This window comes from Nocardia sp. NPDC058666 (assembly GCF_042714895.1).
Classification (GTDB): Bacteria; Actinomycetota; Actinomycetes; order Mycobacteriales; family Mycobacteriaceae; genus Nocardia.
The window spans coordinates 57,672-166,323 of record NZ_JBHXRY010000011.1; the positions used below are offsets into that span (position 1 = coordinate 57,672).

A 108,652-nucleotide genomic window follows, 5' to 3' on the forward strand; every position below is an offset into this window, starting at 1 on the left:
GGTGGTGTGACAACGGGTTCCGAGGCCAGGATGAGCTCCGCGACCTTCGGTCCGGCCTGTTCGAGACTGAACGAGCGACCCATCTGCATCGACATCAGGTCGATGCCCAACGTCTTGGTCACGCGCGCGCCCAGTTCGACCGCCATCAACGAGTCGAGCCCCAGTTCTGGCACCGGCACGGTCATGTCGATCGACTCGACCGGCACGCCCATGACGACCGCGAGTTCGTCGGCCATCTTCCGGGCGATGGCGGGTCCGCGCTTGGCCTCGTCCATGGCCGCCAATTCCTCACGCAGCCTGGCCAATTCGGAGGTGTCCTTGGCCGAGGTGCGGGCCAGGGCGGCGGTGCGGCCGGTGCGTGCCAGCTGCGGGAAGGTGCCGGTCAGTTTCGCCCAGTCGGTGGGGATGATCGCCGCTCGGGTGGCGCCCAGGCGCAGTGCCTGTTCCAGGTAGGCGGTGGCGTCGGCCATGTCGATGGGGCCGAATCCCACCAGGTCCAAATACTTTTCGGCGGTTTCGTCGGAGGCCATGCCGCCTGACGCGCCCGACAGGTGGCCCCAGCCGATGCACAGTGCGCGTTCGCCGGCGGCGGCCCAGCGTTGCGCCAGGGTCTCCACGGCGATGTTGGCGGCGCAGTAGTTGTACTGCCCGTAGATGCCGTACATCGAGCCGCCCGACGAACACAGTACGAACATGTCCAAGGTGATGCCTGCGTCGGCCACGGCCTGGTGCAGTGTTTGCGCGCCATGGACTTTGGGACGGTAGACCCGGTCCAGTTCGGCGAACTGCATGTTGGCCAGGCGGTTGTCGGCCACCGCGCCCGCGGCGTGGAATATTCCGCGCAGGGGGTGTTGTGGGCTGTGCGCGCGGGCCACGATCGCGGCGACCGCGTCGGCGTCGGTGACGTCGGCGTGTTCTTCGATCACCTCGATGCCCACTGCCCGCCAGACCTCGAGCTGCCGGCGTGCGGTGTCGGTGGTGGCACCGCTGCGCCCGACCAGTACCAGCCTGCGCGCACCGCGCAGTGCCAGCCAGCGGCCCAGTGCCATGCCGAAGCCGCCGAAGCCACCGGTGATGAGATAGCTTGCACTGCTGTCGATCTCGATCGGCGGGAGGAAGGGTCGCACGGGCGGCTGCGGGTCGTCCATGCGCAGCGCGACGCGGCCAACGCGTGCGGAGCGCAGGGTCTCCTCGAACGCCTGACTCACCTCGTGGGTGTCGAAGAGCTGGTACGGCAGCGGGGTGTAGGTGCCGTCGGTGACCTTCTCGAATACCCGTTCCAGCAGGCGGGCCAGGCGTTGCGGGCGGACCGCGACCAGCCGGTCCAGGTCCATCGAGTAGTAGGCGAGGTTCTTGTCGAAGTTGGCCAGTTCCAGCAGGCCACCGGTGTAGATGTCGGCCTTGCCGACTTCGACGATGCGACCGAATTCGGCTGCGGCATTGAAGTTCTGGCGCAGGATCTCCCCTGGCGCGCTGCTGATGATCACGTCGGCGCCCGCCCCGTTGGTCAGGGCGAGGACATCGTCGACGAAGTTCAGCGATCGCGAGTTCACCGCGTGGTGCGCGCCCATCGCGAGCACGTGTTCGCGACGTTCGGGCGAGCTCGCGGTGCCGATGATGCGGGCACCGATCGCCTTGGCGACCTGGATGGCCGCGGTGCCGACGCCGCCTGCCGCGCCGTGGATCAGCACGGTCTCGCCTGGTTCGAGGCGGGCCAGGTCGTGCAGGGCGTATTCGGCGGTGCCGAAGGCGATGGTGCTGGTGCAGTGGCCGGGGTCGGTGTCGGCGGGCACGGCCACCGCCAGCTGCCGATCCACCACCGCGAACCGGCGCATCATGCCCTTGGACGCCACCGCGACCTTGTCACCGACCGCGACGTCGGTGACATTGTCGCCGACCCGCACCACGGTGCCGATGCCTTCCATGCCGGGCACGGTGCCGAAATACGTTGGGGCGAGCTCACGTTCGCCCAGCAGGCCGATGATCTTGAGCGGGTCCTTGTAGTTGAGGCCGATCACCGCCATGCGCACCTCGACCTCGCCGGGGGCGGGCGCGGGACGCGGGCACTGCCGCCAGGCCACCTGTGACAGCAGCCGGGTGCGTGGCAGGTCCAGTTCGAAGTTGGCCTCCGGGTCTGCCAGCGGGTGCGAGGTTTCCAGTTCTTCGATCCGGTCGGGCAGCGGCTTGGTGACCACCGGTGCCCAGCGCACACCGTCGCGCAGCACTACCTCGTCGGTGTTGTCGAGCGAGAACGCGCCTGGCACACCGAGTTCGGTGACGAGGTCGGCGATGGGGGTGCTCGGTTCGGTGTCGATCAGGCGCCAGCGCAGTGGGGTCTGCTCGTTGAGCAGCACGCGACGTCCGCCCGCGAGTGCGGCCTGGCGGGTGTCGGGCACGAGGTCGTTGCCGGGTACCGCGCAGGCGCCTTCGGTGATCAGGGTGGCGTGGACGGTGCCGTCACCGAAGTGTGATTGCGGCGGTGCGCCTTCCACGGTCGGGTTGGCGAATTCCGAGACCGCGACCGCGATGCGCTTGAGCGTCCACAGGTCGGTGAGGTCGTCCGTGCCCGCGCCGGCCACGACGCACACGTGCAGCCGTTTGGCCTGTTCGGCCTTGGCCTCGGCGAGGTGCGCGACCAGATCGGTCTCGAGGTCGTCGGAGGGATCGGCGCGATAGACACGGGATCCGGGCAACGCGGTGGCCAGTTGCTTGATCCGAGGGCTGTCGCCGAGCTCGACGATCAGCGTGGAAACCGTTCCCGCGTCGGCGAGTTCGGCGGGATCGATGGGGTCGCGCTGTTCGAGGGTTTCGGTGTAGTAGAAGTCGGCCATCCGGTGCAGCGGGCTGTCGCCGGGCTTGAGCGCGCCGATCTGCAGGCCGGTCAAGCGCGCGACCAGCTTTCGGTCCTGATCGAGCAGGTCCACGTCGGCGCGCAGGCGGGCGTTGGGGTCGCGGCGGGCGATGACGGTGATCTCGGCCGGGAGTTCGGCCAGCAGACGCACCGCGGTCACCCCGACGGGCACCATGACGCCCTCGTTGATCCGCTCGTCAGTGAAAAGCATTGCGGCACATTGCATCGCTGCGTCAACGACGGCAGGGTGTGCGAGATGCCGCGAGTCCGTGGCGATGGTTCCGTCGACCGTGGCCAGCACCACATCGCGCCCCACGCGCACCGAGGTGACCCGCTGGAACGTCGGCCCGTACTGCAGGCCGGCTGCTGCGAGCCCCGCGTAGAACATCGCCGGGTCGACATCGACACCCACCTCGATGGTGGGCAGTTCGACCTCGGTCTGCTCGTGACTTCCGGTCAGCGTGCGCCCCGAGGAGTGCACCGTCCACGCCGTGCCCGTGGCGCTGCGCGACCGGATCAGGAACCGGCCGCTGGCCTCCTCCACGCTCATCGCGACCAGCGGCACATCGGGTGCGCCCATGATCAACGGCGCGACGAACCGAACCCCTTCCAGCGCAACCTGTTTGCTGCCGATCCGCTGTGCGGTGGCACTGAGCGCGGCGTCCAGGTAGGCCGCGCCCGGCATGATCTTGACCCCGTTCACGACGTGGTCGGCCAGCCACGGCAGCAGCTGCGTGCCCACCTGCAGCAGCCATTCCGGGCGTCCTTCCACATCGGGGTCGCCGAGCATGGCGTAGCCGTCGGGGGTGCCGAGCCGTGCCTGTTCGAACAGGGGCAGTGCGGAGTGCAGGTGGGTGCGCTGCCAGGGGTAGCGCGGCAACGGCACGTGCGCGGCGGTGCGCTGTGGGAACAGCAGGTCGCGGTCGAGCACGCCGGCGGCGTGCAGGCCGATCAGGGTGCGGCGCAGGCTGTGTGAGTCGGACTGTTCGCGGTCGAGGGTGGCCACGGTGGTGCCGTGCACGTCCGCGTCGACCAGTGCTTCGCGAATATTGCCCGACAGCACCGGGTGCGGGCCGACCTCGAGGTAGACGCGGTTGCCGGCGCCGATCAGGTTGACCACGGCGTCGAAGAAGCGCACGGGCTCACGGACATTGGACCACCAGTATTCGGCGTTCCAGTCCCCTTCGGTGACCAGCGCGCCGGTCACCGAGGAGTACAGCGGCACCGAGGGCGCCTCAGGCGTCAGATCGGCCAGCGCCGTGAGCAATTCGTCGCGAATCGGCGCCATCAGACGACTGTGATACGGCACCTCCACCCGCAGACGACGCGCGAAAATACCGTCCTCGGTGAGCTTTTCGGCGATCTCGTCGAGCCGATCGACATCACCCGACAGCGTCAGGGAGGTGGGGCTGTTGATCGCGGCGATATCGACCCGAGGATCGTCGACGATGAGCGCGTCGGCCTGCTCTCTGCTCATGCCGATGGCGAGCATCCCGCCGGTGCCCGCGGTCGTGGCCTGCAGGCGCGCCCGGTGATAGGCCACGCGCACCGCGTCACGCAGCGACAGCATCCCGCTGACGTACGCCGCGGACACCTCGCCCACGCTGTGCCCGAGGATGGCCGCGGGCACGATGCCGTATTCGGCCAGCTCGCGCACCAGACCCACCTGGACCAGGAAGTTGGCGGGTTGGGCGACTTCGGTTCGGGTGACGCGTGATTCGTCTTCGGGCTTCAGCAATTCCTCGATGATGGACCAGCCCGCGACAGCCTGGAACTCCGCGTCGATCTCTTTGGCGGCCTCCGCGAAAACCCCACCGGCGGTGAGCAGGTCGCGCGCCATCTTCCAGTGCTGCGGTCCCATGCCCGAGAACACGAACACCGGTTCGGTGGTGCCGGAGGTGATCGTGCGGGTGGCGTCGCGGCCGGTGCCCGCGGCGTATTCGTGCAGCTCGCGCACCAGGTCGTCGGTGGAGCCGTCCACGAGCACGCCGGTGCGGAACGGGTGGTGCGCCATCCGGGTCCAGGCCGCCTCGGCCAGCCGGTCCGGGTCGGCCCCGGCGGCGATCAGGTCGGCGAACCGGCCTGCCAGCGCCCGTGCGGCACCGGTGCTGCGCGCGGACAGCGGCAGGATGCCCAGGTGCCGGGGAGCCTCGGAAGCTGGTGCGGGAGCGCGGAATTCCTGCAGGATGGCGTGGGCGTTGGTGCCGCCGTAGCCGAAACCATTGACCGCCACCGACATCGGCGCGGCATCGGCGGGCAGTGGTTGCGCTTCGGTCTGTACGTGCAGGCCCAGCTCGTCGAAGGGGATGTCAGGGTTGGGGTTGTTGAGCCAGCCCTGGGGCGGCAGCGTGCGATGTTGCAGTGCCAGTGCGGCTTTGATCACGCTGGCCACGCCCGCGGCGGCTTCGGTGTGGCCGATGGTGGCTTTCACCGAGCCGACGCCGATGGTGCCGGTCCGGCCGGACGGCGACCCGAACACCCTTCCGAGAGCCCGCAATTCAACCGGATCGCCGACCAGAGTTCCGGTGCCGTGCGCTTCCAGGTAGGTGATCTCGTCGGCGGGTATGCCCGAACGTTCGCACACGGTGCGGGCCAGTGCCTCCTGCGAATCGACATTGGGTACGGTGATCGCGGTGGTGCGGCCGTCCTGGTTCGATCCGGTCGCCTTGATCACCGCGTAGACGCGATCGCCGTCCGCCTGCGCGTCGGCCAGCTTCTTCAGCACGATCATGCCCGCGCCCTCACCGCGGCCGTAACCGTCGGCGGAGGCGTCGAAGGACTTGCAGCGCCCGTCGGCGGCGAGGAACCCGCCCTTGCACATGAGCACGAACGTTTCCGGCTGCAGCATCACATTGACGCCGCCCGCCAGCGCCACCTTGCAGTCGTCGTTGTCCAGCGCCTGGCAGGCCAGATGCAACGCGACCAGCGACGACGAGCAGGCGGTGTCGACGGTGATCGCGGGACCGACCAGGTTCAGCGCGTAGGCGATGCGGTTGGACAGCATCGTGTACGAGGCGCTGGCGGGGGTGTGCATGTCGGTGTGGAACAGCGCCGGCCCGACCACGCCGATCACCGACTGGTCCACCACGAACCCGCCCACATACACGCCCACCTGCGCACCGGCGGCCTTACCCGCGATCCCGGCGTCGTCGAGGGCCTCCCAGGTCACCTCGAGCATCAGCCGCTGCTGCGGGTCCAGCACCGTGGCCTCGCGGGGCGAGATCCCGAAGAAGTCGGGATCGAACGACCACGGGTCGGTGGTCATGAACGCACCGTGTTTGGTGTAGCTGCGCCCCGGTGTGCGGGGTTCGGGGTCGTAGTAGCGGCGCCAATCCCAGCGATCGGCGGGCATCTCCACGACGCCGTCGCGTTTGTCGACGATAAAGTCCCAGAACGATTCCGGGGAATCGATTCCGCCCGCGAACCGACATCCGATTCCGACAATGGCAATATCCGACACGCAATTTCCTCCGGCTCGACCGGTCTGTTGTCCTTCGACCGTGTGATGTCAACGTAAGGAGCGCACCAGCGTGTCGATCGTCCGATTACCGACCTCTGGAATTTCGGACGGGTCATCGCGCGAACCCCTGTGATCGGACCCATAGCGCGAAGTAATCGCTCACAACAACATTCCGGTGGACGTTGTGACCGGGTGCAACATTGCGTTATCGCGACCGAAAAGGCTGCTGACAGTGACAGGTTCGACCCCATCGCGAGTAGTTGGGAGGCGAATGTGTTCGCCGAGTTGAACCAGTGGGCCGATACCGTGGTGCGGCGTCGTTACGCGGTCATCGTGGTGATGGTGGCCGGGTTGCTGACACTGGGTGCCTATGGTCTGGGCCTTGGCGCGGATCTGAGTTCGAAGGGATTCGACGATCCGTCGTCGGAATCGGTGCGTGCGGCGCACGTGCGCGACAACGCGTTCGGTCGCGATCACAGCAGTGATGTGATCCTGCTGGTCCGCGCGCCCGACGGCACCACCATCGACGATCCGGTCTTCACCGACAAAGTGGTGGCGGGGCTGAACAGCCTCCCGCAGCGGTTCCCGGACCAGATCGACCGCGTCAACGGCGCGTACTGGCCCACCGATACCGGGGTGGCGCTGCCCGAGGTGTTCGGTTCGCCCGACAAGGATTACGCCTTCGCGTCGGTGGCGGTCAGCGGCGTGGATCCCACCGAGCAGGGCCGCAACTACCGAAAGATCGCCGCGCAGTTGGTGATTCCGGGGGTCGAGGTCGAGCTGGCCGGCGGGCAACCGGTGGCATTGGCGTTGAGCGACACCATGGTTCAGGATCAGCGGCGCGTGGAGCTGTTCGCGATCCCCGTGGTCGCGGTGCTGTTGTTCTTCCTGTTCGGTGGTGTGGTCGCCGCGGCGCTGCCGTTGATCGTCGGCGGGCTCACCATGCTGGGCGCGTGGGGGTTGCTGCGGTGCCTCACCGCCGTCACCGAGGTGAACTCCTTTGTCTCCCCTGTTGTTTCGATGATCGGGCTCGGCTTGGCGATCGACTACGGGCTGTTCGTGCTCAGTCGCTTCCGTGAGGAACTCGCCGATGGACGCTCCGTCGACGACGCGGTGCGGCGGTCGGTGACCACGGCGGGGCGCACGGTGTTGTTCTCGGCCCTGATCGTGGTGGTCGCGGCGGCTGGCATTCTGGTGTTCCCGCAGGGATTCCTGCGCTCGTTCGCCTATGGCGCCATCATCACCATTTCGCTGGCCGCGTTCACCTCGATCACGCTGCTGCCCGCGATGCTGGCCGTGTTGGGCAGGCGTGTGGACTGGCTGGGAGTCGACTGGTTCCGCAAGCCGGTCGCCAGTGACCGTGTCCCCGAGAACATTTGGGGTCGGTTCGCCGCGGGAGTGATGAAACGTCCACTGATGGTGGCGATTCCGATCTGTGCCGGGCTGTTGCTGCTCATCGTCCCGATGCAGAATCTGGCCTTCGGTTCCATCAACGAACGTTTCCTGCCGCCGGATCATCCGACGCGCATGGCGCAACAGCACTTCGACGAACTGTTCCCGCTGCGTCAGATCGATCCGATCGACCTGGTCATCGTCACGTTCGACCCCGAGACCGCCGATGCCGTGCGCGCCGACGCCAACCACGCTCCCGGCCTGGCCGCGCCTTTCGCCGAACCGATGCAGTCACCGTTCCAACCGCAGGTGCTGACCACGCACACCGTGCTCGACAGTTCCGACAGTGCCGAGGCGACCATCGACTATCTGCGTTCGATGCCGCTGCCGTCGGGCACGACGCTGATGGTCGGCGGTATGCCCGCGGTGGAGAAGGACAGCATCGACGCGCTGGTGCGGCGAATGCCGTTGATGATCCTGTTCGTGTTCCTCGCCAGCACGTTGCTGATGGCGCTGACGTTCGGTTCGCTGGTGTTGCCGCTCAAGGCCGCAGTGTTGAACCTGCTCGGCCTCGGCGCCACGTTGGGCGTGCTGACCTGGGTGTTCATCGACGGGCACGGCGCGGGGGTGTTCGGCTTCACCCCGCAACCGATCATGTCGCTGGTGCTGGTGGTGATCGTGTCGGTGGTCTACGGCCTGTCGACCGACTACGAGGTCTTCCTGCTGTCACGCATCGTCGAAGCCAGGGCCGCGGGCGCTTCCACCACCGAGGCCGTGCAGACGGGCATCGCGCGCACGGGCCGCATCATCACCGCGGCGGCGCTGATTCTGCTCGTGGTCACCGGGGCGTTCGCGCTGTCGGATCTGCTGATGATGCAGTACATCGCCTTCGGCATGGTCACTGCTTTGTTCATCGACGCCACCATTCTGCGGATGCTGCTGGTGCCCGCCTCCATGAAGCTGCTCGGGGACGCCTGCTGGTGGGCACCGCAGTGGATGAAGCGCGACACCCCTTCCCCTTCAACACCTTCCGAAGCCGTACCGACGCCGGCGCGCGGCGACCGGACCTGAAATCGCGGAGTATCACCATGAATGTCCGCAGCGGCACCGTCACCGTGCCCACCACCCCCACCACGGCGCTGCCCGCCTTCGCGTGGCGGGAGGTGTCCCTTGTCGCGGCGGTGGCCGGGGCACTGTTCCTGGCCAGGATCGACCGCTATCGCATCGGCGGCGACGAGCTGTATTTCCTTGCGGCAGGGCGACATCCGTCGGTCAGCTATGCCGATCAGGGCCCGCTGGTTCCGCTGTTGGCGGCACTGTCGGACTTCCTCGCACCGGGTTCCCTTGTCGCACTGCGACTTCCCGCGCTGCTGTTCACCGTGGTCGCGATCGCGCTCAGCGCGGTGATGGCCAGGGAGTTCGGTGGCGGTCGACTCCCCCAGACCGTCGCCGCGATCGCCTACGCGACCACGCCGATGGCGGTGATGCAGTCGGCCATGCTGAGCACCTTCGCCGTCGACATCACCTTGACCGCGGTGCTCGCGTGGCTGCTGATCCGCTGGGTGCGCACGCGCACGGACTCCCTCTTGATCGCCGCGGGTTTCGTTGCCGCCGTGGACTTTCAAGTCAAATGGCTGATCCCGATCATCTGCGCGGTGCTCGCCCTTGGTGTGGCCGTGTTCGGTCCGCGCGAGATGCTGCGACGGCCCGCCTGGTGGCTCGGCGCTGGACTGCTGGCCGGCTCCGCTGTCCCGATTCTGTGGTGGCAGCACACCCACAGCTGGCCACAACTGGCCATGGGCGCGGTCGTGCGCGAGGAGCAAATCGCCACCGCCGCAGTGCTTTCCGCGCCGTGGACGATGATTCAGGTCACCGGGGCCGGCGGTCTGCTGTTGCTGGTCGGCATGTGGGCGGGCTTGCGCGCTGAGCGGTTCCGCCCCTACTACTTCCTGATCCCGATGATCGCGCTCGGACTCGGCGCGGTCGTGCTGTTCGGTTTGCGTCCCTACTTCGTCGCCGGGGCGTTTCCCGGCCTGTTCGCCGCGGGCGCGGTGTATCTGGCCGACCGGGAGATCACCCGGCTGACCGCGGTCGTCGGTGGCGGCTTGGCCGCACTCACGACCGCGATCTGCGTCGGTGTCGTTGTCGTTCTACCGCTGCCTGAATCGGACCTGCGGCAACCCACCGACGACTACTCGCAAATCCATTCCCGCAGCGTGCTTTTCGGCCCCAGCGGCTGGGAAGACCTGGTCAACACCGTGTCCGACACCTACCACCGCTTACCAGCACAGCAGCGCGAAGGTCTGGTGATCGTGACCCAGAACTATTGGCAGGCAGCGGCTCTCGACGACTTCGCACGCAACACCGACCTGCCCGCGGTGTTCAGTCCCAACCGCGGCTACGCCTACTTCGGCACCCCGCCCGACACCGCGACCACCGTGCTGTACGTCGGCGTCGACGACCCCGACACCGCGCTGCGCACCCGCTTCGCCCACACGACCCTGCTCACCGACATCGACGAACCGCTCGGCTTTCCCGGCGTGAATCGCGGTGTGGCGGTGTGGCTGTGCAGCGGGCCAAGTCAGCCGTGGTCGGTGCTGTGGCCCGGGGCGATGGAACTGCGACTCGTCGATGGGACGAGCCGCCATGGGCGATAACCCTGAACGGAGATAAACAGTGGTGAATTCGATGGTGCGGCGGCTGGCGCTCGCGGTGACGCTGGCCGCCACCGGCCTACCCGTCGTCGCGACGGCACAGGCGGCCCCCGACCTGGTCGCCGCGGACGCCATGGCGGCGGCGGTCCCCGCGCCCAACGGCTCGTTCGCGGTCGCGGCGGCGGCCAACGGCCCCGGCAAGGTGATCGACCTGACCGTGCACTCCGCGGCGATGAACCGCCCGATCACCGTCGCGGTCATCCCGGCCGCGGACCCCGACAAACCCGCGGGCTCGCTATATCTGATCAACGGGGTCGACGGCGGCACCGATACCCCCGACTGGCGCGAGGGCAGCAACTGGTTCACCAAGACCGATGCCGTGGACTTCTTCGTCGGGAAACAGGCCAACATCGTGATGCCGATCGGCGGTGCGGGCACCTTCTACACCGACTGGCAGGTCGACGACCCCGGCACCGGGCGCAACCGCTGGCTGACCTTCCTCACCACCGAACTCCCGCCGATCATCGACTCCGCGTTCCACGGCACCGGCCGCGACGCGGTGGCCGGGCTGTCGATGGCCAGCGCGGCGGTGTTCCGCATGGCACAGGAAGCGCCGCAACGGTTTCAGATGGTCGGCTCGTTCAGCGGTTGCATCCAGACCAGCAACCCGGCCGGCCAGGCGATGGTGGCCTCGATCGTCACCGCGCGGCGCGGCAACCCGCTGAACATGTGGGGACCGCCGACCGATCCCGCCTGGATCGCCAACGACGCGGCCCTCAACGCCGAAAAGCTGCGCGGGGTAGGCGTTTACGTCAGCACCGGCAACGGTCTGCCCGGCCCGCTGGATACCCTCAGCGGCCCCGACATCGACGGCAGTCCGATCAAGCTGCTGGACCAGATGCTCATCGGCGGAGTCCTCGACGGGATCACCGTGGTGTGCACCGCGTTGCTGCGCGACCGGCTCGCCGCGCTGAACATCCCGGCCACCTTCAACTTTCGCCCGGCAGGCACGCATTCCTGGGGTTACTGGGAGCAGGACATGCACACCTACTGGGACCGGGTCGCCGCACTGCTCGCGGGCTAGACACACGAAAATCGGGTGCGTCGCGGCCAAGCCTGTCGCGACGCACCCGATGTCGGTCCCTTCCGCTCTCGCTTACAGTGAGCCACCACCTCCGATCAGCCACGGGTTGAACGTGCAGGTCAGCTGCGGGTTCTGCACCGGGTCCAGCGCACGCAGCACGATCGACAGCGCACGCGGGGAGTACATCATCGTCAGGTGATCGGAGATGTCCTGCTCGCAGCCTTCCTGCAACACGATGTTGTTGACCGTGGAGCCGGGGCCCTGATCCAGGAACGTCAGCTCGTAGGGGTTGGTCACCTCGTCGTACCGGGTGCCGACAATGGTGTAGTCGATGCCGGGCACGGTGTCACCGTTGGCGTTGAGGTTCTTGACGAAGTCCGAACCGACAGTCTGCTGGATACCCGCGTGCCCGACGAAGATCTCGACCGGACCCAGGACATCGATACCCAGGTTGTTGACCATGCGGCCCAGCGCGCCGATGCCGTCGAGGCTGGTGCCGTGATGCGTGGCACCGAAGGTGATCAGGTTCTTCACCTTGGCCGCGCCGCCCACGAACTTCGTGTAGTGGTTGGCCATCGACCCGCCCTGCGAGTGCGCGACGATGTCGACCTCGTCGGCGCCGGTGGCCGCGAGAACCCGGTCCACGAACGCCGCGGTCTGCTTCGCCGAATCCTCGATGTAACCGGTGCCCATGACACCGGGCAGGAACGAACCCAGGCCACCGCCTTCCATCATGCCCGAACGGCCGTAGTTGAAGGTGAACGTGCAGTAGCCGGCGTCCTTGATGGGCTGACCCATGTAGGCGTAGCCGTTGTAGGCGTTCATCCAGGTGCCGTGCAACAGCACGACCGGGCGGGGGTGCGCGTCGGTGGGCTTGCAACCCCAGTCGTTGGTGCCGGGGGCACCCGCGTCGGGGTTGATCAGGCCGTAGCCGAACGCGGGCAGGAACGCCGTGGACGCGGGCCCGATCGCGCCGGGATCCGACGAGTAACCGCCCGAGGAACCCGAGCTGGAACCCGAGCCGCCCAGGCAGTCGCCGGAGCCGTTGCCCGAGCCCGCGCCGCTGCCGGAAGTACAGGCAGAACCCGTGCCGCCCAACCCACCGTCGGTGCCCCAGGCGACGTCGCGGCCCTGATAGATGATTTCGGCCAGCGCCTGTTCAGTGGGTTCGGTCTGCGGGTCGGCCGCCGCCCCCGTCCCCGAGAGGGCGACAGCCATAATGCCGGCGCCCATCAGTATTGCCGCACGCAATGAGCGCGTGCGGCCACGAGTTATGGTCATGCAGGGTCTGCCTTTCCGAGAGCGAAAAAGAATTCGGCTCTTGAGCCGCACCGAACATAAGCCCGGATACGCGGCGCGGAAATCACTTGCGCGCAGGTGTGGAAACCTCACCAACGACGCGAACAAACCCCCATGGGCGCGCACAGTAAAACATTCGGCGAGATATCTTGCCTCACTGCTGTTTTCCTTCGATCGGCACGTCCGCCACGACCAGCGCGGAGCGCAGGTACCACAGGTCGGGGCATTGCTTGGCGTCCAGACCCGTCAGGTCCGCGATGCGCCGAATGCGGTAATCCACGGTATTGGTGTGCAGGTGCAGCATGCGTGCGGTTTTGCGTCGGTTCAGATCATTGGCGATATGGCAGCGCAGGGTTTCCAACAATTCGGGATGATCATGCAGCGGCGCGAGCAGGGTGCGCAGATATTCCCTGGCCGGGCCGGGGCGGCTGAGTTGATATTCGAGGGCGAAATCGCTGAATCGATGCACCTCGCCCTGGCGGCCTATCCGCCGCACCACCTCGAGCAGTTCGTGCGCGCATTCCGCCGCGGCGGGAATGTCGTCGCGCGCCGAACGGACCACCGTCACCGTCAGTGGGCGGCACGCGGCACGCGACAGCGCGGCGGTGACCTGGTCGACGTGTTCTTCGGGGCGGTCCGTGGTCGGGATCAACACGGTGCCGCCCTGTCCGGACAGCGCCGCGAGTGCGTCACCGTCGCAGCACCGATTCAGCTCGAGCCGCACCCGGTTGACCGCGCGCCGGGACCGCACCCGCTCGTCGAGCCCGTCGGTGCCGTCGGGCCGCGTTTCGTCGCCGATGTCGATCGCCAGCACCCAGTACTCGGCGGCGAGCGCGACGCCGCAATCGCGGGCCGCGCTGCGGGAGCGACTGCCCGTGATCAACTGTTCGGCGAGCGTGTCTCTGGCGTGGCCGTTGTGCCCGGACGGTTCCAGCGCACAGCGCAGGTAGGCGCCCGCGATGGCCGCGGAGGCCTTGCCGAGCAGGTCGACGACCTCGAGCGGGCCGATATCGCCCGCGGGTTCGAGGATAATCCGCATACACCGGTGCACGGTGTCGAGAATGGTTTCCACGGAAACGCCGTCGCGCGCCCACTCCACCGCACGGTGGTCGAACTGCCCGATCGCCGCATCCGCGGTCTGTTCGTCGACCAATTCCAGGCACAGGGCCGCGATCGACCGGATCACCTGGCGCCGCACCGTGCCGAGCCAACGGTCGGCGGACCCGGCCAGCCGCACCACCCGATCGAGCTCGGGCTCCCGCCCAACGCAGGCCGTTTCCGGCCTGGTCAGCAGGGCGATACCGGACTGTTGACTTTCGGTCATTGGACGCTCCTCACGCGTTTCGCACCGCGTGTTCAGCGTGCCGCGAGCCCCGGTGTGCGGGCATCGGTAGAACTGCGTATCTCTGCTCGGCCTCGCTCGCGATGTCGGACGAGTAGCGCTGGTCGCAATACGTGTCAGCGGGAGGCCTCGTGGTTGCTGCCCTTGCCATCGGAAGCGGTCACCCCGCTCGCGACGGTCTCCGCGAGTAGCGCGGAGGGAACGAGCACGATGGCCCGAACCCCGCCGAAGTCGGATTCGTTCAGCCGGACCGAGATGCCATGCGCGTCGGCCAGCCGCGCGACCACGAACAAACCCATCCGCGAATCCCGCGCCAAGGCGGTGAGCCCGGATCCGGTCGGGGTGGCGAGCATGTCGTTGTAGCTGTCGAACTCCGCGGCGGTCAGCCCGATCCCCTGGTCGCTGACTTCGACCACCGTGCCCTTGCCCACGATCGCGCCGCTGATCTCCACTTTCGCGTCCGGCGGGGAGAACGCGGTCGCGTTGTCCACCAGTTCGGCGATCAGGTGGATCAGGTCGGCCACCACCGCGCCGCTCACCGCGATGTCGGGCATTCGGGCGACGCGGACCCTGGTGTATTCGGTGGTCTCCCCCACCGCGCTGCGCACGACGTCGACCATCGGAATCGGTTGGCGCCATTGCCTTCCGGGCCTGCTGCCACCCAGAATCAGCAGGTTCTCGGCATTGCGCCGCTCCCGGGTGGCCAGATGGTCGAGGCGGAAGAAGACCTCGAGCAGGGCGGGGTCCTGCTGTGCGCGTTCGGCCTCGTCGAGGATCTCGAGCTGGCGGTGCGCCAGGACCTGGCTGCGGTGGGCGATGTTGACGAACACTGTTTCCACGCTGTCGCGCAGCCGCGCTTCGTCGACCGCGGCAGTGAGCGCGACCGCGGCGGCATGTTCGAAAGCCTGTGCCACCTCGCCAATTTCATCGCGTCCGAAGTCCAGCGTCGGCGCGCTGTCGTCGATCTCGGAATGTTGTGTCGCCAGGCGGATCGCGCTGGGCAGCTGTTCGTCGGCGATCACCAGGGTAGCGGCCCGCAATCGCCGCAGCCGCCGGATGATCCGGTCGGCCAGCACCACCGCGATCGACAACGCCACCACGCTGCCCAACAGCACAATGCCCCCGGTCACCAAGCCCGACCGTTCCGTGCGGTGCGCGACCTGCTCGGCGCTGACGCGGGCGTATTCGTGCTGACCGGCATACGCGTCGAACAGACCACCGACAACATTGTCGGCGGTCTGCTGCCATTCCAGAATCGCCATCGGCATTTCGGCATCGACCGACGTCGTGCGCGCGGCGAAACGTTGATTGACCGCCGTTTCCATCGCCGACAGCCGTCGCCAGGAATCGCTGTTCACGAGATCGAGCAATAGGCGATTGTGCGGCGAACCGACTTCGGCCGCCAAATTCTTGATCTCGGCATGATAGAAACCGACCTGCGTGGTGAATTCCTCGAGCGGAAACGCCCGACCCTGCGAACTGACCAGAGCAAGGGCAACAGCATTGCTGCGCGACATCGCCTCGGTGGCGCTCAACAACCGCAGCGCCTCGGACACTCTGGTGGCCAGAATCGAGTCCGGCGCGGCCTGCTGGGCCCGGCGGAACCCGTCACCGAACATCGCGTACGGCGCGTTGAAGAAGGTGTAGGCGTCGGCGACCGAGACCTTGCCGGTGTCGACCCCGACCCGCAACGCGGCAAGGGCCTGCCCGAATTTCGCCCGCTGGGCGGGCAGTTCGGCTGAGCGTTGGTGGCGGGTGGCGTCGGCTTCGACCAGCTGCTCGAAGGCCCGGTCCACGCGTATCCGCGCCGCGGCCAGCCCGGAGATCGGCTCGCTGCCGGTCAGCTGCCGCAGCGAGAGCAACCGCTCCGATTGGGTGGCCGCGAGCGCTTCGGTGGCGGCCGGTCGTATTCGTTCGAGATCATCGACCCAGTTCTGGACGCGGTAACTGTCACGGACCAGATTTCCCGCCGTCAGCATTCCGAGCACGAGCAGGGTGAGACTGGGGATGAGCGCGATCGCCAGAATGCGGGTGCGAACGCCGAGCCGAGCTGAGAGCATCGGCTCAACGTAGGTCCGCGCCGGGAATTCGATTCGCGAACGGACTTTTGTTGTGCGGGAAACGCACGTCGTGACGCAATCCTTGATGACCCGACTCAATACCGAACCACGTGGCCTCGACATGCGGCGCACGCTATTTACCCTTCGCCCATGACAATTCAACGACCTCGCCGCGCGGCAGCTCTCGCCGTAGCCGCGGGCATCGCGGCCGCCACGGCAACGACACTGAGCACCGGAACCGCCGCGGCGGCGCCCACTTGCGCTGACGTGCATGTAGTTGCGGCGCGCGGCAGCAACGAACCCGGCGGGATCTGGAGCAAATATCATCTCGGGATCGTCGTCGGCAATCCGGTATATGCCGCGATCAACGACGCGCTGCCCGGCACCGTCGACGCGTACCGGGTCGCGTACCCGGCGAACTTCGATCAGCCCGCCTCGGTGCAGAAAGGCAATACGGACCTGGTCGACCATGTGGTGAAACAGGCCGCGGCCTGCCCGGACCAGCGTTTCGTGCTGGTCGGGTACTCGCAGGGGGCCAACGTGGTGGACAACGCGATCGGCATCAGCAGTGAAGGCGCCAAGGTGGGCGGCCCGATCGTGGCCACCCTGCCGCAGCAGGTCGAGTCGCGCATTGCCGCGATCCTGTTGTTCGGCAACCCGATTCGCGGCATCGGCAAGGAGATCACCGGGCCCTACGCCGAGCGCACCCTCGATATCTGCAACGACAACGACCCCGTCTGCGACCCCGACGGCAGCGATTGGAACGCCCACACCAGCTATGCCCGCCATGCCGGCGCCGCAGCGGATTTCGTCACTGCCGCGCTCTGATCTCGGCGCGACGCCACGCCTCGATCACGCGACCGATGTCGGTGGTCGGGGCTTCGTGGTGCAGCCATTCCCTGGCCAGGCGATGCCAGTTGTGGGTCGCCTCGATCCGGCCCAGCGCGGTCAGCGTGAAAAGGTCTGCGCGCCGGGAGAATACGTGTTCGGGTGGCAGCAGCAGGTTTCGCACGCTGCGGTGTTCGGCGGCGCGCGGGTCCGCCGCGAGGACCACGGCGCTGGTGGCGAGTTCGGGGGTGACGGTGATCTTCTCGTCGAGCAGGTGCCAGCCCGCGACCGACCACACGTATTCGAGGCAATCGTGTGGGGTGACCACCGAACCGGGCTCGACGATGCCGCGCTGCGCCCACAGTCGATACACCTCGTCGCCCCGGAACAGCTCGGCCGCGCACATCACCTGCCGCTCCAACTCGAGGTGTTCCCGTTCGATCGTGGTGTACAACCCGAAATCGACGAAACCCACGCGCCCGTCCCGCGCGACCAACACATTGCCCGGATGCGGGTCGGCGCAATACTCGCCGTCGGCGTACATGCCGGTGACGTAGAACCGGTACACCAGTTCACCGACGTGATCGCGCAGCCGCGCGGGCAGTTCGCGAATGTCCTGGAACGGTCGGCCCTCGAAGAATTCGGTGACCAGCACATTGTCGGTGCAGAATTCGCCGATACTGTCGGGCACGGTGATGTAGGGATGGCCGCGATAACGGCCGGCCACGCGATGCTGATTGCGCGCCTCCTGCCGATAATCCAGCTCCGCGACGATATGTTGCGCGATTTCGTCGAGCACTTTCGTATCGCCCGCCGAGGGCAGAAACGCCTTCCACAGCCCGCTGAAGAATTGCATGTTGCGCATGTCCGCGTGCACGGCGCGGTCCACCCCGGGGTATTTCACCTTCACCGCCACCAGCCGACCGTCGTGCAATTGCGCGCGATACACCTGTCCGATCGATGCCGCCGCGACGGGTTCGGGGTCGATATCGGCGAATATCCGCCCCAGATCGCCGAGGTCGCGCTGCGCCACCGCCATCATGTCGGTGAACGGCACCTCGGGTGCGCTGTCGAGTAGCGCGGCCAGTTTCGTGCGGAACATCTCCCGATAGTCTTCCGGGATCAGGTCCAGATCCAGTACCGACGCCATCTGGCCCAGCTTCATCGCCGCGCCTTTCATCCCGCCCAGCACCGTGACGATCTGTTGCGCGGCCTGCAGCGTGGATCGCGCGGCCATCACCTGCCGCGCCTGCTCGGTGCGCCCCACCATCGCCAGCCGGGTGCCGACCCCGCGCGCCGCCTGCCCGGCCGCCAACCGACCCAACTTGGCACCACGCGCCAGCCGCCCCGTCGGAATCTGCCTGTCTGCCATGGACCCTCCTGCGCCAGCGGTCGATACGTGAATTCTCACCACCGGACCGGAACGCCACAGCGCGCCCGACATCGATCTGTGTGTACTCACCACCACCCCTGTGCTCGGTCACATGCGGGCGCGGGGGTTCGCTGACAGCAGCGGTTACGCGGCGACTTCGGTGCGGGCTTGCAGGTCGGCCAGGACCAGGCGCAGCAGTTGTTCGGCGCGGATGCGCTGCCACGACAGCGTCGCGTGCGGGCTGAACCTGGCCTCTTCGAACAGGGCGACCAGCTCGTGCGCGCCGTCGTCGTGCAGCACTCCGCTGTCGAACGCGCGCTGCAGCACCTCGTAGGGCGTGTCCGAAATCAGGGGCGCCGCAGCACGATCCGCGGCCAGCCCCGCCTCCATCGCCACGTAGCAGGCGATCACCGCGGTGCGCGGATCCTGGCCGGGGGCGTTCATCGCGGCCAATCCCATCTCCGCGGCCCTGGTCAGCGAATCGACGGTGTTGGCCACTGTCTCCTCGGCCGTTTCCGCCACCTCATCGGTGGACTCGCGCCGCGTCGCCACAGTGACGCCGACCAGTCCGAGCAGCGCGACGCCGATCAGCGCGACCGCCAACCCCACTGTCATCACCAAGGCGGTCCCGTTCAGCCCCGACGAATCGACCACGGAATCCACGATCTGCCCCTCGGCCGCGGCAGGCTCGAGCGGCGGCGCCCCTTCTTCCGCCGCTGTCACCGCGCGCGGTGTGCGCGTGGCACCGGGCAACACGAACAACATCGTGATTCCCACCGCGAAGGTCAACGCGACCGCACTGAGCGCGACCGGAACCAGCACCGCAAACCGCTTGAACGACAGCTGAACCCGCAGATTCGTCTCCGACGCCGGCATCGCCAGCGGCAACCGATGCTGACTCACCAGCACCCCCGCCAGCAGGATCACCACCGACACCAACAGCAACACCGGCATCAAGGCGACAGCGATCGGCGAATTCACGCCAGAATTACCGGGATCAACAGTCCCAGGTAAACTTCCGTGCAGCGCGACAATGGTCGCGACAATCAAAACGACCGCCGCGACCAGACGCCCTATCGGCACCCATATCCTTGCCACTGCCCCACCGCCGAACCCTGAGAAAACACGCGAATCGCCACATCGTGACACCCGATGCGCTACACCTGCCCCCGCGCGCACAAGGTTTAGTCGAATTCCCTCTGTAGCGGCCTGTTCCTTGTTTCAGACAACATTTCCTGTCGCTGGGCAATGAATTCCGCTGCGGTATATCAGCCCTCGGCGAAGCGGGCGGCATTGGCGCGCGCCCACGCGGCGAAGGTGGTGGCCGGGCGCCCGGTGATGTCCTCCACGCTGGTGATCGGCAGCGATTCCGGAGGTGGCGCGAAGCCGAGCAGGACGTTGTCGACGTACCAGCCGGTGGTGTCGCCCATGGTCGGTGTCAGGGCGGCGATGGTCTCCTCCCGGCTGGACCGCACGAACGGAATGTCGCGGCCGAGGGCATCGGCCAGCTGCGCGACAAGCTCGGCGCGAGTGAGAATTTCCGGTCCGCCGAGCGAGTAGGCGCGGCCGAGGTGACCGTCGGTCAGCAGTGCGGTGGCGGCCACCGCGGCGATGTCGTTCATCGCGATGGGCGCGCTCGCGGTCTCCGGGTGCGGTTCCCGGACCGACCCGGCCGCACGGATCTGCTGGGACCACGACAGCGTGTTCTCCATGAAGTCGGCCGGCCACAGATGCGTCCATTCCATCCCGCTGCCCTCGACAGCGGTACACACACTGCCCCACCAACTTTCGGGCTCCCCCGACAGATCCACCACCTGCCGCACCCCTGCCGCACGCGCCACCTCGAGCACCTCGGAGACGTCGCCCTGCGAAGGCGCCAAGTACATCCGATCCACCCCCTCGAACGCCACCCCCAACCTCTCCGGCCGCCCCAAATGCCCCCGCACCACCTCCACCCCCGCAGGCAACGCCGCCTTCGCCGGATCGATGGTCAACGCGCGAACATCCCCCGCCCCGCCCGCAATCAACTGATCCACCACCATCCGACCGATATTCGCCGTTGCCCCAGTAACCAGAATCGTCATCGTTTCCCCTACGTCTCGGTTGTTTCGACCCCTCGATCGTGCCAACGAATCCGAATCGGCGCATATGGCAATTTTCGGAGCGCATAAGTGCCGCTTATGTGGTGATAGGCAGTGCACCCCTACCCGGGCGGGCCGATTCGGACCAGGATCGGAACCACCCCGCGTCGCGGGCGAGAACCGAAGGAGCGCAACGTGACGTTTGTGATCGGTGCCGACTGCGTCGATGTCCTGGATCGTGCCTGCGTCGAGGAATGCCCTCTCGACTGCATTTTCATCGGCGAGCGGATGGCCTACATCCAGCCCGACGTGTGCGTCGACTGCGCCGCGTGTGAACCGGTCTGCCCGGTGGAGGCGATTCACTACGAGGACGATATCCCTTCGGGGCAGGAACAATTCGTCTTCGAGAACGCCCGCTTCTTCAGCGAGCCCTTGCCGGGACGCGCGGCTCCGCTGGGTCACCCGGGTGGCGCGACTGTCGTGGGCGCGGTGGGAGTCGACACGGACTATGTCCGGGAGTATCAGCGGTAAGTGTCCGCGCGGGTGTACCCGCCATGCCCGGCCGAGGCGCTGGGGCACGAGCACGGCAACCCGATACGGTTGGTCCGCAAGCCCCTGACAGATTGTCCGCGGCGGAAGGCAGCGATCATGGACGCGTCGAGCAAGCGCACGCCCAGCGGCTGGGAGGAGCTCGTTGCCGCTGATCCGGCGCATTCGAGCTGGTATGTGCAGCGATTTCGGGACCTGGCTGCCAAGGGTGAGGACATCGTGGGTGAGGCGCGGTTGATCGATGCGCTGCTGGGGCGTGGTGGTCGGGTGCTCGACGCCGGGTGTGGGCCGGGGCGCGTTGGCGGGTATCTGCACAGTGCCGGTCACGTGGTGACGGGTGTCGATGTGGACCCGGTGCTGATCGAGGCGGCGCGGGCGGACTATCCGGGGCCGACGTGGTTGGTCGGGGATCTGGCCGAACTCGATGTGCCCGGCGACTTCGACGCGATCGTGTGCGCGGGCAATGTGGTGACGTTTCTGGCGCCGTCCACCCGGTCCGCGGTACTGACGAATTTCGCCCGCCATCTCGCGCCGACCGGCCGAGCCGTCATCGGGTTCGGCGCGGACCGCGGTTACGAGTTCGCAGAGTTCCTCGCCGACGCCGAATCCGCCGGTCTCACACCCGATCTGCTGCTGTCGACCTGGGATCTACGCCCCTTCACCGACGATTCCGATTTCCTGGTGGCGGTGCTGTCCCGCACCCCCGAGGCATAAATGACCGTGGACGAAGTGATGGCCGAACTGGTCGCCATGAATGACCCGAAGATGCGTGCGGTCAACGAGAAACACGGCGACGACCACGGCGTCAACCTCACCGCACTGCGCGCTCTGGCCAAACGCCTGAAGACACAACATGAACTGGCACAACAACTCTGGTCCACCGACGATACCGCCGCGAAACTGCTCGCCCTGCTGATCTGTCGCCCGAAATCCTTCGACCGCGATCAGCTCGACACCATGCTGCGCCAGTCCCGCACCCCCAAAGTCCATGACTGGCTCGTGAACTACGTCGTGAAGAAGAACCCGCACGCCGAAGAACTGCGCACAGCCTGGTTCACCGACCCAGACCCGGTGGTCGCCAGCGCAGGCTGGGCCCTGACCACCGACCGCGTAGCGAAAAAGCCCGAGAACCTAGACCTCGAAGCCCTACTCGACCTCATCGAAAAGCACATGAAAACCGCCCCCGACCGCCTCCAATGGGCGATGAACCACTGCCTGGCCTACATCGGCATCTCCCACCCCGACTACCGCCCCCGCGCGCTGGACATCGGCGAACGCCTCCAAGTCCTGAAGGACTACCCAACTCCCCCCGGCTGCACCTCCCCTTTCGCCCCCACCTGGATCACCGAAATGGTGCGCCGCCAGTCCTAATTCGGACTCAGGGAGGTTGATGCTTCTCCAGAGACAGCCCTCGGTCCTTTTGCAATCCGCGAGCACCAAGGCACCAGTCCGCCATAGACATCCCGGCGGTTATCGGCTGCCCAGTTAGCCGGGAAGAAATTGATGCTGTTGCGAAACATGCGCCTGATATTATGACTCCAGCAGCGTCGTCCGTTGAGAGGAGTCGCTTTATGCGTCGAGTATCAGCAATCGCAGCGGTAATGGCCGCAGGTGCCGTTTTCCTATCTGGCTGTAGTAGCACCGGCACCAGCAGTGATGAGATCACATACAAGGTGGGCGGTACAACGCAAGCGTCGATCACCTACACTGACGGTGGAACGCAGACTTCACAGGAAACTGAAGCGACCATCCCGTGGGAAAAGAAGATTTCTACGAAATCTGACGCAATCCTTTACCAGATCAGTGCCCAGAACAGCATTCCTGGAAGCGACTCGGTTACCTGCGAGATTCTTCTTGGCGATAAGAGTGTGAGCACTAACGAAGGCAAGGGCGAGTTCGCGATCGCTTCATGCCAGTACACTCCGTAGCGAACACTTCCATTACTGAGACTGCGACCCCCATTACTGGCCGCGGCTGACATTGCCGACTCATCGATCATTGTCGCGCCGCCGCTGGCCCGCGAAACCTTGTCCAACTTGCGTCATGGAACATCGTCTCCCGTGAAGACTTCCGCCAGTCCTAATTCGGGCCCAGGTCGAGGCGGCGGATCACCCGGTCGACGACTTCGGGTGGCATACCGGGTTCGCGGCGAGCTTCCAACGCCACGGTGCGGCCGGCCTCGTTGACCTCGGCGCGGACTGCGCGCACGGTGTCGCGGCGTTCGCGTACTCGCTCCAGGGCCGCCGTGGCTTTGGCGTCGTCGGAGGCTGCTTCGGGGTCGGCTTTGGCGGTGAAGCGGCGCAGGTTGTCTTTGATGTTGTCGTAGAGGTCTTCGGGCAGGTCGTCGCGGACCGCGATGGCTTTGAGGGTGTCGAGTTCGGCGCGCACGACCCTGGTCCACAGGTCGCGTTCGTAGGCGCGTTCCTGCTGGGTGTCGGCGTGCACGCCGGTGACGCGGACCAGCCACGGCAGGGTCGGGCCTTGCACGAGCAGCGTGAACAGCACCAGCGCGAAGGCGATGAACAGCACTTGCGACCGGGCGGGGAAGTCGGCGCCGGATTCGATGGTGAACGGGATGGCCAGCGCCAGCGCGACCGTGGCCACGCCGCGCATGCCCGCCCACCAGGTGACGACCACCTCCTGCCAGCTCAGGGGTGCGCGTTCGGCGTATTTCTTGGAGTACCGCAGCATCAGCCACCAGGTCGCCAGCAACCAGATCAGCCGCACCAGCACCACCACCACGACCACCACGACCGTGACCCCCGCCAGCTGCCGCCAGTCGCTACCCGCGGTTTCGAGCACCACCTGCAGTTCGAGGCCGATCAACGCGAATGCGAACCCGGTGATCAGCATTTCGATGATGTCCCAGAAGTAGTCCGCGACCAGCCGGTAGCTGCGGTCCACGGTCTTGGTGAGCGCGTCGGTGAGGTACAGCGCGCACACCAGCACCGCGAGCACGCCCGACCCTTCCCAGTGCTCGGCCGTGGCGTAGGCCATGAACGGCAGCAGCAGGCTGAGCGAGATTTCGCAGGTGACGGTGCTGAGCCAGCTGGTCAGTTTCGCGCCGAACCAGCCGAAGACCAGCCCCGCGAGCCCACCCACGACCGCGGCGATCAGGAAGTCGCGCAGGGCGTGCCATGGCGAGAACAGGCCGGTGACCACCGCTTGCACACTCACCGAGTAGATGACGATCGCGGTCACATCGTTGAACAGACCCTCCCCGCCCAGCGGCACGATCAACCGCCGCGGCAACCCGAGCTTGCCCGCCATCGCCATGGCCGCCACGGGATCGGGCGGTGCCACCAACGCGCCGAGCACCACCGCGACCGCGATCGGGGTCGCCGGGTTCCAGGCGTGGAAGACCGTCGCCACCGCGGCCGCGGTCACCAACACCAGCCCGAACGCCCGCAGCGTGATGACCTGCCAGTTCTCGGCGAACTGACGCCAGGAGGTGCGTCTGGCCGCGGCGTACAGCAGCGGCGGCAACACCAGCGGCAGGATCACATCCGGTGGAATCTCGAGCTGGGGAACAGCGGGGATCAGCGCGAGCACGCAGCCGAACACGGTCATCAGGATCGACGACGCGACCCCGATCCGGTCGGACACCGACTCCGCGATGATCGCCACCAGCAATATCGCCAGCACTAGCACCAACTGATCCATAGCGAATCAGTCTCACCGACTCCGGGCCGAGCACGCGGCCGACGCGCCCGCGCCCGAAGACCGTTAGCGTGTCTACATGGTTGAGAGTGTGCACGAGATCTGTGATCGGTACGTCGACGAGGCCGCGGCCGCCGATCCGGTGTTGGCGACCATGTTCGGCCTGCCCGGACACGACGACACGCTGACCGACTATTCGCCCGCGGGACATGCTGTTCGAGCCGAGCTGGCACGAAAGGCATTGTGCGCCATCCAGTCCGCCGAACCCACCGATGACAGCGAACGCGTGGCCAAGGCCGTGTTCATCGAGCGCATCGGACTCGAAGTGGAAATCCACGACGCCGGACTGCCGTTGACCTCGCTGAATGTGATCGAGAGTCCGGTGCAGAACATTCGGATGGTGTTCGATGTGATGCCCACCGACACCGCCGCGGACTGGACGGTGATCGCGCGGCGACTCGCGGGAGTGCCCGAGGCGCTGGCCGGCGTGCGGGCCTCGCTGCTGGTCGGGGTGCGGCGCGGACAGATCTGCGCGCTGCGGCAGGTCGTGAAGGTGGCCGAGCAGGCCGATACGTGGGCGGGTGCGGCCGGAAAGGAAGGGTTCTTCAGCACCTTCGTGGCCGCCGCGGAAGAACTAGACGGTGCTCCGCTGACCGACCTGCGCCAGGGCGCCCTGGCAGCGGAACGCGCTTACGCCGAGCTGGCAGACTTCCTGCGTTCGGAGCTGGTGCCGATCGCACCGGTCACCGACGCCGTCGGCGAGCAGACCTACCGCCTGTGGTCGCGCTACTTCACCGGCGCCGACCTGGACCTGCAGGAGGCCTATGCCTGGGGTTGGGCGGAGTTCGCCCGGCTCGAAGCCGAGATGGCGGCGATCGCGGACCGCATCGCGCCGGGGGCGTCACTGTCGGACACAGCCACCCTGCTCGACGCCGACCCGAAGTACACCCTGACAGGACAGGACGAGCTCCGGGACTGGATGCAGCAGACATCCGACCAGGCGCTGGAGTCGTTGCGCGACAAGCACTTCGAGATCCCCGACGAACTCATGACCCTGGAGTGCACCATCGCACCGCCGGGAGGCGTGGTCGGCGCGTACTACATCGGCCCGAGCGCGGATTTCAGCCGTCCCGGCCGCATGACCTGGTCCGTGGAGCAGGGCAAACAGGATTTCCAGACCTGGCGCGAGGCCAGCACGGTCTACCACGAGGGCGTGCCCGGCCATCACCTGCAGATCGCGACCGCGGTGCGCGAGGCGGATTCGCTGAACAAGTACCAGCGGATGATGTCGTTCACCTCCGGGCACGGCGAGGGTTGGGCGCTGTACGCGGAGCGTCTCATGCAGGAACTGGGCTATCTCACCGATGACGGCGACCTGTTCGGGATGCTGGCCCAGCAGCTGTTCCGTGCCGCGCGCGTGATCGTGGACATCGGGATGCATCTGGAATGGGAGATCCCCGCGGGCAATGACTTTCACGCGGGAGAGCGGTGGACTCCCGATCTCGGTCTGGAATTCCTGCTCACCCGAACACTGGTCGACGAAACCACCGCCCGCGACGAAATCGACCGCTACCTGGGCTGGCCGGGTCAGGCGCCTGCCTACAAACTCGGCGAACGCATGTGGCTCACGGCCCGCGAGGAGGCCCGTGAACGCGCGGGCGCGGCATTCGACGTGAAGGACTTCCACACCCGCGCCTTGCGACTGGGCGGCATGGGCTTGGACACCCTGCGCGAGCAACTCGCCGACCCGCACCCCCGCTTGTGAGTCCACACAATCGGGCTCCCGAGGTCTCGTGAGCCCACCAGGCGATGTGATGGGACGGGCAACTACGACTCCGATTGTGGCTATGTTGCGATTCACACAGGACGCACCTGAGCCCCCCCTCGCTGCCTGCACAACGGAGTGAACTCGATGACTTTCTCAGCTATCGACCGGGTCCCGCACCCGATCACCACCGCGGACGGCCGATCCGTGTCGAGCTTTCTCGGCAATGCCGACGACCTGGTTTCGCACCTGGTCACCTATTTCGCCGAGAACGTCATGCCGTGCCAGTCGCTGCCCAGCGAGGCGATGCGCGGCGACATCACCGAGTTCACCCGCCGCTGTTTGATGCTGGCGATGGAAATGCTCGACAAGCGCACCACCCCGTCCGAGCAGCAGTTGGTGGCGCTGCGGGCCGCGTCGGCGCAGCACGCGCGCGAAGGTGTGCCCGTCGGGACGCTGCTGCGCGCGTACGCCGAGGGGTTCCGGATCGGGTTCGAACTCGTCGTCGGTCAGGTGACCGCCGATGATCTGGCCGAGGTCGTGGCGGGTACCCGGCTGCTGCTGCGCACGCTCGAGGTGATCAACGCGACGGTGACCAGTGCTTACCTCGACGAGCAGCGCCAGGTCGCCAAGGAACATCAAACCGGAGCGCAGACGATGGTGTCGGCGTTGCTGAGCGGGCACGGGGTCGGCGCGCTGACCCGGCAGACCGGGATCAGGGTGGCGCAGTCGTATCAGGTTGTGGCACTGATGATTCCGGAACTGCCCGAGGAACTCGATCCGCGTGTCGATGCCCAGGTGGTCGCGCGTCGCAAGCTGCGACGGGTGCAGGCGGCGCTGGCCGACGCGTTCGCCTCGCGGTCGCTGGCATTGCTGAGCACCAACGGCGGCACCCTGCTGATCCCCAGCGATGAACCGGACATGCCGCAGCTGACCGATGCGGTGCTGGGCACGATCAGCGCGACCTCGGGTGTGCGGCTCACCGCGACCCTGGTGCCCGCCTCGACCGAGCGGATCCCGACGGCCACCGAGGAGGCACACGAACTGCTCGATCTGGTGCGTGGCATCGCGAAACCGCCGGGGCTGTACCAACTCTCGGATGTGGCGATCGAATACCAGCTGACCCGGCCCGGTCCGGCGCGCAAACATCTCGCCGGTGTCATCGCCCCGCTGGGCGACCATCCCGAGCTGTTGGAAACGCTGCGGACCTACATGGCCACGGGCCTGAACCGCAAAGCCACCGGCAGCCGACTTCACGTGCACCCCAACACGATCGACTACCGGTTGCGGCGGGTCAGCGGCCTGACCGACCTCGATCTGACCACCGCGGAAGGCATTCTGCGGGCCCGCATCGCCTTGTTGGCTGACGATCTGGTGCACACCAGGGGCGCCGCGTAGCTTTCCCGCGGCGCCGCCCATGTCAGGCGACCAACGCGCGCGCGGCGGCGACGCCGGATCGGTAGCAGGCTTCCAGTTGCGCGCCGAGCAGGTAGTCGCCCGCAAGTGCCAGTCCCGCAACGGATTCGGTCTGTTCACGCACCACCGTGCGGAACCCGGCGTGGTCGGGGAGGTAGGCACAGTGTGCCGCGGCCCAGCTGCGTGTCTCGGTGCGCACCCGAGCCACCGGCGGTCCGCCGAGGTGGTTGCGCACTTTCGTTTCGGCCTCGTCGATCCACCGCGCCAGCTGCTGCGCGTCGGGGACTGGCCGTGCCTCGCGCCCGCTGAAGGTGTAGCGGACGATGTCGAGGTCGTTGACGCCGTACACACCGGCGGCACTGCACGGGCCGGAATCGAACGCGATCGACCGAACGGTGCTGCCGAAGAACGGCTTCTCGTACTGCACCACCGCCACCGTGGACGGGTAGTAGGCCACCTCGCTCAGCGCCTTGCTCAGTGCGGGGATCACCGGTTCCAGCAGGGCCGCGGCCGCGTAGGCCGGGATCGCGACGACCACGCCGTCGTACTCGGAAAACGTTGTGGGGCCGCCGTTTTCCGACGCGTCCAGTCCGGCTACCCGGCTGTCTCGCACCACGAGACGATCCACGCGCGTGTTGAGCCGGACCGCCACCTGCCCGGCGAACCAGTCCAACACCGGTTGCATCCCGTCCACGAGTTGGTCGTACCGGTCCTGCACCATGCCCAGGCTCACCCCGAACGCGCCGAGATAGACCTCGTCGGGCTCGGCAGCATTCAGCCGAACGGTCAATGGCCGCAAGACGTTACGTCCGAAGTCGGCACCGAAGTGCGCGCCCAGAGCCACATCATCGTTGCCCGCGGCACCGAAGTAGTCCGAGCCGAGGAAGCGGTGGCGTTCGTCGAACCGCACGCGCGCACCGTAATACAGCATCCGCGCCGCGTCGACCGGCGAGCCCATCCGCAGCAGGTGGCGGACGAAACCGGCGATGCCGGGGTTGTCCAGGGTCACCAGTTCGTCGTTGATCAGTTGCGAGCTGTTGATCCCGAACTCCTCGAACGCGCGATGTCCCGAGGCCGCGATGAACTCGCGCAACTGCTCGTAGTGTCGCCCGATGTTCTTGCCGCCCATCATGATCGGCCTGCCGCCGAGGGTGTCGAACCCGCAGCGGCCACCGAGCACCGAGTCCTGCTCGAACAGTTCCACGGTGTGGCCGGCCCGGTGCAGGGCGAACGCGGCGCCGATGCCGGACAGGCCGCCGCCGATCACCGCGAACCGCGCGCCTGACGATGGGGTGCTCATGCGTTCTCCTCTGCTTCCCGCGACACGGGATAGTGCGCCAGCTCGACGTGCGCGAGGGCGATGCGGTTGCCGTACTGGTGCAGGGCGACTTCGACGGTGATCTCGTCGAGGTCGAGGTCGCCCACAGCGGCTGTGGTGCAGGTGATCTCGGCGTCGAACTCGGCGAAGTCGGTGAACTGCGCCTCGACGTCGATCACCGCGGCGACCGGGGATTCGAGCAACCCGGCGTCGGTCGCCGCCACGACTGCAGCCTGCCGGAATACTTCGAGCAGCAGCGGGCCGGGCACATGGTCGTACTGGTGGTCGAAGAAGCTCGGGTGCGCCCGGTCGACCACCACGACCATCTCCTGCGCGGTGTTGCGGGCGAGCACGACGTTACGGGGATCGCGGCGTCCGACCAGTTCAGGAGGTAGTCGCCGTGCCGGGCGGGCGGCGACCGGGGCGAGGCCGGCGCGCTTGCCCTGCTGCAGGGCGCGGAACTCGTCGTAGGCCTCGCGCGGGAACGTGATCCCGCTGCCGCGCACGGTCATTGCCAGCGCGCCGCGCACGGTGAGCGTGGCATCGAAGGACACATCGTGGTAGTAACCGCGCCCGGTACCCGCAGCCCCTGGACGCAGGCGCACGATCCCCTCGAAGGGGTCCCGTTCGCTGTCGCGGAACACGCTCAGATCCTCCACCGCGAACGACATCCGCTGCAGGCTCGCCGGCGCGTCGGCGGGAACACCGAGGTGCCGTTGACCGACCACCAGCAGGGCCTGGCGCACGGCCTCCAGCGCGGAGAACGGGTCGTGGTAGCCGACCAGCCGATCGAACCACAGCGAGTGCGCCCGCGGAACCTGCACTGCGACTACGAATTCCGAGCTGCCCACGATCGCGGTGTCGGCGACGTAGACCTCGGCCAGGCCGCGCCGATGGGCCAGCGCGGCGGGTACCAGTTGTTCGAAGGTGAGGGTGCCGCGCACCGCCGACAGGCCGGTCATGCGAGCACCGCCTGGTGGGTCGACGCGTCGCTCCAGATACGGGTGGCGAGCACGGCACCCAGCGCGCGGGGCGTGGGGTGGGTGAACAGGTCCTCCAGCGAAAGGTGGGTTCCCGCGGCGACATTGATTCTGCTGCGCAGTTCCAGCGCGGACAGGGAGGTCAGGCCGATCGCGAGAACTGTTGCGTCGAGGTCGATCTCGTCCTCGGGTAGGTCGATGAGAATCTCCCGGATCTGGGCCACGACCAGGCGCACGGCGACTTCGGCGCGTTGGTCTTGCGGGACAGCTTGGAAGTCGGGCCGCACGGTTCGCAGCTCCCTGACCGTCCCGTGGCGTTGGTTGCCGGATCCGTCACCGGCGAGTTCGGCGCCGGCCGCGCCGATCATGCTCTCCAGCACGGCGCTGTCGGTGTGGACCCAGTAGCGGCGGTGTTGGAACGGATAGGTGGGCAGGTCGACAGTCCTGGTCGTCTCGTCGGAGCACAGTGCCGACCAGTCGACCTCGGCACCGGCAACCCATGCTCCCGCAACGCCTTTCACCGCCGATGTCGCTTCGTCGGCGCCCGGCCGCAAGACCGGGATGGCGGTGCTGCCGGTGTCGGCGAGTACCTCGTAGACCAAGCCGGACAGCGTGTCGCCCGCGCCGAGTTCGAGGTAGGTGGCAACGCCTGCTTCGTGCAATCGCAGCACGCTGTCGTGGAACAGCACCGGTTCGCGGGCTTGGCGCACCCAGTGTTCGATCGAAGTCAGCTGCCCCGGTGCCGGTTCCGTGCCCGTCACGGTGGAGATCATGCGGATCCTCGGTTCCTCGAGCCGCACGGACGCCACGACCGCGCGGAACTCGTCGGCGATCGCGTCCACGTGTGGGGAGTGGAAGCCACGGTCGACGCCGAGCCGCGCGACTCGGCGGCCGCGGTCGCGCCAATGCCGTGCGAGTTCGCCGACGGTGGCGGTATCGCCGGCGATCACGGTGGCGTTCGGCCCGTTGGCCGCGGCGACCGATACCTGCGCCTCGTGCCCGGCGAGTGAGGCGGTGACGTCGGCGAGCGAGGCCCGCACCGAGATCATCGCCCCCGCCGCCATGCGCTGCATCAACCGACCGCGCGCTGCCACCACGGTGACCGCGTCTTCGAGGGACAACACACCCGCCACGTGTGCGGCGGAGAGTTCGCCGACCGAGTGGCCGACGACGAAATCCGGTGTCGTTCCCCAGGATTCGAGCAGGCGGAACAGCGCGACTTGCAGTGCGAAAACAGCGGGCTGGGTGTAGTCGGTGCGTGCGAGCAGCTCCCCGTCGTCGAACATCACTGCGCGCAGCGGGTGTTCGAGGTGGGCGTCGAACGCGGCGCAGAGCTTGTCGATGGCCTCGGCGAACACCGGGTACATGTCGTACAGCCCGCTGCCGATGCCGACGAGTTTGCCGCCCTGACCGGGGAACATCATCGCCAGTTTGCCGCCGGCGCCACGGCGTGACAGGACGACCGAGGCGGCGGTGCGCTCTTCGGCGACGGCATCGAGCCCATCCAGGAACTCCTTGCGCGTGTTCGCCACCACCACGGCACGGTGGTCGAAGCGTGTTCGCGTGGTTGCCAGGGAGTGGGCGATGTCGGCGAGGTCATGCGCGGAATTCGTGGCTGTTTCGCGCATACGTGCGGCCTGGTCGCACAGTGCGGCCGGGTTGCGCGCCGACAACAGCCACGGAAGGGGTGGGTGCGTCGTCTCCTGTTGGAGCAGCGGCTGTCGAGTCAGCGCGGGCACCTGCGCGGCCATCGGCCTCGGCGTAGACGTATGCCTCGGTGTCGACCGCTCGTCGGCCGAATCGTGCTCGGGCTCTGTAGGTTCCGGCGCTTGTTCGACGATCAAGTGAGCATTGGTGCCGCTGATGCCGAACGAGGACACCCCCGCTCGGCGCTCGTGCCCGGTCGTGGGCCACGACTGTGGCCGCAAGGCGAGCTGGATACGATTTCCCGACCAGTCCGCGTGCGAGGTCGGGGCGTCCACGTGCAGGGTGGGCGGAACCATCCCGTGGCGAATCGCCTGCACCATCTTGATCAGCCCAGCGATCCCCGCCACCGACTGTGTATGTCCCATATTGGATTTCACCGAACCGAGCAACAACGGCGGCCCGCCCTCACGCTGCCCGTAGGTCGCGAGCAGGGCCTGCGCTTCCACCGGATCGCCCAGCACGGTGCCGGTGCCGTGCCCCTCCACCACGTCGACATCGGCCGCCCGCAGCCCGGCATTGGCCAGCGCCGACCCGATCACCCGCTGCTGCGCCGGACCACGCGGCGCGGTGAGCCCATTGGACGCACCGTCACTGTTGACCGCGGACCCGCGCAGCACCGCGAGCACCCGATGCCCATTGCGCTGGGCATCCGAAAGCCGTTCCAACAGAACGAATCCAACCCCTTCACCCCAGGCGGTCCCGTCCGCGCCCGCCGCATACGACTTGCACCGCCCGTTCGGCGCGAGCGCACGCTGACGCGAGAACAGCGCGAACGGCATCGGCGTGGACATCACCGTGACACCCCCGGCCAGTGCCATCCCGCACTCCCGCAGCCGCAGCGACTGCATCGCCTGATGCACGGCCACCAGCGACGACGAGCAGGCAGTGTCGACGGTGACCGCCGGACCCTCGAGCCCGAGCAGATACGCGACCCGACCCGCCGCCATCGAGGCGTGATTGCCGGTGAAGTAGTACGTCTCCGCACCGTCCCAGGCCTGCGTGGCGCCGAACCCGTAACCCTGATCGCTGAACCCGACGAACACACCGGTGTCGCTGCCGCGCAACGTCATCGGGTCCACCCGCGCCTGCTCGACCGATTCCCAAGCGAGCTCGAGCAACAGCCGCTGCTGCGGGTCCATCGCCTCGGCCTCGCGCGGGCTGATCCCGAAGAACCCGGCATCGAACTCACCGGCACCGTCGAGGAAACCACCTTCGCGCACATAGGATTTCGCGAATTTGTCCGGGTCGGGATCGTAGAACCCGTCGACGTCCCAGCCGCGATCGGCCGGGAACTCGGTGATCAGGTCGCGGCCCTGGATCAGCGCCTCCCACAGGTGTTCCGGTGAGGTGATCCCGCCGGGGAACCGGCACGACATGCCCACGACCGCGATCGGTTCCCGTGCGCGTGCCTGCTCGTCACCGAGCTGCTGCCGGGTTTCCTGCAGCTGCCGGGTGGCGCGTTTGAGATAGGCGCGCAATTCCGTTTCAGTGGCCATTCGATTCTCGCTTTCTCACTCAGACCGAACGGACCTGGTCGATCAGGTCGAACAGCGCGTCGTCGTCGGCACCGTCGATGTTGTCCACGAGCTCGCTGTCGGCACCGCCGCGCAGGGTGCGCACGAGGTCGTTGATGCGCGCCATCAGTTCGTCGACCCGCTCCGGCGGCAGTTCCACGCCGACGCAACCGGCGGCGAGTGCGTCGAGCTCTCCGACGATCCGCGCGCCGGGGTCGTCCACGGGGGCGATCTCGGTGCGCAGGTAGTTCGCCAGTGCCGCCGCGTTGGGGTAGTCGAACACGATCGTGGTGCGCAGTTTCGCGCCGGTCGCGGCCTCGAGGCGGTTGCGGAATTCCACGGCGCCCAGCGAGTCGAAACCCAGGTCGGTGAACGCGGTTTCGGCGGGAACGGCCTCCGCGGACGCGTGGCCGAGGACCGCGGCCGCGTGTGAGCGGATGACGCCGAGAATGATCCGCTCCTGTTCCGCGGGTTCCTGCCCGATCAGGCTCGACAGCAGTTTCACCGACTCGTCGCTGCCGCTCCCGGCCGCCCGGCGTGGACCACCGCGCAGCAACGACCGCAGCATCGCGGGCATGTCGTCCACGTCGCCCAGCGCGCTCAGCGCGGTGAGGTCCAGGCGGGCGGGGACCGCGAGCGGCCTGCCGGTCGTCAGCGCGGCATCGAACAGGGCCATGCCGTCGTCGTCGGTGAGCGGGATCAGGCCTTCGCGGCGCATCCGCTGCAGGTCACGCTCGGTGAGATGGCCGGTGATGCCGGTGCCGCGCTCCCACAGACCCCACGCCATGGCGGTCGCGGGCAGGCCGCGGTGCCTGCGGTGGTGGGCCAGCGCGTCGAGGAAACCGTTGGCGGCGGAGTAGTTGGCCTGGCCGGGGTTGCCGAGCAGGCCCGCGATCGAGGAGTACAGGACGAACATCGACAGGGCGTGTTCGCTGGTCAGTTCGTGCAGGTGCCAGGCGGCATCGGCCTTGGGGCGGAACACCTTTGCGATGTGTTCGGGGGTGTGCTTGGTGAACAGGGCGTCCTCGACGACGCCGGCGGTGTGGACCACCGCGGTCAGCGGGTGTGCGGCGGGGATCGCGGCGATCAGGGCGGTGAGGGCGTCGCGGTCGCTGACATCGCAGGCGGCGATGTCGACCTGGGCGCCCAGTGCGGACAGCTCGGCCGCGAGTTCGCCCGCACCATCTGCGGCGGGTCCGCGGCGACTGGTCAACAGCAGGTGTCGAGCACCGTATGCCGTCACCAGGTGACGGGCGGCCAGTGCGCCGAGCCCGCCGGTGCCGCCGGTCACCAGCACGGTGCCGTCGGGATTCAGCGGGGTCGGCACGGTCAGCACGTACTTGCCGACGTGCCGGGCCTGACTCAACTGCCGGAAGGCCTCGGGTGCGCGCCGGACATCCCAGCGTGTCACCGGAAGTGGTTGCAGCACACCGGATTCGAACAGTGTGCGCAGCTCGGTCAGGATCTCGTGCAACCGGTCCGGGCCCGCCTCCATCAGGATGAAGTTCTGGTAGCGCACGCCCGGATGGGTCTGTGCGATCTCGTCGGCGTCGCGCAGGTCGGTCAGGCCCATCTCGATGAACCGACCGCCGCGCGGGAGCAGGTCCAGCGACGCGTCGACCTTGTCGCCCGCCAGCGAATCGAGCACGACGTCGACACCGCGACCAGCGGTGACCTCGAGGAACTTCTCCTTGAAGTCGGTGGTCCGAGTGTTGCCGATCCGTTCGTCGGCGAAGCCGTTCGCGCGCAACATATCCCACTTGCCCGGACTGGCGGTGACGTACAGGTCCAACCCGAGATGCCTGGCCAGTTGTACCGCGGCCATCCCGACACCACCGGTGGCGGCGTGGATCAGCAACGACTCCCCCGCCCGCACCTTCGCCAGGTCGACCAGCGAGTAGTAGGCGGTCGCGAACACGATCGGCGCGGCGGCGGCGTCCTCGAAGGACCAGCCGGCCGGGATCTCGATGACGGTCCGCTGATCGGCCACGACGGTGGCACTGACGCCGGTGAAGATGCCCATCACCCGGTCGCCCACCGCGAAATCGGTGACATCAGGGGCGATGTCGACGATCACGCCCGCACCTTCACCACCGATGGCGGTGTCGGGGATCGGGTACATCCCGAGCACGATCAGCACGTCACGGAAGTTGACACCCGCCGCCCGGACAGCGATCCGTACCTGCCCCGGTCCCAGCGGCTCCACTTCGGGCTGCGGGGTCAGAATCATGTTGTCGCCGTGGAGAGTTCCCCGACCGTGGTCGACCAGTTGCCAGTCGCCGCCGGTGAGCAGTTCGGCCGATCCGACTGTGTCCGCCCCAGCGCGGACCAGGCGTGGCGCGTGCGTTTCACCGTGCCGGATCGCCAGCTGCGGCTCGGTGGGGTGCGTGGCGGCGATCGACACCGCCTCCCGGTAGTCGCCGCGACCATCGAGATCGAGCAGCGCGATGCGGCCTGGATGCTCGTTCTGCGCGGTGCGCAGCAGTCCGTTCACGGCGGCACCGGCCAGATCGGCGACATCTTCGGCACCGTGTACCGCCACCGCGCCGTTGGTCACGAAAACGATCAGTGCCTTGGTGAACCGGTCATCGGCCAGCAGTTCCTGCACAACCGTCTGCACGGCAATGACGGACTCGCGCAGGGCATCCGGGCGGAGCCGACTGGTCGGCTCGACATCGGTGGCGCGATCGACCGTAGAGCCGGGCGCGATGGCATCGCCGAGAACGCGCACGACAACGAGGTTCCTGTCGGTTCGTTCGCAATACTCCACCGAAACGCACTCGGCCGCAGACTCCAGCTGGGTCCATTCGCCCTGTCCCCCAACAGGTTCGACCCCCGGAACCCCCACCCAGTTCATCTCGTACAGCCCGCCCTCCGAGGTCGGCGGCCGCTGCCCCAAGGCTTCCAGCGAGATCTCGCGCAGCGCAAGGGATTCCGCGCCCGCGACAGGCCTGCCCGCCGAATCGCTCAGTTCCAGCCGGATCCGGTCCGTGCCCGCGGGCGTGAGACGAACACGCAGCGATGTCGCCCCGACCGCGTGCAGCGACACACCTTCCCACGCGAACGGAAGGCGAATCTTGCCCGATTCGGTCGGCCCGACCGTGCCGGTCGCGATCATCGCGTGCAGTGCGGCATCGAGCAGTGCGGGATGCAGCCCGAAGTCGGCAGCCTCCGCGGCATCCGACTCGGGCAGCGCCACTTCGGCCAGCACATCGTCGCCATGACGCCAGATCTGCCCGAGACCGCGGAAGGCGGACCCGTAGTGATACCCGACGGCCGCCATCGCCTCATACGGCTCCCCCACCACCACCGCGACAGCGCCCACCGGCGGCCACGCACCCCCATCGGCCGGAACCCTCGCGATCTCGGCCGACGGTTGCAACGTGCCAGTGGCATGTCCGACCCACGGCAGTTCTTCGCCGGATGCAGTCTGCACACGTGAATACACCCCGACCGTCCGGTGCCCTGACTCCTGCGCCGGACCGACGATCACCTGCAGCTCCACCGCGCCGCTCTCGGGCACCACGAGCGGCGATTCCAGCACGAGTTCACCAACGACCGGGCAGTCCACCAGTTGTCCTGCGTGCCAAGCGAGTTCGATGAACGCCGTGCCGGGCAGCAGCACGGCGTCACCGATGCGGTGCCCGGCCAGCCACGGATGCGAGTGCAGCGACAGTCGTCCCGTCAGCAACAGCCCACCGTCCTGAGCGAGGCCGATCTTCGCACCGAGCAGCGGGTGCTCGGCGGCGTCGAGCCCGGCGCCACGCACATTGCTGCCCTCCGACACCGCGAGCCAGTACCGGTCACGCTGGAAGGCGTAGGTCGGCAGCTCGACCGACCGCGCGCCGGACCCTTCGAACAGCACGGACAGGTCCAGCGCGGCCCCGCTCGAGTACAGCGCCGACAGTCCCGCGACGAACGCGAGGTCACCCGCGATGCCGGGTCGCTGCAGCGCGGCAGCGGTCAAAGCCTCACCGTCGTCGGCGATTTCGTGCACCATCGCCGTCAGCGCGGCACCGGGCCCCATCTCGGCGAAGCAGGTCACCCCGCCCTGTTCACGCGCCCACCGCACCGCATCCAGGTAGCGGACGGGTTCGCGCAGGTGACTCACCCAGTACTCGGGCGAACACAGTTGCGCCGCCTCGGCCACCTTGCCGGTGAGCGCCGAGATCACCGGCAGCGTCGGCGGACGATAGGTCAGACCGCGGCACACGGCACCGAATTCCGTCAGCACCGCGTCCATCTGCGGCGAATGGAAGGCGTGACTCACCCGCAACCGGGTGGTCCGCACGCCGTCGGCCGTCAACTGCTCGGCGATGGCCTCGACCGAACTCGCCGCACCCGAGATGACCACGGACGCGGGCCCGTTCACGGCCGCGATGCTGACATCGTCGTAGAGGCGGATCAGATCGGCGACGGTCGCCGCATCGGTGGCGACCGCGACCATCGCACCACCGGCGGGCGCGGACTGCATCAGCCTGCCACGCGCCGCGACCAGGGTGCACGCGTCGGCCAGCGACCACACCCCCGCCACATAGGCCGCCACGATCTCACCGATTGAGTGCCCCATCACGAATGCCGGTCGCAGGCCCCATGATTCGGCCAGTCGGTACAGCGCCACCTCGGTCGCGAACAGAGCAACCTGGGTGATCTCGGTGCGATCGAGGGCCTCGCTTGCCTCGTCGGCGAAAACCAGTTCACGCAAAGGGGTTTCGAGGTGCTGATCGAGTTCCGCGCAGATCTCGTCGAACGCTGCCCGATACACCGGAAAGCCGTCGTACAGTTCGCGCCCCATGCCGACGCGTTGCGCGCCCTGGCCGGGGAACATCACCGCCGTCACCGCAGCAGTCACGGTGCCGCGCACCACATTCGGCACCGAACGCCCCTGCGCGAGTGCACGCAACCCCTCGGTCAGCTCCTCGAGATCGTGCCCGACGATCACGGCACGGTGATCGAACCGGGCGCGAGTCTCCAACAAGGACGCGCCGATATCGACCGCTTCGACCTCACGATCCGCGTCGACCCGGTCGAGCAGGGCACTGGCCTGAGCAGTCACCGAGTCCGCGGAGCGGGCGGTCACCACCCACGGAATAACCACCGGCGCAACGACATCGGGCCGATCCGCGGGCACGTCGTCCCCCCGCTCGACAACGACATGCGAGTTGGTGCCGCTGATCCCGAACGACGACACCGCAGCACGCGGCGCACGCCCGGTCTCCGGCCACGGCTGCGCCTGGGTCACCAACCGAACCGTGCCCGCGGACCAGTCCACATGCGGCGTGGGCTCGTCGACGTTCAGCGTCGGCGGCACCACCCCGTGCCGCATCGCCATCACCATCTTGATCAGCCCACCGACCCCCGCGGCCGCCTGCGTGTGCCCCATATTCGACTTGAGCGACCCCAGCAGCAGCGCCTGCGCACCGTCGCGCTCGGCACCATAGGTCGCGAGCAGCGCCTCCGCTTCGATGGGATCACCGAGCCGGGTTCCGGTGCCGTGCGCCTCGACCACGTCCACATCGGTCGTGGTCAACCCGGCATCCGCCAGCGCGGTCCGAATGACGCGCTGCTGCGACCGCCCGTTCGGCGCGGTCAAACCGTTGGACGCCCCATCGGAGTTCACCGCGGTCCCACGCACCAGACCCAGGATCTTGTGACCGTTGCGCCGAGCCTCGGAAACGCGCTCGAGCAGCAACATGCCCACGCCTTCGCCCCACGCGGTGCCGTCAGCACCGGCGGCGAAGGACTTGCACCGACCGTCGGCCGCCAGCGCCCGCTGGGTGGAGAACGCGACGAACGCGGCGGGCGTCGCCATCACCGTGACACCGCCGGCCAACGCCAAGGTCGACTCGCCGGAGCGCAACGACCGCACCGCCTGATGGATCGCGACCAGCGACGACGAGCACGCGGTGTCCACGGTGACCGACGGCCCTTCCAGACCCAGCACATACGACACCCGCCCCGAGGCGACGCTGGATGCCTGACCGGTCATCAGGAAGTGCTCGATCGTCTCGCGCACCCGATCGTCGAGGTCACGCGAGGACGGAGCTTCGGAGTCCGGCATCAAACCGACGAAAACACCGGTGGCACTGCCGCGTACGGTCGTGGGGTCGATGCCCGCCCGCTCGAACGCCTCCCAGGCGGTCTCGAGCACCAGCCGCTGCTGCGAATCCATCGCCTGCGCCTCACGAGGACTGATCCCGAAGAAGTTCGCGTCGAACTGGGTGGCGCCGTCGAGAAAGCCGCCCGTGCGCACATACGACTTGCCCGGCACACCCGGTTCCGGATCGAACAGGCCCTCGATATCCCAGCCACGATCGGCCGGCCACTCAGACACCAGGCTGCGACCGTCCACCGCCGCCTGCCACAGTTCCTCCGGCGAGGTGACCCCGCCCGGATAGCGGCATGCCATGCCGACGATCGCGATCGGCTCGGTGGCCCGCGCCTCCACATCGTCGAGACGTGCCCGGGTGGTCTGCAGTTCCCGGATCGCCTTCTTCATGTAAGTGCGTAGTTCGTCTTCGCGAGCCATAGGGCAAACATCTCCTGCATCAGCGGTAATCGAAGGGGAGGCGAGCAGTGCGGCGGGGTCGGGTATTCGCCCCGACGGTCTACTCGACAACACTGATGGGCGTCACGCTACGACAGCGCACCGCCGAATTCGGTGCGTGCGGGACCGGTTTGGGAAACGACCAATCGTCGCGGCGGTGTCCCTGACAATTTCCAAACGCATTGCCACCGGGTTGCCGCGATTCGTAAGGTCATGCGCCATGGCAAGGACTCCCGATCCGCTACCGGATCAGCACGGCCGACGATTCGTTATCACCGGTGCCAACGGCGGCCTGGGCGAGGAAGTGACCCGCACCCTCGCCGCCCACGGCGCGACGGTGATCATGGCGTGCCGCGACCCGCAGCGCGGGCAGGCCGTCGCCGATCGACTCACCGGCGATATTTCGGTGGCGGCGCTGGATCTTGCCGATCTGTCCGCTGTGCGGCGATTCGCGCAAACCTGTGGCGAATTCGATGTGCTCATCAACAATGCCGGATTGATGAATGTGCCGTTCGCGCGCACCGTCGACGGATTCGAAACACAATTCGGTGTCAACCATCTCGGCCATTTCGCCCTGACCGGCCTGCTCCTGGACCGGATCAGGGACCGCATCATCTCGGTGTCGAGCATTTCGCACGGCTGGACGAAAACGCTGCCGCTGGACGATCTGCGTTTCGAGAAACGTCGATACAGTCGACACAGCGCCTATCCGGAATCAAAACTGGCAACCCTGATGTTCGGCCGCGAACTCCAGCGCAGGCTGCACGGTTCAGGGTCGTCGCTGCGGTCCTACACCGTGCATCCCGGCGTCGCACCGACCGGGCTCGTCGCCAAGACGCAGACCCCACTGGACTGGGTCTCCGAGCCGTTCATCCGTTTGATCGGCCAATCACGCACCGCCGCAGCACAATCCATCTTGTTCGCCGCCACCGCACCGGACGCGGACCCCGACACCTATTGGGGTCCGACCAAGCTGTTCAACACCCGCGGCCCGCTCGGCGCCTGCCCCTCGAGCGCATTGTCGCAGGACCGGGCGCTGTGGCAACAGTTGTGGACCGCGTCCGAACGCGCCACCGGCGTCCGCTTTCCCGCCGCGGCGGTGATGCATGAGAACTAGTCTGCGCACCCTCGCCTGCGCCGTCATGGTCGGGCTACTCGCCGCCACGGGCCCCCAGCCGGCCACGGCGTCCCCGGTCTATCCCGCACCGGACCCCGACCCCTTCTACGCCGCGCCCGCCGACCTCGCCGCGCACGAACCCGGCGCCGTGCTCGCCGTCCGCGTGCAGGAACCGCTGCCCTACTTCCCCACCGCCACAGTCACTTTGGTGAAGTTCCGGTCCAACGACTCCCAGGGTCGCCCGATCGCAGCGACCACCACGATCCTCACCCCCAAAGACCACCGCCCCGGCGCGCCACTGCTGTCGTACCAGCACATCATCAACGGCCTCGGCACCCAGTGCGCGGTCTCGCGTGCCCTCTACGCCTACGACCCGAATCTGCTCTATCGTGCTGTGCCACTGCTGAATACGATGCTGCTGCGCGGTTGGAGCATCGCCCTGCCCGATCACCTCGGCCCGAACGCCGCCTACGGTGCGGCCAAACTCGGCGGGCAGATCACCCTCGACGGCATCCGCGCCGCCACCAGGGTCGCGGAACTGGGACTCGCCGACAGCCCGTCGGCCATGCTCGGCTACTCCGGCGGCGGCATGGCGACCGGCTGGGCCGCCGCGCTGGCCCCGCAGTACGCGCCCGAACTGCGGCTGGTCGGGGCCGCGCAGGGCGGTGTGCCGATGAACATCACCACCATGGCGCGCGCCCTCGGCTTCGCCCCGCATCCCATGTTCGGGCTGGCCATGGCCGCGGCGCTCGGGCTCGAACGCGAGTACCCCGACCGCCTGCCGATCACCGGGCAGCTCAACAACACCGGCTTGGCCGTGCGAGACGCGATGTCCAACGGCTGCACCGTTGAACTCATCGCCGCGGGTGCCATGCACAGTGCCTCCGATCTCGCCTCTACCGTCTCGCTCATCGACGACCCGCGCGCGTGGGAGGTGGGCGACTTGAACAGCCTCGAACTGTTCGAACCCGTTCCCACGATGCCGATCTTCGAATGGCACACGCCCATCGACCCGCTCATCCCCGTCGACGCGGTCGAGCGCACCAACCAGCGCTACTGCCGGGCCGGGACGCCGGTGCAGTCCGAGCTGTATCCCAGCCCCGATCACCTGGCCACCGCGGTCATGGGTTTTCCGTCTGCCGTCGCGTGGCTGGATGCCCGCTTCCGCGGCGAGCCCGCGCCGAGCAACTGCTGACCCTCCCCCAGTAAGGATCCACCATGCGCCGCATCTGGACCGCCGCGCTGACGGTGCTGTTATGCACCATCAGTGTCGGAATGTTCGCTCCCGCAGCAACTTCCGAACCGCAGTACCCGACCCCCGATCCCGACCCGTTCTTCGCCGCACCGGCCGACATCGGCGACTTCGCCCCCGGTGATGTAGTCCGCAAACGCAAGTTCAACCTCGGCCCCTACCAGGGCACCGACATCTGGCACGTCGCCTTCCGCTCCACCAATTCCGCCGGCGACCCGATCATGGGCGTGACCACGGTCATGATCCCCGCGGGGGTGGCCAACCCGCCGCTGGTGTCGTATCAGGCGCTGATCAATTCCCTTGGGACCAAGTGCAATCCGTCCCATTCACTGCTCAGTGACGAAACCCCCGACGCGTTCGGCGCGGTCCTGCCGCTGGGCCGCGGCTGGGCGGTCGCCCTGCCCGACTACCTGGGCCCCAACGTCGCCTATGGCGCGGCCAAGCTCAGCGGCATGGTCACCCTCGACAGTGTGCGAGCGTTGCAACGCGCCACCGAACTCGGTCTGGGCCAGTCCCAGATCGCGTTGGCCGGCTACTCCGGCGGCGGACTGGCCACCGCATGGGCCGCGGCCATGCAACCCACCTACGCCCCCGAATTGAAGCTGGCGGGCGTGGCGGCGGGCGGCATCCCCGCCGACCTCGAACAGATGGCCCTCGGCATCGGCTTCGGCCACCACCCCGGCTTCGGCCTCGCGTGGGCAGCGGCCATGGGCCTGGAACGCGAATACCCGCAGCGCCTACCCATTTCCGAGCAGCTCAACAGCGAAGGACTGTGGTACCGGGACTTCACCGCCGACGAATGCCGCCGCTTCCTGCTGTTCCACGGCATCGTCCGCAGCGCCGAACAGCTCGCGGCGACCAAGTCCCTGATGGACAACCCCGAAGCGCGAGCGGTGTTGCGGGAGAACAGCTTGCGGCACTACCCCGGCATCCCCGAAACCCCGACCATGCTGTGGCAGGGCGTCTTCGACGGTCTCACGCCCTACGATGCCGTCGCCGACGTCGCCGCCCGCTACTGCGAGGCGGGCGCACCGATCACGTTCTCCCGCTACCAGATCGCCGAACACATGACCACCGCGGTGGCGGGCCTGCCCGAAGCCTGGAACTTCATCGAAGCCCGATTCCGCAACGAACCGGCCCCGACCCGCTGCTGAACACAGCACGCCGACCCGCGCCGATCAGAACAGGCTGGTCTGCGCGGGTTCGGCCACGGCATCGATCGAGGAGTCCAGTTCGATGCGACGGCCGACCAGGCGAGTGTCGTTGACCAACACCAGTTCACTGGCGCCCGCGGTGTCACGGCACGCGATCGTATGCCCGTGCGCGGTGACCGCGTCGATGATGTATTCGCCTGGCTCCCCGGCGATTTCGGTGGCGACCGGGAAACGGCCGTGCTCGAGGATGGTGGCGTAGAAGTCGCGCCCGCCCGACCACGCGACGTCGGTGCGCGTAATGTCCGCGGGCAACGTGCTCGCCGCGTGCTCGGCCGCGTCGGCGACCGCGGATTCCAGCGCCACCCACGGCCGCAAGGGTTTGGTCAGAATTCGGGTCTTGGTGACACCCGCGACCATCTGCCCGATCCCGGCCCGCTCGGTGACCGTGCGTTCCAGATCCCGAACATGCAGCCCGTCGGGCGAATCGGTGATGAACCGCGCCACCAGCGCACCCTGTTCGAACAGCCGGCGATGCCGCCGCGACGCCGACGCCGTGCCGACCTTGGTCATGCCGTCACCGAAATACGCGATGTACAGGTGATGCGGTTGCGCCATGTAGTCGCGGACCTGTTCGGGCAGCGCCGACAGCGGGCCGCGGTGGCTGTGCACCACCGACCAGCCCTCCTTGACCCGACACTGCTCGCACTGCCGTCCACTGTCGACCGCAGCCCCGCGCGGGCAAGCGATACGACCGCGACCGGCGGACCCGAACCCGTTGTACCCCAGGCAGTATCGCCGGGAATCGGTGATCCGGAACGCCAGCCGCGTGCCGATGCCCGGCAGCCGCTCGGTGGTCCCGTCTTCGCGCAGCAGCTCGTACCACCATCGACCCTGCTCGTCCCAGCGCGTGCCGCAGTACAGGGCCGTGGAGATCATCGCTGCAACCTACCCGGCCGATCAGTGCCGATCACAACCGAGCCGCCGAAACATATCTGAACCTCCAGTAACCCCTGCACGATTTCCCGTGCCCCCGATCCGCAAGTACCTTGAGCGCATCAGCAGGGGTGCGAACTGGTAAGGGGAAAACAATGGACGATCTGGACCTGCTCCACGACACGGGACTCAGTGTGACAACGACCGTCCATTTGGATTGTCTGACAGTGCAACTGATGACCGCGGTGGAATCCTGCTCACGCGACGGAATTCCGTTTCCGCGAATATGGGAAGAGGTCGAGGACGCCCTCGACATGGTGCCCCGAGATCTCCCCATCGAATGGCGTTTGGAATTACGTCAATACCTCAGCGACCACGTGGTCTCGGCATTCATGAATGCACCCGACAGTGGCGGGACCGTCGATCGAGTCACGAACAGCGCGATATCTCGCACCCCGATAATTCACGACCTCGATACCCGCCAGGTCGACCGACCCGACGGGATCGACTGATCAGCGTCCGAATCGGGCGTTCACCCAGGTGAGGGCGTCGTTGTTGCCCGCCGCGAGCACGCCGCGGTGGTCGACACCAGGATAGGTGCGGTATTCCACGGGCCGACCGGTCAACTGTTGCTGGGCGACCATGGCGTCGGTGCCGGTCGGCATCACCACGACGTCTGCCTTGCCCTGTAGCACCAGCAGCGGGGCGGTGAAGGTCAGCCCGGTGGGGTCGTTGTCGTCGAGGACTCGGATCAGGGCGCTGGGATCGGCGTCGGCGGAGAAGGCTTCGTTCGCGCCGATCTCACCCCAGGAGTCTTTGGCACGCAGCTGGCCGATGCAGCGGTCGTCGGCCTGGTCGATCTTCGAAGCTGCTTCGGGCGCAAGGAATTTCGTCGGATCGATGTCGGCGACGGTTTGGGCACCACGCACGAACAACGGCATGAACGACAACGACCCCGCGGGCGCGACCTTCGCGCCCAGGCCGGTTCGTTTGCTGACAACCCCCGCCTGCACAACTAGTCCCAGATGCGAAGCGGGCGCCAACGCCACCGACCCCAGCAACTCCAACTGCGGAACCCATTGCTGCGCCCGCGCATTCGCGAACACCGCAGCCTGACCGCCCTGCGAATGCCCCATCGCCACCCACCGAGCCCCGACCTCGGGCGCGACCGCACGCGAAGCCAGCGCCATATCGGCCACGGCCCGCTGCTGCGCCTCCCCGATCAGATATCCGTGCGGCCCCGGCGTCCCGAGCCCCTGATAGTCGGTCTGCGCCACCGCATATCCCGCAGCCACCCACTGCGCGAGCGTCCCCCGCGTCAACGACGTGTAGTCATGCGCGGGAAACCCGACCCCCGTGTCCCGCGACGGCGCACACACATCGGCAGTGCCGGTAGTGCCGTGCGCCCACGAAATCAACGGCCACCCACCCGCAGGCGCAACCCCCTCGGGAACCGCGAGCGTGCCCGACACCGCCACCGGCTGCCCCTGCAGATCCACCGACCGATACAGCACCAGATAATTACGCGCCCCCGGCAACCCCGGCTCCCCCACAATCGGCCGCGAAGAAATCACCGAACCATGCTCACCGGCCACCAATTCCGGTGCGGGAGAATAGAAATCGAGGCCATCCGAAGCAGGTGCGGCAACGGCGACCGGTGCCGTCGACACAGCCAGTGCGGCGGCCAAAATCGCCACCGACCACCCGAACTTGCGCGTTGCCGCCGACTTCTTCACTGCTGACCTCCACCTGTGCCACACGAGTACTGCGGGCACCGTAACCCAGCCATCATCCATTCGCACCGCTAACGATCAACATGATCGTTTCCCGATGTCGCCGATGAGTTTCGGGCACCGGCGGCGTCCTATCGATAGGACCCGGCTGTGGGTTCGACACGGAGAAGGAGCAGCATATGCGCGTCGCTACGTCGAAGGATGGGACCGAACTGGCCTATGACGTCGCCGGCAATGGCCCCGCACTGGTCTACATCACCGGTGCCACGTGCTTCCGGAGGTTTCGGCCGATCGCGGCCGACGCGAAGGTGTTTTCCACGGAGTTCACCGTCTACAACTACGACCGGCGCGGGCGTGGGGACAGTGGGGACACCCTGCCGTATTCGGTCGAGCGGGAAGTCGATGACATCGAGGCTGTTGTCGATGCCGCTGGTGGGCGCGCCGTTCTCTATGGGCATTCGTCGGGGGCGGCGTTGGCGCTCGAGGCTGCGCTGCGGATGCCGGAGAAAGTCGACCGGGTGGTGGCCTATGACGCTTCGTATGTGCACGACGAGGTCGAGCGGGTTTCCTACGCCGAATTGGCGAAGAAGGTTCGGGTCCTGGTCGACGGAGGCGAGAACGGGCGTGCGCTGAAGGTTTTCCTGAAGGGGATCGGGATGCCGGGTGCGTTTGTCGGGTTGCTGCCGTTGTTTCCGGGGTGGAAGACGATGAAGGCTCTCGCGCCGACGTTGATGTACGACATCGCCATCACCGAAGACGTACCGCCGGTCGGGCGCTTTGCCGGGATCGAGGTGCCCGTGCGGATCGTGGTCGGCGAGAAGAGTCCGCCCGAACTGCATCAGGTGGCCCGCGCCCTGGCCGACGCCGTTCCCGGTTCGACCCACCGGGTGCTTCCAGGGCAGAACCACATGGTCGGCGCGAAGAAGTTGCTGCCGATCCTGACCGCGGCGAACACCTGAACCCGGGTCGGGTAACCCGGGTTCCAGCCGCGGATCCGACGACGGTCAGTTCGTGGACGGGTGTTCAGAAGATCGGTTGTCCAACGCGTGCTGTAGGCCCGCGTTGATGCGCTGGGCTTCGGCGAGTTGGTCTTCGAGGATGACGATGCGGCACGCGGATTCCAGGGAATTGCCCGCGTCGACCAGTTCGCGGACTCGGCCCGCGATGCGCAGCTGGTAGCGGGAGTAGCGGCGGTGGCCGCCCGAGGAGCGTTGGGGGATGAGTAGTTCGGCGGCGTCGAGGGCGCGCAGGAAGGCCTGGGTGACGTCGAGGATTTCGGCGGCTCGCCCCATGCTGTAGGCGGGGTAGTCGTCGTCGTCGAGTTTGTCGGCGGCGCTGAGGCCGTCGGTGGTGTTCATGTTCGGTTGCTGCACAGCACCTCTCGTGATTCAACGTCGGAAGGCCCCGGCGCATTGTGCGCCGGGGCCTGAGATTTACGGATGAGGGATTGACTTCAACGGTAAGTGACTTTTCAGAGACCCACCACCTCCTGGTCGACCAGTCCTACTCACGATGTTTCGTTCACCTTGCTGTATTCATCTTGCAGGTTGTGCATCTTGCGGTTGTTCGTCTTGCAGTTGTGCTTCGTCGTCCCTGCGACGGTCCGGCCTACTACACCGGATCCTCTTCTCCGCCGAAGGAACGGTGGATCTTCGTGCTCCAGGCAGTTCACCTGCCTGGCTTCTTGGACTCTCTTGTTCGTACTCCAGCGACTGTACACACACTCTTCGAGAATGTCTACACCCGCCACCATAGATTTTTTGCGACGTGGGTATCCGACTCGAAAATGGTGCGGGACCTGCGGTGTTACGCCGTCATCGACGTCCGGGGCAGGGGCGACAACCGCACTGGCGGCTGCCGCGACGGCAGCGGCAGCGCCGGAACTGTCGCGGCCAAGGCCTGAGTGCGCGTGGTGAAAACGGGTAGCCACGCAGTGAGGCCGGCCGCGACGATGATGCGGTTGGTCACCCCGGCAACAGGATTGACCACGCTCAGGCGCACGCGGCCCTGTTGGGCGCGGGTGGCCATATCCATGATCGCGCGACAGGACATGAAGGTGACTTCTCTGATGTCGATCACCAGGTGACCGTTGTCCCCTTCGGCCGCCATGGCCTCGTCGAGGATGGTGCGCCACTGGGGCAGGGTGCACGCGTCGACTTCGCCGTACACGTGCAGAACCGTCGCCGCGTGATGCAGGGTCAGTTCGGTGCGCAGTTGTGCGCTGATTTGGGTGTTCACGAGACTTCTCGAATCCTCGGCACCGACAGCAACGTTGCTGCCACCCGCTGACCCTGGCTACTCAAGGTCGGCTGGTTCGTACATTTGAGCACGCAGGCCCGGCGCTGTCACTATTTGTGACGGATCTGATGCCAACCGGAGCACGGTTATGACGATCGCCGGTGTGCCGACGTGGGACGTGAATAATCAGACCCATGACCGAACGGAACGACGTATCCATGGCGCAGCGTGCTCTTGTCGAGCGCGTGATCGGAGTGGGCGATCCGCTGACAGTCGGCCGGTTCCGGTTCCGGTTCGCCACCCGGCAATGGGAGTGGTCCGACGAGGTGGCGCGGATGCACGGCTACCCGTCGGGCACGGTGCCCACGACCGAGATGTTGTTGTCGCACAAGCATCCCGACGATCGCGACCGGGTCGCGGCGATGATCACCTCGGTGGAGGACAGCGGCGCGTTCTCCAGCCACCACCGCATCATCGACACCAGCGGCCGGGTGCGGGACGTGCTGGTGGTGTCGGAACCGCTCACCGATGTGGACGGCACCGCGATCGGCACCGAGGGCTACTACATCGACCTGTCCGATACCGCCGCCGAGTACCGACGCGAGGCACTGGACACCACCCTGCCCGGCCTGCTCGAGGCCCGGGTGGCGATCGAGCAGGCCAAGGGCGCGTTGATGCTGGCCTACGGGGTCAGCGCCGAGCAGGCGTTCCGGGTGCTGCGCTGGCGTTCGCAGGAGACCAATGTGAAGTTGCGGGTGATCGCGGACAATGTGGTGGCCGCGCTGCCGACGGTGGCGGACAACGAGGTTCGATTGCGAACCCGACTGGACCATGTGCTGCTGACCGCGCACGAGGGGGTCCAGGTCGACACCGTCGGCTAGCGGTCAGGAGCGCTCGATCCGCGCCCACGCGCGGTGTTCGCCCAGGTCGGTGAGCAGCGCGGTGGTCGCGGCCCCGGCATCGGCGACGGTGATGCCCGGGGCTTGCGCGTCGATGTCGTTGCGCTGCAACACCGTTGCGGCGCTGTCGACCGCGGCGATCGCTTTGCCGTGCCGCCACATCTCCTGCACCAGCAGATCGACGCGAGGGTCGGCCGGGGCGGCCAGCGCGATCACGCCGTCGAATTCGACCGAGCGCATCGTGGCGAAGGTGCGGGCCACCGGTTCCCCGTCGATGACACCGCCGTGCGGGGCCACCAGCATCGGCGTGACTTGCGCGGCCTCCAAGTCGCTCGAAACCTGTTGCACCGCCGCAGCATCGGTCGAGCCGTCCACCAGCACCGCGACCACACGCCCGTCCACCGGGAAGCTGCCGTGTCGTTGTGACAACGCGGAGCTCGGTGCGAGGTCCACGGGTTGCGCGTTCGGTGCCGGCTTCTCGAGACCGAGTTGGCCCGCGACATAATCGGCCAGCCCGTCGTCGACATTGACCAGCATCTGCAATCCGCGTTTCTGGATCGCCTCGGACAGGCACTTTCCGAGTTCGAACGAGAACGCGTCGGCCACGTGCTGCTGTTCGCCGGGGGTCAGACTGCGATAGAACATGCGCGGTTGCGAGTAATGGTCGGAGAACGACACGGCGCCGTCACTATTGGCGGACGTGCGCAGTTTCGCGGTCGGCGGCGGAATGGGTGTCGGCGATTCCACGTAAGCCTCGCCCGCGAGACTCGCGGCGTAAGGACAACCGCCCGCCAGCGAATTCGGTTTGTAGGCAACAACTCCCGGATGCACCGCGGTCTGGTGCATTCCGTCGCGGAACAGATCGTTGACATCGGCATGCGGGGTGTTGATCGGCAACTGAGTGAAATTCGGGCCGCCGAGCCTGCTGATCTGGGTGTCGAGGTAGGAGAACAACCGACCCTGCAGCAGCGGATCGTCGGTGACTTCGATGCCCGGTACCAGGTGCGTCGGGCAGAACGCGACCTGTTCGGTTTCGGCGAAGAAGTTCTCCGGATTCGCGGTCAACCGCAGCGTGCCGATGGTTTGCACGGGCGCGAGTTCTTCGGGGACCAGCTTCGTCGGATCGAGCAGATCGATTCCCTCGAAGAGGTGGTCGGGGGTATCCGGGAAAACCTGGATACCGAAATCCCATTCCGGTGCGGTACCAGCGGCGATGGCGTCGGCCAGGTCCCGGCGATGGAAATCGGGATCGAAACCGGCGGTGAGCTGACATTCCTCCCACAGCATCGAATGCACGCCGAGCCGCGGCTTCCAGTGGAATTTCACCAGGCTCGTCGTGCCGTCGTCGGCGACCAACCGGAACGTGTGGATGCCGAAGCCTTCCATCATCCGCAATGACCGTGGCAGCGCCCGGTCGGACATATTCCAGAAGGTGTGCGCGGTGGCCTCGGTGTGGAGGGTGACGAAATCCCAGAAGGTGTCGTGCGCGGATTGTGCCTGCGGGATCTCGCGGTCGGGTTCAGGTTTTCCGGCGTGGATCACGTCGGGGAATTTGATCGCTTCCTGGATGAAGAACACCGGAATGTTGTTGCCGACCAGGTCGTACACGCCTTCGCCGGTGTAGAACTTCACCGCGAAACCGCGGGTGTCGCGCACGGTATCGGCGGAACCTCGCGAACCCAGGACCGTCGAGAACCGGACGAACACCGGGGTGCTGGCGTCGGCGGCGAGGAACTTCGCGCGGGTCAACGACGCGGCGGCACCGTTGGCGACGAAGACACCGTGCGCGCCGGTTCCGCGCGCGTGCACGGCCCGCTCGGGAATGCGTTCGTGGTCGAAGTGGGTGATCTTCTCGCGCAGGTGGAAGTCCTGCAGCAGCGTCGGCCCGCGCGGTCCGGCCTTGAGCGCGTGATCGGTGTCGGCCACACCCGCACCCTGCGGGGTGGTCAGCCGACCGCCCTGCTGCGCCCGCAGGTTCGCGTCACCGGGAATCGGGGCGCCGGTAGGGCTGCGCAGCGCGGGGCCTTCCTGATCCGGGGCGGGTCCCGCCTGCTCGCACGGCGTTGCCGCGTCCTCATCGGGCGGGGTCGGCGGGCTGGTGAACTCGGCGGGAATACGGGGCTGGTTCATCGGTTTTCGTCATCCCTTCGTCGCATTCGAGAAAGTCGCGGAAACGTCAACAACGCTCCCCGAGGGACTACCGCGTAATTCGCCGGGCAAACAGCGGTTCGGCGGCCGCGGGTGGGGTAAGCGCCGAACATGGAGATTTTGCTGGTTTTGGCGCTGATCGTGCTGGTCGCGACGGTTCTGGTGATGCGCAAATCCCGTGGCAAGCGACCGGGCGAACCGGAATCCACCGGCAACGACCCGAAATGACAGTCGAAATGAGCCGCAGGCGTGACCCGATGGTTACGGGGTAACCTCGGACAACGGTTGTGGAACGAGGGAGGTGGCGTGCGAGCTCGAGATCGCGACACCGCTCCCCGCTCGAGAACCGTCGGATTCCAGGTGCCCGCCGAACTGGACCAGCTGTCCATGGTGCACGCACTGGCCGAAACCGTGCTGCTGGTGAACGGTTTCGCACTCGACGAAGTCACCGACCTGCTGCTGGCACTGGACGAAGTGGCCACCGCGTTGATGCTGGTCGCGGCCCCGGAATCGCAGCTGGACTGTTCGTTCACCGGCGGCGACGGCGCACTGGGCGCCCGCGTGAGCGCGCTGGCACGCGAGCCCGCCGCCATCGACGAGAACTCCTTCGGCTGGCATGTGGTCGCCACGCTCACCGACGCCTTGCGCACCGATTACGGCAGCTTCGACCCCGCCCGCGACGGCTACCCGACCACCGTGGAATTCGGCTGGATCCGACGACTGCACGGACCCGCCGCCTCCTGACGATCTGCGGTTAGTCTCGTCAGTAGGGCATGCCCCTGGGTGCCCGTGGGTACCCCGTGATCACACCCGCAATCGCCCAGAAAGCGAGGCACACGGTGATGACGACCGCAACACACCAACCGACCGCCCGGCGATCACACTCACACGGCGACAGCTACGACAACATCGAACCCTGGTTCGAGAAGCTGCGCGCGCTGCCGCCGGGCGACGAACTCGACACCCTGCGCGCCCACATCATCGAACTGTGTCTGCCACTGGCCGACCACATCGCGCGCAAGTTCAACGGCCGCGGCGAACAGTTCGACGACCTCGCGCAAACCGCCCGAGTCGGCCTCGTGCTGGCCGTCGATCGGTACGACGTCGCGCGCGGCTCGTCGTTCCTGTCGTTCGCCATCCCCACGATCATGGGCGAGGTGCGCAGGCACTTCCGCGACCGCACCTGGGCGGTGCGCGTGCCGCGTCGGCTCAAGGAGATCCAGCTGCGGATCGGCCCCGCCACCGAGGAACTGTCCCAGCGGCTGGGTCGCCTGCCCAACGCGCGCGAACTCGCCGACGAACTCGACGTGGACCTGGTCGAAGTCACCCGCGCGCTGGTGGCGAGCAACGGCTACCAGACCAACTCCATCGACGGTGTCACCCACGACGGTCGCGACAATTCCACCCAACCGATCGCCGAAACGTTGGGCGCGGACGAGCCCTGCTACCAGCTCACCGAGGACGCGATGGCGGTGCGACCGCTGATCGCGGCGCTGCCCGACGAGGAGCGGCGCGTGCTGATCATGCGTTTCTACGAGTCCAAGACGCAGGGCCAGATCGCCGACGAACTCGGGGTGTCCCAGATGCAGGTCTCGCGGATCCTGTCCCGCACGCTTGCCCTGCTGCGCGAACAGGCACTCGCGGAGCCGACACCCGCACCGTGACCACCCGCGCAGTGACAGCAGCGCCCGCACGTGCCAGAATTGTCCTAGGTTGAGACCTCCAGCCGACCCCGGTTCTCGTGCACCCCGCACCAGGCACCCGCGAACGTCGGCCACTGGCCTTCGGTCGTGCGAACCGGAATTGCCCTGTCGCACAGGAGGCTCTATGTCTGTCGTGATGGATCGTCGGCACTCCAGCCGGTTGCGCTGGTACCGCGGATCGTCGGTGCACGCCGCTGCCCAACTGGCCCTGCGCGATGCGCATCGCCCCGGCTGCTGGGTTCTGCACGCCGGAATCGAACTCGACGCGGCGCGCATGCCCCGCTTCGCCGCCCTGTTGGACCGCGCGCTGCGGTCCGGTGCGCGCGTGGTGATCCTGGATCTGCGCGATACCGAATTCCTCAGCATCCGAGTCGCCGCGCAGCTGGGGGTGGTCAAGGCGCAGGCCTGCGCGCACGGTGTCGACCTGCGACTGCTCACCGGTACCCGCGAGGTGGAACGCGCCCTGGATCTGGTCGGTGTGCGTCCGCTGTTCCGGTATTACCGGTCCGTGGACGAGGCATCGGGCTACGAACCCGGCTGACGAGCTGTTTCGCTCCCCCTGATCCGGGGTAAGCGCTGCATGAAGCCAACTCCGGCGCAACGCCAGGGAGGAGGACCTCATGGATTCGAGCGACCGGCTCATCACAGACTCCGAACACGCGACAGCGATTCAGATCCAGATCGACGCCGATCTGGGCCAGATCGTCATGCTGCGCGCAGTCGCCGAGACCGTGGCGTTGATCGCGGGTTTCGCGGTCGACGAAGTAGCGGACACCCGGGTGGCGCTCGATGAGGCGGCGACCTGCCTGATCCTGGGCGCGGTGCCCGACTCGGCACTGCACTGCGACGTGATCGCCGACGGGTTCCGCATCCGCACCAGTGTGCGCGCGGTCTGCGGCGACACCGACCCCGTCGACACGACCGGTTTCGGCTGGCAGGTGATGTCGTCGATCACCGACCACCTCGTCGCCGACCACGACCCCTACGATCGCGACCTGGGCGGTTACCCCGTGTCGATCACTTTCACGCAGGTGCGGCGAGTGCACTGAGCGGCACGCGCAGCGAACTTCGGTTGTCGTTCCACGATTGCAGAACATGGTCGGCGAAGCGATCTTCCAGCAGGTTCGTTGCCTGGATACCGAACACGATCGGGCCTGCCTGTTCGGGTTCGGCGGCCAGCAGTCCGGCGATGACATCGCGGCGCATCACCTGTTCGTGCACGGCGTCGGCTTCCACGTGCTCGGTGTAGAAATGCGCGCACGCGGGGTGCGGGAGCAGGGTGCGGGCGAGGTCGGCCAGGCGGCGCGAGGCCGGCGAGGAGGTGATCTCGGCGGTGGCGAAATGGCCGACCAGGGCGCCGCGCAGGTCGCGGTGCAGGCCGAACAGCGACATCATGTTCACCAGCGCGAGCATCGGGGCGGGGACGTTGTCGAGGTAGTGCAGGTAGGCCGGTTCGAGGTCGGCGCCCGCGAGCAGATCGGCGAACAGTTGGGCGTGCACGCGTTCGCCTCGGCCGCCGCCGAACTCGTCGAACTCCACTGCTACCAGTGAGGCTTTGGGTTGGCCGCGTAGGCGCGGGATCACCCAGGCGTACGGGTCGGCTTCGATGTGGTGGTAGATCGAGCGGTGGGCGAAGTATTCGCGCAGGTGGTCGGGGGTGCCGTGGTCGGCGAGGAAGCCGGCGATGCCGTCGGTGTCGCTGGTGGGTTCGAGGAGCAGGTCGAGTTCTTCGTCGACGTTGTCGCCGCCTGCGACGTCGGCACGCAGGGCTGTGCGGAACTGAATTTCCAGGTCGCGGCGCAGGCGTAGCAGGTCGGGGTCCCATTCCCAGTTCTCGTCGACGGCGGTGAAACCTTGGTAGTGCAGTTCGTAGCTGGTGTGCAGGGTCAGGTGTAGGTCTTCGCCGTAGGGGTCCAGTTCGCGGACGGGTGGGACGGTGGAACCTGGTGTGCGCGTGAGTAATTCGATCACCGCGGCGGAAAGCTCGCCGCGCGGGTCGGGTAGTCGACGGGTCATCGGTCAGTGCTCCTTCGATGACGGCGGCGGTGGCTGGTGTCGCACAGGGGGTAGGTGCTGGACCGGCGGCACAGACATAAAGCCACGACGAAACGGTCGCAGTGCAGGACTTCGCCGTCGGCGGTCACCAGATCGATCGGCCCGTCGATGAGCGCGGGGCCGTCGTCGGTGAGCACGACACGGCGCGGCTCACTCTGGGTCGACTCGACCAGCGGCAGGACGGGGGCAGTCAGCTGGGTCGACCTCGGCGGGGCCCCCTCACGCGGGGTCGGCGACGACGGGGGACGTGGTTCGGTCGACACGGATCACCACCAATTCCTCCTCGCGCTGACCCGGCCGAATGAACCCGTTCGCCGCCAACCACGCGGCACGAGCCCGCATCACCGGCCCGAACGGCACCGTCCCGGTCGCCACCACCTGCGCGTTCGCACCCAGCTCACGCAGCTGACTCAAACTGCGCTGCGGGTCGCTGACCGCCGAGTGCACGATCAGTCCCACGCCACGGTCGGTGAGCAGATCCGGCAGCATCGCGCACAACCGATCCAGCACACTGCGCCCATCGGGCCCCGCGTCCCACGCCAGCGCCGCACCGCGACCCGCCGCCTGTTCGGCGGGAACATACGGCGGGTTGGCCACCACCACGTCGAACCGCGGCAACCGCAGCGCCGACGCGAAATCGCCGTGCAACAGTTCCACCGCGACCCCGCGCAGCCGACAATTCATCCAGGTCGACGCCAACGCCGACCACGACAGGTCGACCGCGGTCAGACTCCCCGCGCCCGCAGCGGCCGCGGCCAACGTCAGCGCGCCCGTGCCCGCGCACACGTCGAGCACGCGCCCACCACGCAGGGTGGGCACCTCCCGCAACGCGCGAGCCAGCAACCAGGTATCGGCCTGCGGTCGGTACACACGCGGCCCCCTGATCACCACCACCTCAGTGGTCCCGCGGTTCGTGCAGGGCGAGGTCGTTCTCCTTCACCCGCCGATGCTCCGCGACCACGAGCCAGACTCCGACCACCAGGCATAGAACGCACGCCACCCCGGCGATCACGGCCCAGCCCGCGAACCCGTATCCGGCCGCGGTGAGGGTCGCCGCCACCAGCACCAGCCCGACGGCGCACAGCACCAGTCCGGGCCAGTTCCGCGCGTCTCTGATCGACTCCCCCGCGTGTGTCCGCGTGGTCCGAGCGTTATCGGGGAACTGTTTTTCTGCCTGATTCATCGCGCGCACGCTCCTTTCGAGGACGACACCGTCCTGTCCTGGGCATGCCCCCAAACCGGCAAACCAATCAGTTCGCTCGGCGAGCGGGCAGCGGGATGCGGTCCAGATCGTGGGCGAGAACCGCGCCGGGGAACCCTGCCTGTTCGAGGAACAGCCGGTCGTCGGATTCGGTATACCGCTCGGAGAAATGCGTCAGAACCAGGGTTCGCACGCCGCACGCGCGGGCTACTTCGCCTGCCTGCCGCGCGGTGAGGTGACCGCGTTCGCGCGCCTGCTCTTCCTCCGAATCCAGGAACGTGGATTCGATGATCAGCATGTCCACGCCCTCGGCGAGCGCGAACACGTTGTCGCACAATCGCGTATCCATCACGAACGCGACCTTCTGACCGGGTCTGGGCACCGAGCACTCCTCCAGCAGCGGCCCGCTCAATTCCCGGACCGCCGCACCGGAAATACCATGTGCGCGAAGCTTTTCCGGCAGAAACGTGCGTCCGTCCGGCTCGACGAGTCGATAGCCGTAGGTGGCGATGCTGTGGTCCAGCGGCAGCGCCGCGAGCGTGAAACCGTTGCCCTGCAACGTCTCTCCGTCACCGCTGATCGGATGCTCCACCAGCGGTGCCGACCCGTAATAGCTGGTCGCGAACTTGAGCCGCTCCCAATATTCGGCCCCCTCGGCGGGAAACACCGCGTGCACATCGTGCGACACCCCGTCACGCCCCAGTCGCTGCACGATCCCGGGCACCCCGAGCGAATGATCCCCGTGAAAGTGCGTCACACACACCCAGTGCAGTTCGGTCGCCGACGCCCCCGCATGAGACATCTGCCGTTGCGTGCCCTCGCCGGGATCGAACAGCACCGCCTGCCCGTCCCACCGCAGCAGATACCCGTTGTGGTTGCGCCGTCGCGTGGGCACCGCCCCGGCCGTGCCCAACACCACGAGTTCCCGTCTCGACATCTGTCCATCCTGACCGTTCGCGAAGGCAACTGTCACGTTCTGGCTCGAACCGGACCGGATCTGACGCACTCTGAAAGGCACGGACTCACCGATCAACGGAGATCATCATGACCACACCGGCTCGACCCGAAGACGAAACGCTACCTCTAGCAACCACATTCGGTTACGGACTGCAGCACATCCTCGCCATGTTCGGCGGTGTCATCGCGGTGCCGCTGATCATCGGCAGCGCCGCACAGCTGTCGGCCGCGGACAAGGTGCTGCTGGTCTCGTGCTGTCTGTTCGTCGGCGGTGCGGCCACCCTGCTGCAAACCCTCGGCCTGCCCTATCTGGGGTCCAAACTTCCCCTGGTGCAAGGTGTCTCGTTCGCGACCGTGGCCACGATGCTGGCGATCATCGGCACCGACGGACGCGACGGCCTGCGCACGGTGTACGGCGCGGTGATCGTCGCATCGGTGATCGGTTTCCTCCTCGTGCCGATCTTCGGCCGGATGCTGCGGTTCTTCCCCGCGGTGGTCACAGGTTCGGTGATCACCGTCATCGGCCTGTCGCTGATGCCGGTGGCCGCGGGCTGGATCACCGGGCAGAAGACGACCATGGTCAACGGCACCGCCACCGCGAACCCCGACTATCTCAATCCCGGCGATATCGGGTTGGCGTTCTTCACGCTGGGTGCCATTGTGCTGCTGGCCAAGTCGCGCAAACTCGCGCGCATGGCGATCCTGCTCGGCCTTGTCATCGGCACGCTCGTGGCCGCCGCGTTCGGCAAGGTGTCCACCTCGGCGATCGGCAGCGCGGGCATCGTCGCGGTGCCACAGCCGTTCGCCTTCGGGATGCCGCTGTTCGAGATCGGCGCGATCGTGTCGATGACCATCGCGATCCTGGTGATCATGGTCGAGACGACCGCGGACGTGCTCGCGGTGGGCGAAGTCGTCGGCACCAAGGTCGACTCGCGACGCGTGGGCGACGGCTTGCGCGCCGACCTCGCCTCCTCGGCCCTGTCCCCGGTGTTCAACAGCTTCCCCGCGACCGCGTTCGCCCAGAACGTGGGCCTGGTGGCGATCACCGGCGTCAAATCCCGATTCGCCGTCGCGGCGGGTGGCGCGGTGCTGCTGGTACTTGGCCTGTCGCCGATCGCGTCGGCGGTCGTGGGGATGATCCCGACCGCGGTTCTCGGCGGTGCCGGCATCGCCCTGTTCGGCACCGTGGCCGCCAGCGGCATCCGCACCCTGGGCAAGGTCGACTACGACGGGACCAACAATCTGATCGTGGTCGCCATCGCGATCGGCGCCGGTCTGATTCCCGTGGTGAAAACCGACTTCTGGCACCGCTTCCCGAGCTGGTTCGAAACGATCTTCCACTCCGGCATCAGCACCACCGCCATCGTCGCGGTGGTGCTCAACATCGTGTTCAACATGATCGGAGGTGGTCGCAAGGCCGGCTCGACGCTGGCGACAGCGCCCGCCCTGCAAGTCACCGATGTCGAGACGCGGGTGCTGGCCGAAGGCGGTGCGTTCGAGTCCGGGCAGGTGGTGCGGGTGCGCCCGGTGAAGGAGCCCGAACGAGCCTGATGTCACTTCGAATGTGTTGTCGGTCAACATGATTGATACGATCTGCGGGTAAGTGGATGGTCGGGGACCGCAGACCTCGACCGTCCACTTGCTTGGGGGATCTGACCGTTTCCGCGACTGCCTGTCGCATCGAGGTTGTAGGGTGCTGCGCGGCCGACAGTGTCCGGCTACGTGCCGGTAACCCCGTCTCGGTGTTTCTATATGAGGCACGGGGGTGCAGACTGCGCACGGACCGGGAGTTGCAAACCTCACCCGAAGGACGATGTCCCTCGGGGAATGGAAGGAGTCGGGCAGTGTTCAGCCGTATCGCCATCGTGAATCGGGGCGAGGCCGCCATGCGCCTCATCCATGCCGTCCGTGATCTGGCGGCGGCGACCGGGCTACCGATCGAAACCGTCGCGCTGCACACCGACGTCGACCGGAACGCCACCTTCGTCCGCGAAGCCGACATCGCCTACGACCTCGGTCCGGCCTCGGCGCGACCGTACCTGGACCTCAAGGCCCTGGAGAAGGCACTGCTGGCCACCAAGGCCGACGCCGCCTGGGTGGGCTGGGGCTTCGTCGCCGAAGATCCCGCGTTCGCCGAACTGTGCGAGCACATCGGGGTCACCTTCGTGGGGCCCAGCGCCGACGCGATGCGCAAGCTCGGTGACAAGATCGGCGCCAAGCTCATCGCCGAGGAAGTCGGCGTCCCGGTCGCCCCCTGGAGCCGCGGCGCGGTCGACACCGTCGAAGACGCCATCGAAGCAGCGACCGGAATCGGCTACCCGCTGATGCTGAAGGCCACCGCCGGTGGTGGCGGTCGCGGCATCCGCGTGATCACCAACGAAGCCGAACTGGTCGACGCCTACGAGCGCACCAAGCAGGAAGCCGCGCGCGCGTTCGGCAGCGGCGTGGTGTTCCTCGAGCGCCTGGTCACCGGTGCACGGCACGTCGAAGTCCAGGTCATCGCCGACGGTCAAGGCACCGCATGGGCGCTCGGCGTGCGCGACTGCTCGGTGCAGCGCCGCAATCAGAAGGTGATCGAGGAATCGTCCTCCCCCGTGCTGAGCGCGCAACAGACCGCTGAGCTGAAGGCCTCCGCCGAACGACTGGCGATCGCGGTCGGGTACTGCGGCGCGGCGACCGTGGAGTTCCTGTATCACCCCGGTGACCAGCTGTTCGCGTTCCTCGAGGTCAACACCCGCCTGCAGGTCGAGCACCCCATCACCGAGCTCACCACCGGTTTCGATCTGGTGCACGCGCAGCTGCACGTGGCCTCGGGCGGCCGACTCGAGGGTGAGCCGCCCGCCGAGCGCGGCCACGCCATCGAAGCCCGGCTCAACGCCGAGGACCCCGACCGCGACTTCGCGCCCGCCCCCGGTCGCATCGTGCGCCTGGATCTGCCCGCGGGCCCCGGTATTCGCGTCGACACCGGCGTGAGCCAGGGCGACACCATTCCCGCCGACTTCGACTCGATGATCGCCAAGATCATCGCCTACGGTCGCGACCGCAACGAGGCACTGGGCCGCCTGCGCCGAGCCATGGCGCAGACCCGGGTCGTCATCGAAGGCGGCGCGACCAACAAGAGTTTCGTGCTCGACCTGCTCGACCAGCCCGAGGTCATCGACGCCAGCGCCGACACCGGCTGGATCGACCGGGTCCGCAACGAAGGCCGCCTGGTCACGCACCGGCACTCCACCGTCGCGCTGGCCGTGGCCGCGATCGACGCCTACGAAGAGGACGAGCGCGCCGAACGACACCGACTGCTGTCGACCGCGTCCGGTGGGCGTCCGCAGGTGCAGCACGAATCGGGACGGCCCCTGGATCTGAAGCTGCGCGGCGCGAGCTATCGCGTGCGGGTGGCCCGGATCGGCGCGCACCGATTCCGGGTCGGTATCGAAGCAGGTGGCGACCTGCGCACCGCCGATGTCGATCTCGAGCGTTTCGACGACCACACCGGTCAGATCGTGGTCAACGGCACCCGCTACCGCCTGATCACCGGCACCCACGGACCCACCCACGTGGTCGACGTCGACGGCGTGACCCACCGGATCAGCCGCGACGAAGGCGGCGTGGTCCGCTCCCCCGCGCCCGCGCTGGTCGTCGGCACGCCCCTGGAAGTCGGTGCCGAGGTCGAGGCCGGGGCACCGCTGCTGGTGCTCGAGAGCATGAAGATGGAAACGGTGCTGCGCGCGCCGTTCCGCGCACGGTTGAAGGAATGCACGGTCTCGGTCGGCAGCCAGGTCGAAGCGGGCGCGCCGCTGATGCGCCTGGAACCCCTGGCCGACGACGGTGACGAAGCCGTCGAGACCGTGGCCACCGGCACCGTCGAACTCGACTTGCCCAGTCAGACATCGCCTTTGCGCGCGCACGAGCGCGTGGCCCGCGGGCTGCAGGACCTGAGCAGTCTGCTGCTGGGCTTCGACGTGGACCCGCACGACGACCACCGCGTGCTCGACGACTACCTCACCGCCCGCCGCGAAGCCGTCGCCGACAACCTGCGACCGCTGGCCGAAGAGCTGGAACTGGTGCAGATGTTCGCCGACCTGGCCGAACTGAGCCACAACCGGGCCGCCGACGACGATCACGGCCAGGGTCACGTCCACAGCGCCCGCGAACACTTCCACACCTACCTGCAGAGCCTCGACGTCGAACGGGCCGGACTGCCGCAGGCCTACCAGGCCAAACTCGGTGCGGCACTGCGGCATTACGGCATCACCGAACTGGACCGTTCGCCCGACCTGGAAGCGGCGGTCTTCCGGATCTTCCTGGCCCAGCAGCGCCCCACCGACACCGTCACCGTGGTCACCGCGCTGCTGCGCGAATGGCTGACCGAGCCGATGCCCGACCAGGTGCTGCGCGAACCCGTCGGCCTGGCGCTCGAGCGCCTGGTCGCCGCCACGCAGGTGCGTTTCCCGGTGATCGCCGACCTGGCCCGCGGCCTGGTCTACGGCTGGTACGGCCAGCCGCTGCTGCGCCGCAACCGCGCCCGCGTCTACACCAACGTGCGCAAGCACCTCAGCTACCTCGACGCCAACCCCACCGCCGACGATCGCACCGCCCGCATCGCCGAAATGGTGCGCAGCACAGAGCCTTTGGTGCGGTTGCTGGGTCAGCGGCTCGAGCGGAACAAGCCCGATCACACCCCGATGCTCGAGGTGCTGACCCGCCGCTACTACGGCAACAAGGGCCTGGCCGACGTGCGCACCGACCAGGTCGGTGACACCACCTTCGTGGTCGCGCAACGCTACGGTTCACTACTGGTGTCCACCGCGGTGAGTTTCGACAAACTCGGCACCGCGCTGGACGGACTGGCCGAATTGGCCAGTGGGGCTTCGTCTATCGACGCCGACATCTACCTCAGCTGGGAAGCCCAGCCCGAGGACTTCGACGCGATGGCCGCGGCACTGGAAGCCGTGCTCGGCGCGCACCCGGTACCGAATCAGGTGCACCGGATCACCGCCACCGTCGCGGGCAGCGGCGGCTCGATCATGCACCACCACTTCACTTTCCGGCCGTCGGTGACCGGCATGGTCGAGGAACGACTGATCCGCGGCCTGCACCCGTACATCGCGCAGCGGATGCAGCTCGAGCGGCTGCGCAAGTTCGACCTCACCCGCCTGCCGTCCTCGGACGAAGAGGTCTACCTGTTCCGCGGCGTGGCCAAGGACAACCCGTCCGACGACCGCTTCATCGCCTTCGCCCAGGTCCGCGACCTGGCGGCCCTGCGCGACCACGACGGCCGCCTGGTCGCCCTGCCCACCGCCGAGGCCGCCATCGCCACCTGTGTGGACTCGATCCGTCGGGCCCAGTCGCGGATGCCCAATGCCAAGCGGCTGAACACCAACCGCATCGTGATGTACATCTGGCCGCCGATGGATGTCACCCGCGCGGAGCTCGAGACCATCGGTGGGCACGTGCTGCCCGCCGCCGCGGGCGCGGGGCTCGAGGAGATCCTGCTCATCGCCCGTCAGCGCGACACCGACACCGGCGAACTGACCAAGATCGGCGTGCGGATCACCCTGCGTCCCGACGGCGGCACCGACGTGACCGTGGGTGAACGCACCGACGAGCCGGTCGAGCCGCTCGACGAATACCGCCAGAAGGTGTTGCGCGCCGCGGCCCGCAACACGGTGTACCCGTACGAATTGACTTCGCTGCTGGGCGAATTCGCCGAGTACGACCTCGACGCCGAGCACGCGCTGGTGCCGGTGCAGCGGCCCAAGGGGCACAACAAGGCCGCGATCGTCGCCGGTGTGGTGACCACACCGACCGTGCAGCATCCGCAGGGCGTGACCCGCGTGCTGCTGCTGGGCGATCCCACCAAATCCCTTGGCGCACTGTCGGAGCCGGAATGCCGTCGGGTGATCGCGGCACTGGATCTGGCCGAGAAACTGCAGGTGCCGCTCGAGTGGTACGCGCTGTCCTCGGGCGCGCGCATCTCGATGGCGTCGGGTACCGAGAACATGGACTGGGTGGCGGCCGCGCTCAAGCGCATCGTCGAATTCACCCAGGGCGGCGGCGAGATCAACATCGTGGTCGCGGGCATCAACGTCGGCGCGCAGCCGTACTGGAACGCCGAGGCCACCATGCTCATGCACACCAAGGGCGTGCTGATCATGACCCCGGATTCGGCCATGGTGCTCACCGGCAAGCAGTCCCTGGACTTCTCCGGTGGCGTGTCCGCCGAGGACAACTTCGGCATCGGCGGCTACGACCGTGTGATGGGCCCCAACGGCCAGGCGCAGTACTGGGCACCGAACCTGTCCGCCGCGCGCGACGTGCTCATGGCGCACTACGACCACACGTACGTGGCCCCCGGCGAGCAGGCACCGCGTCGCGCGGAGACCAGCGACCCGATGGACCGCGATATCTCGGACTTCCCGCATGTGTTGGCCGACAGCACGTTTGCCACGGTCGGCGAGATCTTCTCCGCCGCGGCCAACCCGGATCGCAAGAAGCCCTTCGACATTCGCACCGTCATGAAGGCACTGGCCGACCAGGACCATCCCGTCCTGGAACGCTGGGCAGGCATGGCCGACGCCGAAACCGCGGTCGTGCACGATGCGCACCTGGGCGGAATTCCGGTGTGCCTGTTGGGCATCGAGTCACGCAATGTGGCCCGACGCGGCTTCCCGTCCACCGACGGCCCCGACACCTACACCGCGGGCACCCTGTTCCCGCGCTCGTCGAAGAAGGCCGCCAGGGCCATCAATGCCGCCAGCGGCAACCGTCCGCTGGTGGTGCTGGCCAACCTGTCCGGTTTCGACGGCTCCCCCGAATCGATGCGCAAACTGCAACTCGAGTACGGTGCCGAAATCGGCCGCGCCATCGTCAATTTCGACGGCCCCATCGTGTTCTGCGTGATCTCGCGCTACCACGGCGGCGCCTTCGTGGTCTTCTCGAAGGCCCTGAACCCGAACATGACGGTGCTGGCCCTGGAAGGTTCGTTCGCCTCGGTCCTGGGCGGCGCCCCCGCCGCCGCGGTGGTCTTCGCCGGCGAGGTCAACGCCAGAACCGCCGCCGACCCCCGCGTGCGCGACCTGGAAACCCAGGCCGCCAACGCCGTGGGCACCGACCGCGCGACCCTGGCCGCCGAACTCGACGAAACCCGCTCCTCGGTCCGCGCCGAGAAACTGGGCGACGTAGCCGCGGAATTCGACCGCGTCCACAACATCCAGCGCGCGGTCGAGGTCGGCTCGGTAGACGCCATCGTCAGCGTCGCCGACCTGCGCCCCCGCATCATCGCCGCAATCGAGGCCCGCCTGCCCGCGTAGTCGGTTTCAGCCCTCACCTGACCGGGTTCGGCATCGCGCCGAGCCCGGTCAGCGCGTTTCGGCGCCGTACAGGCGCTGCACCGAGCAGCGAAACTGCGCGGCCACGGTCGTCACATCCGAGTGGCCCGCGCGCAGCTGCTGCTCGGCGGCGTGGCCCAGCGCGATCGTCGCCGCCACCAGCCACTGGGTATCCAGATCCGTGGTGAATTCACCACTTTCGCGTCCGCGCCCGATGAGTGCGCCCAGCAGCTGTTCGATCGGCACATGGCGGGCGGCATCCGCGGTGGAGTCGCTGTCCACAGAGTCGAAACGCGTCTGCTGTGCCAACAGGGAGGTGACCGCGGCGATGAACCGGCCCAGAGCCGCAGTGGCAGTACCGGTTTCGAGATCGGCGGCGGTCAACACATCGATCGACCGTCGGCTCTGTTCGTCACGCACCGAGGCGAGCAGCATCTCACGGGTACCGAAGTGCGCGTACGCGGTCTGCCGCGAGACTCCCGCCGCCGCGGCGATCTCGGACATGCTCGCCTCCGGGCGCACACCCAGCACCCGAATCGCGGCGGCCACCAGCGCCGACCTGTTACGTCCGACCTCTACCCGCTGACGCCGCCGCCTTATCTCTGACACGATTGACAATGATAGCTGCGCTCTTACGCTTGTCAGGTATGTCAGAGATAACGGAACGCGCAGCCCGACGACTGCTCATCGACTACACCCGCGACATCGCCCTCTCCGACGAGGACCCCGCCGACATCGTGGACCGCGCCATGACCGAGGACGTGAGCTGGCGCAGCAACGGCATCGACCTCGATCGCGCCAAGCTCATCGCCCACGCAACCCCCTCCCGCAAGAACGCCACCGCCGTCCACGTCCACATCCACGACCTGCTCGTAGACGGCGACCGATTCGCCGCGCGCTGCCGCATGGAGGCCGAACACCGCAAGCTCGGGCACATGGTGATCGAGTGGATCATGCTCGGCACAGTCGCCGCCGACGGACGAGTACGACGGATCCATCAACTGCACAGCACCCCCAAGTCGGGATAGTGGTCCTGACCACAGCGAACGCCCGTATAACATGAACCCCTTCGTATCGAAGTAGGAGTTCAGATGGCCTTGGCACGACACTGTGACCGGGATGGTTGCGACAGCTGGCAGCGGATCGACCACGACGTCAACAATCGCTGGATCACTGTCGACCTCGGCGCCGGGGACGTACGCCACTTCGACACCCGCGACTGCCTGATGCACTGGGCGGCCGCCACCAGCGTCCCGACCGAGGTTCATCCGCTCGGGTGATGGCGAAATCCGGGCTGGTCAGTGGATCGGGTTGCCCGGTCGCCGGAATTGATCGAGCCGGGGTGGATCTGTCAGCGTCGTCGTGAACTCGAATCCGACGCCGACCGCCATCAACCACCCGATCGCGGGGATGGACCCGAAAGCCATCAATCCGATGCCCGAGGCAAGAACGGCGACCAGGGTGATCCACAAGACGACCTGCGCGCCGAGAATGACGGCCGCACCGGCTCGATCGCGATAGACCACTACGCCGACGAGAACGAATACCATCGACGCGGCCGCGGAAACCGACAAGAAGGTTCTCTCCGAGGCCGAGAAATCTCCGTCGCGGTTCGCGGCGGGTCGCGGGCCTGCGCTGTCATCCATGCCAAAGTTCCACGCCCGCGGTCGTGAGTAAGTCCAGTGGGCGCGGCGAATTGATCGGATGGCTGTGGGAGGTTCTACCGTCGGTCCGTGTTAGATGATTCCCGCGCAGACGCCACCGCTTCCTACGACTACGACGTGTTGATCGTCGGGTCCGGTTTCGGTGGCAGTGTTACGGCGTTGCGGCTGGTGGAGAAGGGGTACCGGGTCGGTGTCCTGGAGGCTGGTCGGCGGTTCGAGGATGCGGATTTCGCGACTACCAACTGGGATATGCGGCGGTATCTGTGGGCGCCGCGGTGGGGGTGTTATGGGATTCAGCGGATTCATCGGTTGCGTGACTGTTTCATTCTTGCCGGGGCGGGGGTCGGTGGCGGGTCGCTGAATTACGCCAACACGCTCTACAAGCCGGGTGCGGCGTTCTTCGGCGACAAGCAGTGGGCCGATATCACCGATTGGGATGCCGAGCTCAGCCCGCATTACGACCAGGCGCGGCGGATGCTGGGCGTGGTGCGCAACCCGCGCATGACACCGGCCGACATCATCATCGAGGCGGTGGCCAAGGAGATGGGCGTCGGGGAGACGTTCGTGCCCACGCCGGTCGGTGTGTACTTCGGTGAGCCGGGCAAGAAGGCGGCCGACCCCTATTTCGGTGGTGTCGGGCCAGAGCGCACGGGGTGTATCGAGTGCGGTGAATGCATGACCGGCTGCCGCCACGGCGCGAAGAACACCCTGGTCAAGAACTATCTCGGACTGGCGGAAAAGGCCGGTGCCCAGGTTTCGCCGATGACGACGGTGACCGCGATTCGCCCGCAATCCGACGGCAGCTGGCTGGTCGACACCGAACGCACGGGCAGCTGGGTCCGCAAACGCCGCGCGACCGTGTCCGCACGCCAGGTCGTGCTGGCCGCGGGCACCTGGGGAACCCAGCACCTGCTGTTCCGAATGCGCGACACCGCGACACTTCCCGCGATCTCCCCACACCTGGGCGTACTGACCCGCACCAACTCCGAAGCCATCCTCGGCGCGGGCCGCACCGAGGTCGACCCGTCGGTCGACATCACCCAGGGCGTGGCCATCACGTCCTCGTTCCACCCCACCCCGAACACCCACGTCGAGCCCGTGCGCTACGGCAAGGGCTCCAACGCCATGGGGTTGCTCAACACCTACCTCGTCGACGGCGACAAACGCCTGCCGCGTTGGTCGCAGGTGCTGCTGATCGCCGGCCGTCACCCCGTGCAAACCGTGCGGTTGCTGCGCACCAACCGGTGGAGCGAGCGCACGCTGGTGCTGCTGGTGATGCAGAGCCTGGACAATTCGATCACCACCTACACCCGACGCGGCCTGTTCGGTCGCCGGTTCACCAGCAAGCAGGGTTTCGGCGAACCCAACCCGTCCTGGATCCCGCCCGGTCACGAGGCGACCCGGCACGTGGCCGCGAAACTCGGTGCGACACCGGGCAGTACGTGGCCCGACGTGTTCAATGTGCCCATGACCGCGCATTTCATCGGCGGCTGCGTGATCGGCACCGACGCGAGCACCGGCGTGATCGACCCGTACCACCGCGTCCACGGGTACCCGAGCCTGAGCGTCGTTGACGGTTCGGCGATCTCGGCCAACCTGGGCGTGAATCCGTCACTGACGATCGCGGCCCAAGCCGAACGCGCCGCGGCACTGTGGCCCAACAACGGCGACCCGGACCCCCGCCCGACCATGGACGAACCGTATCGCCGGATTCCCGTCGTGGCCCCGAACTCGCCCGTCGTGCCCGCCACCGCCACGGCCGCGCTGCGCCTGCCGATCTGGCCGGTGACCTCGCAAGCACACAACGACCAGTGAGCGCTTTGTAGGGAGTGCGATGAGATAGCTGGTCGAGACTGTGATCTTTCCCGTGTCATCGGCTAACCGCGGCGCCCGACGCCGAGACCGCCTACGGTCGCCAGAGCACAAGAGTTGGTCGGAAGGTGGCAACAAGCGTGGTAACAACCAAGGCGAAGCTCGATGAACTAGCCGAAATTCTGGCGATCGCCGCGGAACCCGCCGGTGAGTCCGCCGTGGCCAAGCGGGCGAAGAAGGGCGTTCCCAGCGTCCGCGAGCGGCTGAACATGCTGCTGGATCCCGGCACGTTCATCGAGATCGGCGCGTTGGCGCGGCAACCCGATCAGCCCGACGCCCTCTACGGCGACGGCCTGGTCACCGGTCGCGGGGCGATCGGGGGCCGCCCGGTGGTGGTGATCGCGCACGATCAGACCGTGTACGGCGGGTCGGTCGGGGTCACCTCGGCCCGAAAGTTCATGCGCGCGTTGCGACTTGCGTTCGAGAACGCGTGCCCGGTGGTGACGATCAACGACTCCGGCGGTGCGCGCGTACAGGATGCCGTGGGTTCGATCGCCTCGTTCGGCGATATGACCCGGGTGCTGGAGAAGCTGTCGGGGTATGTGCCGCAGGTGTCGATCATTCTCGGCAAGTGTGCCGCGGGTTCGGTGTACGGGCCGATCAATACCGACGTGCTGATCGGCACCAAGGATTCGTACATGTTCGTCACCGGACCCGACGTGATCAAGGCCGTCAACGGTGAGGATGTCAGCGCCGAGGCGCTGGGTGGTGCGGAGGTCCAGGCCAAGCGCGGCACCCTGCACCACATCGCCGACACCGAACAGGAGGCGTTCGACTGGGCCCGCAACTACCTCAGCTACATGCCGTCGAGCTGCTTGGAACAGCCGCCGATCGTGAATCCCGGCCTGGAACCCGACATCACCGCCTACGACCTGGAACTCGAGACGATCATCCCGGATTCCGATCGCGCGGGCTACGACATGCACGACGTGTTGCTGCGCCTGTTCGACGACGGCGAATTCCATGAGATGCGAGCAGCTTTCGCACCGAACCTGATCACCGGGTTCGCCCGGGTCGACGGCTACCCGGTCGGTGTGATCGCCAATCAGCCGCTGGTGCTGGGCGGTTCGGTCGACGCGGCCTGCTCGGACAAGTCGACCTATTTCATCCGGCTGTGCGACGCCTTCAACATCCCGCTGATCTTCGTCGTCGACACCCCCGGCGTACTGCCGGGTCTGGATCAGGAGGAAGCGGGCGTGATCATCCGCGGGGGCCGGGTGCCGCGCGCGATCATCGAGTCCACCGTGCCGATCATCAACCTGGTGGTGCGCAAGTCCTATGGCGGCGCCTACGGGATGATGGGGTGCCGTCAGGTCGGTGCCGACGTCAGCTTCGCGTGGCCCACCGCCCGGATCGCGGTGATCGGCGCCGAGAGCGCGGTCGACCTGGTCGCCAAACGCCAGTTGGCCGCGGTCCCTGTCGAACACCGCGCTGCCGCACGGGAATTCATGATCAACCAGTACAACGAGACGATCGCCACCCCGTGGATCGCCGCCGAGCGCGGGTACATCGACGCGGTGATCGAGCCCTCGCGCACCCGCCTCGAGATCCGGCACGCCCTGCGTCTGCTGCGCGACAAGCCACCGGTCACACCGGAGTTCAACCCGCGCAAGCACTCGCTGTATCCGATGTGAATCAGCCCGCGCGCGGACTGGTTTCGCGCGGATAGATCGGCGTTGATCCGGACCCACGATGGGTCCGGATCAACAGCGCCGCACGCAGATGGCACAGCCCGGACACATCATTGAGGTCGAACCCGGTCAACTGGCCGATTCTCTTCAATCGATAATCGACGGTATTGGTGTGGATGAACATGGTGCGCGCGGTTCTGGAACGCTGCATATTCGTGGACATGTACACCTCGAGAGTGCGTAATAGCTCGGGATGGTCTTCCAGCGAATCCACCACCGAACTCAAGTAATCACGCGCGGGGCCGGGGCGGGTCAGCTGATATTCGAAGGCCAATTCGTGCGGCCGATACACCTTGCTCGGACCGCCCAACCGGTGCACGATATCGACCAACTCGTGGACTTCCTCTGCCGCGCGCGGGATCTCGGCCGGTGTCGCCGACATTGCCACCGCCCGCACCGGCACCTGCGCCGCCGCGGACAGCCGCACGATCAACTCGTCCAGTTCCGCTTCGGAGAACTCGTGTGTCGGCAACAGCAGCGTGCCGCCGTCCACGCTCAGCAGCGACAGCACCTTGCCCGCGCACCGGTCGGCCAGTTCGGCCTGCACCCGGCGTAGTTTGCGTCTGGCCACCACTGTCGCGTCGACGGTGGGGTCGAATTCCTCGGCGTGCGGGGGCAATTCCAGTGCCATCACGTGATAGCGGTCGGCGACTTCGATCCCGCACTCGCGGGCCATCGTCGAGGTGCTCTGCCCACCCAGCAGCGCCGAGGTCAAAGTGTGCACGGCGGTGTGATGCTCGCTGTTCACCGAGCGCAGTTCCCGCAGGTAGGCCACCGACACCGCCGAGGTGATCATGTTCTGGGCGTCCATCAGGCGCCGCGTCACCCCGACGACGGTGTCGTAGTCGTGGTTGGTGACATTGGTGATGATGAGATCGAAGCCGAGCTTGAAGCCTTCGTGTACCGCGTCGTGAATGGTGCCGATCGGGATTCCCTCCCGCGCCCAGTCGGCGGCGGCGGCCTGCACGCGCTCCATCCGTCCCGGAATGTCGCGGCCGTCGAGCATGCTCCTGGTCAGTTCCAGACACACCCGCGTGACCGTGGTGACATCGCCGTCGAGCGCTTCGCCGGGCAGCGTGCCGCACGGGACGACGTTCTCGATGAAATGCAGCACCATCTGGCGCGAGATCGTCCGCACATCCTTCAACGGGGTCGATACCGGTCGACCGGTGACGGTCAAGAACGGTTCGATGGAAGTTACGCCTGCCATGATGAATCCTTCCCACCCAGCACACTGGGCAAGCCCCCAAACTACCGTGGTCGTGAATCTGCCGTCCGGGCTTCGATTGTGACAAATGGCAAGGGAATTCGGAATCGTTGATGCGTCGCGACAACCGCGCCCTCGATCCCGCTGCTGGACCCCGCCGCACGGCAGTGGCGAGGAAACATCGCCACTGCCGCGGTAAACCTGTGTCAGCAGGTTACACACACAAGCTGACCTCGAGCACCGGAAGGGGAAGCGGGAGACACACTTCCACCGAACCGGTGCTCGAACCCGAGACCGGGGACGCGGCAGTGGCAGTTCCGACGCTCAGCGCACCCACCGACAGCGCGATAGCGGCGATGGTGAGCGGGCGGGAAATTCTGGAATTCATCACGGTGATCCTCGATTTCAGTCTGTGGAGCATCCCAGTTTCGGGATATCTCGATCAGATCACGGTCACCGCACCGATTTCCATCATCGCGCGCAGATTTTGACCTTCCTATTCACCGTCCGCGTCATTGTCGGAGATATCCACAACGCGATAGGTGTTGTCGCACCGGCGAATCAGACCGGGACGGCTCGGCCGCGAAGGTAGGTCATGACATCGGGGTCCGGGGCCGATAATCGGAACTGGGTCAGGGCGTCGTCGAGTTGCGGGCCGGGGCCTCGGTCGGCGAGCAGGACCACGATCGCTTCCCAGGTGGCGGCGTTGGGGTTCGGGGCGGCGAGGAGTTCGTCGAGGTAGACGTTCGGTTCGAGCAGGCGCAGGGCTCGGCGGGCGTAGGCGTGGATGCGGGCAGGCAGTTCGGTGCGGACGGTGTCGACGTCGGATTGCAGGGCCGGGCGGGAGTGGTGATCGGGGTCCACTCGCAACGACCACCATTGCGTCAGGTCCGCGGGGATGCCGTGTTCGTCGATCAGACCGGGGCCGGTTGCTTGTTCGAGTTCGGTCGGCGGGAGGTCTCGCTGTGCGTTGCGCCAGTTGCAGAATTGCCACCACGCCGTCGGGGTCGCGGTGAGTTCGAGGCCGAAGCGCAGGACCTGTTGACCGTCGGTCCAGGTTCGCTGGGTGCGGGACCGGCGGATCGAGGCGACGCCGCCGGGCGCGACCTGGGTCCACGCGGCGTCTTTTCCGTCGAAGCCGTAGGGCCGCAGTAACTTTCCCGCCTCGCGGGTCAGGCGGCGTAGCGCAGAGTCCGGTCCGTCCATTACTGCAGACTAGAGGTGCCCACCGACAAGTTCGGCGCACCGGCGGGCAGCCGCCGCTCTGCCCGCATGTCGCGATGAGGGGTTGCCGCGCGCTAGGAATCCATCGCGCGGGTGGCGGTCGTCGCGGCGAGCACCGCGGCGGTGACCTGTTCGGGTGCCTCGATCATCACCAGGTGGCCCGCACCGTCGACGACGATCGCGCGCGTTGGTTTCAATGTCCGGTTCAAGGTGCCGCCGGCCTGGGGCGACAGCACTCGATTACGACTGCCCCAGATGGTGGTGATGGGCGGAAAGTTGTTGGGTGGCACGAAGTTATCGAGTTCGCCCAGCCGCGGGATGTCGCGCGAGATCGCGGCGGTCACCATCAGCCGACGAGGTTCGGTCCAGCTCTTGCGCAGATGTGCGACGATCTCGTCGGCGTGCGGTCCAGGCTGCTGCGCACCGAGTTGTTCCGCCACGATCAGCCCCGCGAGCGGCCCAGGAACGCGGATCCTTGCGAGCAGCGAATCGATGTTCACTCGCCGCCCCAACTGTGCCGCCCAGGCAGTGCGAGTCGGTCGCAGAGTCGCCGCGGTGAGCGGACTACTCAGCACCAGCGACCGCACCCGCTCAGGATGTCGCTGGGCATACAGCAACGCCAACGCACTCCCGAAACAATGCCCGACCAGCGTCACATCCCACAATTCGTGCTCTTCGACGAAGGCGGTAACCATGTCGAGGTAGTTCTCGACGGTGTATCCCTCGTCGGGAGCGTCGGAATCGCCATACCCGATGAGGTCGATCGCGAACACCCGATGCGAGGTCTTCAACGCGTCGAACTGCGCCCGCCAGATATGCCGGTCCCCACCGAGGTTGTGCAGGAAGACAATCGGCGCCCCCACACCCGCCTCGTCGTAGGTGATCAAGGTTCCGCGAAAGTCGAAATGCCGCATCGCCCGGGTTCCTTCCACTGGCGACCACCTCATTGTGGTTCTCCCACGGTAACCCGAGGTCCACGCCCCGGCGGCGAAATTCCCGGTTCGCCCACAAGCGCGCGGTGACGTCAGTCCAGGCAGAACTCGTTGTCCTCGGGGTCGGTCATCACGATCCACCCGGCGCTCATCGGTGGGGCGGGCTCGAAGCGTTCGACCCGGGTGGCTCCGAGGGCGACCAGCCGGTCGCATTCGGCCTCCAGTGCCGCCATCCGCTCATCGCCCTGTAAATCCGGTGCCGCGCGGACGTCGAGGTGCACCCGATTCTTCGCGACCTTGCCCTCGGGTACCTGTTGAAAGAACACTCGCGGCCCGTGCCCTTCCGGGTCTTCGATGGCCGACTTCGAGTTCCGTTGCTCGGCGGGTACGCCGATGCGCGCGAGAAACTGGTCCCACACGACCAGCGGGTCGACGCCAGGGGGCACCTCGACTCCGGGCGGGCCTGGATGTACATAACCGAGCGCATCGCGCCAGAAGGTCGACAGTGCGGCCGGGTCGTGCGCGTCGAAGGTGATCTGAATGTGGCGGCTCATCATCACTCCGTTCGTGGCGGGCTATGTCGTCACCGTAGGCCAAGCCTCTGACATCTTTGCGCGAATCAGCCCTGGACCAGCCGATCAGTCGATTTCCGCGTGGTCGGCAACTACTTCTCGCAGCGCCGCGAGCAGGAAGGCGTTGACCTCGTCGGTTCGTTCGAGGTGCACGAGATGGCCCGCGCCGGGCAGCTCCACGACCGCGCGCAGGTCGGCGACATTGGCTCGCAGCGTTGCGAGTGGGTCGCGGCCGCTGAAGCCTTCCATGTCGGGGTCGTTCTCGCCGTAGAGGAAGTAGGTCGGGACCTGGATGGTGGCGTCGGCGAAGGGCTCGGTGAGCTCCCAGTTGCGGTCGAGGTTGCGGTACCAGTTCAGGCCGCCGGTGAAGCCGGTTCGTTCGAATTCTGCTGCCAGGGTGTCGAATTCGGATTCAGAAAGCCATGACCATGGAAGAGGTGGCGCCTGGGGCAGCACATCCAGGTAGCCGAGGCCGGGTGGGTTCTTCCAGGTGTCGAGGTAGTGGTAGTCGCCGGACAGGGAGTAGAACACGCGGGCCAGGAATTCCCTTGGGCACGCGGCTAATTCGGCATCGGCGACGCCGGGTTCCTGAAAGTAGGACAGGTGCAGGAAGTGGCGCTGGGCGGCTTTGGTCCAGAAAGCCGACGGCGGCCGGGGCGGGCGCGGGGAGAACGGGTTGTTCAGCACGACAAGGGCTTCCACGCGTTCAGGGGCCCGCAGCGACAGTTCCCAGACTAGTTGGGCGCCGAAATCCAGGCCCACGAACACCGCCTTCTGCGCACCGATGTCATCGAGCAGAGCTAGGAGGTCACCGATCACAGCCAGGTTGGTGTAGGCGGCGACCTCCGCGGGAGCTTCGGTTCGACCGTAGCCACGCAGGTCAGGCGCGAGGGCGCGAAATCCCGCCTCGGACAACGCTTTCAGCTGCCGGTGCCAGATATACCCCGTGTGCGGGAAGCCGTGACAGAACACCACGGGGTACCCCTGCCCCTGCTCGGTGACGTGCATCCTGACGTCGCCCGTGTCGAGGAATCCACTCTCCACTACCGCCTCCAATTTCTAGAACGTGTTCCTATTTGACGGTAGTGTCCGGAGGCCATGAGCGGAACAGCCAAAATTCTCGCGGGACACGTCGCGGTCGTGACCGGCGCCAGTCGCGGCATCGGCAAGGGAATCGCCATGGAACTCGGCGCGGCCGGGGCGACCGTGTACGTCACCGGGCGCACCACCGAGCCCGGAAGGCTGCCCGGCACCGTGCAGGAAACCGCCGATTCGGTCACCGAACTCGGCGGACACGGCATCGCGGCGGTCTGCGACCATCGAGACGACGACACGGTCGAGAAGCTGTTCGCCAGAATCCGCGACGAGCACGGCCGCCTCGACGTGCTGGTCAACAACGTCTACAACTCCCCCGCCGCCGCCCGCTGGCTCGGTCGCAAGTTCTGGGATGTCCCCGCGAAGGCATGGGACGAGACCTTCGACATCGGCGTCCGATCCCATTACGTGGCAAGCGTTTTCGCCGCACCCCTGCTGATCGAATCGGCGGGACTCATCGTGAATGTGTCGTCACCGGGCGCGCACCGGTACATGCACAACGCCGTCTACGGCGTGGGCAAAACCGCGCTGGACCGCCTCACCGCCGACCTCGCCCACGACCTGGACGGCACCGGCGCGACCGCGGTGTCGATCTGGCCCGGCATCGTGAATACCGAACTGCTGCAGATGGTTCCAGCCGACGAGCACGGACGACGCCAGGTCACCCTGCCCGGCGAGGACACCTACGACCTCGACACCGCCGAAACCCCGCGCTTCGCCGGACGCGCGGTGGTGGCACTGACCACCGCCCCCGACAGATCCACGCGGGCAGGCAAAGCCTGGAAGGTCGCCGATCTCGCGCACGACTACGGCTTCACCGACATCGACGGCCGCATCCCACGCGCCGATTGACATTCACCCTAGAAATACCTGGAACAGTGCGTTACATTTACATTGAGGATTCGCCCGCTCGATGGCGATCCAGGTGACGACGGAGAGCACAATGACGTACTCGAAAACCGCGGCTGCCGAATACGCCGAGACCCTGCGCACCCTGTCGGAGGGTTCGGTCCACCGACGGTTCGACCCCTTCCTCGACATCGACTGGGACGCACCAGAACTCGCGATCGACCGCGACGACCCCCGCTGGGTCCTGTCCCCCGTGCTCGACCCGCTGGGCGCCACGAGCTGGTATCAGAACCTGCCGCTGGAACGTCGCATCGAGATCGGGCGGTGGCGGCAGGCCAACGCGGCCAAGGTCGGCCTGGCGTTCGAATCCATCCTGATCCGCGGGATGATGCAATACGCGATGACCCTGCCCAACGGTTCGCCCGAATTCCGGTACTGCCTCCACGAGATGACCGAGGAGTGCAACCACATCCAGATGTTCCAGGAACTGGTGAACCGGATCGGCGACGACGTGCCGGGGATGCGGCCGATGTTCCGGGTGATGTCACCGTTCATCGGCGTCGCGGGTGGCTATTTCTGGGCGATTCTGTTCATCGGCATTCTCGGCGGCGAAGAACCGATCGACCACTATCAAAAGGCGCTGATCCGCTCCGACAACGACACCCAGCCCACGCTGCTGCGGATCATGCAGATCCACATCGCCGAAGAGGCGCGGCACATCTCGTTCGCCAACGAGTTCCTGCGCACCCACATCGCCCGAATGGGACCGGTGCGCACCACGGTGTGCGCGGTGGCGTTCCCGATCGCGATGCGCTGGCTGGCCGATGAGCTGGTCAAACCGCCGAAATCGTTCGCCACCAAGTTCGACATCCCCGACGAGGTCTTTCGCGACGCTTTCTGGCGCAGCCCCACCTCCCGCAAGCTGCTGAGCGGGTTCTTCGGCGACATCCGCACCCTGGTCGACGAACTGGGCATGATGAACCCGGTGACCAGGCACCTGTGGAAAGCGCTGAAAGTCGACGGCGGCTACACGCGCTACCGCGGTGAGCCACAACGCCGCGCGAGCTGAACCGCACCGGTCCCGAACGAATTACCCGCGCCACCATCTACTAGGCTCGGCGACGGTAATTCACGGCACCCGAACGAATAGGACCCCCATGGCGCGCAAAGTCGTTGTCACACTTGTCGATGATTTCGATGGCACCTCTGCTGCCGACGCGACTGTCACATTCGGAATCGACGGCGCTGCCTACGAAATCGACCTGTCCGATGCCAATGCGGCGCAGCTGCGTGAGGTTTTCGAGCAGTGGGTTCCGTTCGCACGCCGCACCGGCCGGGCGAAGGCAGGCGTGGCACGTCGCGCAGGCACCGCACCGGCCGCCGAGTCCACCCGTCGCAACGACCTGACCGAGATCCGGGCATGGGCCTCGCAGAACGGACACACCGTGTCCAGCCGCGGCCGCATCTCCGCGGAGGTCATCTCGGCCTACGAGCAGGCGTCGGCGTAAGGCTGACCAGTTCGCACTGAAACAGCATGGCCCGCAATCCGATTGCGGGCCATGCTGGTTTTCGCGCTAGTTCGGCAGTGGGATATCCGCCTTGAATCGCGGACCCGGCGGCAGGCCGCGCAGCACGGCACTGGTCCATGCCACCGCGGGCGGCCAGCCCGCGACGGCGTTGACGAGGTGTTCGGGCAGCGGCATCGTGTAGAAACGCATGTCCGCGCCGCGGTTCCAGTAGTCGTTCACGGTCGGCAGGACCGCCGACGCGGGGATCAGTTCGTCCCAGATGCCATGCCACCAGAAGATCGGGCTGTCGGGAATATGGTGTCCGATGCTCTGTTCGGCGAGCAGTTCCATGACTCCGGGTTCGGTTTCCAGGGATCGTCCCGGCAGGAAATATTCGCTGATCGGCCGGTACACGCCCGCGGCGGCGATCGTGTACACGCAGCGGCTTTGCATATCCGCCACCAGCGCCTGGCCTTCCGGGGTCAGCATTTCCTTCGCGTCGAACAGGTCGGGGAATTCCCGTGACAACGCGGCGAACCCGAGCCACATGGTGAAGTTGCTGGTGCCTTCCAGGCCAGGCTGTCGGGCGATCGCGTAGCGGGCCTGGGTGCGCAGGTCGGCGGGAAAACCACCGACCGCGGTGCCGAGCAGGCGAATGTCGGGGGCATAGGTTTCGCGCAGTTCGGCCGCGCGAATCGACCCGGAGCCGCCGCCGGAATAGCCGTACAGCGCGATCCCGGAATCGGTCAGGCCCAGACTCGAGTTCTTCATGGCGCGCAGACTGTCCAGCACCATTTTGCCTTCGTCATAGGTGTTGAAGGTGTTGAACTTGCCGTCGAAGTCGGGCACGTTGATCGCGAAACCCTGCGCGAGCCAATAGACCGCCAGCGCAGCCTCTTTCATCGTCCCGGTCTGCAACGTGTAGGACGGGTTGCACGCGGAGTCGGTCGAATCGATCGCCTCCTGGAACGACACCACCGGGCGCGGGCTACCCGACCACGGGATGCCGGGGACGATCACCGAGGTGGCGGTCGCGATCGGATTGTCGTGCACGTCGTTGCTGCGGTACAGAAACTGTTCGGTGTGCACCGGGAAAGGCAAGCCGAGCAGGCGGGTCTGCACCGTGCGGGAGCGGATGATCTGGCCGGGAGCAAAGGAATTCAGATCCGCCGGATCGTTGTACCAGGGATCTTCGGCGGGCACCGGAATCGGCAGCATGTCGTAGAGCTGGGGTTCAGTGGGCAGTTGCGGGAGCTGGTTCTGATCCGGCGGAAAACTCGGATACGGATCGCCGGAGGCGCCACCCGTGCCCGACACCGCCAGGCAGATCGCGGCCAGTGGCACCGCCGCCCACCTGGCCCGCGACATTGCCTTCCTCGCCGAACGCGATCTGGCGCCCGGGCGGGCGGTAGCGGCCGTGCTGCGCTGCATGGCTTCTCCTTCAGTAGGTGACGCCGATTACAACACGACTCCTTGTTTCAAACAAGAGTGCTTGTTCACAATGCGGCACTGCCTCGCCGCTGTGAGCGTGGCACCCGACGTTGTCATTTTTCCTGCGGTGACCGCGTTTTCGTGCGCGCAGCCGGGGCGGCGAACGTTTAGCCTGGTCCAGCTCGGGCCGTCACCATTCGATCGTTCGAAGGTGTTGTCATGTCCTTTTGGGAAGTTTTGTTGCGGCTGGGAGCCGGTGTCGGGCTCGGTGCGTTGATCGGGGTCGAGCGGCAGTATCGGGCTCGGATGGCCGGGTTGCGCACCAATGCGTTGGTTGCCGCCGGTGCCGCGCTGTTTGTTCTGTTGTCCGCCAACGGTTTCGAAGGTGCCACCGCTGATCCGACGCGGGTCGCGGCGCAGATCGTGTCCGGTATCGGCTTTCTCGGCGCGGGTGTGATCATCCGCGACGGGGTCAATGTTCGCGGGTTGAACACCGCGGCCACCCTGTGGTGCGCGGCGGCGGTCGGGGCGCTGGCCGGGGCGGGAATGTATTCCGTGGCGGCGGCGGGCACGGTGGCCGTCGTGCTGGTCAACGTCGCCTTGCGCGCCGCCGGGCACGCCGTGGATCGGGTGCCCGTCTCCGGCACCGAGCAGTCCGTTCGCTACGTATTCCTCGCCCACACCGACGATGCCAACGAGGCGCACGTACGAGCACTACTGGTGCAAGCGTTGACGCGCACCGACTTTCGGTTGACCTCGATCGCGAGCGCGAATACCGAGACACCGGGGCGAGTCGAGGTCCGGGCGGAGTTGATCGGCGACGAACGCGATGACCGGCAGATGGAATCGGCGGTGAGCCGGTTGAGCCTGGAACCGTCTGTGACCAGCGTGGGCTGGGACGCGGTGGAGGTCGACACGGAGGTCTGAGGACCCGCTCACAGGGTGCCGACACCGAGAATCACCGGCACCGCCGCGACCAGTGTCAGCACGGCCGGAACCGGGCTGCCCGCAACATCTTTGACGCGCAGATGCGACAGCACCGCGCCGAGGAAGTACAGCGTCACACCGATTCCGGCCGCGATGCCGAGCGGGCGGTAGACGATGCCGGCCAGCAGGCCGAGTGCGCCCGCGATTTCCAGCCCGGCCAGGACCGGGAACCAGGACAGCGGCACGCCCAGACGGACCATCGTCGAAGTGACCTCCTCCTCCTTGACGAGTTTGGCGTACGCGGAGAACACCAACACGAACGACAGCAGGACCGCTACGACGACATAGGCGGTGAACATGGGTTCCTCCATCAGGGGCGGGAGCAGGGGTACAAGAAGTAAAGTACAACGTGCATTGCACCTTGTAAAGTGTGCGTTGCACTTCGACGAGGAGGGACCATGACCAGCACGGACCGACGGGGTGGGCGCCCGCGCAAAGGCACGCTCGACAAACGATCGGACGTCCTCGCGGCCGCACGCCGGGTGTTCGGGCGAGTGGGCTACGTCGGGGCGAGCATCGACATGATCGCCACCGAGGCCGAAGTGTCGACCCGCACCATCTACAACCATTTCACCAACAAGGAACAGCTGTTCGCCGTCGCGTTGACCGAGAGTTCGCAGCAGGTCGCCGCCGCGCACGAGGCCATCATCGACCGGAATCTGCCCGGCGATCTCGCGGCCCCGAATCTCGAATCAGCCTTGATCGAACTCGCGACCCAATGGCGAAAGCCCGATAATGCCACCGCCGAACACTTCGCGGTCGTGCGCCGAATCCAGGCCGGCGGCGAGGACTTCCCCGCCGACCTCGTCGACGCCTGGCAGGAGGCGGGCCCCCGGCGAGTTCGCCGCACCCTCGCCGAGCACTTCGCCGCCCTCGGAACCCGCGGCCTGCTCCACATCGACGATCCCGCCATTGCCGCCCGGCACTACATCGCGCTCATCACCACCGACTGGAACAGCGACGCAGAACTCGAGGAGTCGGTCAGTACCGGCGTGCGCACATTCCTGTACGGACACCTGCCCCGCCCCGCCACGGGTTGACCTTGACGCTGCGTCAGGGTTGCACGCTTGTCGCATGACGGACACCAACATTTCCTCGACTCAGATCACCCCGCCGGTCGGCGGGTTTCACGACATCGATGGCCGCCGGATTTTCGCGCATCGGTTGGGCAGCGGTGGGCCCGCGGTTGTATTCCTGCCGGGTGCCAGTGCGGTCGGACTCGATTATTTCTTTGTGCAGCAGGCGGTTTCGCACTTCACCACCGCTGTGGTGTATGACCGTGCCGGTACCGGCTACAGCGATCCGGTGGCGTTGCCGCGCACCGGCGAAGCTGTCGCGGTGGAGCTGCGTGCGCTGTTGCGGGCCGAAAACATCGACGGCCCTTGTGTTCTCGTGGGGCACTCGCTGGGCTGCCTGTACGCGCATCGGTTCGCGCAGCTGTACCCGGAGCAGGTCGCGGGGTTGGTGTGGATGGATGGGCTGCATCGTGACTGGGACCGGTACATGCCCGCGGCGATGAGTCTGGGGGCGGCCGCGCAGCCCGAACCCGATCGGGAACAGCTCGTGCGGTTGGGCGCGGATATGCGGGCGATGCGCACCCTGTTGTTGGCGGATTACCCGGAGCAGGTGCGGCGGGCGCTGGTGGATGCCAAGGCCAGTGACGCATGGATTCGGGCGGGCTTCGCCGAGCGCCACGGGCTGCCCGAACTTGCCGCTGAACTGCGCGGTGGTGCCGACGTTCCTGATGTTGCGCTGATAGCCCTGAGCGTGCTGGGTGCCGATCCCGGCCGGTCGCGTGCAGCGCTCACCGCGATGCACGATGGCCGAAGGCGAATGGACGCGGCGCTGGTGGCCGGGGTGTCCCGAGGTGAACAGCGCGTGCTCACCGACACCGTGCACCACCGGCTGTGCTTCGACCGTCCCGATGCGGTGGTGGAGGCGATCGGCGATGTCGTCGATCAGGTTCGTCGCGCCTAGAATCGGCGCGGTGCTAACCATCGGCCAACTCGCGGCGACAGCCGGCGTGACCGTGCGCACCGTGCGCCACTACCACCAGGTCGGCCTGCTACCCGAGCCCGAACGCGACGCCTCCGGCTACCGTCGCTACCCCGCCCAGGCCGCGGTGGATCTCATCCGGATCAGGACCCTGGCCGACGCCGGTGTGCCGCTGTCGCGGATCGACGTGATGTTGCACGCGCAACCGACCGAATTCGCTTCCGCCATCAGCGATATCGATGCCGAACTGCAGCGCAAGATCGACCAGCTCACCCAGTACCGACACCGGATCGCCGAACTGGCCGGTGGCGAAAGCCTTTTCGTCCCAACCGAAGTGGTCGCGATCTTGAACCGGATGCGCGATCTGGGCGTGGGTGAACAGCGGGTTCGGCTGGAGCGAGATGCCTGGATTCTGTTGCAGGCGTTGGACTCCGCGGCGGTGGCACAGCGGGTTCGCGAGAAGAATGCCGAACTCGACGACCCCGAGACCACCCGCTTGTACCTCGCGGTAGACGAATCGGTGGACTGGGATCCGCGTGATCCGCGCCTGGACCGGCTCATCGATGAGCTCGACGCCTGGGAGATCGCACACCGACGAGCCGGCGGCCAGTCGACGAAATTGGTCGCGGCGCGGATCGCCGAGTCATCCCCGGCCTGGCAGCGCATCGTCACTGCGCTGACCTACCGCGCCGAGCGGCGAACCGCGTCCTACGAGAAGACGTAGTCGCTGAGCGGGAAATGCCCACTGCGCCAAGCCGCTTCGACGGTGGACGTGGGGCGCAGGGGAACGTCGCCGTGTTTGTCGAAGTAGTAGCTGTTGGCGGTGGCGCAGGATTCGTGCCAGAAGACCTGGCTGTCGCGGCGGGCCAGCATTTCGCGGAAGAAGCGGTCGTTGGCGTCTTCGGTGACCTCGATGCGGTGGGTGGCGGTGGTGCGGGCGTGCTGTAGGCAGCGCAGGATGTGGCGGGTCTGGTTTTCGATGAGGGTGAAGTAGGACGCGCCGTTGTAGCCGTAGGGGCCGATGATGGAGAAGAAGTTGGGGAAGCCGGGGACGCTGACGCCCTCATAGGCTTGTAGGCGGTTGTCGTCCCACCAGGTTTCCAGGTCGCGGCCGCCGACGCCGTGCAGGTCGTAGGTGGGCATATTGCCTGATTCCATGACTTTGAAGCCGGTGGCGAAGATCAGCACGTCGGCGGGGTGGTCGGTGGTGGCGCGTACGCCGGTGGGGGTGATTTCGCTGATGGGGGCGGTTTCCAGGGTGACGTTCGCGCGGTTGAAGGTTGACAGGTAGTCGTTGGAGAAGCTCGGGCGTTTGCAGCCGAGGGTGTATTTCGGGGTCAGTGCGGCGCGGACGGCGGGGTCTTTCACCTGGCGGCGCAGGTGCGCCAGGCCCGCGCGTTCGCCGATGGCTGCGGTGGGCAGAGAGCGGTAGTAATGGGCGGCGAGCGGGAAGGTGAACTCGACGTAGGTTTGGCTCACGAGGCGCGTGAGGGTCCGTCCGCCGGGGAGCTTCAAAGCCAGGCGCGCGGGCAGTGGCAGTGGGGCGTCGGGGCGGGGTAGGCACCAGATCGGGGTGCGTTGGAAGACCGTGAGGTGTTCTACCTGGTCGGCGATCTCCGGAATCACTTGCACCGCTGAGGCTCCCGTGCCGATGATCGCCACGCGCTTACCTCGCAGGTCTTGGCGATGATCCCAGCGGGAGGTGTGCATGGTGGCACCGGCGAAAGTTTCGACGCCGGGGATATCGGGCAGTTTGGGGCGGGTGAGCACGCCGGTCGCGCTGATCACGAAGCGGGCGGACAGGTCGCTGCCGTCCTCGGTGCGCAGTACCCAGCGGTCTGCGGGCTCGTCGAAGTCGGCGCTGATCACGGTGGTGCTGAAGCGAATTCGCGGGCGCAGGTTGTATTTGTCGACGCAGGATTCGGCATACGCTTTGAGTTCACGGCCGGGCGCGTAGACCCGTGACCAGTCGGTGCGCTGTTCGAAGGAGAACTGGTAGCTGAACGACGGAATGTCCACGGCCACACCGGGATAGGTGTTCCAGTGCCAGGTTCCGCCCACGCCGTCGGCATCGTCGACGATCAGGAAGTCGTCGAACCCGGCGTTGCGCAGGGCGATCGCCGCGCCGATTCCGGAGAAGCCGGCGCCGACGATGATGATCTCGTGGTCGATTTCGTTGGGGGTCAAGCGATCTCCTTCAGCAGTGCCGCGCCCGAGTGCAGTCGGCCCGGCGGGGCGAGCGTGCGGACGATGTGGTCCGCGTCGTCGGCGTAGACGATGATGTCCACTCGGTGTTCGATGCCGTCGACGGTACGCACACCCTGGGGTACGAGGCGGGCGATCGGCCAGGTCACCAGGGTGCAGTGCGGTTTCTGCAGGGCACGGTAGTAGCTGTTGTGGATCGCCACACCTGCGGTGTCGTCGGGCGCCAGTCGGTGGCGAAGCCATGAATCCCGCACCTGGACACGGAGATTGACGCGTGCGATCAGTCGCAGCAATCGTTGCGGTGCGCGGCGCAATACCGGCACGCTGGGCAGCGGTGCGCGCGGCAGAATCCACACCGCATCGGCCTGGAACACCGTCACCCGCGCTGCCTCGGCCGCGATGCCGGGCAACAGGCGGGCCGCCGCCGCCCCACTGCCGATGATCGCGACCCGCCGACCAGTGAATTCGTGCCGGGGCGAGAAGGCCAGGCAGTGGACATGGTCACCGGTGAAGGTCTCGGCGAAGCGGGGTGCGGTCATTTCGCCACCGGTTCGTAGGTGAGTTCGTTCGACCACGACGGCCTGCGACCCAACACCCGGATCGGAAAGCGGTCGATGCAGGCGTTGGAGACGTCGGCCAGCAACTGGAACGGCTGACGGCGGTTGATCGTGGCCTTTCCGTGCATCTTCACCACGTGATACAGCGGCACCCGCCGGATGGCCGGACTGCGCTGTCCCCGGTTCTCGAATCGACGGACCGCCTGCCACAGCTTCTGTTCGTCCAGGCCCAGCGCGATGATATTGGTCGACATCCGTGACAGCAGTGGCGCATACAGCAACGCACCGAGCACAAACGACGGCCGCACCGCGAAACCTGTTGTCTCGATGATCATTCGGCGCAGCGGACCAGCACCCAGTTGCTCGAGCACCTGGAAACCGACTGCCAGGTGCCGGGATTCGTCGTTGTTGATGTGCCGGAAGACCTCGTGGCAAACCGGGTCCTCGACCTCGTCGAGCAGGAACTTCACCAGCGCGCCGTCGAGGGCGGTTTCCAGTGAGGGGATGACCGTGCCGAGCACTGGCAGGGTCAGTTGGTCGGCGTAGCGGTCCAACCAGCTGATGACCAGGCGAATGTTGTTGTTGGGCAATGGCATAGAAGCACCGTTGGGCAGCATTCCCCAGCGGCGCATCAGGGCGAGTTCGGCATTGGCGTGCTTTTGTTCCTCGGCGTGGAAGTACCGGTAGATCTCGCGCAGCGGACCCGGTGGTGCCTGTTTGGTCAGGGCCGCGAAACCGCGCGCGCCCACGTGTTCGATCCACACCAGGTCCGCCATGAAGGTGGCAAGCCGCGGGCGTTGCTCATCAGTGATGGTGTCCGAACCCGGTGCGTCCCAATCGATGTCAGCCAGCGCCCATTGCTTGGCGCGAATGGTGTCGAGCATGTCGGAATAGGCGAACATCAGCGCACCACTCTTTCCAGCAGACCCGCCGAACGGGTGTAGGTCGCGGGCATCCAGCGTTTGGCCTGCCACAGCACTTTGGCTTCCAGCTGCGGCACCACATACAGTTCCCCGCGATCCACCGCGTCGAGAGTGGTGCGCGCGATGGCGGATGGTGCGCGGCCGGTCCACCGCAACAGCAGCGCGCCGAGGCGTTCGGCGGTGTCGTCCATCGGCGAATCCGCCTGCATGATATTGGTTTTCACGCCCGTGGGGCACAGCACGGTGACACCGACGCCGGTGCCCGCCAACTCGGCCGACATCGTTTCCGACAGCGCCAGCACGCCGGCTTTGCTCACGTTGTAGGCGGCCATGCGCGGTGCCGCGCCGAACGCCGCGGCCGAGGCGACGTTGACCAGTGACCCGCGCCCCGCTTCGCGCAGGATCGGCGCGAAGACGTGACAGCCGTGGATCACGCCCCAGAGGTTGACCCCGAGCGTGCGTTGCCAGTCATCCAAGGCGAAGTCGCCGACCGCCGGTCCGCCCGCCCCGATACCCGCGTTGTTGACCACGACGGTGGGCGCGCCACCGAACCAGTCCTGCGCGGTGGCGGCCAGCTGCTGCACGTCGGCGATGGCGGTGACGTCGCAGGCGGTGCCGATCGCCTTGCCGCCCGCGGCTTCGACCAGCTCGACGGTTTCCGCGGCGCGGTCGAGGTCGATGTCCGAGCACACCACCCGCCCGCTCCGGCGACCCAATTCGACGGCGAACGCGCGCCCGATTCCGCTGCCCGCGCCGGTCAGCACGGCATCGGCGGCGGTGGTCCGGCGGTGTCCGCCGAAGGGAAACAATCGCATGGCAACTCCCCTGAGTACCCGGCGAGACTACAACTGGTGGCATCTGCCACCACTGGCCGCACCTGACACCAATTAGGCGCGCACGGGTGTACTTTGTCAACCATGGATGTGCGCGCACCGGCACGGACCTGGGGCGGTCGGACCGCCGAACAGCGCAAGGCGCAGCGGCGGACCGCGCTGGTCGAGGCCGCGGTGGAAATCTGGCTCGACAGCGGCTGGGCGGCGGTGACCATGCGCGGGGTGTGTCAGCGGGCCGCGCTCAACGACCGGTACTTCTACGAACACTTCGCCGACCGGGACGAACTGCTCGCTCAGGTCTGGGACGAGGTGTGCGTGGAGGTGTTCGCCGAACTGGCAGGCGTGGTCGTCGAACAGACCGGGCGGCCACCACTGGAGATCGCCCGCGCCACCATCGCACGCGCGGTCGAACTACAAACCGACCTGCGCGGTCGCGCCAGGATTCTGCTCGCCGATCACGCGGGCAGCGCCGTGCTGGAACAGCGGCGCAAAACCATGCTCACCGACGCCACCGACGGGCTCATCGCGTTCGCCTGGCCATATCTGCGCCCCGACGTCGACGAAACCGCCATGCGCATGAGCACCCTGGCCGGGATCGGCGGGTTCGTGGAGTTGCTGTCGGCCTGGCGCACCGGCGTGCTCGATGTGGACGCGCAACGCCTGGTCGACCACACCAGCGCGATCGCGACCCAACTGGGCACGATGTTCCTGCCCGGCGAGATCATCGGCGAACCTGGCTGACTCAGCCCCGCGCGCGGCTCTTGCCCACGGCGATATCGGACAGGCGATCGAGCGATTCGCGATTGCGGGGCGTGAGCAGCAGGGTTTGCAGCACGTGTGGCAGGAAGCGGCCGGGGCCCCTGGTCGCGCGCTCCCCCATCACGACCTCGGTGGTCGCGGGGCCCACCTCACGCAGGTCCAACCGGACCACCGCCGCGCCGATCGGCCAGGCACGGGCGTCGAGTTCCAGGATGTAGGGCGGCTCGACGACCCGGACCGCGGTGGTGTCGGAAATGACCAGTGGCCACGGCCCCACACTGTGGTGGATGCGCGAACCGAGTGCGGGCCAGTCCTGGTCGACGCGTCGAATATGCGACGCGCCGACCACCCACCCCGCGTACGACCACCCGTCGGCCAGCACAGCGAACACGTCCTCGATCGAGGCAGGAACGGTGAGCCGAACTTCGACCAAGCATTTCCTGTTCACTGTTTCTACCCTCCGTGAGTCGGCAGATCAGTCGGCGTGCAGCCGCGATTCTACCGAGGCGATCGCGGTGTGACCGTCAGTTCACCGCGTACGGATACTGCGCCGCGCGACCCTGGAACGACAGGATCCGCGGATTCTGCACTCGACCGCCACGAATCTCGATGGAACGGCGAATCGTTTCGCTGCCGTCCCACGCATCGGGTCCGCCCAACACCACGGGCAGGTATTCCAGCAGCGCCTCGGAGTTCTCCCACGTGGCCGAATCCCACAGGAACGACGGGCTGTGGTCCACACCGTAGTAGTGCAGATCGTCGCCGACGCCGAACATCGGATCGGCGAACGACGTGGGCCGCGAGAATTCGAAACCCATGCCCTCATCGCACGACACATCCACGAAAAGCGTTCCGCGCGTGAACAGTTCGAGATCGTCGTTGGTCACGAACGTCAGCGGATCCTCGGTGTCTTGGAACATGCAGTTCACGATCACGTCGTAATTGGCCAGCATTTCCGCCAGCGGGCCCGGTTCGGGAGCCTTCAGCGCCAGCGTGCGGCCCGCCACGGCCGGATCACGCTGGAAGTGCTGCATGCGTACCGACGCGAACGGCGACGCCACCGACGACACACTGCGCTGGGTCAACACCGTCACATCGCTGATGCCCAGCGCCGACAGCGCGCGCACCGCACCACGCGCGGTGGCACCGAAACTGATCACCGCCGCGCGCATCCGTCGGCCGTAATCGCCTGTGACACCACGCAATTGCAGCGCGTGCATGACCGAGCAGTAGCCGGCCAGTTCGTTGTTCTTGTGGAAGACATGGACGTTGAACGCGCCCGATTTAGTCCAGTGGTTCATCGCTTCCCACGCGATCAGCGTCAGGTCGCGATCCACGGCCAGCTGGGTCATGCGCGCGTCCTGCACGCAGTGCGGCCAGCCCCACACGATGGTGCCCTCGCGCATCTGCTCGAGATCGTCGGCCAGGGGTTTGGCCAGCAGCAGCACATCGCATTCGGCGAACAGTTCTTCGCGCTTGCGAAACCCCGCTACCAGCGGAGCAAGGGCATCATCGGGGTAACCGAAACGGTCACCGTAGCCGTATTCGAGAAAGATCTGACCGCGCAGTGCTGGGTCGATGCGGTCGAAGTGAGCCGGGTGGATGGCCAGCCGGTGTTCGTTTTCCTTGCGAGAGGTCGCGACGACGCCGACGGTCAGGTTCTTCACAGTTGCTTCACCTGGTCAGTCTACCCGTTTTCGCAGGTCAGCTCTCCGCCTTGGTGGTGATCTCGTCCAGCGACTCGCCCATCGTCTCGGGCACCCGGCGGTAGCAGAACACCAGCGACAGCGCCGAGACCACCGCGAAGATGAAGAACATCGTGGATGCGCCCCACAGGTCGCCCAGCGGCGGGAACACCAGGGAGACAATGAAATTGCCCATCCAGATGATCAACGTGCAGATACTCATCGCGGTGGCGCGGATCGGCGCGGGGAAGATCTCCGCCAGCAGCAACCAGGTCGGCACACCCACACCGAGCTGGAACGCCGAGACATAGACCACCATCAACGCCAACAGCACGTAACCGGTGGCCGTGCTCTGGGTCAGCCGTTCGATCACGCCCATGCCCACCAGCGCCACGACCATGATCGCCAGGCCCACGAACATCAGCGGCCGCCTGCCGACCTTGTCGATCAAACTCATGCTGATGACCACGCCGATCACCGCGCCGATGCCGATACCGATCGACGAGGTCACCGCCGCGCTGTCGCCCATGCCCGCTTTGGTCAGGGTCGACGGTGCGTAGTAGATGACGGTATTGACGCCGACGAATTGCTGGATGATCGCCAAACCGACGCCGGTGTAGAACAGCGCGCGCACCTTCGGTTTGCGCAACTGGTTGCCCAAACTGTCCTTGACCGCCTCATCGGCCGCCTCGGTCTTTTTGATGTCGACGATCGTGGACTCGACATTTTCCGGGTAGTACGACTGCTCCAACACCTTTTTCGCGTCGGCGTCGCGACCCTGCTTCAGATACCACCGCGGTGAATCGGGCATGTAATACATGCCGATCACCAGCGCGGCCGCCGGAATGGCCGCCATCGCGAGCATGAGCCGCCAATTCCCGGTGGGAGCGAGCAGGGCGTTGACGATGTAGGCCAGCAACTGACCGCTGGCGATCATCAGCGAGTTCATCGAGACCAGCCGCCCGCGATAGGTCGGCGGGGAGATCTCGGAGACGTACATGGGCACCACCAGCGAGGCCGTACCGACCGCCACACCCAGGAACAGACGCGTGATGACCATGACCGTGGCATCGGGCGCCAGTGCCTGCGCGATCGCGCCGACGAAGAACAGGCCGCCGGCGAACAGCAGCGTCATCCGCCTGCCCCACCGGTCGGCCATCCAGCCGCCGGTGACCGAGCCGATCGCGGCACCGATGAGCAGCGAGCTGGTGATGATGCCGACCTGGGTCTGACTCAGGCCGAAGTCGGGCGTGAGGTAGACCAGCACGCCGGAGATCACGCCGGTGTCGTAACCGAACAGCGCACCGCCCAGCGCCGCGATGATGACGACGGTGAGGACGAACTTCTTGATCCGGGCCCGCATCGCCACCCGCTCAGGCGAGTCGGGTGGGGCATGGGTCGGCGGTTCGGTCACCGGGGACGACAGCACGCTCTCGGTGTCGTCCTGGACCGTGTTAGCCACCGCGCCACGCACGGGCTTGTCGGTGCTGGGCGGAATGACTCTGCCGTCCGGACCTTTCGCCGGTGGGACAGCGGGGTTCATGACGGCTCCGGGCCGCTCTGGTTCCTTATCGGTGGATCCGCGATGGGAATCGGTCATGTCCACACCTCCGCCGGATGAATCGAACGATTCCTGCACCTTAATCGAGCTCGGAACAACTGCGATAGCGCGAAAATCGCAAACAATTCGTTAGCAACCGCGGACAAGCGGCGATCGGGAAATGTTGTCCCACCCCCTGCGTGGGAAACATTGCCCGATCAGCGCGCCCTTACCGGAATTTCCGATCACCGCAATGCTGACCGTTTGCCGATCCGAGGAAAAGTATCGCGTAGTTATTCGACGCCGTCCATCCCTCAAACCGTGACCACCCAGCGTCCGATTTGCCGGTTTCGATCGCGGGACTAACGTCGATGCAGCGACCAGACGGTCACCGCACCCCACAGCACCAGGCGCGCAGCCGCCGCCATATAAAGGACATAGGCCAGCACGACCAGCACGGGGCCGTAGTTGCCCGCCCAGTCGCCCAGGCGCAGCGCGCCGGCCAGGCCCGCGCCGAGCAGGATCAGACCCAGGATCAAACCGGGCGTTGCCAACGGGGCGACCGGCGACTCGGCGGTCACGCGATGATGGCGGCTGGTAACTGCGAGGTTGCTGTTCGGTTCGAAGTAGATGCTGCTCATAGCACTGAGTTCCCTTCCGGACAGCCGTCCCGATACGGCAGATTGGTGCGTCACGCTCGGACTGGGCATCCCTGACGGCGGGTCCGCGTCGACCTTGCCGATGATCACAAACGGTTAACGTTCAGCAATTACGAGCTTGCCAGCTGGGATAGCTCCACAAAAGGTGGTGTGATCTGGGTCACAACGAACACCAGTTCGACACGAAATGATAACGGGCGTTACAGCCGCGAAGAACACGTACTGGAACTGGCAGAAGTCCAGCACAACTGGACATTTGCTCAAGATGACTACACGCGTGTCATTTATCGAACCGTTACGGCCCTGAAGTGCGAAAACGTGCCCTGACGCACACCGCGACACACTTGGTACGTCCCACAGTCCTCGACACGACACCGTGACTCGCCGCGCCCGCGAAACTCCCGCCGCGACATGTGCGCCCCGAGGCACCGATCCGCACACTCTCCGCTACTGTCCATCTAGTTTTTCGATGCTGCTGGATCGTTCGTGTCGCTTCGCCGCAATCACGTGTCGCGTGAAGGATCCACGCCCTCGTGCTTCGGCGACCCTCCCCAACGAAGGACGCCGGTCACCATGCCCGCACCCGTTATCCTCCACGGCCGCATCGCACGGCTGGAACCCCTTGCACCCCACCATGTTCCCGGTCTGGTTACCGCGGCGACCGCGCTGCACGGCCCGGCCGGGTTCACCGTGGTCCCCCACGGTGAACAGGAGGCGCACACCTATGTCTTCCAGGCGCAGGCCGCGCAGGCGGCAGGCACGGCGCTGGCCTTCGCGATCGTCACCGTCTCGGACAACTGTGTGGTCGGGGCGACGCGATTCACGCGCCTGGACTACTGGCAGGGCCCGCTGACCTGGCCGCTGTCCTCCGAGCCGGTCACCGCGTTGCCGGGCGGGGCCATCCCCGACGCCGTGGAGATCGGCAACACCTGGCTCACACCCGCGGTGCGGGGTGGTCAGGTCAATCTGGAATCCAAACTGATGCTGCTGACCCACGCGTTCGACAGTTGGGGTGTACGGCGGGTGAGCCTGCGCGCGGATGCCCGCAACGTGCGGTCACGGGCGGCGATCGAGCGGTTGGGTGCGGTGAGTGATGGTGTGCGCCGGGCACATTCGCGCGGACTGGACGGCGAGGTGCGCGACACCGCGTTCTATTCGATCCTGCACGAGGAATGGGCGGGCGTGCGGGGGCGCATTCACGAGCAGTTGGCCGCGCGTGCGATGCGGTGTGCTCCGTTGATCCCGGCGATCCCCGAGGCGTTGCGGCCGATGGCCTCGTCGCAGCCCGGCTGACCCGTTAGCGCGGCAGCGACTCGACGCGGTCGATGATCAGTTCGGCGAGTTCGCCCGGGCATTCCTCGGGGAGCCAGTGCGAACCGTCGAGCACCGCGAGGCGGTAGTCGCCGTCGACGTATTCGCCGGACAGGTCCGCGCCGCGGCGGGTCAGGAACGGGTCACCGGTGCTCCACACATGGGTCACCGGGACGCTGATCCGCGCCGACGCCATACTCCGCGGGGTGAAGGGCAGGGCGCGATACCAGTTCAGCGCGGTCGTGAGGGCTCCCGTGTCGATGACCTCGGTGTGCACGCGGGCGATCGCGTCGGTGCTCATGCCTGTTCTGGCCAGTGACTTGTCCATCCGGGTCGTCATCGTGCGCATCACGCGCTCGGGAAGCCACGGTAGCTGGAACAGGCCCATGTAGTACGAGCGCAGGAGCTGGCCGCTGCTGGTCATCGCGCGGAAGAAGGCGCCGGGGTGCGGTACCGATACGGCCACCATCGTGTGCACGAGCTCGGGACGGGTAGCGGCGAACGACCAGGCGACCGCGGCGCCCCAGTCGTGCCCGACCAGGTGGACCGGACCGCGGTCGATGGTCTCGATCAACGCGACCACGTCGTCGACCAGTTCGGGCATGCGGTAGGCCAGGCGACCCGGCGGCCGGGCGCGCGGTGAGTAGCCGCGCTGGTTCGGGGCGATGGTGCGGTAGCCACGGTCGTTGAGCACGCTGGTGAGGTCTCGCAGCGACGTCGCAGTTTGCGGAAAGCCGTGCAGCGCAACGATTACCGGGCCGTCTATCGGGCCGGAGTCGACGACATCGAACTCGAGTCCCGCCCTGGTGAACGTGGTCGATCGTGTACTCAACGTGCTCCCCGTTCGAAGAACTTACTTATCGGTAAGTTACGCCTGACTCGAGTCCGCCGTCAACCACGCTCACCTGCCCGTTCCGCCGTGCACCACCGCGACTTCGGCACCACCGAGATCGAAAGCACGGTGCAGGATTCGCACGGCTTCGTCGAGGTCGGTGTCTCGGACCAGCACCGAGATGCGGATTTCGGAGGTGGCGATCAGGTCGAGGTTGATGTTCGCGGCGGCCAGCGCTTCGCAGAAGGTGGCGGTGACGCCGGGGGTGTTGCGCATCCCCGCGCCGATCAGCGAGACCTTGCCGACGCGGTCGTCGTAGCGGACGTCGGTGAAGCCGATCTCGGTGCGGCGTTGGCGCAGCATCGCCACCGCGCGGGCGCCGTCGGCGGCGGGCAGGGTGAAGGTGATGTCGGTGCGACCGGTGCCGGTGTTCTGCACGACCATGTCGATGCCGATCTCGGCGTCGGCCACCGCGCGGAACACCTGGGCGGCGTAGCCGGGCTCGTCGGGCAGGCCGACCACGGTGATCTTGGCTTCGTTGCGGTCGTGCGCGACACCGGTGAGCACCGCCTGATCGGCGGGGATGTCGGCCATCGAGCCGAACACGGTGGTGCCGATCGCGTCGGTGTACGACGAGCGCACGTGCACGGGCACCTGGTAGCGGCGGGCGTACTCCACGCAGCGCAGCATGAGCACCTTCGAACCGCAGGCCGCCATTTCCAGCATCTCCTCGTAGGAGACCTGGTCCAGTTTCTGGGCGTCGGCCACGATGCGCGGGTCGGCGGTGAACACGCCGTCGACGTCGGTGTAGATCTCGCAGACATCGGCGCCCAAGGCCGCGGCCAGTGCGACGGCGGTGGTGTCGGAGCCGCCGCGGCCCAGGGTCGTGACGTCCTGACTGTCCTGACTCACGCCCTGAAACCCGGCGACCAACACCACCTCGCCGTCGTCGAGCGCGCGACGCACCCGACCCGGATCGACTTCGATGATCTTGGCGCGGCCGTGCGCGCCGGTGGTGATCACGCCGGCCTGCGATCCCGTCAACGATCGCGCGTCCGCGCCCAGCGCGTGAATGGCCATGGCTACCAACGCATTCGAGATCCGCTCGCCCGAGGTGAGCAGCATGTCCATCTCGCGCGGAGGAGGAGCCGGCGCGACCTGACCCGCCAGTTCCAGCAGCTCATCGGTGGTGTCGCCCATCGCCGAACACACCACCACCACGTCGTGACCCTGCTTCCTGGTCTCCACGATCCGCTGCGCGACCAGGCGAATCCGCTCCGCGGTGGCAACCGATGAACCGCCGAATTTCTGCACAACCAGGGCCATACCGTCGTCCTCTCCCCTGCCCCCCACACGCGATCGGCGAGGTGACACCTTCGAGTATCCAGGCAATCCGGGCACGGTCGTACCAATTCGGCAACGAAAACGATTGCCGCCGAATCGTTTCGCGTCAGCCCTGCTCGGTCGGGACGACGACGAGCTCGGCCAGGTTCACCCGCCGCGGGACCGACACGGCGTAGGCGATGGCATCGGCGATGTCCTCGGGGACAAGCACTTCCAGCCCACCGCGCCACTGCTCGAGCTCCGCACGCCGGTCGCCGTCGCGCATGCCGGCGCCGAGTTCGGTGCCCACGAAGCCCGGTTCGATGTTCTTGACGCGAACCCCACGCGGCCCGAACTCCGCTCGCAGAGTGCGGGTCAGATGCGCTACCGCCGCCTTGGTCGCGCAGTAGACGCCGTAATTAGGGAACGTGAGGTGACCGGCGACGGAACCGACGAACACCAGGTCCGCGGTGCGGCCGGTATTCGCGGCGGCGAGCAGATCATCGATGAAAGCTCTTGCGGTGTAGAGCAATCCGTTGACGTTGGTCCCCACCATCTGGTCCCATTCGTCGATCTCGGCGTGCTCGAAGGAGGCGCCGAGCATGACGCCTGCGTTCGCCACGACCAGATCGACGGGGCCGAACGCGGCACGCACCTGCGCTGCGGCATCCAGTACCGACTGCCGCACGCTCACGTCGACGGTCACCACGAGGGTGTCCGTGCCGATGCTGTGCGCCAGTTCCTCGAGCCGATCTTTGCGCCGACCCAGCAGTGCGACCTTCATGCCCTCCGCTGCCAGTGCCCGTGCGGTGGCGGCGCCGATCCCGCTGGATGCGCCGGTGACTACTGCGACTCTGCGTTCGTTGTTGTGTGTCATGACGACAACGCTGGTCTCGACCGTCACGGTGTGCCAGGTCGGAAACTTCCTGGTAGCGGCAGGGCCACCCAGCCGCCTCTGAGCGCGCCTACCCTCGAACACATGGATTCCGACAATCGTCTCGGCGCGTTTCTGCGGGCCCGGCGCCAGCAAGTGAGCCCCGAGGAGTTCGGGATGGCCGGTGGCGGTCAGCGCCGGGTGGCCGGACTGCGGCGCGAGGAAGTGGCGATGTTGGCGGGAATGAGCGCCGATTACTACGTTCGGCTCGAGCAGGGGCGTGACAAGCATCCGTCGGATCAGATCGTGGCGGCGTTGGCGCGGGTGTTCGCCCTCGACGAGGACGGCGTCGCGCATCTGCGGGAGCTGGCGCGGCCCGCGCCGCGACGGACCCGCGCGCCGCGACGACCCGAGCGGGTCACGCCGAGTCTGCTGCGGCTGATGCGTACCTGGTCGGCTACGCCGGCGCTGGTGTACGGGCGGCATATGGACGTGCTGGCCGCGACGCCGCTGGCCGTCGCGCTGAATGCCTGTTCGGTGCCGGGAGTCAATCAGGTCAGGATGGTGTTCCTGAATCCCGAGGCGCGCAACGTTTTTCCGGATTGGCCGACCATCGCCGCGGAAACGCTGGCCGCGCTGCGGGTCAGCGCGGGCACCGATCTCGACGACCCGCGCCTGACCGAACTGGTCGGCGAGCTGTCGTTGAAGAGTGAGGACTTCCGTCGGCTCTGGGCCAAGCACGAGGTGCGCGCGAAAACCGCTGGGGAGAAGCGGTTCGCGCATCCGCTGGTGGGTGAGCTCGCGTTGTCCTACGAGACGTTCACGGTCAACGGGGCGCCGGGGCAGACGCTCGTCGTCTATCACGCCGAGCCGGGCTCCGATGCCGAGCAGTCACTGGCACTGCTCGGCACCATCGACACCGCACCCGCGAGCGCCACGGCGGCGCACTGATCTACAGGCTGAACGCCACCGAGCGCAGGATCAGCACGGCGATGAACACCGCGGTGAACGCCAGGTCGAGCCCGAAATCACCGATGCGAATGGGCTTCAACACTTTTCGCACCGGGGCGATCACCGGTTCGGTCGCGGCATGGGTCACCTCCCGCGCCTTGCGTGCCCACTGCGGGCCGTTGCCCAGCGCATCGATCCAGTCGACCACCATCCTGGCGATCAACAGCACCAAGAACACCGTCAACGCGTAGCCGACCAGGGTTCCGACAAGACTCATGACGCACTCCTCGCGGAGGCCACAGGGGACCTCTTACCGCTCTCAACGTGCCCGACATTGCCAAGGTGTCCACCATCGGGTGGTTCTCAGTCGATTATCAGGCCTGCGGGAGTGTTCTTCGGGGTGATCGCGGACGTGGCGGGCGTCGGCTACTCGCCGTGGCGGGCGTCTGTCGGTTCGTAGCGGCGGGTGAAGTCGAGGATGCGGGAGGTCACCACGCCGGGGATCTGATAGAGGATGCCGTGGCCGATGTTCGGGAAGATCTCGGTTTCGCAAGTGGCGATGTTGTCGCGTAGACGTTGTGTAGCCAGCTCGGCGTCCACGATCTGGGAATCCGCACCGAAAAGACCAAGGGTCGGGACCGTGATCTCGGCCAATCTCTCGTCGGAGAACATGCGTGGGTAGCCGATGGCGGGGGAGAACTTCAGCGCTGCCTTCACACCGGCGAATTCCGCATCGGAGAGGGCAACCCCGGGATTGAGCCACTCCTGCATCTTGCGCAGATTCTTGTCGGTCGGCCGAGCGCCGACCTTGATCATCGTCCACAGCACGCTCCACGAGAGCTTGGTCAGCGTGCCGCCGGGCTCCGAGATCGTCAGGCTCGCCAACCGCCGCCGCTCCCCCGCGGCGATCGCCATCGCCAGCCACGCACCCTGCGAATATCCGACCAGATGTACCTTCTCGACACCGAGACCGTCGAGTACTTCACCAAGCCAGGCACCGAATTCGAACTCGTCGATCGGCGCGGTCTGCACGCTGAGCCCCGGTGCGCCGATCATCTCCGGCGCGTACACCACGCGGTCTCGCGCGAGATCGGCGATCATGTGACTCCACATGAGGCTGTTGCCACCGAGCGAGTGCATCATCAGGATCGGAACACCTTGTCCGACACCCGATTTGCGCACCTTCGTCGAACCGAAGGAGGTGGGGACGTCGTGCATGGTAGAGGGAACCGGCCACTGCTTTTCCAGTTCTCGATAGGTCCGCATGTACTCCTCGCGAGCCTTGTCGTTCTTGAATCGTCCGAGCTTGGCCATGACCACCCCTGTTCCTCGTTGGTGATATCACCGTACCACAAAGGTGGTATGGGCGTACCATGAAAACCTGCCGGGACAGAAGGAGGCGACGTGCCACGTTTGGCCGATCACGAAGAACGGCGCAGGTCGATCACCAGTGCCGCGCGGCGGGTCATCGCGAGGGGCGGGCTCGAAGCCGCGACCTTTCAATCCGTTGCCGCCGAGGCCGGGGTCTCGGTGCGGTCGGTGCAGTACTACTTCGGCACCAAACGGGAGTTCCTGCTCGCCACCCACCGGGCTGTCGTCGAGGCTTCGGGTGCGCGGATGACGCAGGCGTTCGCGACACTGGGACCCGACGCGGGACCGCGCGATATCGTCCGCATCATCGCGCTCTCGCTGCTGCCACTGGACGAGCCGAGCCGCCAGGACGCGATCATCCTCGGCATCTTCCACGCGGCGGCGCTAGCCGGTCCCGACATCGACTCCACCGATACCGTGGGCGCGCCCAACTACATCGTCGACGCGATCGCCGGCCAGCTGCGGCAGTTGCGCGGGACCGATACCGACGACAAGGCGCTGATCACCGATGCCGAGGTGATCCTGCTCGCGGTCGGCGGGCTGGCGCAGGGCATGCTCACCAACGACGACTATGCCTCGCGCGCAACACAATTGGTCGATCACCTACTGGACCGCGTGCTCGACGCCTGAAAGACGAACAGCCCCGGCGGAATTCGCCGGGGCTGTGTCGTACACGCACGAATTACTTCTTGCGTTCCTTCTTTTCGCGCACGCGCACCGAGATGCGCACCGGCGAGCCGTCGAAGCCGAACTCTTCACGCAGGCGACGTTCGAGGAAGCGGCGGTAACCCGCCTCGAGGAAGCCGGTGGTGAACAGCACGAACGTCGGCGGGCGGGTGCTGGCCTGGGTGGCGAACATGACGCGGGGCTGGCGGCCGCCGCGCATCGGCGGCGGGGTGGCCGCGATGACCTCTTTGAGCCAGGTGTTCAGGCGGCCGGTGGAGATGCGCTTGTCCCAGGACTCGAGCGCGGTTTCCATCTGCGGCACCAGCTTGGCCACGGCGCGGCCGGTGTGCGCGGAGATGTTGACGCGCTGCGCCCACGGCACGCGCACGAGATCGCGGTCGATCTCGCGTTCGAGCATGTAGCGGCGGTCCTCGTCGACCAGGTCCCACTTGTTGAACGCCAGCACCAGCGCGCGACCGGAGTCCGCGACCAGGCTGATCACGCGCAGGTCCTGCTCGGTCATCGGCACCGAGGCGTCGATGAGCATGATCGCGACCTCGGAGGCTTCCAGCGCCGACTTCGTGCGCAGCGAGGCGTAGAACTCGGTGCCGGTGGCGTTGGAGACCTTGCGGCGCAGGCCTGCGGTGTCGACGAACTTCCAGGTCTTGCCACCCAACTCGACCAGCGAGTCGACCGGGTCGACGGTGGTGCCCGCGACATCGTGCACGACCGAACGCTCGTCGCCCGCCAGCTTGTTGAGCAGGCTGGACTTGCCGACGTTGGGCTTGCCGACCAGGGCCACGCGACGCGGACCCGCGACGGCGGTGCCTTCGCGCGGGGTCTCGGGCAGCGCGCCGAGCACGTCGTCGAGCAGGTCACCGGTGCCACGACCGTGCGCGGCCGAGACCATGCGCGGTTCGCCCAGACCCAGCGACCACAGCGAGGCAGCCTCGAGTTCGACCTTCTGGTCGTCGACCTTGTTGGCCACCAGGATCACCGGGATCTTGGAGCGGCGCAGCTTGCGCACCGCGGCCTCGTCGGTGGTGGTCGCCCCGACGGTGGCGTCGACCACGAGCAGGATCGCGTCGGCGGTTTCCATGGCCACCTCGGCCTGGCGCGCGACGTGCGCCTGCAGGCCCTTGGCGTCGGGTTCCCAACCGCCGGTGTCCTGCACCATGAAACGGCGTCCGGCCCAGTTGGCCTCGTACGAAATGCGGTCACGGGTCACACCCGGAACGTCCTCGACGACGGCTTCACGTCGGCCGAGAATGCGGTTGACCAGGGTCGACTTGCCCACGTTCGGGCGCCCGACCACGGCAAGCGTCGGCATAGCGACGAACTGCTCGCCCTCGCCGTCGCCGTCGAGTTCCAGGCCTTCCCATTCGGACTCGTCGGTCCAGGTTCCGTCGCCTGCGATTACCTCTTCGATCATCGCGGACCTCCTGTCGTGGCCGAAAGCTGCTGAGCCACCACGCGATACAGCTGTTCGATGGTCTGTGCCATCGTCAGGTCGCTGGTGTCGACCTGCACCGCGTCGGCGGCGGGGCGCAAGGGCGACAGGGTGCGGGTGGAGTCGAGATTGTCGCGGCGTTGCACGTCGGCCAGCACGGCCGAGTAGTCGTCGCCGCGACCCTCGCGGATGTTCTGCGCGTTGCGTCGTTGCGCGCGAGCCTGCGCCGACGCGGTGAGGTAGATCTTGACGTCGGCGCCGGTGAGCACGACGGTGCCGATGTCGCGGCCTTCGACCACGATGCGTCCGGACATCGCCGTGATCTCGCGCTGCAGCGCGACCAGCTGCTCGCGCACCGGGCCCACCGCCGACACCGCGGACACGGCCTTGGTGACGGCCTCGCCGCGGATCTCGCTCGACACGTCCTCACCGTCGAGTTCGATCACCTCGCGGCTGGGATCGGTGCCGATCGAAAGCGGTAGTGCCGCAACGGTTTCCGCGATCGCGTCGGTGTCGGCCAGGTCGACGCCAGCACGCAGCACGCACAGGGTCGCGACCCGGTACATCGCACCGGTGTCGAGGTAGCGGGCACCAAGACGCGTGGCAAGACGTCGTGACACGCTGGATTTGCCGGTACCCGAAGGACCGTCCATCGCGACCACGAGCGTCGCGTCACCGGTCATCGCGTCGCCTGCGAATTCCAAGGGGAAATCCACACCGTTCACAGCTGTACCGCCTCGTAGAGTTTGCCGATCTCGTCGCGGCCGAGCACCCGCAACGTGCCGGGACGCTGATCACCCAGCGCCACGGGGCCCAGGTGGGTGCGAACCAGCCGGATCACCGGGTGGCCGACCTCGTCCAGGAGCCTACGCACGATGTGCTTGCGGCCCTCGTGCAACACGAGCTTGACCAGCGAACGACCCTGGTACGCCTCGAGCAGGATGAACTTGTCGACCTTGGCGGGCCCGTCCTCGAGCTCGACACCTTCGCGCAGGCGCTTGCTGACCAAGCGGTAGTTCACCTCGCCGTCGACGGTGGCCAGGTAGGTCTTGGGCACCTCGAACGAGGGGTGCATCAGTCGATGCGCCATCTCGCCGTCGTTGGTGACCAGCAGCAGGCCCTCGGTGTCGGCGTCGAGGCGTCCGACGTGGAACAGGCGCTGACCGGCGGCGATCCGCTCGGCGATGATGTCGCCCACGCAGGGACGGCCCAGATCGTCGGACATGGTGGACTGCCAGCCCTTGGGCTTGTTCAGCACCAGGTGCACCAGTTCGTCACGGACCACGACACGGGTGCCGTCGACGCGCACGACCGCGTTCTCGGCGTCGATGCGCAGACCCTGCTCACGCACGATCTTGCCGTCGACCTCGACACGCCCGGCGGCGATCATCTCCTCGGCGGCGCGACGCGAAGCCACACCGGCCTTGGCGAGAACCTTCTGCAGGCGTTCGCCTTCGCCCCACGGAAGCTTCTTGGGGCCCTCGGTGACGTCGGAGTGCTGGTGACGCGCGGGCTTGGCGTTGTTCAGGATCGTCGGGGCGACGACCTTCTTCTGCGGCTTCGTGGACTTCTTGCGAGCCGCGAAGGCCTGGGTGCCTGCCGAGGCGCCGCTGCGCTGACCGGCCGTGCCGCCACGCTGGACGTCGCCACCACGCGGGTAGCCGCCGGTGCTGCGACGTTCCTCGCGCTGGCCCGCGCCGGCAGGGGCACCGCGACGATCGTCACGCTGGTAACCACCGGCGGACGCCCCGCGACCGGCCGGAGCGCCACGACGGTCGTCACGCTGGTACCCGCCACCGGACGCACCGCGACCGGCCGGGGCACCCCGTCGATCATCACGCTGGTAACCGCCGGGCGCACTGCCACGACGGTCGTCACGCTGGTACCCACCACCGGTGGAGGAGCCACGGCGACCGCCGGACTCCGCATCACGCTGGTAGCTACCCGCGGACCGGGCTGCTGTTTGATTGCCGCGCTGGAAGCCACCCGCGCCGGTGCCGCGGCGGGCCGGTGCCTCGCCTCGGGAGCCACCCTGCCCGGTGCGCGCACTGTCGCCGCGGTTGCCCGCGGTTCGATTCGCGCCACTACGTGGCTGGTCGCTGCGATTTCGTCGATCCGGTGTGCCATCTCGGCGAGCGGAATTATTCATCTGTCCTGTCAATCGTCGGTGCCGAGATCCATATCGGACTCGGCGGGTTTCTTCAGTCTGAGCAACCGTGGATCGGTTTCCAGACTCTCGCTGATCTCGTCGATCAGATCGACGCCGGGAAGCAGCGGCGCCAGCGGTGGCAGGTCGCCCAGCGAGGCGAGCCCGATCCGTTCGAGGAACAACTCGGTGGTGCGGTACATCGTGCCGTTGGTTTCGGGGTCTTGACCCGCTTCCGCGATCAAGCCTCTGGCCAGCAGCGTGCGCATCACTCCGTCGACGTTCACCCCTCGGACCGCGCTGACCCGCATGCGGGTCACCGGCTGGCGGTAGGCCACTACCGCCAAGGTTTCCAAGGCGGCCCGGGTCAGTTTGGTCCGGGCCCCGTCGAGCAGTACACGCTCGACGTAGGGCGCGTACTCCTGTCGAGTATAGAAGCGCCATCCGTCACCGACGAAACGCAGGTCGATGCCGCTGCCCCGTTCGGTCAGTTCGGCCGCCATCGCGCGCAGGACCTTTTCGACGCGTTCAGTCGTGTCGTCCAGGGCCGCTGCCAGCTGTTCTGTGGGTGCGGGGGCGTCGACGACGAGCAGCATCGCCTCGAGCGCGGACCGCACTTCGAGGTCGTCGAGTGGCTCGGAGGTGAATTCCACCACTGCTTCAGTCACCCGTAATCCTCCTCGAAAGTCAACGCCGCCGCTTCGGCTTCAGGGTCCAGTTCACCGAGCCAGCTCACGGCCAACGGCCCGAGCGGATCGGGTTGGTCGAACGCGATGGTCTTGCCGCGATACAGCTCCAACAACGCCAGGAACCGCGCGACGATTTCCACCGGGATTGTGCAGTCCACCACCAGTTCGGCGAAAGTCGTCCACCCGCCTGGCCCGCGTTGCTTCAACAGGGCAAGCACCAGTTCGGCCTGTTCGGCGACCGAAATGGTGTGCATGTGCAGGTGTCCCAGGCCCACTTCGGCGATCGGGCGTGGCCGGAAAGCCGCGGCGGCGATCTGGGCGAACGCGGCGATATCGACGCCGAGGGTGACATCGGGCAGCAGCCCTTCGAACTGTTCCTCGAGCGCCACCGAACGCGGATACCGGCGCAGCGCTGCGGCTTCCAGCTCGGCCAGCAGCTCCGCGACCTGCTTGAACGCGCGGTATTGCAGCAGTCGCGCGAACAGCAGGTCGCGAGCGTCGAGCAGTTCCAGGTCGTCGGCGTCGGTCATCTCGCCCGAAGGCAGCAGCCGTGCCGCCTTGAGATCGAGCAAAGTGGCGGCCACGACCAGGAATTCGGTGGTCTGATCCAGAATCTTGTCCGCGCGCAGTTTGGTGTTTCCGGCCAGCTCCGCGGTCAATGCCTTGGTGTAGGCGATGAATTCGTCGGTGACCTGGTGCAACGCGATTTCGGTGACATCGAGTTTGCGCGAGCTGATCAAATTCAGCAGCAGATCGAACGGGCCCTCGAAATTGGTCAGGCGGAGATGAAATCCGGGTTTCTGCGCGGCCGGCACCGCGTCTTCGGGTACTGCTTGCACCGCAGGTATAGCTCCGATCACCGGCCAGACCGGTGAATGACTTCACGTGCCATCGCCCGATACGATTCCGCGCCGCCCGATTTCGGCGACCAGGTGGTGATCGGTTCGCCGGCCACGCTGGCATCGGGGAAGCGCACGGTGCGCGAGATGGCGGTGTCGTAGACCAGATCGCCGAACACCTCGACCACGCGCGACATCACCTGACGCGAATGCAGCAGGCGCGCATCGAACATGGTGACCACGATGCCGTACAGGCTCAGTCGCGGGTTGAGACGGTCGCGCACTTTCTCGACGGTGTCGTTGAGCAGTGCCAGACCGCGCAGCGAAAAGTATTCGCATTCCATCGGAATGATCACACCGTCCGAGCAGGCCAGCGCGTTCACCGTGAGCAGGCCCAGCGAGGGCTGGCAGTCGATGAGGATGTAGTCGTAGCGATCACGCACCGCGTGCAGGGCGCGTCCCAGCGACTGTTCGCGGCCGACCTCGTTGACCAGTTGGATCTCCGCGGCGGAAAGATCGATGTTGCTGGGTAACAGGTCCATGCCGTCGACCTTGGTGGTCTGCAGCACATCGTCGACCTTGGCCTTGCCGCCGATCAACAAGTCGTGCACGGTGAGGTCGAGATCATGGTGTGCCACACCGAGTCCGGCCGACAGCGCACCCTGCGGGTCGAGGTCGACCAGCAACACGCGGCGTCCGTATTCGGCAAGTGCCGCACCGAGATTGATGGTCGACGTCGTTTTTCCGACGCCGCCCTTCTGATTGCACATGGCCACAACCAGTGCGTCGCCGTGTCGTTGAATCTGCGGTGGATCGGGCACCAGACGCAGCGGTCGGCCGGTCGGGCCCATCTCGACGGGCTCGGTGACCTGCTCCGGTCCACCGTCCCACGGTGTTTCCGCTGTCGTCACGATCCGCTGCTCCTTATACGTTTTCCTTGCCGGTAACCCCTGTCGAGGGTAGCGAGGCCGATTCGGAACCGGTTCGCTTTCGTTCGGTCCAGCTGTGGGTAGACGCTACCGCTCCCACCGGTGAGGTACGGCATGGCAACGCCGGGCGTGTTCGCACGATACCCGCTTCTGCCACACCGGTGCTCGCGGTTCATGTCGCGCGCGGATGGGCGGTGGCCCACACTTCGCGCAGCGTACTCACCGTGACCAGCGTGTAGATCTGGGTCGTGGTCACCGACGCGTGGCCCAGCAGCTCCTGCACCACACGGACATCCGCGCCACCGTCGAGCAAGTGCGTGGCGAACGAATGGCGCAGGGTGTGCGGCGAGACCGTCGCCCCGATTCCCGCGCGTTCGGCGGCGGTCTGTAGGACCTGCCATGCGCTCTGCCGTGAAAGTCTGCCGCCGCGCACGTTGAGGAAAAGTGCTCCGCCGCAGCCTTTTCCGTTCGCTGCGAGAACAGGTCGACCGCGCACCAGATAGGCGTCGACGGCGGCAAGTGCCGGACGGCCGATGGGGACAAGGCGTTGCTTTCCGCCTTTGCCGTGCAGGACCACGCAGCGTTGTTCGGCATCGATATCGTCGACATCGAGGCCGACCATTTCCGAAATACGGGCGCCCGTGGAGTACAGCAATTCCAGTAGCGCGCGGTCGCGCAGCCCGCGCGGTCCCCCATCCGAACCCGCGGCCTCGCCACCTGCCGCCTCGAGAAGTTGCAGAACCTGGTCGTACGGCAACGCTTTCGGAAGTCGTCGACCCGGTGCCGGAGGTTTGACCGCGTGCGCCACATCGGTATCGGTGATGCCCTCGGCAGCGGCGAAGCGATGCAGGCCACGTACCGCGATCAACGCCCTGGCCACCGAACTCGCTGCCAGCGCAGGATGATCGGCGGTGCCCGCGCGCAACACCATGGTGAATTCCGCGACATCGCCCTGCGCCACCGCGCGCACACTGTCGACGCCGCGGCCGGTCAGGAAATTTCGGTACCGGGCCAGGTCGCGACGGTAAGCGCCCAGGGTGTTGCGCGCGGCTCCGCGCTCGACCGCCAAGTGGTCGAGGTAGGCGGCTATCTCACGCTCGAGCACTGCGGTCTAGTTCCCGCCGACCGCTGAGGTCACGCCTGGTTACCGCGTGCCGCCGCTTCCGCGACTTTTCGCCGCAGAAACTTCGTCGGTTGACCCGGCCACGGCGCGTCGGCCTGCCGCAACGGCACACCGCTGGCTTCGGCTGCGGCGTACGCCAGCACCCCGGCGACAGCGGTCGCGTTCACGATCTCCCCCGCCAACGCCGCGCGCACCGCTTCTTGCAGCGGCATCCGCACCAGTTCCAGGTCGGCTTCCTCGTGCTCGGGATCGGGCCGGTCGGTGGCGCTGAGACCGGTCGCGAAGAACACCCGCAGCGCCTCGTCGGTGAACCCCGGCGACAACGCCACATCCACCAGCACCGACCACTGCTGCGCGGCCAGACCGGTCTCCTCGGCCAGCTCGCGCTTGGCCGCGGTGAGCGGATCCTCGCCATCGATATCGAGCAACCCGGCGGGCAATTCCAACAACCTGGTGCCGATCGGATGCCGGTACTGGCGGATCAACACGACATTGCCGTCGTCGTCGAGCGCGAGCACGGCCACCGCACCGTGATGCTCGATCACCTCACGCTCGGCGACCCGCCCGTCCGGCATCCGCACCTGATCCTGGCGCAGGGCCAGGATCGCGCCGCTATAGAGCACCCGGCTCGACACCGTCTCGAAATCGTGCCTGCCGGGCTCGCTCATATGCCTGCTCCTAGATCTCCGCTGCCTGCTCCGCGAGCTCTTCCTCCGGGAAGTCTACGGGAAGCCGTTCGGCCAGTTTATATTTCAACGCCGCGTTGATCAGCGCCGCGAACAGCGGATGCGGCCGGGTCGGACGGCTCTTGAGCTCCGGGTGCGCCTGCGTGGCCACGAAGAACGGGTGCACCGACGCCGGGTATTCCACGAACTCCACCAGGTGCCCGTCGGGCGAGGTGCCCGAGAACACCAGACCGCTCTTGGCGATCGCGTCACGGTAGGAGTTGTTCACCTCGAACCGGTGCCGGTGCCGCTCGGACACGTTCTCGGTGCCGTACGCCTGCGCGACCACCGAGCCCTTCTTCAAGGTCGCCGGGTACGCGCCCAGACGCATGGTGCCGCCCAGATCGGCCTCACCGGCGATGACGTCTTCCTGATCGGCCATGGTCGAGATGACCGGGTTCTTGGTGTCGGGATCGAACTCCGCGGAGTTCGCGTCCTCGATACCCACCGAGCGCGCCGCCTCGACAACCACACACTGCAGACCCAGACACAGACCCAGCAGCGGGATACCGCGATGACGGGCGTAACTGATCGCGCCGAGCTTGCCCTCGATGCCACGAATACCGAACCCACCGGGAATCAGCACCGCGTCCACATCACGCAACGCCGCCTGCGCGCCGGCCTCGGTCTCACACTCGTCCGACGGCACCCAGCGGATGTTCACCTTGGCACGATGCGCGAAACCACCCGCACGCAGCGCCTCGGTCACCGACAGGTACGCATCCGGCAGGTCGACGTACTTGCCCACCAGCGCGACCTCGACGGTCTCCCGCGGGGCATGCACACGATCGAGCAGATCGCCCCACACGGTCCAATCCACGTCGCGGAACGGCAACCCCAGCTTGCGCACCACATACGCATCGAGGCCCTCGGCGTGCAGCACCTTCGGAATGTCGTAGATCGACGGGGCGTCCGGCGTGGAAATGCACGCCTCCACATCGACGTCACACATCAGCGCGATCTTGTTCTTCAGACCCTGCGGCACCTCACGGTCACACCGCAGAATCAACGCATCGGGCTGGATACCGATATTGCGCAACGCCGCCACCGAATGCTGCGTCGGCTTGGTCTTGAGCTCACCCGACGGCGCCAGATACGGCACCAACGACACATGCAGGAAGAACACGTTGTCGCGACCCACATCGTGACGCACCTGACGCGCCGCCTCGAGGAACGGCTGCGACTCGATGTCACCCACGGTGCCACCGATCTCGGTGATCACCACATCCGGCACATGACCCTCGAGATCAGGACCCTGCATCGCCAGGATGCGGTTCTTGATCTCATCGGTGATATGCGGGATGACCTGCACCGTATCGCCCAGATACTCGCCGCGACGCTCCTTGGCGATCACCGTCGAATAGATCTGCCCGGTCGTCACGTTCGCGTCCGCGGTCAGATCACGATCCAGGAAACGCTCGTAATGACCCACATCCAGATCGGTCTCGGCACCATCCTCGGTGACGAACACCTCGCCGTGCTGGAACGGGTTCATGGTGCCCGGATCCACGTTCAGATACGGGTCGAGCTTCTGCATCGTCACCCGCATACCGCGCGCGGTCAGAAGCTGACCGAGGCTGGAGGCGGTGAGACCCTTACCCAAAGAGGAGGCGACGCCACCGCTCACGAAGATGTGCTTGGTGGCATTCTTAGCCTGATTCCGTTGATGACCCACGGACCACCACTGTACCGCTAGTCCGCCTCTCCGCGTATTTTGCCGGTCGTTTGCGGGCGGCGTGTTGGTCTCGCGGGCCGGCGGAGAGGCGCGGGGAGACGTCTGGGCGTACCCGGTGAGTTACCGATGTTCTTGCGTGATCAGTTGTTACGTCGTTTACGCGAGTCGCGGGAGCTCGGTGTGGGTAGGTGGTGAGGTTCTCAATCGGTGGGGCGCGGCTACCAGTGGCGGCGGCGATAGGATCGCGGGGATGAGATCGCTATCGAAGGCGCCGGGCGGCGAGGCGGGGGCTGATACCCGTCAGCGGATTCTCGCTGCGGCGGTGGAGATGGCGGAGACCACCGGGCTGCGCAAGGTGGCGATGGAGGAGATCGCGCGGCGGGCCCGGGTCGGTCGGGCCACGCTCTATCTGCATTTCTCCGGTCGCGACGATCTGATCTCGGCCATGATCGACGACCAGTTGGCGCGGTTCTTCGCCGACGTGCAGACCGTTCTCGACCAGCACGACAACGGCGAGGACCAGCTGATCTACGGGTTCGCGCACGCGTTTCGGCTGTTGTTCGGCAACAAGGCGTTGAGCACCGTCCTCGCGGTCAATCCGGAGATCTTGCAACCGGCGATCATCGGCGAGAGCCGGGCGCTGCTGATGGGACGGGCGCTGGTCGAATCGGCGATGGGTACCCAAGACCTGCCCGCGGAGTCACGTTCGATGTTCGCCGAGCACGTCGCCCGGATGTTCCACACCTACATGCTGATCCCGACACACCTGGTCGATATGACGGCGCCGGGCGTCGCCGAGGACTTCGCGCGGCAATTCCTGCTCCCGGTACGCGATCATCTGCTCGCGCAGGCTCAGCGCACGGCGGCGCGGCGCCAACCCCCAAAAGGCCGCGGAAGCCCCAGCAGCCCCCGGAGGAGAAAAACCTTGGGAAAGGGGGCCACCCTAGCCCCTTTTTTCCCCTC

General features: G+C 66.8%; 92 protein-coding genes (1 of these 92 running past the window's edge). 39 read left to right on the forward strand and 53 right to left on the reverse strand.

Annotated elements, in window-relative coordinates; all coding sequences use genetic code 11:
• Nucleotides 1-6,311, reverse strand: partial view of a type I polyketide synthase gene (locus ACFWVD_RS21915; RefSeq protein ID WP_379245576.1) — the 5' portion only. The gene continues 94 nt to the left of window position 1, outside the view; the window shows 6,311 of its 6,405 coding nt (coding positions 1-6,311); the start codon lies at nt 6,309-6,311; its stop codon lies off the left edge, out of view.
• Between the two features lie 273 nt (nt 6,312-6,584).
• Here ACFWVD_RS21915 and ACFWVD_RS21920 point away from each other — a divergent pair, with 273 nt between their 5' ends.
• From ACFWVD_RS21920 to ACFWVD_RS21930, 3 genes are read left to right on the forward strand one after another with little or no spacing between them, the layout of a single operon-like run.
• Entirely contained in the window at nt 6,585-8,774 is a 2,190-nt protein-coding gene (locus ACFWVD_RS21920) for an MMPL family transporter (protein ID WP_379245578.1), read from the forward strand.
• A 17-nt stretch (nt 8,775-8,791) separates the two neighbouring features.
• Complete coding sequence (locus ACFWVD_RS21925; RefSeq protein WP_379245580.1) at nt 8,792-10,360, forward strand: ArnT family glycosyltransferase; 1,569 nt, start codon at nt 8,792-8,794, stop codon at nt 10,358-10,360.
• A gap of 19 nt (nt 10,361-10,379) precedes the next feature.
• Entirely contained in the window at nt 10,380-11,441 is a 1,062-nt protein-coding gene (locus ACFWVD_RS21930; protein ID WP_379245582.1) for an alpha/beta hydrolase, read from the forward strand.
• A 72-nt stretch (nt 11,442-11,513) separates the two neighbouring features.
• Here ACFWVD_RS21930 and ACFWVD_RS21935 read toward each other — a convergent pair whose 3' ends face one another.
• From ACFWVD_RS21935 to ACFWVD_RS21945, 3 genes are all read right to left on the reverse strand, one after another.
• On the reverse strand, nt 11,514-12,722 hold the full coding sequence (locus ACFWVD_RS21935) for an esterase/lipase family protein (RefSeq protein WP_379245584.1): 1,209 nt from the start codon (nt 12,720-12,722) through the stop codon (nt 11,514-11,516).
• A gap of 172 nt (nt 12,723-12,894) precedes the next feature.
• Nucleotides 12,895-14,064, reverse strand: coding sequence for a PucR family transcriptional regulator (locus tag ACFWVD_RS21940; RefSeq protein WP_379245586.1), 1,170 nt, complete (start codon nt 14,062-14,064; stop codon nt 12,895-12,897).
• Nucleotides 14,065-14,198: 134 nt separating this feature from the next.
• Nucleotides 14,199-16,142: a nitrate- and nitrite sensing domain-containing protein gene (locus ACFWVD_RS21945; RefSeq protein ID WP_379245588.1), complete on the reverse strand. Its 1,944-nt coding sequence runs from the start codon at nt 16,140-16,142 to the stop codon at nt 14,199-14,201.
• Nucleotides 16,143-16,292: 150 nt separating this feature from the next.
• Here ACFWVD_RS21945 and ACFWVD_RS21950 point away from each other — a divergent pair, with 150 nt between their 5' ends.
• The gene (locus tag ACFWVD_RS21950; RefSeq protein ID WP_379245590.1) at nt 16,293-16,970 is read left to right on the forward strand and encodes a cutinase family protein; all 678 of its coding nucleotides are present in this window, start codon (nt 16,293-16,295) and stop codon (nt 16,968-16,970) included.
• On the opposite strand, the gene ACFWVD_RS21955 is transcribed toward ACFWVD_RS21950, so the two are convergent.
• From ACFWVD_RS21955 to ACFWVD_RS21965, 3 genes are all read right to left on the reverse strand, one after another.
• Nucleotides 16,954-18,342 (reverse strand): ABC1 kinase family protein, encoded by a 1,389-nt coding sequence (locus ACFWVD_RS21955; protein WP_379245592.1) that lies wholly within the window; start codon nt 18,340-18,342, stop codon nt 16,954-16,956. The two genes, ACFWVD_RS21950 and ACFWVD_RS21955, sit on opposite strands and share 17 nt — an antisense overlap.
• Nucleotides 18,343-18,486: 144 nt before the next feature.
• Complete coding sequence (locus ACFWVD_RS21960) at nt 18,487-19,323, reverse strand: DUF4129 domain-containing protein (RefSeq protein ID WP_379245594.1); 837 nt, start codon at nt 19,321-19,323, stop codon at nt 18,487-18,489.
• Nucleotides 19,324-19,610: 287 nt separating this feature from the next.
• A complete protein-coding gene (locus ACFWVD_RS21965) occupies nt 19,611-20,426 on the reverse strand; it encodes an NAD(P)H-binding protein (RefSeq protein WP_379245596.1) in 816 nt (271 codons plus the stop codon).
• A 192-nt stretch (nt 20,427-20,618) separates the two neighbouring features.
• Here ACFWVD_RS21965 and fdxA point away from each other — a divergent pair, with 192 nt between their 5' ends.
• The 4 genes from fdxA to ACFWVD_RS21985 all read left to right on the forward strand — a co-directional run bounded on the left by fdxA (nt 20,619) and on the right by ACFWVD_RS21985 (nt 22,900).
• Entirely contained in the window at nt 20,619-20,954 is a 336-nt protein-coding gene (fdxA, locus tag ACFWVD_RS21970) for a ferredoxin (protein ID WP_379245598.1), read from the forward strand.
• 117 nt (nt 20,955-21,071) lie between these two features.
• Nucleotides 21,072-21,686: a class I SAM-dependent methyltransferase gene (locus ACFWVD_RS21975; protein WP_379245600.1), complete on the forward strand. Its 615-nt coding sequence runs from the start codon at nt 21,072-21,074 to the stop codon at nt 21,684-21,686.
• On the forward strand, nt 21,687-22,343 hold the full coding sequence (locus ACFWVD_RS21980; RefSeq protein WP_379245602.1) for a DNA alkylation repair protein: 657 nt from the start codon (nt 21,687-21,689) through the stop codon (nt 22,341-22,343). It begins immediately after the preceding gene.
• A gap of 200 nt (nt 22,344-22,543) precedes the next feature.
• Nucleotides 22,544-22,900, forward strand: coding sequence for an MmpS family transport accessory protein (locus ACFWVD_RS21985; protein WP_379245604.1), 357 nt, complete (start codon nt 22,544-22,546; stop codon nt 22,898-22,900).
• 151 nt (nt 22,901-23,051) lie between these two features.
• On the opposite strand, the gene ACFWVD_RS21990 is transcribed toward ACFWVD_RS21985, so the two are convergent.
• Nucleotides 23,052-24,635: a Na+/H+ antiporter gene (locus ACFWVD_RS21990; RefSeq protein ID WP_379245606.1), complete on the reverse strand. Its 1,584-nt coding sequence runs from the start codon at nt 24,633-24,635 to the stop codon at nt 23,052-23,054.
• 76 nt (nt 24,636-24,711) lie between these two features.
• Here ACFWVD_RS21990 and ACFWVD_RS21995 point away from each other — a divergent pair, with 76 nt between their 5' ends.
• Nucleotides 24,712-26,397 (forward strand): DUF885 domain-containing protein, encoded by a 1,686-nt coding sequence (locus ACFWVD_RS21995; protein WP_379245607.1) that lies wholly within the window; start codon nt 24,712-24,714, stop codon nt 26,395-26,397.
• A 147-nt stretch (nt 26,398-26,544) separates the two neighbouring features.
• A complete protein-coding gene (locus tag ACFWVD_RS22000) occupies nt 26,545-27,795 on the forward strand; it encodes a PucR family transcriptional regulator (RefSeq protein WP_379245608.1) in 1,251 nt (416 codons plus the stop codon).
• Between the two features lie 22 nt (nt 27,796-27,817).
• On the opposite strand, the gene ACFWVD_RS22005 is transcribed toward ACFWVD_RS22000, so the two are convergent.
• From ACFWVD_RS22005 to ACFWVD_RS22020, 4 genes are read right to left on the reverse strand one after another with little or no spacing between them, the layout of a single operon-like run.
• On the reverse strand, nt 27,818-29,113 hold the full coding sequence (locus ACFWVD_RS22005) for an FAD-dependent oxidoreductase (protein WP_379245610.1): 1,296 nt from the start codon (nt 29,111-29,113) through the stop codon (nt 27,818-27,820).
• On the reverse strand, nt 29,110-30,093 hold the full coding sequence (locus tag ACFWVD_RS22010; RefSeq protein ID WP_379245612.1) for an AfsA-related hotdog domain-containing protein: 984 nt from the start codon (nt 30,091-30,093) through the stop codon (nt 29,110-29,112). The genes ACFWVD_RS22005 and ACFWVD_RS22010 overlap by 4 nt, the downstream gene beginning before the upstream one ends.
• Nucleotides 30,090-33,314 (reverse strand): type I polyketide synthase, encoded by a 3,225-nt coding sequence (locus tag ACFWVD_RS22015; protein WP_379245614.1) that lies wholly within the window; start codon nt 33,312-33,314, stop codon nt 30,090-30,092. The genes ACFWVD_RS22010 and ACFWVD_RS22015 overlap by 4 nt, the downstream gene beginning before the upstream one ends.
• A gap of 19 nt (nt 33,315-33,333) precedes the next feature.
• Nucleotides 33,334-39,861, reverse strand: a complete 6,528-nt coding sequence (locus ACFWVD_RS22020; protein WP_379245616.1) for a type I polyketide synthase — start codon at nt 39,859-39,861, stop codon at nt 33,334-33,336.
• 238 nt (nt 39,862-40,099) lie between these two features.
• Here ACFWVD_RS22020 and ACFWVD_RS22025 point away from each other — a divergent pair, with 238 nt between their 5' ends.
• From ACFWVD_RS22025 to ACFWVD_RS22035, 3 genes are read left to right on the forward strand one after another with little or no spacing between them, the layout of a single operon-like run.
• A complete protein-coding gene (locus ACFWVD_RS22025) occupies nt 40,100-40,996 on the forward strand; it encodes an SDR family NAD(P)-dependent oxidoreductase (protein ID WP_379245618.1) in 897 nt (298 codons plus the stop codon).
• Nucleotides 40,986-42,191 (forward strand): lipase family protein, encoded by a 1,206-nt coding sequence (locus ACFWVD_RS22030; protein ID WP_379245620.1) that lies wholly within the window; start codon nt 40,986-40,988, stop codon nt 42,189-42,191. Before ACFWVD_RS22025 ends, ACFWVD_RS22030 begins: the two co-directional genes overlap by 11 nt.
• A 23-nt stretch (nt 42,192-42,214) precedes the next feature.
• Nucleotides 42,215-43,402, forward strand: coding sequence for a lipase family protein (locus ACFWVD_RS22035; RefSeq protein ID WP_379245622.1), 1,188 nt, complete (start codon nt 42,215-42,217; stop codon nt 43,400-43,402).
• 24 nt (nt 43,403-43,426) lie between these two features.
• Here ACFWVD_RS22035 and ACFWVD_RS22040 read toward each other — a convergent pair whose 3' ends face one another.
• Nucleotides 43,427-44,338: a hypothetical protein gene (locus ACFWVD_RS22040; protein ID WP_379245624.1), complete on the reverse strand. Its 912-nt coding sequence runs from the start codon at nt 44,336-44,338 to the stop codon at nt 43,427-43,429.
• A gap of 152 nt (nt 44,339-44,490) precedes the next feature.
• On the opposite strand from ACFWVD_RS22040, the gene ACFWVD_RS22045 reads away from it, so the two are divergent.
• Nucleotides 44,491-44,847 (forward strand): hypothetical protein, encoded by a 357-nt coding sequence (locus ACFWVD_RS22045; protein WP_379245626.1) that lies wholly within the window; start codon nt 44,491-44,493, stop codon nt 44,845-44,847.
• On the opposite strand, the gene ACFWVD_RS22050 is transcribed toward ACFWVD_RS22045, so the two are convergent.
• On the reverse strand, nt 44,848-46,071 hold the full coding sequence (locus tag ACFWVD_RS22050; protein WP_379245628.1) for an alpha/beta hydrolase family protein: 1,224 nt from the start codon (nt 46,069-46,071) through the stop codon (nt 44,848-44,850).
• 176 nt (nt 46,072-46,247) lie between these two features.
• Here ACFWVD_RS22050 and ACFWVD_RS22055 point away from each other — a divergent pair, with 176 nt between their 5' ends.
• Nucleotides 46,248-47,027, forward strand: a complete 780-nt coding sequence (locus ACFWVD_RS22055) for an alpha/beta fold hydrolase (RefSeq protein ID WP_379245630.1) — start codon at nt 46,248-46,250, stop codon at nt 47,025-47,027.
• A 45-nt stretch (nt 47,028-47,072) separates the two neighbouring features.
• Here ACFWVD_RS22055 and ACFWVD_RS22060 read toward each other — a convergent pair whose 3' ends face one another.
• Nucleotides 47,073-47,360: a MerR family transcriptional regulator gene (locus ACFWVD_RS22060; protein WP_379245762.1), complete on the reverse strand. Its 288-nt coding sequence runs from the start codon at nt 47,358-47,360 to the stop codon at nt 47,073-47,075.
• Nucleotides 47,361-47,874: 514 nt separating this feature from the next.
• On the reverse strand, nt 47,875-48,306 hold the full coding sequence (locus tag ACFWVD_RS22065; protein WP_379245632.1) for an STAS domain-containing protein: 432 nt from the start codon (nt 48,304-48,306) through the stop codon (nt 47,875-47,877).
• Between the two features lie 194 nt (nt 48,307-48,500).
• On the opposite strand from ACFWVD_RS22065, the gene ACFWVD_RS22070 reads away from it, so the two are divergent.
• A complete protein-coding gene (locus tag ACFWVD_RS22070) occupies nt 48,501-49,187 on the forward strand; it encodes a PAS and ANTAR domain-containing protein (RefSeq protein WP_379245634.1) in 687 nt (228 codons plus the stop codon).
• Between the two features lie 3 nt (nt 49,188-49,190).
• Here the strand turns inward: ACFWVD_RS22070 and ACFWVD_RS22075 are convergent, their stop codons facing one another.
• The gene (locus tag ACFWVD_RS22075; protein WP_379245636.1) at nt 49,191-51,335 is read right to left on the reverse strand and encodes a catalase; all 2,145 of its coding nucleotides are present in this window, start codon (nt 51,333-51,335) and stop codon (nt 49,191-49,193) included.
• Nucleotides 51,336-51,659: 324 nt separating this feature from the next.
• Here ACFWVD_RS22075 and ACFWVD_RS22080 point away from each other — a divergent pair, with 324 nt between their 5' ends.
• The 4 genes from ACFWVD_RS22080 to ACFWVD_RS22095 all read left to right on the forward strand — a co-directional run bounded on the left by ACFWVD_RS22080 (nt 51,660) and on the right by ACFWVD_RS22095 (nt 54,105).
• Nucleotides 51,660-52,097: an anti-sigma factor gene (locus tag ACFWVD_RS22080; protein WP_379245638.1), complete on the forward strand. Its 438-nt coding sequence runs from the start codon at nt 51,660-51,662 to the stop codon at nt 52,095-52,097.
• A gap of 98 nt (nt 52,098-52,195) precedes the next feature.
• Nucleotides 52,196-53,017: an RNA polymerase sigma factor SigF gene (locus ACFWVD_RS22085; RefSeq protein ID WP_379245640.1), complete on the forward strand. Its 822-nt coding sequence runs from the start codon at nt 52,196-52,198 to the stop codon at nt 53,015-53,017.
• A gap of 163 nt (nt 53,018-53,180) precedes the next feature.
• Entirely contained in the window at nt 53,181-53,597 is a 417-nt protein-coding gene (locus tag ACFWVD_RS22090) for an STAS domain-containing protein (RefSeq protein WP_379245642.1), read from the forward strand.
• A 79-nt stretch (nt 53,598-53,676) separates the two neighbouring features.
• Nucleotides 53,677-54,105 carry an anti-sigma factor gene (locus ACFWVD_RS22095; protein WP_379245644.1) on the forward strand — a complete coding sequence of 143 codons (429 nt, stop codon included), beginning with the start codon at nt 53,677-53,679 and terminating at the stop codon, nt 54,103-54,105.
• Here the strand turns inward: ACFWVD_RS22095 and ACFWVD_RS22100 are convergent.
• From ACFWVD_RS22100 to ACFWVD_RS22120, 5 genes are all read right to left on the reverse strand, one after another.
• Nucleotides 54,080-55,072: an iron-containing redox enzyme family protein gene (locus ACFWVD_RS22100; RefSeq protein WP_379245645.1), complete on the reverse strand. Its 993-nt coding sequence runs from the start codon at nt 55,070-55,072 to the stop codon at nt 54,080-54,082. The genes ACFWVD_RS22095 and ACFWVD_RS22100 overlap by 26 nt on opposite strands.
• Nucleotides 55,069-55,374, reverse strand: a complete 306-nt coding sequence (locus ACFWVD_RS22105) for a CDGSH iron-sulfur domain-containing protein (RefSeq protein WP_379245647.1) — start codon at nt 55,372-55,374, stop codon at nt 55,069-55,071. Before ACFWVD_RS22105 ends, ACFWVD_RS22100 begins: the two co-directional genes overlap by 4 nt.
• A complete protein-coding gene (locus ACFWVD_RS22110) occupies nt 55,331-55,981 on the reverse strand; it encodes a HemK2/MTQ2 family protein methyltransferase (protein ID WP_379245649.1) in 651 nt (216 codons plus the stop codon). Before ACFWVD_RS22110 ends, ACFWVD_RS22105 begins: the two co-directional genes overlap by 44 nt.
• Before the next feature lie 25 nt (nt 55,982-56,006).
• Complete coding sequence (locus ACFWVD_RS22115) at nt 56,007-56,294, reverse strand: hypothetical protein (RefSeq protein WP_379245651.1); 288 nt, start codon at nt 56,292-56,294, stop codon at nt 56,007-56,009.
• A 67-nt stretch (nt 56,295-56,361) separates the two neighbouring features.
• Entirely contained in the window at nt 56,362-57,249 is an 888-nt protein-coding gene (locus ACFWVD_RS22120) for a ribonuclease Z (RefSeq protein WP_379245653.1), read from the reverse strand.
• Between the two features lie 107 nt (nt 57,250-57,356).
• On the opposite strand from ACFWVD_RS22120, the gene ACFWVD_RS22125 reads away from it, so the two are divergent.
• Together ACFWVD_RS22125 and ACFWVD_RS22130 are read left to right on the forward strand one after the other, a co-directional pair.
• The gene (locus ACFWVD_RS22125) at nt 57,357-58,820 is read left to right on the forward strand and encodes a nucleobase:cation symporter-2 family protein (protein ID WP_379245655.1); all 1,464 of its coding nucleotides are present in this window, start codon (nt 57,357-57,359) and stop codon (nt 58,818-58,820) included.
• Nucleotides 58,821-59,113: 293 nt separating this feature from the next.
• Nucleotides 59,114-64,579, forward strand: coding sequence for a carboxyl transferase domain-containing protein (locus ACFWVD_RS22130; RefSeq protein ID WP_379245657.1), 5,466 nt, complete (start codon nt 59,114-59,116; stop codon nt 64,577-64,579).
• 48 nt (nt 64,580-64,627) lie between these two features.
• Here the strand turns inward: ACFWVD_RS22130 and ACFWVD_RS22135 are convergent, their stop codons facing one another.
• Nucleotides 64,628-65,206 carry a TetR/AcrR family transcriptional regulator gene (locus ACFWVD_RS22135; RefSeq protein ID WP_379245659.1) on the reverse strand — a complete coding sequence of 193 codons (579 nt, stop codon included), beginning with the start codon at nt 65,204-65,206 and terminating at the stop codon, nt 64,628-64,630.
• Nucleotides 65,207-65,244: 38 nt separating this feature from the next.
• On the opposite strand from ACFWVD_RS22135, the gene ACFWVD_RS22140 reads away from it, so the two are divergent.
• Both ACFWVD_RS22140 and ACFWVD_RS22145 read left to right on the forward strand, forming a co-directional pair.
• The gene (locus ACFWVD_RS22140; RefSeq protein WP_379245661.1) at nt 65,245-65,625 is read left to right on the forward strand and encodes a nuclear transport factor 2 family protein; all 381 of its coding nucleotides are present in this window, start codon (nt 65,245-65,247) and stop codon (nt 65,623-65,625) included.
• A gap of 63 nt (nt 65,626-65,688) precedes the next feature.
• Complete coding sequence (locus ACFWVD_RS22145; RefSeq protein WP_379245663.1) at nt 65,689-65,877, forward strand: hypothetical protein; 189 nt, start codon at nt 65,689-65,691, stop codon at nt 65,875-65,877.
• 18 nt (nt 65,878-65,895) lie between these two features.
• On the opposite strand, the gene ACFWVD_RS22150 is transcribed toward ACFWVD_RS22145, so the two are convergent.
• Entirely contained in the window at nt 65,896-66,243 is a 348-nt protein-coding gene (locus ACFWVD_RS22150) for a hypothetical protein (protein ID WP_379245665.1), read from the reverse strand.
• 87 nt (nt 66,244-66,330) lie between these two features.
• On the opposite strand from ACFWVD_RS22150, the gene ACFWVD_RS22155 reads away from it, so the two are divergent.
• The gene (locus ACFWVD_RS22155; protein WP_379245667.1) at nt 66,331-68,076 is read left to right on the forward strand and encodes an FAD-dependent oxidoreductase; all 1,746 of its coding nucleotides are present in this window, start codon (nt 66,331-66,333) and stop codon (nt 68,074-68,076) included.
• 137 nt (nt 68,077-68,213) lie between these two features.
• Nucleotides 68,214-69,767 carry an acyl-CoA carboxylase subunit beta gene (locus tag ACFWVD_RS22160; protein WP_379245669.1) on the forward strand — a complete coding sequence of 518 codons (1,554 nt, stop codon included), beginning with the start codon at nt 68,214-68,216 and terminating at the stop codon, nt 69,765-69,767.
• A 1-nt stretch (nt 69,768) separates the two neighbouring features.
• Here ACFWVD_RS22160 and ACFWVD_RS22165 read toward each other — a convergent pair whose 3' ends face one another.
• On the reverse strand, nt 69,769-71,034 hold the full coding sequence (locus tag ACFWVD_RS22165; protein WP_379245671.1) for a PucR family transcriptional regulator: 1,266 nt from the start codon (nt 71,032-71,034) through the stop codon (nt 69,769-69,771).
• A 110-nt stretch (nt 71,035-71,144) separates the two neighbouring features.
• On the opposite strand from ACFWVD_RS22165, the gene ACFWVD_RS22170 reads away from it, so the two are divergent.
• On the forward strand, nt 71,145-71,522 hold the full coding sequence (locus ACFWVD_RS22170; protein ID WP_379245673.1) for a hypothetical protein: 378 nt from the start codon (nt 71,145-71,147) through the stop codon (nt 71,520-71,522).
• Nucleotides 71,523-71,592: 70 nt separating this feature from the next.
• On the opposite strand, the gene ACFWVD_RS22175 is transcribed toward ACFWVD_RS22170, so the two are convergent.
• The 4 genes from ACFWVD_RS22175 to ACFWVD_RS22190 all read right to left on the reverse strand — a co-directional run bounded on the left by ACFWVD_RS22175 (nt 71,593) and on the right by ACFWVD_RS22190 (nt 74,767).
• Nucleotides 71,593-72,237, reverse strand: a complete 645-nt coding sequence (locus ACFWVD_RS22175; protein ID WP_379245675.1) for a hypothetical protein — start codon at nt 72,235-72,237, stop codon at nt 71,593-71,595.
• A gap of 92 nt (nt 72,238-72,329) precedes the next feature.
• Nucleotides 72,330-73,169, reverse strand: coding sequence for an alpha/beta fold hydrolase (locus tag ACFWVD_RS22180; protein WP_379245677.1), 840 nt, complete (start codon nt 73,167-73,169; stop codon nt 72,330-72,332).
• Nucleotides 73,170-73,279: 110 nt separating this feature from the next.
• Complete coding sequence (locus ACFWVD_RS22185) at nt 73,280-73,741, reverse strand: VOC family protein (protein ID WP_379245679.1); 462 nt, start codon at nt 73,739-73,741, stop codon at nt 73,280-73,282.
• Nucleotides 73,742-73,825: 84 nt separating this feature from the next.
• Nucleotides 73,826-74,767: an alpha/beta fold hydrolase gene (locus ACFWVD_RS22190; protein ID WP_379245764.1), complete on the reverse strand. Its 942-nt coding sequence runs from the start codon at nt 74,765-74,767 to the stop codon at nt 73,826-73,828.
• Between the two features lie 90 nt (nt 74,768-74,857).
• Here ACFWVD_RS22190 and ACFWVD_RS22195 point away from each other — a divergent pair, with 90 nt between their 5' ends.
• The 3 genes from ACFWVD_RS22195 (at nt 74,858) to ACFWVD_RS22205 (ending at nt 77,211) form a co-directional block, all read left to right on the forward strand.
• Nucleotides 74,858-75,706 (forward strand): SDR family NAD(P)-dependent oxidoreductase, encoded by an 849-nt coding sequence (locus ACFWVD_RS22195; RefSeq protein WP_379245681.1) that lies wholly within the window; start codon nt 74,858-74,860, stop codon nt 75,704-75,706.
• A gap of 91 nt (nt 75,707-75,797) precedes the next feature.
• Nucleotides 75,798-76,772, forward strand: coding sequence for a diiron oxygenase (locus ACFWVD_RS22200; protein WP_379245683.1), 975 nt, complete (start codon nt 75,798-75,800; stop codon nt 76,770-76,772).
• A gap of 88 nt (nt 76,773-76,860) precedes the next feature.
• The gene (locus tag ACFWVD_RS22205) at nt 76,861-77,211 is read left to right on the forward strand and encodes an Lsr2 family protein (RefSeq protein ID WP_379245685.1); all 351 of its coding nucleotides are present in this window, start codon (nt 76,861-76,863) and stop codon (nt 77,209-77,211) included.
• A gap of 66 nt (nt 77,212-77,277) precedes the next feature.
• On the opposite strand, the gene ACFWVD_RS22210 is transcribed toward ACFWVD_RS22205, so the two are convergent.
• Nucleotides 77,278-78,579 carry a lipase family protein gene (locus ACFWVD_RS22210; protein ID WP_379245687.1) on the reverse strand — a complete coding sequence of 434 codons (1,302 nt, stop codon included), beginning with the start codon at nt 78,577-78,579 and terminating at the stop codon, nt 77,278-77,280.
• A 282-nt stretch (nt 78,580-78,861) separates the two neighbouring features.
• On the opposite strand from ACFWVD_RS22210, the gene ACFWVD_RS22215 reads away from it, so the two are divergent.
• Entirely contained in the window at nt 78,862-79,569 is a 708-nt protein-coding gene (locus ACFWVD_RS22215) for an MgtC/SapB family protein (protein ID WP_379245689.1), read from the forward strand.
• Nucleotides 79,570-79,577: 8 nt separating this feature from the next.
• Here the strand turns inward: ACFWVD_RS22215 and ACFWVD_RS22220 are convergent, their stop codons facing one another.
• Complete coding sequence (locus tag ACFWVD_RS22220; RefSeq protein WP_379245691.1) at nt 79,578-79,928, reverse strand: DoxX family protein; 351 nt, start codon at nt 79,926-79,928, stop codon at nt 79,578-79,580.
• A 99-nt stretch (nt 79,929-80,027) separates the two neighbouring features.
• Here ACFWVD_RS22220 and ACFWVD_RS22225 point away from each other — a divergent pair, with 99 nt between their 5' ends.
• From ACFWVD_RS22225 to ACFWVD_RS22235, 3 genes are read left to right on the forward strand one after another with little or no spacing between them, the layout of a single operon-like run.
• Nucleotides 80,028-80,669, forward strand: a complete 642-nt coding sequence (locus ACFWVD_RS22225; RefSeq protein ID WP_379245693.1) for a TetR/AcrR family transcriptional regulator — start codon at nt 80,028-80,030, stop codon at nt 80,667-80,669.
• Nucleotides 80,670-80,703: 34 nt separating this feature from the next.
• Nucleotides 80,704-81,606, forward strand: a complete 903-nt coding sequence (locus tag ACFWVD_RS22230) for an alpha/beta fold hydrolase (RefSeq protein ID WP_379245695.1) — start codon at nt 80,704-80,706, stop codon at nt 81,604-81,606.
• A 10-nt stretch (nt 81,607-81,616) separates the two neighbouring features.
• Nucleotides 81,617-82,348 carry a MerR family transcriptional regulator gene (locus ACFWVD_RS22235; protein WP_379245697.1) on the forward strand — a complete coding sequence of 244 codons (732 nt, stop codon included), beginning with the start codon at nt 81,617-81,619 and terminating at the stop codon, nt 82,346-82,348.
• Here ACFWVD_RS22235 and ACFWVD_RS22240 read toward each other — a convergent pair.
• From ACFWVD_RS22240 to ACFWVD_RS22255, 4 genes are read right to left on the reverse strand one after another with little or no spacing between them, the layout of a single operon-like run.
• Entirely contained in the window at nt 82,333-83,811 is a 1,479-nt protein-coding gene (locus ACFWVD_RS22240; RefSeq protein ID WP_379245699.1) for a flavin-containing monooxygenase, read from the reverse strand. The genes ACFWVD_RS22235 and ACFWVD_RS22240 overlap by 16 nt on opposite strands.
• On the reverse strand, nt 83,808-84,368 hold the full coding sequence (locus ACFWVD_RS22245) for an NAD(P)/FAD-dependent oxidoreductase (protein ID WP_379245701.1): 561 nt from the start codon (nt 84,366-84,368) through the stop codon (nt 83,808-83,810). Before ACFWVD_RS22245 ends, ACFWVD_RS22240 begins: the two co-directional genes overlap by 4 nt.
• Nucleotides 84,365-85,291 carry a ferritin-like domain-containing protein gene (locus ACFWVD_RS22250; RefSeq protein ID WP_379245766.1) on the reverse strand — a complete coding sequence of 309 codons (927 nt, stop codon included), beginning with the start codon at nt 85,289-85,291 and terminating at the stop codon, nt 84,365-84,367. Before ACFWVD_RS22250 ends, ACFWVD_RS22245 begins: the two co-directional genes overlap by 4 nt.
• The gene (locus ACFWVD_RS22255) at nt 85,288-86,124 is read right to left on the reverse strand and encodes an SDR family NAD(P)-dependent oxidoreductase (RefSeq protein ID WP_379245702.1); all 837 of its coding nucleotides are present in this window, start codon (nt 86,122-86,124) and stop codon (nt 85,288-85,290) included. The genes ACFWVD_RS22250 and ACFWVD_RS22255 overlap by 4 nt, the downstream gene beginning before the upstream one ends.
• Nucleotides 86,125-86,226: 102 nt before the next feature.
• Here ACFWVD_RS22255 and ACFWVD_RS22260 point away from each other — a divergent pair, with 102 nt between their 5' ends.
• On the forward strand, nt 86,227-86,883 hold the full coding sequence (locus ACFWVD_RS22260) for a TetR/AcrR family transcriptional regulator (RefSeq protein ID WP_379245704.1): 657 nt from the start codon (nt 86,227-86,229) through the stop codon (nt 86,881-86,883).
• Between the two features lies 1 nt (nt 86,884).
• Here ACFWVD_RS22260 and ACFWVD_RS22265 read toward each other — a convergent pair whose 3' ends face one another.
• From ACFWVD_RS22265 to ACFWVD_RS22280, 4 genes are all read right to left on the reverse strand, one after another.
• The gene (locus ACFWVD_RS22265; protein ID WP_379245705.1) at nt 86,885-87,334 is read right to left on the reverse strand and encodes an SRPBCC family protein; all 450 of its coding nucleotides are present in this window, start codon (nt 87,332-87,334) and stop codon (nt 86,885-86,887) included.
• A 91-nt stretch (nt 87,335-87,425) separates the two neighbouring features.
• Nucleotides 87,426-88,568 carry a N(5)-(carboxyethyl)ornithine synthase gene (locus tag ACFWVD_RS22270; protein WP_379245706.1) on the reverse strand — a complete coding sequence of 381 codons (1,143 nt, stop codon included), beginning with the start codon at nt 88,566-88,568 and terminating at the stop codon, nt 87,426-87,428.
• A 37-nt stretch (nt 88,569-88,605) separates the two neighbouring features.
• Nucleotides 88,606-90,186: a sugar porter family MFS transporter gene (locus tag ACFWVD_RS22275; RefSeq protein WP_379245707.1), complete on the reverse strand. Its 1,581-nt coding sequence runs from the start codon at nt 90,184-90,186 to the stop codon at nt 88,606-88,608.
• A 302-nt stretch (nt 90,187-90,488) separates the two neighbouring features.
• A complete protein-coding gene (locus ACFWVD_RS22280) occupies nt 90,489-90,767 on the reverse strand; it encodes a hypothetical protein (protein ID WP_379245708.1) in 279 nt (92 codons plus the stop codon).
• 591 nt (nt 90,768-91,358) lie between these two features.
• On the opposite strand from ACFWVD_RS22280, the gene ACFWVD_RS22285 reads away from it, so the two are divergent.
• Nucleotides 91,359-92,078 (forward strand): GNAT family N-acetyltransferase, encoded by a 720-nt coding sequence (locus ACFWVD_RS22285; protein WP_379245709.1) that lies wholly within the window; start codon nt 91,359-91,361, stop codon nt 92,076-92,078.
• A 4-nt stretch (nt 92,079-92,082) separates the two neighbouring features.
• On the opposite strand, the gene ACFWVD_RS22290 is transcribed toward ACFWVD_RS22285, so the two are convergent.
• From ACFWVD_RS22290 to ACFWVD_RS22300, 3 genes are all read right to left on the reverse strand, one after another.
• Nucleotides 92,083-92,928: an alpha/beta fold hydrolase gene (locus tag ACFWVD_RS22290; RefSeq protein ID WP_379245710.1), complete on the reverse strand. Its 846-nt coding sequence runs from the start codon at nt 92,926-92,928 to the stop codon at nt 92,083-92,085.
• A 69-nt stretch (nt 92,929-92,997) separates the two neighbouring features.
• Nucleotides 92,998-94,254: an aspartate kinase gene (locus ACFWVD_RS22295; protein WP_379245711.1), complete on the reverse strand. Its 1,257-nt coding sequence runs from the start codon at nt 94,252-94,254 to the stop codon at nt 92,998-93,000.
• Nucleotides 94,255-94,378: 124 nt separating this feature from the next.
• Nucleotides 94,379-95,128: an SDR family oxidoreductase gene (locus tag ACFWVD_RS22300; RefSeq protein ID WP_379245712.1), complete on the reverse strand. Its 750-nt coding sequence runs from the start codon at nt 95,126-95,128 to the stop codon at nt 94,379-94,381.
• Between the two features lie 102 nt (nt 95,129-95,230).
• Between ACFWVD_RS22300 and ACFWVD_RS22305 the strand changes: the two genes are divergently transcribed.
• Nucleotides 95,231-96,076, forward strand: a complete 846-nt coding sequence (locus ACFWVD_RS22305) for a helix-turn-helix transcriptional regulator (protein WP_379245714.1) — start codon at nt 95,231-95,233, stop codon at nt 96,074-96,076.
• A gap of 1 nt (nt 96,077) precedes the next feature.
• Here ACFWVD_RS22305 and ACFWVD_RS22310 read toward each other — a convergent pair whose 3' ends face one another.
• A complete protein-coding gene (locus ACFWVD_RS22310) occupies nt 96,078-96,353 on the reverse strand; it encodes a YggT family protein (RefSeq protein WP_379245716.1) in 276 nt (91 codons plus the stop codon).
• 149 nt (nt 96,354-96,502) lie between these two features.
• A complete protein-coding gene (locus ACFWVD_RS22315; protein WP_379245718.1) occupies nt 96,503-97,390 on the reverse strand; it encodes an alpha/beta fold hydrolase in 888 nt (295 codons plus the stop codon).
• Between the two features lie 90 nt (nt 97,391-97,480).
• Here ACFWVD_RS22315 and ACFWVD_RS22320 point away from each other — a divergent pair, with 90 nt between their 5' ends.
• Nucleotides 97,481-98,077: a TetR/AcrR family transcriptional regulator gene (locus ACFWVD_RS22320; protein ID WP_379245720.1), complete on the forward strand. Its 597-nt coding sequence runs from the start codon at nt 97,481-97,483 to the stop codon at nt 98,075-98,077.
• 52 nt (nt 98,078-98,129) lie between these two features.
• On the opposite strand, the gene der is transcribed toward ACFWVD_RS22320, so the two are convergent.
• The 9 genes from der to ACFWVD_RS22365 form a co-directional block, all read right to left on the reverse strand.
• Nucleotides 98,130-99,545 (reverse strand): ribosome biogenesis GTPase Der, encoded by a 1,416-nt coding sequence (der, locus tag ACFWVD_RS22325; protein ID WP_379245722.1) that lies wholly within the window; start codon nt 99,543-99,545, stop codon nt 98,130-98,132.
• Nucleotides 99,542-100,246 (reverse strand): (d)CMP kinase, encoded by a 705-nt coding sequence (cmk, locus tag ACFWVD_RS22330; protein ID WP_379245768.1) that lies wholly within the window; start codon nt 100,244-100,246, stop codon nt 99,542-99,544. Before cmk ends, der begins: the two co-directional genes overlap by 4 nt.
• Nucleotides 100,247-100,284: 38 nt before the next feature.
• Nucleotides 100,285-101,712: a pseudouridine synthase gene (locus tag ACFWVD_RS22335; RefSeq protein ID WP_379245724.1), complete on the reverse strand. Its 1,428-nt coding sequence runs from the start codon at nt 101,710-101,712 to the stop codon at nt 100,285-100,287.
• An 8-nt stretch (nt 101,713-101,720) separates the two neighbouring features.
• Nucleotides 101,721-102,377, reverse strand: coding sequence for an SMC-Scp complex subunit ScpB (gene scpB / locus ACFWVD_RS22340; protein WP_379245726.1), 657 nt, complete (start codon nt 102,375-102,377; stop codon nt 101,721-101,723).
• Entirely contained in the window at nt 102,374-103,237 is an 864-nt protein-coding gene (locus ACFWVD_RS22345; protein ID WP_379245728.1) for a segregation and condensation protein A, read from the reverse strand. Before ACFWVD_RS22345 ends, scpB begins: the two co-directional genes overlap by 4 nt.
• A 17-nt stretch (nt 103,238-103,254) precedes the next feature.
• A complete protein-coding gene (locus ACFWVD_RS22350; RefSeq protein ID WP_379245770.1) occupies nt 103,255-104,088 on the reverse strand; it encodes a ParA family protein in 834 nt (277 codons plus the stop codon).
• Nucleotides 104,089-104,338: 250 nt separating this feature from the next.
• Complete coding sequence (gene xerD, locus ACFWVD_RS22355) at nt 104,339-105,271, reverse strand: site-specific tyrosine recombinase XerD (RefSeq protein ID WP_379245730.1); 933 nt, start codon at nt 105,269-105,271, stop codon at nt 104,339-104,341.
• A 29-nt stretch (nt 105,272-105,300) separates the two neighbouring features.
• Nucleotides 105,301-105,957, reverse strand: a complete 657-nt coding sequence (locus ACFWVD_RS22360; RefSeq protein WP_379245732.1) for an NUDIX domain-containing protein — start codon at nt 105,955-105,957, stop codon at nt 105,301-105,303.
• Nucleotides 105,958-105,967: 10 nt separating this feature from the next.
• On the reverse strand, nt 105,968-107,689 hold the full coding sequence (locus tag ACFWVD_RS22365) for a CTP synthase (protein WP_379245734.1): 1,722 nt from the start codon (nt 107,687-107,689) through the stop codon (nt 105,968-105,970).
• 328 nt (nt 107,690-108,017) lie between these two features.
• On the opposite strand from ACFWVD_RS22365, the gene ACFWVD_RS22370 reads away from it, so the two are divergent.
• Nucleotides 108,018-108,652: TetR/AcrR family transcriptional regulator (locus ACFWVD_RS22370; protein WP_379245736.1), on the forward strand; the 635-nt coding region annotated here is incomplete at its 3' end.

Coding starts and splice junctions, on each gene's coding strand:
- ACFWVD_RS21925 (WP_379245580.1), top strand. CDS start 8,792: ATGAATGTCCGCAGCGGCACCGTCACCGTGCCCACCACCCCCACCACG.
- ACFWVD_RS21935 (WP_379245584.1), bottom strand. CDS start 12,722: ATGACCATAACTCGTGGCCGCACGCGCTCATTGCGTGCGGCAATACTG.
- ACFWVD_RS21940 (WP_379245586.1), bottom strand. CDS start 14,064: ATGACCGAAAGTCAACAGTCCGGTATCGCCCTGCTGACCAGGCCGGAA.
- ACFWVD_RS21945 (WP_379245588.1), bottom strand. CDS start 16,142: ATGCTCTCAGCTCGGCTCGGCGTTCGCACCCGCATTCTGGCGATCGCG.
- ACFWVD_RS21950 (WP_379245590.1), top strand. CDS start 16,293: ATGACAATTCAACGACCTCGCCGCGCGGCAGCTCTCGCCGTAGCCGCG.
- ACFWVD_RS21955 (WP_379245592.1), bottom strand. CDS start 18,342: ATGGCAGACAGGCAGATTCCGACGGGGCGGCTGGCGCGTGGTGCCAAG.
- ACFWVD_RS21965 (WP_379245596.1), bottom strand. CDS start 20,426: ATGACGATTCTGGTTACTGGGGCAACGGCGAATATCGGTCGGATGGTG.
- ACFWVD_RS21975 (WP_379245600.1), top strand. CDS start 21,072: ATGGACGCGTCGAGCAAGCGCACGCCCAGCGGCTGGGAGGAGCTCGTT.
- ACFWVD_RS21980 (WP_379245602.1), top strand. CDS start 21,687: ATGACCGTGGACGAAGTGATGGCCGAACTGGTCGCCATGAATGACCCG.
- ACFWVD_RS21985 (WP_379245604.1), top strand. CDS start 22,544: ATGCGTCGAGTATCAGCAATCGCAGCGGTAATGGCCGCAGGTGCCGTT.
- ACFWVD_RS21990 (WP_379245606.1), bottom strand. CDS start 24,635: ATGGATCAGTTGGTGCTAGTGCTGGCGATATTGCTGGTGGCGATCATC.
- ACFWVD_RS21995 (WP_379245607.1), top strand. CDS start 24,712: ATGGTTGAGAGTGTGCACGAGATCTGTGATCGGTACGTCGACGAGGCC.
- ACFWVD_RS22000 (WP_379245608.1), top strand. CDS start 26,545: ATGACTTTCTCAGCTATCGACCGGGTCCCGCACCCGATCACCACCGCG.
- ACFWVD_RS22005 (WP_379245610.1), bottom strand. CDS start 29,113: ATGAGCACCCCATCGTCAGGCGCGCGGTTCGCGGTGATCGGCGGCGGC.
- ACFWVD_RS22010 (WP_379245612.1), bottom strand. CDS start 30,093: ATGACCGGCCTGTCGGCGGTGCGCGGCACCCTCACCTTCGAACAACTG.
- ACFWVD_RS22015 (WP_379245614.1), bottom strand. CDS start 33,314: ATGGCCACTGAAACGGAATTGCGCGCCTATCTCAAACGCGCCACCCGG.
- ACFWVD_RS22020 (WP_379245616.1), bottom strand. CDS start 39,861: ATGGCTCGCGAAGACGAACTACGCACTTACATGAAGAAGGCGATCCGG.
- ACFWVD_RS22025 (WP_379245618.1), top strand. CDS start 40,100: ATGGCAAGGACTCCCGATCCGCTACCGGATCAGCACGGCCGACGATTC.
- ACFWVD_RS22030 (WP_379245620.1), top strand. CDS start 40,986: ATGAGAACTAGTCTGCGCACCCTCGCCTGCGCCGTCATGGTCGGGCTA.
- ACFWVD_RS22035 (WP_379245622.1), top strand. CDS start 42,215: ATGCGCCGCATCTGGACCGCCGCGCTGACGGTGCTGTTATGCACCATC.
- ACFWVD_RS22040 (WP_379245624.1), bottom strand. CDS start 44,338: ATGATCTCCACGGCCCTGTACTGCGGCACGCGCTGGGACGAGCAGGGT.
- ACFWVD_RS22045 (WP_379245626.1), top strand. CDS start 44,491: ATGGACGATCTGGACCTGCTCCACGACACGGGACTCAGTGTGACAACG.
- ACFWVD_RS22055 (WP_379245630.1), top strand. CDS start 46,248: ATGCGCGTCGCTACGTCGAAGGATGGGACCGAACTGGCCTATGACGTC.
- ACFWVD_RS22060 (WP_379245762.1), bottom strand. CDS start 47,360: ATGGGGCGAGCCGCCGAAATCCTCGACGTCACCCAGGCCTTCCTGCGC.
- ACFWVD_RS22070 (WP_379245634.1), top strand. CDS start 48,501: ATGACCGAACGGAACGACGTATCCATGGCGCAGCGTGCTCTTGTCGAG.
- ACFWVD_RS22075 (WP_379245636.1), bottom strand. CDS start 51,335: ATGAACCAGCCCCGTATTCCCGCCGAGTTCACCAGCCCGCCGACCCCG.
- ACFWVD_RS22085 (WP_379245640.1), top strand. CDS start 52,196: ATGACGACCGCAACACACCAACCGACCGCCCGGCGATCACACTCACAC.
- ACFWVD_RS22090 (WP_379245642.1), top strand. CDS start 53,181: ATGTCTGTCGTGATGGATCGTCGGCACTCCAGCCGGTTGCGCTGGTAC.
- ACFWVD_RS22095 (WP_379245644.1), top strand. CDS start 53,677: ATGGATTCGAGCGACCGGCTCATCACAGACTCCGAACACGCGACAGCG.
- ACFWVD_RS22100 (WP_379245645.1), bottom strand. CDS start 55,072: ATGACCCGTCGACTACCCGACCCGCGCGGCGAGCTTTCCGCCGCGGTG.
- ACFWVD_RS22115 (WP_379245651.1), bottom strand. CDS start 56,294: ATGAATCAGGCAGAAAAACAGTTCCCCGATAACGCTCGGACCACGCGG.
- ACFWVD_RS22120 (WP_379245653.1), bottom strand. CDS start 57,249: ATGTCGAGACGGGAACTCGTGGTGTTGGGCACGGCCGGGGCGGTGCCC.
- ACFWVD_RS22125 (WP_379245655.1), top strand. CDS start 57,357: ATGACCACACCGGCTCGACCCGAAGACGAAACGCTACCTCTAGCAACC.
- ACFWVD_RS22140 (WP_379245661.1), top strand. CDS start 65,245: ATGTCAGAGATAACGGAACGCGCAGCCCGACGACTGCTCATCGACTAC.
- ACFWVD_RS22145 (WP_379245663.1), top strand. CDS start 65,689: ATGGCCTTGGCACGACACTGTGACCGGGATGGTTGCGACAGCTGGCAG.
- ACFWVD_RS22150 (WP_379245665.1), bottom strand. CDS start 66,243: ATGGATGACAGCGCAGGCCCGCGACCCGCCGCGAACCGCGACGGAGAT.
- ACFWVD_RS22165 (WP_379245671.1), bottom strand. CDS start 71,034: ATGGCAGGCGTAACTTCCATCGAACCGTTCTTGACCGTCACCGGTCGA.
- ACFWVD_RS22170 (WP_379245673.1), top strand. CDS start 71,145: ATGCGTCGCGACAACCGCGCCCTCGATCCCGCTGCTGGACCCCGCCGC.
- ACFWVD_RS22175 (WP_379245675.1), bottom strand. CDS start 72,237: ATGGACGGACCGGACTCTGCGCTACGCCGCCTGACCCGCGAGGCGGGA.
- ACFWVD_RS22180 (WP_379245677.1), bottom strand. CDS start 73,169: ATGCGGCATTTCGACTTTCGCGGAACCTTGATCACCTACGACGAGGCG.
- ACFWVD_RS22185 (WP_379245679.1), bottom strand. CDS start 73,741: ATGAGCCGCCACATTCAGATCACCTTCGACGCGCACGACCCGGCCGCA.
- ACFWVD_RS22190 (WP_379245764.1), bottom strand. CDS start 74,767: ATGCACGTCACCGAGCAGGGGCAGGGGTACCCCGTGGTGTTCTGTCAC.
- ACFWVD_RS22195 (WP_379245681.1), top strand. CDS start 74,858: ATGAGCGGAACAGCCAAAATTCTCGCGGGACACGTCGCGGTCGTGACC.
- ACFWVD_RS22200 (WP_379245683.1), top strand. CDS start 75,798: ATGACGTACTCGAAAACCGCGGCTGCCGAATACGCCGAGACCCTGCGC.
- ACFWVD_RS22205 (WP_379245685.1), top strand. CDS start 76,861: ATGGCGCGCAAAGTCGTTGTCACACTTGTCGATGATTTCGATGGCACC.
- ACFWVD_RS22210 (WP_379245687.1), bottom strand. CDS start 78,579: ATGTCGCGGGCCAGGTGGGCGGCGGTGCCACTGGCCGCGATCTGCCTG.
- ACFWVD_RS22215 (WP_379245689.1), top strand. CDS start 78,862: ATGTCCTTTTGGGAAGTTTTGTTGCGGCTGGGAGCCGGTGTCGGGCTC.
- ACFWVD_RS22220 (WP_379245691.1), bottom strand. CDS start 79,928: ATGTTCACCGCCTATGTCGTCGTAGCGGTCCTGCTGTCGTTCGTGTTG.
- ACFWVD_RS22225 (WP_379245693.1), top strand. CDS start 80,028: ATGACCAGCACGGACCGACGGGGTGGGCGCCCGCGCAAAGGCACGCTC.
- ACFWVD_RS22230 (WP_379245695.1), top strand. CDS start 80,704: ATGACGGACACCAACATTTCCTCGACTCAGATCACCCCGCCGGTCGGC.
- ACFWVD_RS22245 (WP_379245701.1), bottom strand. CDS start 84,368: ATGACCGCACCCCGCTTCGCCGAGACCTTCACCGGTGACCATGTCCAC.
- ACFWVD_RS22255 (WP_379245702.1), bottom strand. CDS start 86,124: ATGCGATTGTTTCCCTTCGGCGGACACCGCCGGACCACCGCCGCCGAT.
- ACFWVD_RS22260 (WP_379245704.1), top strand. CDS start 86,227: ATGGATGTGCGCGCACCGGCACGGACCTGGGGCGGTCGGACCGCCGAA.
- ACFWVD_RS22275 (WP_379245707.1), bottom strand. CDS start 90,186: ATGACCGATTCCCATCGCGGATCCACCGATAAGGAACCAGAGCGGCCC.
- ACFWVD_RS22280 (WP_379245708.1), bottom strand. CDS start 90,767: ATGAGCAGCATCTACTTCGAACCGAACAGCAACCTCGCAGTTACCAGC.
- ACFWVD_RS22285 (WP_379245709.1), top strand. CDS start 91,359: ATGCCCGCACCCGTTATCCTCCACGGCCGCATCGCACGGCTGGAACCC.
- ACFWVD_RS22295 (WP_379245711.1), bottom strand. CDS start 94,254: ATGGCCCTGGTTGTGCAGAAATTCGGCGGTTCATCGGTTGCCACCGCG.
- ACFWVD_RS22300 (WP_379245712.1), bottom strand. CDS start 95,128: ATGACACACAACAACGAACGCAGAGTCGCAGTAGTCACCGGCGCATCC.
- ACFWVD_RS22305 (WP_379245714.1), top strand. CDS start 95,231: ATGGATTCCGACAATCGTCTCGGCGCGTTTCTGCGGGCCCGGCGCCAG.
- ACFWVD_RS22310 (WP_379245716.1), bottom strand. CDS start 96,353: ATGAGTCTTGTCGGAACCCTGGTCGGCTACGCGTTGACGGTGTTCTTG.
- ACFWVD_RS22315 (WP_379245718.1), bottom strand. CDS start 97,390: ATGGCCAAGCTCGGACGATTCAAGAACGACAAGGCTCGCGAGGAGTAC.
- der (WP_379245722.1), bottom strand. CDS start 99,545: ATGATCGAAGAGGTAATCGCAGGCGACGGAACCTGGACCGACGAGTCC.
- cmk (WP_379245768.1), bottom strand. CDS start 100,246: ATGACCGGTGACGCGACGCTCGTGGTCGCGATGGACGGTCCTTCGGGT.
- ACFWVD_RS22335 (WP_379245724.1), bottom strand. CDS start 101,712: ATGAATAATTCCGCTCGCCGAGATGGCACACCGGATCGACGAAATCGC.
- ACFWVD_RS22350 (WP_379245770.1), bottom strand. CDS start 104,088: ATGGGCCCGACCGGCCGACCGCTGCGTCTGGTGCCCGATCCACCGCAG.
- ACFWVD_RS22360 (WP_379245732.1), bottom strand. CDS start 105,957: ATGAGCGAGCCCGGCAGGCACGATTTCGAGACGGTGTCGAGCCGGGTG.